96 protein-coding genes, 6 tRNA genes and 4 pseudogenes (1 of these 106 running past the window's edge) are annotated in these 115,343 nt (G+C 65.1%); 67 read left to right on the forward strand and 39 right to left on the reverse strand.

Going from position 1 to position 115,343, the window contains the following annotated elements; all coding sequences use genetic code 11:
* Positions 1-140: 140 nt before the first annotated feature.
* The 15 genes from H3H36_RS11755 (at position 141) to H3H36_RS11825 (ending at position 10,874) form a co-directional block, all read left to right on the forward strand.
* Positions 141-392 carry a glutaredoxin family protein gene (locus H3H36_RS11755; protein ID WP_182217687.1) on the forward strand — a complete coding sequence of 84 codons (252 nt, stop codon included), beginning with the start codon at positions 141-143 and terminating at the stop codon, positions 390-392.
* A 275-nt stretch (positions 393-667) separates the two neighbouring features.
* A complete protein-coding gene (gene lepA / locus H3H36_RS11760; protein ID WP_182217690.1) occupies positions 668-2,461 on the forward strand; it encodes a translation elongation factor 4 in 1,794 nt (597 codons plus the stop codon).
* Positions 2,458-3,375 carry a signal peptidase I gene (lepB, locus tag H3H36_RS11765; protein ID WP_182217692.1) on the forward strand — a complete coding sequence of 306 codons (918 nt, stop codon included), beginning with the start codon at positions 2,458-2,460 and terminating at the stop codon, positions 3,373-3,375. Before lepA ends, lepB begins: the two co-directional genes overlap by 4 nt.
* A gap of 9 nt (positions 3,376-3,384) precedes the next feature.
* Positions 3,385-3,771: a DUF4845 domain-containing protein gene (locus H3H36_RS11770; RefSeq protein WP_182217694.1), complete on the forward strand. Its 387-nt coding sequence runs from the start codon at positions 3,385-3,387 to the stop codon at positions 3,769-3,771.
* A gap of 48 nt (positions 3,772-3,819) precedes the next feature.
* The gene (gene rnc / locus H3H36_RS11775) at positions 3,820-4,614 is read left to right on the forward strand and encodes a ribonuclease III (protein ID WP_229219870.1); all 795 of its coding nucleotides are present in this window, start codon (positions 3,820-3,822) and stop codon (positions 4,612-4,614) included.
* Positions 4,615-4,636: 22 nt separating this feature from the next.
* Complete coding sequence (gene era, locus H3H36_RS11780; protein ID WP_182159137.1) at positions 4,637-5,539, forward strand: GTPase Era; 903 nt, start codon at positions 4,637-4,639, stop codon at positions 5,537-5,539.
* Positions 5,540-5,563: 24 nt separating this feature from the next.
* A complete protein-coding gene (gene recO / locus H3H36_RS11785) occupies positions 5,564-6,436 on the forward strand; it encodes a DNA repair protein RecO (protein WP_182217698.1) in 873 nt (290 codons plus the stop codon).
* Between the two features lie 38 nt (positions 6,437-6,474).
* Complete coding sequence (gene pdxJ / locus H3H36_RS11790; RefSeq protein ID WP_182217700.1) at positions 6,475-7,239, forward strand: pyridoxine 5'-phosphate synthase; 765 nt, start codon at positions 6,475-6,477, stop codon at positions 7,237-7,239.
* Positions 7,236-7,631 carry a holo-ACP synthase gene (gene acpS, locus H3H36_RS11795; RefSeq protein ID WP_182217702.1) on the forward strand — a complete coding sequence of 132 codons (396 nt, stop codon included), beginning with the start codon at positions 7,236-7,238 and terminating at the stop codon, positions 7,629-7,631. The genes pdxJ and acpS overlap by 4 nt, the downstream gene beginning before the upstream one ends.
* Before the next feature lie 14 nt (positions 7,632-7,645).
* On the forward strand, positions 7,646-9,508 hold the full coding sequence (uvrC, locus tag H3H36_RS11800; RefSeq protein WP_182217704.1) for an excinuclease ABC subunit UvrC: 1,863 nt from the start codon (positions 7,646-7,648) through the stop codon (positions 9,506-9,508).
* 152 nt (positions 9,509-9,660) lie between these two features.
* Positions 9,661-10,242 (forward strand): CDP-diacylglycerol--glycerol-3-phosphate 3-phosphatidyltransferase, encoded by a 582-nt coding sequence (pgsA, locus tag H3H36_RS11805; protein WP_182159127.1) that lies wholly within the window; start codon positions 9,661-9,663, stop codon positions 10,240-10,242.
* A 125-nt stretch (positions 10,243-10,367) separates the two neighbouring features.
* Positions 10,368-10,443 (forward strand) — tRNA-Gly (locus H3H36_RS11810).
* A gap of 82 nt (positions 10,444-10,525) precedes the next feature.
* Positions 10,526-10,601 (forward strand) — tRNA-Gly (locus H3H36_RS11815).
* Positions 10,602-10,643: 42 nt separating this feature from the next.
* Positions 10,644-10,719: transfer RNA gene (locus H3H36_RS11820), tRNA-Gly, on the forward strand.
* An 81-nt stretch (positions 10,720-10,800) separates the two neighbouring features.
* Positions 10,801-10,874: transfer RNA gene (locus H3H36_RS11825), tRNA-Cys, on the forward strand.
* Positions 10,875-11,316: 442 nt separating this feature from the next.
* Here the strand turns inward: H3H36_RS11825 and H3H36_RS11830 are convergent.
* Genes H3H36_RS11830 through H3H36_RS11875 form a run of 10 tightly spaced genes read right to left on the reverse strand, consistent with a single transcriptional unit; the run spans position 11,317 to position 20,607 of the window.
* A complete protein-coding gene (locus tag H3H36_RS11830) occupies positions 11,317-11,724 on the reverse strand; it encodes a type 2 periplasmic-binding domain-containing protein (protein WP_182217706.1) in 408 nt (135 codons plus the stop codon).
* A 10-nt stretch (positions 11,725-11,734) separates the two neighbouring features.
* Positions 11,735-12,943: a porin gene (locus tag H3H36_RS11835; protein ID WP_182217708.1), complete on the reverse strand. Its 1,209-nt coding sequence runs from the start codon at positions 12,941-12,943 to the stop codon at positions 11,735-11,737.
* Positions 12,940-13,389, reverse strand: coding sequence for a DoxX family protein (locus H3H36_RS11840; RefSeq protein WP_182217710.1), 450 nt, complete (start codon positions 13,387-13,389; stop codon positions 12,940-12,942). Before H3H36_RS11840 ends, H3H36_RS11835 begins: the two co-directional genes overlap by 4 nt.
* Positions 13,390-13,436: 47 nt before the next feature.
* Positions 13,437-14,516 carry a 4-hydroxy-2-oxovalerate aldolase gene (gene dmpG / locus H3H36_RS11845; RefSeq protein ID WP_229219871.1) on the reverse strand — a complete coding sequence of 360 codons (1,080 nt, stop codon included), beginning with the start codon at positions 14,514-14,516 and terminating at the stop codon, positions 13,437-13,439.
* Entirely contained in the window at positions 14,513-15,469 is a 957-nt protein-coding gene (locus tag H3H36_RS11850; RefSeq protein ID WP_182217712.1) for an acetaldehyde dehydrogenase (acetylating), read from the reverse strand. The genes dmpG (H3H36_RS11845) and H3H36_RS11850 overlap by 4 nt, the downstream gene beginning before the upstream one ends.
* Positions 15,470-15,480: 11 nt before the next feature.
* On the reverse strand, positions 15,481-16,287 hold the full coding sequence (locus tag H3H36_RS11855) for a 2-keto-4-pentenoate hydratase (RefSeq protein WP_182217715.1): 807 nt from the start codon (positions 16,285-16,287) through the stop codon (positions 15,481-15,483).
* Positions 16,268-18,013 (reverse strand): bifunctional 3-(3-hydroxy-phenyl)propionate/3-hydroxycinnamic acid hydroxylase MhpA, encoded by a 1,746-nt coding sequence (mhpA, locus tag H3H36_RS11860; protein ID WP_182217717.1) that lies wholly within the window; start codon positions 18,011-18,013, stop codon positions 16,268-16,270. Before mhpA ends, H3H36_RS11855 begins: the two co-directional genes overlap by 20 nt.
* Complete coding sequence (locus tag H3H36_RS11865; RefSeq protein ID WP_182217719.1) at positions 18,000-18,998, reverse strand: VOC family protein; 999 nt, start codon at positions 18,996-18,998, stop codon at positions 18,000-18,002. Before H3H36_RS11865 ends, mhpA begins: the two co-directional genes overlap by 14 nt.
* Positions 18,995-19,873: an alpha/beta fold hydrolase gene (locus H3H36_RS11870; protein WP_182217721.1), complete on the reverse strand. Its 879-nt coding sequence runs from the start codon at positions 19,871-19,873 to the stop codon at positions 18,995-18,997. Before H3H36_RS11870 ends, H3H36_RS11865 begins: the two co-directional genes overlap by 4 nt.
* 26 nt (positions 19,874-19,899) lie before the next feature.
* Positions 19,900-20,607, reverse strand: coding sequence for an OmpW/AlkL family protein (locus tag H3H36_RS11875; protein ID WP_182217723.1), 708 nt, complete (start codon positions 20,605-20,607; stop codon positions 19,900-19,902).
* A 139-nt stretch (positions 20,608-20,746) separates the two neighbouring features.
* Here H3H36_RS11875 and H3H36_RS11880 point away from each other — a divergent pair, with 139 nt between their 5' ends.
* Entirely contained in the window at positions 20,747-21,373 is a 627-nt protein-coding gene (locus H3H36_RS11880; RefSeq protein WP_182217725.1) for a TetR/AcrR family transcriptional regulator, read from the forward strand.
* A gap of 333 nt (positions 21,374-21,706) precedes the next feature.
* Here H3H36_RS11880 and H3H36_RS11885 read toward each other — a convergent pair whose 3' ends face one another.
* Positions 21,707-22,621, reverse strand: a complete 915-nt coding sequence (locus H3H36_RS11885; RefSeq protein WP_182217728.1) for a LysR family transcriptional regulator — start codon at positions 22,619-22,621, stop codon at positions 21,707-21,709.
* A gap of 120 nt (positions 22,622-22,741) precedes the next feature.
* On the opposite strand from H3H36_RS11885, the gene mdcA reads away from it, so the two are divergent.
* The 9 genes from mdcA (at position 22,742) to mdcH (ending at position 30,167) form a co-directional block, all read left to right on the forward strand.
* Positions 22,742-24,415, forward strand: a complete 1,674-nt coding sequence (gene mdcA / locus H3H36_RS11890; protein ID WP_182217731.1) for a malonate decarboxylase subunit alpha — start codon at positions 22,742-22,744, stop codon at positions 24,413-24,415.
* Complete coding sequence (locus tag H3H36_RS11895) at positions 24,415-25,329, forward strand: triphosphoribosyl-dephospho-CoA synthase (protein ID WP_182217733.1); 915 nt, start codon at positions 24,415-24,417, stop codon at positions 25,327-25,329. Before mdcA ends, H3H36_RS11895 begins: the two co-directional genes overlap by 1 nt.
* Positions 25,310-25,609, forward strand: a complete 300-nt coding sequence (locus H3H36_RS11900; RefSeq protein WP_182217736.1) for a malonate decarboxylase subunit delta — start codon at positions 25,310-25,312, stop codon at positions 25,607-25,609. Before H3H36_RS11895 ends, H3H36_RS11900 begins: the two co-directional genes overlap by 20 nt.
* On the forward strand, positions 25,606-26,457 hold the full coding sequence (locus H3H36_RS11905; protein ID WP_182217738.1) for a biotin-independent malonate decarboxylase subunit beta: 852 nt from the start codon (positions 25,606-25,608) through the stop codon (positions 26,455-26,457). Before H3H36_RS11900 ends, H3H36_RS11905 begins: the two co-directional genes overlap by 4 nt.
* A complete protein-coding gene (mdcE, locus tag H3H36_RS11910; protein WP_229219872.1) occupies positions 26,454-27,329 on the forward strand; it encodes a biotin-independent malonate decarboxylase subunit gamma in 876 nt (291 codons plus the stop codon). Before H3H36_RS11905 ends, mdcE begins: the two co-directional genes overlap by 4 nt.
* A gap of 90 nt (positions 27,330-27,419) precedes the next feature.
* Positions 27,420-27,833, forward strand: a complete 414-nt coding sequence (gene madL, locus H3H36_RS11915; RefSeq protein WP_182217740.1) for a malonate transporter subunit MadL — start codon at positions 27,420-27,422, stop codon at positions 27,831-27,833.
* Positions 27,834-27,843: 10 nt separating this feature from the next.
* Positions 27,844-28,608 (forward strand): malonate transporter subunit MadM, encoded by a 765-nt coding sequence (madM, locus tag H3H36_RS11920; RefSeq protein ID WP_182217742.1) that lies wholly within the window; start codon positions 27,844-27,846, stop codon positions 28,606-28,608.
* 3 nt (positions 28,609-28,611) lie between these two features.
* Positions 28,612-29,244 carry a malonate decarboxylase holo-ACP synthase gene (locus H3H36_RS11925; RefSeq protein ID WP_182217745.1) on the forward strand — a complete coding sequence of 211 codons (633 nt, stop codon included), beginning with the start codon at positions 28,612-28,614 and terminating at the stop codon, positions 29,242-29,244.
* On the forward strand, positions 29,241-30,167 hold the full coding sequence (mdcH, locus tag H3H36_RS11930; RefSeq protein ID WP_182217747.1) for a malonate decarboxylase subunit epsilon: 927 nt from the start codon (positions 29,241-29,243) through the stop codon (positions 30,165-30,167). Before H3H36_RS11925 ends, mdcH begins: the two co-directional genes overlap by 4 nt.
* A 191-nt stretch (positions 30,168-30,358) precedes the next feature.
* Here the strand turns inward: mdcH and H3H36_RS11935 are convergent, their stop codons facing one another.
* The 9 genes from H3H36_RS11935 to H3H36_RS11975 all read right to left on the reverse strand — a co-directional run bounded on the left by H3H36_RS11935 (position 30,359) and on the right by H3H36_RS11975 (position 37,839).
* Entirely contained in the window at positions 30,359-30,865 is a 507-nt protein-coding gene (locus H3H36_RS11935) for a TspO/MBR family protein (RefSeq protein ID WP_182217749.1), read from the reverse strand.
* Entirely contained in the window at positions 30,862-31,317 is a 456-nt protein-coding gene (locus H3H36_RS11940) for a nuclear transport factor 2 family protein (protein ID WP_182217751.1), read from the reverse strand. Before H3H36_RS11940 ends, H3H36_RS11935 begins: the two co-directional genes overlap by 4 nt.
* Positions 31,314-32,093, reverse strand: a complete 780-nt coding sequence (locus H3H36_RS11945; RefSeq protein ID WP_182217753.1) for an SDR family NAD(P)-dependent oxidoreductase — start codon at positions 32,091-32,093, stop codon at positions 31,314-31,316. The genes H3H36_RS11940 and H3H36_RS11945 overlap by 4 nt, the downstream gene beginning before the upstream one ends.
* Positions 32,081-32,632, reverse strand: coding sequence for a DUF3833 domain-containing protein (locus H3H36_RS11950; RefSeq protein WP_182217756.1), 552 nt, complete (start codon positions 32,630-32,632; stop codon positions 32,081-32,083). Before H3H36_RS11950 ends, H3H36_RS11945 begins: the two co-directional genes overlap by 13 nt.
* Positions 32,629-33,945, reverse strand: a complete 1,317-nt coding sequence (locus tag H3H36_RS11955) for an MFS transporter (protein ID WP_182217759.1) — start codon at positions 33,943-33,945, stop codon at positions 32,629-32,631. The genes H3H36_RS11950 and H3H36_RS11955 overlap by 4 nt, the downstream gene beginning before the upstream one ends.
* Positions 33,946-34,036: 91 nt before the next feature.
* Positions 34,037-34,573: a chalcone isomerase family protein gene (locus H3H36_RS11960; RefSeq protein ID WP_229219873.1), complete on the reverse strand. Its 537-nt coding sequence runs from the start codon at positions 34,571-34,573 to the stop codon at positions 34,037-34,039.
* 1 nt (position 34,574) lies between these two features.
* Positions 34,575-35,780, reverse strand: coding sequence for an SAM-dependent methyltransferase (locus H3H36_RS11965; protein ID WP_182217764.1), 1,206 nt, complete (start codon positions 35,778-35,780; stop codon positions 34,575-34,577).
* Positions 35,777-36,562: a DUF1365 domain-containing protein gene (locus H3H36_RS11970; RefSeq protein WP_182217766.1), complete on the reverse strand. Its 786-nt coding sequence runs from the start codon at positions 36,560-36,562 to the stop codon at positions 35,777-35,779. The genes H3H36_RS11965 and H3H36_RS11970 overlap by 4 nt, the downstream gene beginning before the upstream one ends.
* Positions 36,559-37,839, reverse strand: coding sequence for an NAD(P)/FAD-dependent oxidoreductase (locus tag H3H36_RS11975; RefSeq protein WP_182217769.1), 1,281 nt, complete (start codon positions 37,837-37,839; stop codon positions 36,559-36,561). Before H3H36_RS11975 ends, H3H36_RS11970 begins: the two co-directional genes overlap by 4 nt.
* A gap of 97 nt (positions 37,840-37,936) precedes the next feature.
* Here H3H36_RS11975 and H3H36_RS11980 point away from each other — a divergent pair, with 97 nt between their 5' ends.
* A complete protein-coding gene (locus H3H36_RS11980; RefSeq protein WP_182217771.1) occupies positions 37,937-38,542 on the forward strand; it encodes a TetR/AcrR family transcriptional regulator in 606 nt (201 codons plus the stop codon).
* 77 nt (positions 38,543-38,619) lie between these two features.
* Here the strand turns inward: H3H36_RS11980 and H3H36_RS11985 are convergent, their stop codons facing one another.
* The 3 genes from H3H36_RS11985 to H3H36_RS11995 form a co-directional block, all read right to left on the reverse strand.
* Positions 38,620-39,585, reverse strand: coding sequence for a sensor domain-containing diguanylate cyclase (locus H3H36_RS11985; protein WP_182217773.1), 966 nt, complete (start codon positions 39,583-39,585; stop codon positions 38,620-38,622).
* A 227-nt stretch (positions 39,586-39,812) separates the two neighbouring features.
* The gene (locus H3H36_RS11990) at positions 39,813-40,592 is read right to left on the reverse strand and encodes an EAL domain-containing protein (RefSeq protein WP_375539590.1); all 780 of its coding nucleotides are present in this window, start codon (positions 40,590-40,592) and stop codon (positions 39,813-39,815) included.
* Positions 40,589-42,280 (reverse strand): methyl-accepting chemotaxis protein, encoded by a 1,692-nt coding sequence (locus H3H36_RS11995; protein WP_182217776.1) that lies wholly within the window; start codon positions 42,278-42,280, stop codon positions 40,589-40,591. The genes H3H36_RS11990 and H3H36_RS11995 overlap by 4 nt, the downstream gene beginning before the upstream one ends.
* Before the next feature lie 284 nt (positions 42,281-42,564).
* Between H3H36_RS11995 and H3H36_RS12000 the strand changes: the two genes are divergently transcribed.
* Positions 42,565-43,557, forward strand: coding sequence for a MerR family transcriptional regulator (locus tag H3H36_RS12000; RefSeq protein WP_375539591.1), 993 nt, complete (start codon positions 42,565-42,567; stop codon positions 43,555-43,557).
* Between the two features lie 198 nt (positions 43,558-43,755).
* Positions 43,756-44,169 carry a BLUF domain-containing protein gene (locus H3H36_RS12005; protein WP_182217782.1) on the forward strand — a complete coding sequence of 138 codons (414 nt, stop codon included), beginning with the start codon at positions 43,756-43,758 and terminating at the stop codon, positions 44,167-44,169.
* A gap of 34 nt (positions 44,170-44,203) precedes the next feature.
* Here the strand turns inward: H3H36_RS12005 and H3H36_RS12010 are convergent, their stop codons facing one another.
* Entirely contained in the window at positions 44,204-46,567 is a 2,364-nt protein-coding gene (locus H3H36_RS12010) for a heparinase II/III domain-containing protein (protein WP_182217784.1), read from the reverse strand.
* A gap of 458 nt (positions 46,568-47,025) precedes the next feature.
* Here H3H36_RS12010 and H3H36_RS12015 point away from each other — a divergent pair, with 458 nt between their 5' ends.
* From H3H36_RS12015 to H3H36_RS27840, 9 genes and pseudogenes are all read left to right on the forward strand, one after another.
* The gene (locus H3H36_RS12015; protein WP_182217786.1) at positions 47,026-47,556 is read left to right on the forward strand and encodes a DUF4337 domain-containing protein; all 531 of its coding nucleotides are present in this window, start codon (positions 47,026-47,028) and stop codon (positions 47,554-47,556) included.
* Between the two features lie 386 nt (positions 47,557-47,942).
* A complete protein-coding gene (locus H3H36_RS26990; protein ID WP_182217789.1) occupies positions 47,943-48,371 on the forward strand; it encodes a type IV pilin protein in 429 nt (142 codons plus the stop codon).
* Positions 48,372-48,379: 8 nt separating this feature from the next.
* Positions 48,380-48,856 (forward strand): GspH/FimT family pseudopilin, encoded by a 477-nt coding sequence (locus H3H36_RS12025; protein WP_182217791.1) that lies wholly within the window; start codon positions 48,380-48,382, stop codon positions 48,854-48,856.
* Between the two features lie 2 nt (positions 48,857-48,858).
* Positions 48,859-49,443: a type IV pilus modification protein PilV gene (gene pilV, locus H3H36_RS12030; protein WP_229219874.1), complete on the forward strand. Its 585-nt coding sequence runs from the start codon at positions 48,859-48,861 to the stop codon at positions 49,441-49,443.
* 10 nt (positions 49,444-49,453) lie between these two features.
* Positions 49,454-50,518, forward strand: a complete 1,065-nt coding sequence (locus H3H36_RS12035) for a PilW family protein (RefSeq protein ID WP_182217793.1) — start codon at positions 49,454-49,456, stop codon at positions 50,516-50,518.
* Positions 50,515-51,105 (forward strand): pilus assembly PilX family protein, encoded by a 591-nt coding sequence (locus tag H3H36_RS12040; RefSeq protein WP_182217795.1) that lies wholly within the window; start codon positions 50,515-50,517, stop codon positions 51,103-51,105. The genes H3H36_RS12035 and H3H36_RS12040 overlap by 4 nt, the downstream gene beginning before the upstream one ends.
* Positions 51,106-51,131: 26 nt before the next feature.
* Positions 51,132-54,416, forward strand: a complete 3,285-nt coding sequence (locus H3H36_RS12045) for a pilus assembly protein (protein WP_182217797.1) — start codon at positions 51,132-51,134, stop codon at positions 54,414-54,416.
* A gap of 132 nt (positions 54,417-54,548) precedes the next feature.
* The gene (locus tag H3H36_RS27535; RefSeq protein WP_182217799.1) at positions 54,549-56,801 is read left to right on the forward strand and encodes a DUF6600 domain-containing protein; all 2,253 of its coding nucleotides are present in this window, start codon (positions 54,549-54,551) and stop codon (positions 56,799-56,801) included.
* Between the two features lie 161 nt (positions 56,802-56,962).
* Positions 56,963-57,070 (forward strand): annotated as a pseudogene (locus tag H3H36_RS27840) (SDR family NAD(P)-dependent oxidoreductase); the annotation flags it as partial.
* Positions 57,071-57,287: 217 nt separating this feature from the next.
* Here the strand turns inward: H3H36_RS27840 and H3H36_RS27715 are convergent.
* Positions 57,288-57,566, reverse strand: a pseudogene (locus H3H36_RS27715) (GH39 family glycosyl hydrolase); the annotation flags it as partial.
* Between the two features lie 216 nt (positions 57,567-57,782).
* Between H3H36_RS27715 and H3H36_RS12060 the strand changes: the two are divergent.
* Positions 57,783-61,007 (forward strand): EAL domain-containing protein, encoded by a 3,225-nt coding sequence (locus H3H36_RS12060; protein WP_229219875.1) that lies wholly within the window; start codon positions 57,783-57,785, stop codon positions 61,005-61,007.
* A gap of 194 nt (positions 61,008-61,201) precedes the next feature.
* On the opposite strand, the gene H3H36_RS12065 is transcribed toward H3H36_RS12060, so the two are convergent.
* Complete coding sequence (locus tag H3H36_RS12065) at positions 61,202-62,089, reverse strand: LysR family transcriptional regulator (protein WP_182217805.1); 888 nt, start codon at positions 62,087-62,089, stop codon at positions 61,202-61,204.
* Positions 62,090-62,356: 267 nt separating this feature from the next.
* On the opposite strand from H3H36_RS12065, the gene H3H36_RS12070 reads away from it, so the two are divergent.
* From H3H36_RS12070 to H3H36_RS12090, 5 genes are all read left to right on the forward strand, one after another.
* Positions 62,357-64,042: a DUF1302 domain-containing protein gene (locus H3H36_RS12070; RefSeq protein WP_182217808.1), complete on the forward strand. Its 1,686-nt coding sequence runs from the start codon at positions 62,357-62,359 to the stop codon at positions 64,040-64,042.
* A gap of 21 nt (positions 64,043-64,063) precedes the next feature.
* Entirely contained in the window at positions 64,064-65,413 is a 1,350-nt protein-coding gene (locus H3H36_RS12075) for a DUF1329 domain-containing protein (RefSeq protein WP_182217810.1), read from the forward strand.
* 115 nt (positions 65,414-65,528) lie between these two features.
* Positions 65,529-66,659, forward strand: coding sequence for a WD40/YVTN/BNR-like repeat-containing protein (locus H3H36_RS12080; protein ID WP_182217813.1), 1,131 nt, complete (start codon positions 65,529-65,531; stop codon positions 66,657-66,659).
* Positions 66,656-69,094, forward strand: a complete 2,439-nt coding sequence (locus H3H36_RS12085) for an efflux RND transporter permease subunit (RefSeq protein WP_182217816.1) — start codon at positions 66,656-66,658, stop codon at positions 69,092-69,094. The genes H3H36_RS12080 and H3H36_RS12085 overlap by 4 nt, the downstream gene beginning before the upstream one ends.
* Positions 69,095-69,176: 82 nt before the next feature.
* Complete coding sequence (locus H3H36_RS12090; protein ID WP_182217818.1) at positions 69,177-70,844, forward strand: sigma-54-dependent Fis family transcriptional regulator; 1,668 nt, start codon at positions 69,177-69,179, stop codon at positions 70,842-70,844.
* A 48-nt stretch (positions 70,845-70,892) separates the two neighbouring features.
* Here the strand turns inward: H3H36_RS12090 and H3H36_RS12095 are convergent, their stop codons facing one another.
* Together H3H36_RS12095 and H3H36_RS12105 are read right to left on the reverse strand one after the other, a co-directional pair.
* Positions 70,893-71,651, reverse strand: a complete 759-nt coding sequence (locus H3H36_RS12095; RefSeq protein WP_182217820.1) for a hypothetical protein — start codon at positions 71,649-71,651, stop codon at positions 70,893-70,895.
* Positions 71,652-72,555: 904 nt separating this feature from the next.
* Positions 72,556-72,849: pseudogene (locus tag H3H36_RS12105) on the reverse strand (VOC family protein); the annotation flags it as partial.
* Between the two features lie 2 nt (positions 72,850-72,851).
* On the opposite strand from H3H36_RS12105, the pseudogene H3H36_RS12110 reads away from it, so the two are divergent.
* The 3 genes and pseudogenes from H3H36_RS12110 to H3H36_RS27540 all read left to right on the forward strand — a co-directional run.
* Positions 72,852-72,971 (forward strand): annotated as a pseudogene (locus H3H36_RS12110) (acetaldehyde dehydrogenase (acetylating)); the annotation flags it as partial.
* On the forward strand, positions 72,971-74,023 hold the full coding sequence (dmpG, locus tag H3H36_RS12115) for a 4-hydroxy-2-oxovalerate aldolase (protein ID WP_182217825.1): 1,053 nt from the start codon (positions 72,971-72,973) through the stop codon (positions 74,021-74,023). The pseudogene H3H36_RS12110 and the gene dmpG (H3H36_RS12115), both read left to right, overlap by 1 nt.
* Before the next feature lie 94 nt (positions 74,024-74,117).
* The gene (locus H3H36_RS27540; protein ID WP_182217828.1) at positions 74,118-75,818 is read left to right on the forward strand and encodes a methyl-accepting chemotaxis protein; all 1,701 of its coding nucleotides are present in this window, start codon (positions 74,118-74,120) and stop codon (positions 75,816-75,818) included.
* A 280-nt stretch (positions 75,819-76,098) separates the two neighbouring features.
* On the opposite strand, the gene H3H36_RS12125 is transcribed toward H3H36_RS27540, so the two are convergent.
* A complete protein-coding gene (locus H3H36_RS12125; protein ID WP_182217830.1) occupies positions 76,099-77,088 on the reverse strand; it encodes a GlxA family transcriptional regulator in 990 nt (329 codons plus the stop codon).
* Between the two features lie 96 nt (positions 77,089-77,184).
* Here H3H36_RS12125 and H3H36_RS12130 point away from each other — a divergent pair, with 96 nt between their 5' ends.
* Complete coding sequence (locus H3H36_RS12130) at positions 77,185-77,916, forward strand: MBL fold metallo-hydrolase (RefSeq protein ID WP_229219876.1); 732 nt, start codon at positions 77,185-77,187, stop codon at positions 77,914-77,916.
* Between the two features lie 39 nt (positions 77,917-77,955).
* On the opposite strand, the gene H3H36_RS12135 is transcribed toward H3H36_RS12130, so the two are convergent.
* Together H3H36_RS12135 and H3H36_RS12140 are read right to left on the reverse strand one after the other, a co-directional pair.
* Entirely contained in the window at positions 77,956-78,744 is a 789-nt protein-coding gene (locus tag H3H36_RS12135; RefSeq protein ID WP_182217832.1) for a substrate-binding periplasmic protein, read from the reverse strand.
* 74 nt (positions 78,745-78,818) lie between these two features.
* Positions 78,819-80,165 (reverse strand): MFS transporter, encoded by a 1,347-nt coding sequence (locus tag H3H36_RS12140; RefSeq protein ID WP_182217834.1) that lies wholly within the window; start codon positions 80,163-80,165, stop codon positions 78,819-78,821.
* A gap of 162 nt (positions 80,166-80,327) precedes the next feature.
* Here H3H36_RS12140 and ppc point away from each other — a divergent pair, with 162 nt between their 5' ends.
* From ppc to H3H36_RS12195, 11 genes are all read left to right on the forward strand, one after another.
* A complete protein-coding gene (gene ppc, locus H3H36_RS12145; protein ID WP_182217837.1) occupies positions 80,328-83,078 on the forward strand; it encodes a phosphoenolpyruvate carboxylase in 2,751 nt (916 codons plus the stop codon).
* 52 nt (positions 83,079-83,130) lie between these two features.
* Entirely contained in the window at positions 83,131-84,147 is a 1,017-nt protein-coding gene (gene gap, locus H3H36_RS12150; protein WP_182217839.1) for a type I glyceraldehyde-3-phosphate dehydrogenase, read from the forward strand.
* A 90-nt stretch (positions 84,148-84,237) separates the two neighbouring features.
* Positions 84,238-85,635 (forward strand): pyruvate kinase, encoded by a 1,398-nt coding sequence (gene pyk, locus H3H36_RS12155; RefSeq protein WP_229219889.1) that lies wholly within the window; start codon positions 84,238-84,240, stop codon positions 85,633-85,635.
* Between the two features lie 14 nt (positions 85,636-85,649).
* Positions 85,650-86,933 (forward strand): phosphopyruvate hydratase, encoded by a 1,284-nt coding sequence (gene eno / locus H3H36_RS12160; protein WP_182217844.1) that lies wholly within the window; start codon positions 85,650-85,652, stop codon positions 86,931-86,933.
* Between the two features lie 238 nt (positions 86,934-87,171).
* Complete coding sequence (locus tag H3H36_RS12165) at positions 87,172-88,425, forward strand: maltoporin (RefSeq protein ID WP_182217847.1); 1,254 nt, start codon at positions 87,172-87,174, stop codon at positions 88,423-88,425.
* 70 nt (positions 88,426-88,495) lie between these two features.
* A complete protein-coding gene (locus H3H36_RS12170) occupies positions 88,496-89,557 on the forward strand; it encodes an aldose epimerase family protein (RefSeq protein ID WP_182217849.1) in 1,062 nt (353 codons plus the stop codon).
* A 120-nt stretch (positions 89,558-89,677) separates the two neighbouring features.
* Positions 89,678-91,417, forward strand: a complete 1,740-nt coding sequence (locus tag H3H36_RS12175; protein WP_182217851.1) for an IlvD/Edd family dehydratase — start codon at positions 89,678-89,680, stop codon at positions 91,415-91,417.
* 17 nt (positions 91,418-91,434) lie between these two features.
* Positions 91,435-92,427, forward strand: a complete 993-nt coding sequence (gene araD1, locus H3H36_RS12180) for an AraD1 family protein (protein ID WP_182217853.1) — start codon at positions 91,435-91,437, stop codon at positions 92,425-92,427.
* Entirely contained in the window at positions 92,424-93,956 is a 1,533-nt protein-coding gene (locus H3H36_RS12185) for an aldehyde dehydrogenase (NADP(+)) (RefSeq protein ID WP_182217856.1), read from the forward strand. Before araD1 ends, H3H36_RS12185 begins: the two co-directional genes overlap by 4 nt.
* Positions 93,957-93,984: 28 nt before the next feature.
* Positions 93,985-94,761, forward strand: coding sequence for an SDR family NAD(P)-dependent oxidoreductase (locus tag H3H36_RS12190; protein ID WP_182217859.1), 777 nt, complete (start codon positions 93,985-93,987; stop codon positions 94,759-94,761).
* Positions 94,762-94,856: 95 nt separating this feature from the next.
* Complete coding sequence (locus H3H36_RS12195) at positions 94,857-95,795, forward strand: LysR substrate-binding domain-containing protein (protein ID WP_182217861.1); 939 nt, start codon at positions 94,857-94,859, stop codon at positions 95,793-95,795.
* 26 nt (positions 95,796-95,821) lie between these two features.
* Here H3H36_RS12195 and H3H36_RS12200 read toward each other — a convergent pair whose 3' ends face one another.
* Positions 95,822-96,151 (reverse strand): HigA family addiction module antitoxin, encoded by a 330-nt coding sequence (locus tag H3H36_RS12200; RefSeq protein WP_182217864.1) that lies wholly within the window; start codon positions 96,149-96,151, stop codon positions 95,822-95,824.
* Positions 96,152-96,168: 17 nt separating this feature from the next.
* Positions 96,169-96,450: a type II toxin-antitoxin system RelE/ParE family toxin gene (locus tag H3H36_RS12205; protein WP_182217866.1), complete on the reverse strand. Its 282-nt coding sequence runs from the start codon at positions 96,448-96,450 to the stop codon at positions 96,169-96,171.
* Between the two features lie 417 nt (positions 96,451-96,867).
* Here H3H36_RS12205 and H3H36_RS12210 point away from each other — a divergent pair, with 417 nt between their 5' ends.
* Positions 96,868-97,137: a hypothetical protein gene (locus tag H3H36_RS12210; protein ID WP_182217869.1), complete on the forward strand. Its 270-nt coding sequence runs from the start codon at positions 96,868-96,870 to the stop codon at positions 97,135-97,137.
* A gap of 270 nt (positions 97,138-97,407) precedes the next feature.
* On the opposite strand, the gene mmsB is transcribed toward H3H36_RS12210, so the two are convergent.
* The 3 genes from mmsB to chvE all read right to left on the reverse strand — a co-directional run bounded on the left by mmsB (position 97,408) and on the right by chvE (position 101,369).
* Complete coding sequence (mmsB, locus tag H3H36_RS12215; RefSeq protein ID WP_182217871.1) at positions 97,408-98,703, reverse strand: multiple monosaccharide ABC transporter permease; 1,296 nt, start codon at positions 98,701-98,703, stop codon at positions 97,408-97,410.
* Entirely contained in the window at positions 98,696-100,237 is a 1,542-nt protein-coding gene (gene mmsA, locus H3H36_RS12220) for a multiple monosaccharide ABC transporter ATP-binding protein (RefSeq protein WP_182217874.1), read from the reverse strand. Before mmsA ends, mmsB begins: the two co-directional genes overlap by 8 nt.
* A 64-nt stretch (positions 100,238-100,301) precedes the next feature.
* Positions 100,302-101,369 carry a multiple monosaccharide ABC transporter substrate-binding protein gene (gene chvE / locus H3H36_RS12225; protein WP_182217876.1) on the reverse strand — a complete coding sequence of 356 codons (1,068 nt, stop codon included), beginning with the start codon at positions 101,367-101,369 and terminating at the stop codon, positions 100,302-100,304.
* A gap of 340 nt (positions 101,370-101,709) precedes the next feature.
* Here chvE and H3H36_RS12230 point away from each other — a divergent pair, with 340 nt between their 5' ends.
* The 4 genes from H3H36_RS12230 to H3H36_RS12245 are packed head-to-tail and all read left to right on the forward strand — an operon-like array spanning position 101,710 to position 106,066.
* A complete protein-coding gene (locus H3H36_RS12230) occupies positions 101,710-102,729 on the forward strand; it encodes a 2-dehydro-3-deoxygalactonokinase (RefSeq protein WP_182217879.1) in 1,020 nt (339 codons plus the stop codon).
* 36 nt (positions 102,730-102,765) lie between these two features.
* Positions 102,766-104,493 carry an L-arabinonate dehydratase gene (gene araD, locus H3H36_RS12235; RefSeq protein WP_182217881.1) on the forward strand — a complete coding sequence of 576 codons (1,728 nt, stop codon included), beginning with the start codon at positions 102,766-102,768 and terminating at the stop codon, positions 104,491-104,493.
* Complete coding sequence (locus H3H36_RS12240; RefSeq protein ID WP_182217883.1) at positions 104,493-105,383, forward strand: SMP-30/gluconolactonase/LRE family protein; 891 nt, start codon at positions 104,493-104,495, stop codon at positions 105,381-105,383. The genes araD and H3H36_RS12240 overlap by 1 nt, the downstream gene beginning before the upstream one ends.
* Before the next feature lie 23 nt (positions 105,384-105,406).
* Positions 105,407-106,066 carry a bifunctional 2-keto-4-hydroxyglutarate aldolase/2-keto-3-deoxy-6-phosphogluconate aldolase gene (locus H3H36_RS12245; protein WP_182217885.1) on the forward strand — a complete coding sequence of 220 codons (660 nt, stop codon included), beginning with the start codon at positions 105,407-105,409 and terminating at the stop codon, positions 106,064-106,066.
* Between the two features lie 101 nt (positions 106,067-106,167).
* Here the strand turns inward: H3H36_RS12245 and H3H36_RS12250 are convergent, their stop codons facing one another.
* A complete protein-coding gene (locus tag H3H36_RS12250) occupies positions 106,168-110,418 on the reverse strand; it encodes a beta strand repeat-containing protein (protein ID WP_182217887.1) in 4,251 nt (1,416 codons plus the stop codon).
* A gap of 176 nt (positions 110,419-110,594) precedes the next feature.
* On the opposite strand from H3H36_RS12250, the gene H3H36_RS12255 reads away from it, so the two are divergent.
* The gene (locus tag H3H36_RS12255; protein WP_182217890.1) at positions 110,595-110,843 is read left to right on the forward strand and encodes a DUF3297 family protein; all 249 of its coding nucleotides are present in this window, start codon (positions 110,595-110,597) and stop codon (positions 110,841-110,843) included.
* Positions 110,844-110,849: 6 nt separating this feature from the next.
* On the opposite strand, the gene H3H36_RS12260 is transcribed toward H3H36_RS12255, so the two are convergent.
* Positions 110,850-112,241, reverse strand: a complete 1,392-nt coding sequence (locus tag H3H36_RS12260; RefSeq protein ID WP_182217892.1) for an MFS transporter — start codon at positions 112,239-112,241, stop codon at positions 110,850-110,852.
* 116 nt (positions 112,242-112,357) lie between these two features.
* Here H3H36_RS12260 and H3H36_RS12265 point away from each other — a divergent pair, with 116 nt between their 5' ends.
* From H3H36_RS12265 to H3H36_RS12275, 3 genes are all read left to right on the forward strand, one after another.
* Entirely contained in the window at positions 112,358-113,224 is an 867-nt protein-coding gene (locus H3H36_RS12265; RefSeq protein WP_182217894.1) for a LysR family transcriptional regulator, read from the forward strand.
* Positions 113,225-113,314: 90 nt separating this feature from the next.
* Positions 113,315-113,390, forward strand: a tRNA-Gly gene (locus tag H3H36_RS12270).
* A 52-nt stretch (positions 113,391-113,442) separates the two neighbouring features.
* Positions 113,443-113,518: transfer RNA gene (locus H3H36_RS12275), tRNA-Gly, on the forward strand.
* 232 nt (positions 113,519-113,750) lie between these two features.
* Here H3H36_RS12275 and fdhF read toward each other — a convergent pair.
* Positions 113,751-115,343: the 3' portion of a formate dehydrogenase subunit alpha gene (fdhF, locus tag H3H36_RS12280; RefSeq protein WP_182217896.1), read on the reverse strand. The gene runs 1,074 nt beyond the window's last position; only the last 1,593 of its 2,667 coding nucleotides appear in the window; its start codon lies beyond the right edge, outside the window; the stop codon is at positions 113,751-113,753.

The raw sequence follows: 115,343 nt of genomic DNA on the forward strand, positions 1-115,343 counted from the left end.
ACTTCGACCGGTTGGGCGTACCACGCCTGTCTTAACCTCAACTACTCGAACCGCCCGGTGCGGACCCGCATGCCGGGTGGTGTGGCAGGGGACCGGTCAGCTATGCTGGCCGCCCCTATGCCGATTTTAAATCGCCCATCATGCATTTCACATTGTATTCCCGCAGTTATTGCCACCTGTGCCAGGACATGCTGGACGCCCTGAACCTGCTGCAAACGCCGGAGCGCCCCTTCACGGTGGAAGTGATCGACGTGGACGCCGACCCGGCCCTGGTCGAGCGCTTCGACGAACTGGTGCCCGTGCTGTTCGCGGCCCTGGACCAGCCCGAGCTGTGCCACTATTTCCTCGACGCCGAGCGCGTACGCCAGGCCCTGGCCAGCGAAATTGCTTGATTACTCAACTATTTCCCACCTGTACACGTCAATTTGTGCGGCAAAATATTGACGGTTTGATATTTTGATGGCTTTGCCACGTCATAACACGGGCTTTCCACTCTGAAATCCGGTAAAATGGCGGGTTAGTGAAGTTACTGTTTTGCTGCTGTTTTGCGTTTTCGTGGTAGTCATCAAGGCGCTCGCCAGGGCATTACCGCCCCGTACGGAGCGCTTTTTTTGTATGAAGCCCGGCCGTCACCTCGTCGTTTCAATCCGTTTTTGAATATTTGTTAATGAACAACATACGCAATTTCTCCATCATCGCCCACATCGACCACGGCAAATCGACCTTGGCCGACCGCATCATCCAGTTGTGCGGCGGCTTGTCGGACCGCGAGATGGAAGCGCAAGTGCTCGATTCGATGGATCTGGAGCGCGAGCGCGGCATCACCATCAAGGCGCAGACCGCGGCCCTGCAATACAAGGCGCGCGACGGCAAAACCTACAACCTGAACCTGATCGACACCCCCGGCCACGTGGACTTTTCCTACGAGGTCAGCCGCTCGCTGTCGGCCTGCGAAGGCGCGCTGCTGGTGGTGGACGCCTCGCAGGGCGTGGAAGCGCAAACCGTGGCCAACTGCTACACGGCGCTGGACCTGGGCGTGGAAGTGGTGCCCGTGCTAAACAAGATCGACTTGCCCAACGCCGATCCGCCAACCGCCATCGCCGAGATCGAGGACGTGATCGGTATCGAGGCCGGTGACGCCGTCCACTGCTCGGCCAAGACCGGGCTGGGCGTGGAAGACGTGCTCGAATCGATCATCGCCAAGGTGCCGCCACCGAAGGGTGACAAGGATGCACCGCTGCAAGCGCTGATCATCGACTCGTGGTTCGACAACTACGTGGGCGTGGTGATGCTGGTGCGCGTGGTCAACGGCACGCTGAAGCCCAAGGATAAGATCCGCCTGATGGCCACCGACTCGGTGCAGCTGGTGGAAGACATCGGCATCTTCTCGCCCCGTTCCGTGTCGCTGCCTGAACTGTCGGCCGGCCAGGTGGGCTTCGTGATCGCCGGCATCAAGGAATTGAAAGTGGCCAAGGTGGGCGACACCATCACCCTGGCCAGCCGTCCGGCCGAGGCGCCGCTGCCCGGCTTCAAGGAAGTGCAGCCGCAAGTGTTCGCCGGCCTGTTCCCGGTCGAGGCCAACCAGTACGACGCGCTGCGCGACTCGCTGGAAAAGTTGAAGCTGAATGACGCGGCCCTGATGTACGAGCCGGAAGTGTCGCAGGCGCTGGGCTTCGGCTTCCGCTGCGGCTTCCTGGGCTTGCTGCACATGGAGATCGTGCAGGAGCGCCTGGAGCGCGAATTCGACATGGACCTGATCACCACGGCGCCGACCGTGGTGTACGAGGTCGAGATGCGCGATGGCACCGTGCTCAAGGTGGACAATCCTTCGCGCATGCCGGACCCGTCGCGGATCCAGGAAATCCGCGAGCCGATCGTGACGGTGAACCTGTACATGCCGCAGGAATACGTGGGCTCCGTGATCACGCTGTGCATCAGCAAGCGCGGCGTGCAGATGGACATGAGCTATCACGGCCGTCAGGTCAAGCTGGTCTACGAGATCCCGATGGGCGAGATCGTGCTGGACTTCTTCGACAAGCTCAAGTCCACCTCGCGCGGTTACGCGTCGATGGACTACGAGTTCAAGGAATACCGTCCGTCCGACGTGGTCAAGGTCGACATGCTGATCAACGGCGAGAAGGTCGACGCGCTGGCCATCATCGTGCACCGCTCGAACGCCGCCTACCGTGGCCGCCAGGTGGCCGCCAAGATGCGCGAGCTGATTCCGCGCCAGATGTTCGACGTGGCCATCCAGGCCGCCATCGGCGCCAACGTGATCTCGCGCGAGAACGTCAAGGCGCTGCGCAAGAACGTGCTGGCCAAGTGCTACGGCGGCGACGTGAGCCGCAAGAAGAAGCTGCTGGAGAAGCAGAAGGCAGGTAAAAAACGCATGAAGCAAGTGGGCTCGGTCGAGATTCCACAAGAGGCGTTCCTGGCAATCTTACAAGTGGAAGAGAAATGAACCTGCAACTGATTCTGGGGAATTTTGCTTTAATCCTGTTCGTCCTGATGGTGGTCACCGGCGTCATCTGGTTCCTGGACGTGTTCTACCTGGCCAAGCAGCGGCGCCTGGCGGCTGACCGCGCGCTGGCCGAGTTCGATGGCCGCAACGCCAAGCTGACGGCCGACGGCATCAAGGTCGACCGCGCCGCCAACCGCAACGCCATCGAGCACGCGCTGCTGCGCCAGCCGACGTGGATCGAATATTCGGGCAGCTTCTTCCCCGTGATCGCGCTGGTGTTCTTCCTGCGTTCGTTCCTGTATGAGCCGTTCAAGATCCCGTCGTCGTCCATGGTGCCGACGCTGCTGGTGGGCGACCTGATCCTGGTGAACAAGTACACCTACGGCATCCGCCTGCCGGTGCTGAACAAGAAGATCATCGAGATCAACAACCCGCAGCGCGGCGACGTGATGGTGTTCAAGTATCCCAAGGACATGACCCAGGATTACATCAAGCGGGTCATTGGCGTGCCCGGTGATAAAATCACGTATGAAAACAAGCGCTTAACGGTCAACGGCAAAGCCGTCTCGTACGCGCCGATGGACGATTACCTCGATGACGAGCATCTGGTGTACAACAAGCAATACCAGGAGAACCTGACGGGCGTGTCGCACCGCATCCTCAACAACGAGCAGGCGCCGACGCTGAACCTGGCCGACGTCAAGCATTTCCCGCATGACGACGCGTGCACCTACAATTATGATGGCTTCACGTGCGTGGTTCCTGAGGGTAACTACTTCATGATGGGCGATAATCGTGATAACAGCGCCGACAGCCGTTACTGGGGTTTCGTGCCGGACAAGAATATCGTGGGCAAGGCCTTCTTCGTCTGGATGAACCTGAGCAACCTGCGCCGTATCGGCGGCATACACTAAGGAGCGAGCATGGTGGGCATCAAGCATAAGCGGCAGCATGGCATTTCCCTCGTGGGCCTGATCATCACCCTGGCCGTGCTGGGCTTCCTGGGTGTGCTGGCCATGAAGATCGTGCCCACCTACACGGAATACCGGGCGATCCAGAATGCCATCATCAAGGCCAAGAGTGCCGGCTCCACCGTGCGCGAGATCCAGGCGTCGTTTGACGCCAACGCCGACGTGGGTTACATCACCTCGATCAACAGCAAGGACCTGATCATCTCGAAAGAAAACAACGAGATGGAAGTGAGCTTCGCGTACGAGAAGAAAATCCCGCTGTTCGGCCCGGCCAGCCTGCTGCTCGAATACGCCGGCACCACGGCCAAGGGCGGCGTGCCGGCCAAGGCCGATCAATAAAGCTTCAAGCATTACAAACTAATACAACCGACGATGAATCTTCAGCTCTTGCAAACCCGTTTAGGCTATACGTTCCAGGATGCTGGCCTGTTGCAGCAAGCCTTGACGCACCGTAGCCACAGCAGTTTGCATAACGAACGGCTGGAATTCCTGGGCGACTCCGTGCTCAACTGCGTGGTCGCGTCCATTTTGTACGAGCGCTACATCGCAATTGACGAGGGCGACCTGTCGCGCCTGCGCGCCAACCTGGTCAAGCAGCAATCGCTGTACGAAATCGCCCAGAAGCTGGAACTGTCGCAGTTCCTGCGCCTGGGCGAGGGCGAGTTGAAATCGGGCGGCTTCCGCCGGCCATCGATCCTGGCCGACACGCTGGAGGCGCTGCTGGGCGCCATTTTCCTCGATGGCGGTTTCAATCCCGCGCGCGACGTGATCCGCGCGTTCTACATCCCCATCCTGGACTCGGTCGACCCGCAGACGCTGGGCAAGGATGCCAAGACGCTGCTGCAGGAATTCTTGCAAAGTAAGAAGATCTCGCTGCCGCAGTACAATGTGGTGGCCACCCATGGCGCCGCGCACAGCCAGGAATTCGAGATCGAATGCCTGGTGCCCAAGCTGGGCATCCAGGTCTATGGCCGGGGCGGCAGCCGCCGCGCCGGCGAACAGGCCGCCGCCAAGCTGGCGCTGGAAGTGGCCGAGCAGGCGCTGGTGAAAACCCCGGCCGCGGCCCGCAAGGCCAAGCCGCGCGCGGCCCAGCTTAAACTGGCCGGCATCGCCACTATCCAGAGCGACGCCGCTCCGGCCCAGCCGGAGGCCACCGCCTCCGGCAAGCAGGCCAACACGTAACACCTAGACAGAATCGAGCAGCATGACTACCGCACCCACTCCCGCCCCGTTCCGTTGTGGCTACATCGCCATCGTCGGCCGCCCCAACGTGGGCAAATCGACCTTGATGAATACCCTCATCGGCGCCAAGGTCAGCATCACCTCGCGCAAGGCGCAGACCACGCGCCACCGCATCACGGGCATCCAGACGCTGGACGACGCCCAGTTCATCTACGTCGATACGCCTGGCTTCCAGACCCGCCATTCGAACGCGCTGAACAAGACGCTCAACAAGACGGTGACCAACACCCTGATCTCGTCGGACCTGATCCTGTACGTGATCGAGGCGGGCACCTTCGGCCCGGCCGACCAGGAAGTGCTGGACCTGCTGCCCAAGCAAGTGCCGACCGTGCTGGTGATTAACAAGTCGGACCGCGTCAAGGACAAGGCCGTGCTGCTGCCGTTCGCGCAGAAGGTGGCGGCCAAGCACGACTTCGCGGCCATCGTGCCCGTGTCGGCCAAGCTGCGCTTCCAGCTGGACGGCCTGCAGAACGAGATCAAGAAATTCCTGCCCGAGAACGATCCCATCTTCGGCCCGGACGACATCACGGACCGCAGCGAGAAATTCCTCGCCTCGGAGATCGTGCGCGAGAAGCTGTTCCGCTTCGTGGGCGACGAGCTGCCTTACACCAGCACCGTGCTGATCGAGAAATTCGAGCAGGAGGGCGATTTGCGCCGTGTGTTCGCCGCCATCCTGGTTGAGCGCGATACGCACAAGTCCATGATCATCGGTAACAAGGGCGCGCGCCTGAAGGAAGTGTCCACCCAGGCCCGGCTGGACATGGAAAAACTGTTCGGCGGCCCCGTGTACCTGGAAATCTGGGTCAAGGTCAAATCCGGCTGGGCCGACAACGAGGCGGGCCTGCGCGCCTACGGCTACGAGTAAGCGCCAGGGGAGCCCGACACACGCATGTCCACGCTGACAGCAGACCACGATACGGCTGAGCCCGTGTCCACCCAGGCGCCTGGCGCCGGGGCGGACACGGGCTCAGTCGCTTCAACGGCCGTCCCGCCGGCAACGGGCGCCGCCGCGCGCCGCCCGCGCCCGCCGCCCGCGCGCGAGCGCACCGTGGGCACCAAGGTGGCTGGCCAGCCGGCGTTCGTGCTGCACAGCTATCCGTACAAGGAAACCAGCCTGATCGTGGACCTGTTCACGCGCGATTATGGCCGCGTGGCCCTGATCGCCAAGGGCGCCAAGCGGCCCCATTCCCAATTGCGCGGCGTGCTGCAAACCTTCCAGCCGCTGCAGGCCGGCTGGAGCGGAAAATCCGAACTGCGCGTGCTGACCGGCGCCGAGTGGGTGGGCGGCATGCTGCCGCTGGAGAAGACGGCGCTGCTGTGCGGCTTCTACCTGAACGAATTGCTGGTCAAGCTGCTGGCCCGCGACGACGCCCATCCGGCCCTGTTCGACCATTACGTGGCCACGCTCAACCAGCTGGCCCACGACGAACCGGCGCCCATCGTGCTGCGCAAGTTCGAGCTGGCCCTGCTCAAGGAAACGGGCGTGGCGGCCGACCTTACGCGCTGCACGGCCACCCGTGAAGCCATCGTGGCCGACCGTCTGTACGTGGTGGACCCGGAGCGGGGGCCGCGCCCGGAGCGTGCCAGCGACACTTGGCCGCGCGTGGCCGGCAAGACCCTGCTCGACATGGAGCGCGAGGATTACAGCGACCCGGCCACCCAGGCCCAGAGCAAGCAGCTGATGCGCTTCCTGCTGGCGCACCACCTGGGCGGCGCGCCGCTCAACACCCGCCAGATCCTGATCGACCTGATGCAGCTTTGAACAGATAACCCAAATAACCTGATAAACGGTATAAATCAATGAGCTTCCTCCAGCCTGCCGGCCCCGTCATCGACCTGGGCGTCAATATCGACCACGTGGCCACGCTGCGCAACGCGCGCGGCACCAGCTATCCCGATCCCATCCGCGCCGCGCTGCTGGCCGAGCAGGCCGGCGCCGACTGCATCACGCTGCACCTGCGCGAGGACCGCCGCCACATCAAGGATGCCGACGTGATCGCGCTGGCCCCCCAACTGCTCACGCGCATGAACCTGGAGGCGGCCGTGACTCAGGAAATGATTGATTTCGCCTGCCGCATCAAGCCGGCCGACGTGTGCCTGGTGCCGGAAAAGCGCACCGAAGTGACCACCGAAGGGGGCCTCGATGTCGTCACCCATTTCAATGCCGTGCAGGCGGCCGTGCGCCAGTTGCAGGGCGAGGGCATCCGCGTGAGCCTGTTCATCGACGCCGACGAGGCGCAGATCGCCGCCGCCGCCGAGATCGGCGCGCCCGTGATCGAACTGCACACGGGCCGCTATGCGGACACGGAAGGCGCCGGACAGGCGGCGGAACTGGAACGTATCAAGGCTGGCGTGCTGTTCGGCGTGGGGCGCGGGCTGAAGGTCAACGCCGGCCACGGCCTGCATTACACCAACGTGCAAGCCATCGCCGCCATTCCCGCCATCGCTGAACTCAATATCGGCCACGCCATCGTGGCGCACGCCGTGTTCGCGGGCTGGGAGAACGCCGTGCGCGAAATGAAGGCCATCATGGTCTCCACGCGGCTGGGGCAGGGCGCACAATGATCTACGGGATCGGCACCGACATCTGCCGCATCCCGCGTATCGCCGCCGCGCTGGAACGGCACGGCGACCGCTTCGCGCAAAAGATACTTGGACCGCAGGAGATGGAGAAATACCACGCCCGCAAGGCCAAGCATGAGGCGCGCGGCATCCGTTTCGTCGCCACCCGCTTCGCGGCCAAGGAAGCGTTTTCCAAGGCCATCGGCCTCGGCTTGCGCATGCCGATGACGTGGCCGGCGGCCCAGATGCTCAATGACGCCAGCGGCAAGCCCACCATCGTGTGCAGCGGCGTGCTGGCGCAGTTCATGCAGGACAAGGGCTTGACGGCGCAGGTGAGCATCAGCGACGAGGAGGAATACGCCGTCGCTTTCGTCATCGTCGAACAAGCCAGCTGACACAGGTAACAGGAATGGATGAAGTGAACGAGGGCGCGCCCGATCCGCGCGCGCAGGTGCTGGCCACGGTGGCCAAGCTGCCCAACCTGCCGGGCGTGTACCGCTATTTCGACGCGGCCGACAACGTGCTCTACGTGGGCAAGGCGCGCGACCTGAAGAAGCGCGTGTCGAGCTACTTCCTGAAGAACCTGTCCAGCCCCCGCATCGCCATGATGGTGGAGCGCATCGCGCGGCTGGAAACGACGGTCACGCACAGCGAGGCCGAAGCGCTGATCCTGGAAAATAACCTGATCAAGACGCTGCACCCGCGCTTCAACATCCTGTTCCGCGACGATAAGTCCTATCCCTACCTGAAGATCACAGCCGGCGACGCGCCGCGCATGGTCTACTACCGCGGCGCGGTGGACAAGAAGAACCAGTATTTCGGGCCGTTCCCCAGTTCCTGGGCCGTCAAGGAATCGATGCAGATCCTGCAGAAGGTGTTCCGCATCCGCACCTGCGAGGACAGCGTGTACGCCAACCGCACGCGCCCCTGTTTGCTGCACCAGATCGGCCGCTGCAGCGCGCCCTGCGTGGACCTGGTGAGCAAGGAAGACTACCAGGCCGACGTGGCCAACGCGGCCCGGTTCCTGCGCGGGCGCCAGAGCGAAGTGATGGACGAGTTGGAAAAGAAGATGCACGCTTACGCGGCCGACCTGAAATTCGAACAGGCCGCCGTGGTGCGCAACCAGATCTCGTCGCTGTCGCGCGTGCTGCACCAGCAAAGCATGGAGACGACGGGTGACGCCGACGTCGACATCCTGGCCGTGCTGGTGCAGGGCGGGCGCGCCTGCGTCAACCTGGCCATGGTGCGCGGCGGCCGCCACCTGGGCGACCGCGCCTATTTCCCGACCCAGGTGGGGGATGCGGCCGCCATCGCGGAAGAATCGATCGAAGTGGAAGTGCTGAGCGCCTTCCTGGTCCAGCACTACACGGAAAAATTCATCCCCGGCACGCTGATCCTGAACATCGAATTTGACCAGCCAGCGTTGATGCTGGCCTTGCAGGAGCAGTGCGGCCACCGCATCCACCTCGTGTTCCAGCCGCAGGACCAGCGCCGCAAGTGGCTGGAACTGGCGCAGAAGGGCGCCGAGATTTCGCTGGCGCGGCTGCTGTCGGAGCAGGGCTCGCAGCAGTCGCGCACGCGCGCGCTGGTCGATGCGCTGGGACTGGAACCCGAGGATATCGACACGCTGCGGGTGGAGTGCTTCGACATCAGCCACACCCAGGGCGAGGCCACGCAGGCGTCATGCGTGGTGTTCCATCACCACCAGATGCAGAACGGCGAGTACCGTCGCTACAACATCAACGACATCACGCCCGGCGACGATTATGCTGCGATGCGGCAGGTGCTGATGCGCCGCTACGAAAAGGTGGCCAACGGCGACGGCGTGATGCCGGACGTGGTGCTGATCGACGGCGGCAAGGGCCAGATCGAAATGGCACGCCAGGTGTTCGCCGAACTGGGGCTGGACATCAGCCTGATCGTCGGCGTGGCCAAGGGGGAAGGGCGGCGCGTGGGCCTGGAGACGCTGATGTTCGTGGACGGCCGGCCATCACAGGAGTTGGGCAAGGAATCGGCGGCCCTGATGCTGGTGGCGCAGATCCGCGACGAGGCGCACCGCTTCGCCATCACCGGCATGCGCGCCAAGCGCGCCAAGGCGCGCCAGACCTCGCGCCTGGAGGAGATCGAAGGCATCGGCGTCAAGCGGCGCCAGAAGCTGCTGGCCCGCTTCGGCGGCCTGCGCGGCGTGATCGACGCCAGCGTGCAGGATCTGATGCAGGTCGAGGGCATTTCCAGCGCGCTGGCCGAGGAAATCTACCGCCAGCTGCATTGATCGTCCGCGTTGTGTTGCGCCGCAGCGGTCATGCACTGCCGTCCTGGCGTGGCGCGGCTGCCGCCTGGCGCAGCCCGCGCTGGTTTAAAGTGCGCCCGCAAGGTAGACTAGCGGCGATATCAGTTTTTATAGTTGCAACATCACTTGACTCTATGCCTTTCAATATACCGATCCTGCTGACCTGGCTGCGCGTGGCGCTGATCCCGCTGGTCGTTGGCGTGTTCTACCTGCCCACACACTGGCTGCCGCTGGCCGACCGCAACCTGTCGGCCACCCTGGTCTTCATCATCGCCGCCGTCACCGACTGGTTCGACGGCTTCCTGGCGCGGCGCTGGAACCAGACCTCGGCCTTCGGTGCCTTCCTCGATCCGGTGGCCGACAAGCTGATGGTGGCGGGGGCCTTGCTGGTGCTGGTGCAGCTGGATAGGGTCAACGCGGTGCTGGCCTTCATCATCATCGGCCGCGAGATCGCCATTTCCGCGCTGCGCGAATGGATGGCGCAGATCGGGGCTTCGAAATCGGTGGCCGTGAGCTCGCTGGGCAAGATCAAGACGGCGGCCCAGATGACGGCCATTCCCATGCTGCTGTTCCATGACATCCTGCTGGGCGCCGTCGATACCCAGGTGTGGGGCGAGCGCCTGCTGCTGGTGGCCTGCGTGCTGACCGTGTGGTCGATGTTCTACTACCTGCGTCTGGCCTGGCCCATGATCAAGGAGCGTGCCGGTACGATCTGACGGCGGCCTTGGTATAAACAATTTTCACTATTTCCTTGTTGAAAAGGTTTTTACCATTGACAGTCCGGATAGTTCCTCTATAATGCTGGCCTGTTGTTGATGACGACGACGCGCTGAAAAGCACTGCGGGAGTAGCTCAGTTGGTAGAGCGCAACCTTGCCAAGGTTGAGGTCGAGAGTTCGAGACTCTTCTCCCGCTCCAGTTTTTCAGAATTGTATGAAGTCAGCGACAATAAGTTGCACTGGAAATACAAGCAGCAAGCTGCTACAATGTTGGACCAAATGCGGGAGTAGCTCAGTTGGTAGAGCGCAACCTTGCCAAGGTTGAGGTCGAGAGTTCGAGACTCTTCTCCCGCTCCATTCGGTTCAAATGGCAACGGCAGTAACAGTAACAACTCCTACGCGGGAGTAGCTCAGTTGGTAGAGCGCAACCTTGCCAAGGTTGAGGTCGAGAGTTCGAGACTCTTCTCCCGCTCCAGAATTCTCGCAGCAAGCAGCGCGCTTGCTGCGGCAAGAAAGCACCACCGCAGCTGTGCGGTAGTGCCCAGCAAGACCCTCTGGCGAGGTAGCAAAGAGGTTATGCAGCGGCCTGCAAAGCCGTCTAGGTCGGTTCGATTCCGATCCTCGCCTCCAGAACATCAAGGGTTTGCTGCCGTGTGCGGCAAATCGAATCAAGAGAAATCGCCGCTTAGCCGGCGATTTTTCGTTTCTGCATTGATCTTCTTCAGTGGCGGAGCCTCGTTTCGGTGCGTGCTGGTTCATCTTTGACGTTGGTTCGGTTCACGTCAAGGTCAGCCTTAGCGATTGAAACAACGATCCGGCACGTCTGTGCCAGCGATTATCGCAAGCTAGTAGCGCTGTTCAGTATGAAGGCATCCATATCGCGCAAGGCGAACTGATATTGAAGTCTTTGACAGTTGGCGTGCTTCACTAGCGGCTGGCGTCTCAACTGCTCGGCGTGATCATCCTCGCCGTTCGCGAATTGGGCCCTATGGCCGATAGAAGGCATCATTGCATATCATTCTTGAAAGCCCGCGGCCCCGAAACGGGGCGCGGGCACGGGGAACGCCAGCCTTTACGGCAGGGTCAGGATGACCTTGATAGTATCGTCCACTGCCGACTTGTCAATGTAACCGATTGCCTTGGGATCGGCAGCGACGGCTTTCTTGACCTCGGCGTTCGAGGCGCATTCCCTGGGCGGGGTGGCTTTGCCGGTAAACACCAGCTTGGACCAGATGGCCTTGACCTGGGCCGGATCCTTGTCGGCCGCCTTGTGGTAGAAGTCGGCGCGGATGGCCGACCCTTCGGCCTGGTCGATCGGCGTGAACATGGCCGATTTGCCGAGGAAGAACTGGGACGCCTGTTCCGAGAACATACGGGTGGCCGGGTTCTGCTTGTTCACGATGACGACCGTTTCGGCGCCGGCCGACAGGGCGGCGGCGGACAGGGCGCACAGCAGCGAGGCTTGGATCATCAGTTTCATGTCATCTTCCTCAGAATACGAAATCGAGCGAAGCGGCTGCCACGGTGACCGTATCCTTCCGGCCGCCCACTGGCCCATTGATCAGCAGGCCGCCCTTGGCCTTGGGCTTGACGCGGTCGACCTGGATTTTCAAGTCCACGTTCTTGGCGAAGTCCCAGCGCACACCGACCAGGTCGGTGCTCTGCTCGGCAGCCTGCATCAGGCTGTGTACGCCGGCCGACAGCGCGCCAGTCGTGGGGAAGCCGGCCGGCAGCGTGACAGACTGTGCATGCTGAGTGACGGTGGCATGGCTGTAGTACGGCAGCACCTTGCCAACGCGGTAGCCGACCATCGTGTACCAGGTATTGACGTCCGGGATGTAGACCGGGCCCTTGGCGCGGCGCATGCCATATTCGGCCAGGCCCACGATGTTGTTCCAGTCCAGCGTGGCACCCAGTTCCGTGAAGGTCACTTTCTTGGTGGTGTTGACGCCCAGGTCATCGGCTAGCGCAGGGTAGCCGGCCGCGCGCAGCGTCGCTTGCAGGCTGTTGAGCGGGGCCACGTCGTTGCTGTTCAGCTTAGCTTCGAGGTGGGCGATGCGCAGCATGGCGGGGCCGTGTTCCACCGCCAGGCTTAGGCCCACCACGGGCGCGCGGTAGGTCGCCACTGAGGTGCCTTCGTTCAATACCAGCTTGCCGCGGCTGACGCCGGCGATGCCCTGGGCCATGAAGTTGGTGCCGCCGATGGCGTGCTGGTAATTGAAGTCGACGCCATCGGCGTTCTCGATCGGATCCTGGGCGTACATTTCCACCGGCGGGCGCATCATCGTGTTGGCATAGCCTACGTTCTGGTAGTCCGAGATGAGAAAGGTGGGCAGCACGACGCGGCCCACACGCACATTCATTTCATCGTTGATCTTGTACTTCAGGAAGGCCCAGGTCAGGTCGGTGGTGAAGACGGTGCTGGTGTTCTTGCGGGTCAGCACCTGCACCGTGCCCGACAACTCGTCGTTGACCTTGTAGCTGGCCTGCAGACCCAGGTTGGTGTCGAGACCAATCCTGGCCTTGTCCTTGACCCCTTCGGCCTGGTTATAGCGGGTGAACTCCACCTTGTCGGTATCCGTCCTGGCCACGCCCAGGGTGGCGAAGCCGCCGATGGTGAGGTTGTCGTCGTCCAGTGCGCCCGCGTGGGCGCTGCCAAATGCTGCGCAAACTGCACTTGCAAGTATGAGTTTTTTCATAGTCCTCTCTTATTGTCCCTGTTGTTAGGAATATATGTTCCGGTGCGCATCGCCGTTCTTGCGGCACGCTTGCGCGCATCGATACTGATAGCGCCTGCCCCGGCCACGGCCAGGGACAGAAAGCCGCCAGCCATTGCGAGGTTCTTCATGAACATGGCCAGCTGCAGCGCATCCGCAAAATTGTCGTGAAACAGAACCGCGGAGACGACACAGAACATCGCCAGACAGAGCGCGGCCCAGCACGTGGCTGCACCCAGCAGGATGGCCAGTCCGCCGCCCAGTTCCAGGGCGATCACTGCCGGCAGCAGCGACCCGGTCACCCCGGCCGACTGCATCAGGTTGACGGTGGCGGCGTAACGGCCCATCTTGTCGATGCCGGCGCCAATGAAGATCAGCGCCATCAGGATGCGCGACACGAGCAGAATAGTGTTGCGATGCTTTTCCATGGGGTGGGACTCCGTCGTCAGGTGGTGTATTGGTCGGCTGGCCTTATTCATCGGGAGGTCTGCGCCTGCGTGCTGGCGTCGCGCGCCTTGAGGAGATCCAGCGCGACATCGACGATCATGTCTTCCTGCCCGCCGACCATGCGCCGGCGGCCCAGCTCGACCAGGATGTCGACGGCGCGCAAGCCATAGCGGGCGGCCGCCGCCTCGCTGTGGCGCAGGAAGCTGCTGTAGACGCCCGCGTAGCCGAGCGCCAGCGTCTCGCGGTCGACCCGCACCGGGCGGTCCTGCAGGGGGCGCACCAGGTCGTCGGCCGCGTCCATCAGGGCGAACAGGTCGCAGCCATGGTGCCACCCGAGACGGTCGGCCGCCGCGATAAATGCCTCGAGCGGGGCGTTGCCCGCGCCCGCGCCCATGCCGGCCAGACTGGCGTCGACCCGGTCGCCGCCTTCCTCGATGGTGACGATGCTGTTGGCCACCCCCAGGCTCAGGTTGTGGTGGGCGTGGATGCCGATTGCGGTGTCGGCGCGCAGCGCCTGTTTCAGCGCCCGCACCCGGGCGCGCACGTCGCTCATGCCGAGCGCGCCGCCGGAATCGACCACGTAGCAGCAGGTGGCGCCGTAGCGCTCCATCTTCTGCGCCTGCTCGGCCAGCGCCTCGGGTTCGATCATGTGGCTCATCATGAGGAAGCCGACCGCCTCCATCCCCAGTTCACGCGCGTATTCAATATGCTGGCGGGCGATATCGGCCTCGGTGCAATGGGTAGCCACCCGGACGATGCGCGCGCCGGCGTCATAAGCGGCGCGCAGGTCGTGGCTGGTGCCTATGCCCGGCAGCAGCAGGGTGGCAACCCTGGCGCGGCCGACCTGCTCGGCGACGGCGGCTATCCACTCGACGTCGGTGTGTGCCCCGAAGCCGTAATTGAAGCTGCCGCCCTGCAAACCGTCGCCATGGGCCACTTCGATGGAGTCGACTCCGGCAGCGTCGAGCGCGCGCGCGATGGCGCGCACCTGCGCCAGGCTGTACTGGTGGCGCACGGCATGGCTGCCGTCGCGCAGCGTGACGTCGGAGATGTAGATTTTCTTACGGCCCGCTTCCTGGTTCACTTTCTGGTTCATTTGCTGGTTCATACTGTTGGCTTCCGTTCGAGCATGGCGCTGGCCATGGATTCACCCATGCGCATCGCCGCGCTGGTCATGATGTCAAGGTTGCCGGCGTAGGCGGGCAGGTAATGGGCCGCGCCTTCGACCTCGATGAAGACCGAGGTCTTGAGGCCGTCCGCGAAGGTGCCGACGCCGGGGATATGGATAGGATGGTTGGCCGTGACCGGCTCGAACTGCACCCGCTGCTTGAGGCGGTAGCCCGGCACGTAGGCGCGCACCGCCGCCACCATGGCCTCGATGGACGCCTCGACCCGCTGCTGGTCGGCCGCATCGCTCAACACGTAGACAGTGTCGCGCATCATCAGCGGCGGCTCGGCCGGGTTGAGGATGATGATGGCCTTGCCCTTGGCCGCGCCGCCCACCGCTTCGATGGCGCGGCTGGTGGTCTCGGTGAATTCGTCGATGTTGGCGCGCGTGCCCGGGCCGGCACTGCGGCTGGCGATGCTGGCCACGATCTCGGCGTAGCGCACCCGCGCCACCTGGCCCACTGCCGCGACGATGGGAATGGTGGCCTGGCCGCCGCAGGTGACCATGTTGACGTTGTTTTGATCGGCGCAGGCGCCGCCGTTGACGACCGGGATGCAATAGGGACCGATCGCCGCCGGCGTCAGGTCGATATGGCGGATCCCCGGCCTGGCCTTGCGCAGCAGGGCGTCGTTGTCGATGTGGGCGGCGGCGCTGGTGGCGTCGAACACGATGTCGATCTGGTCGAACACCGGCATGCGCATCAGTCCCGCCACGCCCTCGTGGGTGGTGGCCACCCCCAGGCGCGCGGCGCGGGCCAGGCCGTCCGAGCCGGCGTCGATGCCGACCATGGCCGCCACCTCGAGCGCGTCGCCATGGCGCAGCAGCTTGATCATGAGGTCGGTGCCGATGTTGCCGCTGCCGACGATGGCTGCCTTGATTCTTTTCCGTTCCAAGTCCGTTCTCCTTAAGCCGACATGCGGCAGCCGACGCCGCCCAGGGCGCCGATGTGTACTTCGATCTGGTCCCCGGCGCCCACCGGCACCATGGGGCCGAGCGCGCCGGAGAGGATGACTTCGCCGGCCCGCAGGGTGTGCTCGCGGGCCAGCATTTCGCACACCACCCAGTAGGCGGCGCGCAGCGGGTGGTCGAGGCAGGCGGCGCCGCCGCCCACCGAGGCCACGCCGCCGTTGAGGGTGAGCTGCATGCCGAGCGCGCCCAGCGACACGGCGCCGACGGCCACCGGCTGGTCGCCCAGCACATACAGGCCGCAGGAGGCGTTGTCGGCCACCGTGTCGGCCAGTGCGATGTTCCAGTCCGCGATGGCGCTGTCGACGATCTCGATGGCCGGGAGGGCGTAGGCCAGCGCGCCCAGGAATTCGCCCCAGCTCGGCCTGGCCCCCTGCAGGTCGCGGCCCAGCACGAAGGCCACCTCGGCCTCCGCCTTGGGCTGCAGCAGGCGCGCCATCGGCACTTCGCTGCGGTTGAGCAGTTCCATGTCGTCGAACAGGATGCCGAAGTCGGGCTGGTCGACCCCCAGCTGGCGCTGCACGGCGCGCGCCGTCAGGCCCACTTTGCGCCCGATCACGCGCCGCCCCTCGGCCAGCCGCGCGGCGGTGTTGATCCGGGCCACGGCGTACGCCTCGTCCAGCCTTTCGATGCCATGGGTGGCGGAAATGGGCGCGATCGTGCGATGTTGTGCGCGGGCAGCCCTGAGGGCAAGCGCGGCGGCCTCGATGGCCTCGCCGCGCGCGCTACTGGTATGCATAGTCATGTTGCTTTCCTTGTCTGGATGATGGGGGATGGATGGGTGATAGTCCTAATTCGCGCATGATGGCGGCGGTGGCCGCGGGCATCTCGCCGGCCGCCGCCTGGCCGCAGACGAAGCGGTCCGGGCGCACCATGGTCACGCTGCCCTGGCCAAAGCCGGTGGCGCGCAGCCACGCCAGCAGCTGGCCGTCCAGGTCCTCTACCTCCAGCAGGCCGGCCGGTGTCTGGCGCGCCACGCTGCCCTGCGGCTTGGCGCCGAGCGGATAGACGGCCATGAAGCGCGTGTCCAGGCGCTGCCACTGGGCCAGCTGGGCCTCGTCGAGCGACTGGCGCGGATCGACGCCGACGCCGATGAGCGCGAAGCCGGCGCCGAGGAAATCGTCGAGCCGGTGGCGCTTGCCGTCCGGTCCGCGCACGTCCGGCTGCGGCAGCATGCGCCCGGAGCCGCCGCGCCAGCCGCGCGCCAGCCCGAAGTGCTGGCCGGCCACGTAGCGCGCCTGCGGGATGAAGCGCGCCTCGGTGATGTAGTCGCGCAGGCCGGGCGTGGCCATGGCCAGGCGGGTGAGGCCGTTGCGCAGCATGGTGGCCAGCGGATGGACCATCGAGACATAGTCCTTCATGCGCACGCCTTCGCGCGTCATGGCCGCCGCGTGCGGCTGGCGCTCGCGCTGGTAGGTGTCGAGCAGGCTGTCGGCCGCGACGCCCTTGATGACGGCATCGAGCTTCCATCCCAGGTTGAAGGCGTCGCGCACGCCGGCGTTCATGCCTTGGCCGATGAACTGCGGCGTCATGTGGGCGGCGTCGCCGGCCAGCAGCACGCGGCCCGCGCGCCAACGCTCGGCCATCAGCGCATTGAAGGTGTACACCAGCACGCGCAGCACCTCGAACTTGTCGACGTCGATCCAGCGCGACAGGTACTGGCGCACCGTGGCCGGGTCTTCCATGTATTCGCGGCTCTGGCCGGGCATGAGCATGAATTCGAAGCGATGGTGGCCATCCGGCTGCAGACAGCTCACGGTGGGACAGGCCGGGTCGCAAACGAAGCTGAAGTTGGGCAGGTGGCGCAGGCCGTCCGACGGGTCCTTGAGGCGGATGTCCACCACCAGCCACGGGTTGGGGAAGTTCTTGCCCTGCATGCCGATGCCCAGCTGGGTGCGCACCACGCTGCGCCCGCCGTCGCAACCGACCAGGTAGCGCCCGCGCACGCTCACGCCATCGCGCACCGCGTCGGCGGGCGGCGCCGCGTCGACCTTGTTGCGCTGGTAGCCGGTGGCCAGGGACGGCATGTGGCGCACCGTCACGCCGTCGGCGTCCTGCTCGAAATGGCACACCTCGCGCCCGCGCAGCACGCGCACGTTGGGGTAGGCCGCCAGGCCGTCGGCCAGCGCCGTCTCGAGCTTGGGCTGGTAGAAGAAGTTGTGGGTCGGCCAGCCGTAGGGGCGCTTGGCCGTCTTCAGTTGCAGCAGCACGCGGCCGTCCGGCAGCAGCATCTGCACGGCGGCGTCCTGGATCATGTCCTGCGCCAGCCGTTCGGCCATGTCGATGGACTGGAACAGGCGCATGCATTCGCCGTCCGTGTAGACGGCGCGGGCGTTGCCATAGAAGGCGGGCTCGCGTTCCAGCACCAGCACCTGCAGGCCGCGCCGGCCAAGGACGTGGGCCAGGGACAGGCCGGTGGGGCCGAGGCCGCAAATGACGACGTCGACCGGGGTGTCGTTATGGATGTTCATGGATGGCTCTTGTGTTCAGTGTCTGTTCGGTGCGCGTCATCGACAGCAGGGCGCGGCCGACGCGGCGCAGCTTGTTGGCGCGGGTCAGGTTTTCCGGGAAGTGTCCCCAGCGGCTGATGCCCTGGTAGACGGTGGTGGTCCAGGGCTGGTCCTGCGGCACCAGGCATGGCCGCCACCCCAGTTCCATCTCGAAGCCCGATGGCGTGACCACGTAGAACGACAGTTCGCGGTCGTTGGGGTGCTGGCCGATGCTGTTGGCGATCTCGAAGCCCAGCTGGCGGCAACGCAGCAGCGCGTCGGCCACGTCGTCGAATTCGGCCGCCTGCAGGTTGAGGTGGTGGATGCGGGTGCGGATCGGGTCCATGCGCGGCTTGCGGGTGGATGCGATGGCGACCGAGTGGTGGCGCTCGTTCAGGTGCAGGAAGGTGAAATCCATCTGCACGCCATCCAGCTTGTCCTCGATGTAGTCCGAGACGCGGGCGTCGAAGATGTCCTGCCAGAAGGCCAGCGCGGCTTCCGGTTCGCGGGTGGTGATGGCCACGTGGCCCATGCCGCTGGCGCCGGTGACGAAGCCGCCGCCGCGCACGCGCGGCGCCGACGGCGGTGTGCGGGCATGCACGAACAGCTCGATGGGCTGCCCTTTGGGCCCGGTGAAGCGCACGAAGCGCAGCACGCCGCGCAGGATGGCGTCGGCCTCGCTGCCGGTGTGCAGGGCGATGCCGCACAGTGCCAGGCGGCGTTCGATCTCGGCCAGCGCCGCCTCGTCGTCGACTTGCCAGCCCAGCGCCTGCACGTCCTCGGCCGGGCCGCGGGTGACGATCAGGCGCCGCAGGTGGGCATCAATGCGGAAGCCGAGGGCGTGCTCGCCCAGGCGCTCGGCCTGCATGCCCAGGCCCTCCGCGCCGAAGCGTTCCCACTGGTCGAGCTTTTCCGACTCGACCAGCACATAGCCGAGCCGTACCCGGCCAAACAGACTGGTTTTCATGCCGCCACTCCCTGGCAACGGGCATGCCGCAGAAAGAGACTGACCACGGCGTTGAACTCGGCCGCCCGTTCCCATTGCACCCAGTGGCCGGTGCGGCTGAACAGGTATTGGTCGCAATAAGGCATGGCCTGCTGCAGCAGGGCGCCGCCGCTGGCGGGGTTGACCTTGTCCTCCGTGCCCCACAGCACCAGCGTGGGCACCGGGCACTTGGCCAGGCGCGGATCGAGCAGGAAGTCGACCTTGGCGGGGTCCTCGATCGGCCCGATCAGGGGCGGGTTGGCCAGCACGTCGGGGTCGATGCTGGCCTGATAGCGCTGCTCGACCACGGATTCGGGCACGCCGCTGGCGTCGTACACCAGGTCGCCCTGCACGAAGGCGCGCAGCTTGTCCATGGTGGGGCCTTCGCCGGCGTAGTAGCCGAGCAGGCGTTTCAGGCCGGGCGTCGGTTCGGCGCGGCTCATGTTGATGCCGCCAGGGCCCATCAGCACCAGCCGCTCGAGCCGTTGCGGCTGGTCCAGCGCCATGCGCAGGGCGCAGGCGCCGCCCAGCGAGTTGCCGACCACGCTGACGCGCTCGATGTCGAGCGCGTCGAGCAGGCCGAACATGGCCGTGGCCAGGTCGCCGAAAGGATCGCCGCGGTCGAGCCCCTTGGTGGAGGCGCCGTAGCCGGGCATGTCCGGCACGATGACGCGGAAGTGGGCGGCCAGCGCCTGCACGTTGGCGGCGTAGTTGGGCATGCCTGAGGCGCCCGGGCCGCCGCCATGCAGCATCAGGACCACGGGGCCCTGTCCCAGCTCGGTGTAGGCGATCTGGCGATGGCCCACGGTGACGCTGGCGCTATGGGGGGCGTGGTGTTGGGGGGCGAGGTTGTTCATGGTCTCGTTTTCCTATGGGTTGAGTGTTAGAAGCGGCGCGCGATGGCGAGCGCGAACAGGTTCGGATTGATCCTCAAATCCTGGGTGCGCGTGATCGGGCCGAAGCCGGGCGTGTCGGAGGTGAGAGTGGCGCTGGTGCGGATGCCGTAGCGCTGGACGACGACGTCGGCGAACCAGTGCGCGTCGAGCGCGATTTCCGCGCCGATCTTGAAGACCGCGCCCGCTCCGCTGGAGAGCTTGCCCGAGGTGGCACTGGCATGGACGGCGGCGTTGTACGCATCCGAGATGCGGGCGTCGCGGAACCAGGTGTAGTTGACGCCGGCGCCGACGTAGGGGCGGATGGCCGCCTTCGGGCCGGCCAGCGCGTAGGCCAGCACCACGGCCGGGTAGTAGACCCTGGCGCGGCCCACCTCGCCCAGGCCGGCCGCGGCGCCGGCGCCGTAGACCTTGACGGTGGGCGGCAGGCCGGCGGCCAGTTCGAGTGACCAGTCCGGGCTCAGGCGGCGGCCGTAGATCAGGCCCAGCGCCGTGGTCGGGCCGGCGTCGCTCTTGATGCCAGGCGGGGTGGTGCCGGGCGGGCCGTTCAAGTCGCCCGATGCGGTGGCCGGGTGCACGCTGGCCAGGGCCACCTTGGCGTAGTTGTTGAGCGCTTCCTCGTCGGCATGGGCGGGCGCGGCCAGTGCGGCCAACAGCCCGATGGCGAGGGCAAATGATTGTGCGGCGGGGGTGGGCATGGTGTCTCCGTTATGGTTTTTGAATTGATCAATGCAGATCATTTTTGAACATCTGTGTTCAATCGTAGATTTCAAGACTTGCACTGTCAAGCCCTTTTTTGTACACTTGTGTTCAATTTATGATAGATCGGATATGACGATGCGCCCTCCCGCCGAACGGCTGAACCCAGCCCGCCAACGTATTTACGCGGCGGCCTTGCGCCTGTTCGCGGAGAAAGGCGCAACCCAGATCGGGGTGAGCGAGCTGGCCGCGGCGGCCGGTGTGGCGCGCGGCACGATCTACAACAACCTCAACGATGCCGACGTGCTGTTCGAGGAAGTGGCCAGGCAACTGATCGATGAGATGACGGAACGGCTGATGCAATGCTTCGCCGGGATGGAGGACCCGGCCGTCCGGATGGCGATCGGTGTGCGCCACTACGTGCGGCGCACCCATGAGGAGCCGGACTGGGCGCGCTTCATCACCCGTTTCGCGTTCAGCAACCGCGCCATGCAAGGCCTGTGGCTGGCGGGACCGGGCGAAAACCTGGGGCAGGGGTTGGCCGCTGGCCGTTATCGGGTGGCGGAAAGCCAGCTGCGCATCGTGCTGGGCATGGTGACGGGCGGAGTGATTACCGCCATGGCCACCGTGCTCGATGGCGAGGCGGTGTGGCGCAAGGCGGGCAGCGATTGTGCCGAGTTGGTGCTGGTCGCGCTGGGCATCGAGCCGGACGAGGCCCGCCAGCTGGCCAGTATGGAATTGCCGCCGCTGCCTGCGCTAGCGTAAGGGCAGGCGGTGTCGGTGGCCACGGCTTCGGCCGAAGCGCGAACCGCGCTGCCGCTGCGCCCCGCCTTTTATCGCGGCAGAGATTCGTTGGCCCAGCCGAAATCGTGCAAGCGCGCATGGCGGTTTTTTGGCGGGCTAAAAAAGCGCTTTCGGAATGCGATAGGTGCCAGCTTTTGGCTGGAATACCGCATTTCTACCAAATCCTTCATAATGGCCCGGACTCTCGCAGCGTGCTGAAGGAAGTTGGCTTGCCGTTTTATCTTCGTATGAGTGGTCGGGCGAAACTTCGACGAATCGTGGCATCTGATCCTGCGGACTGCGCCCGTGCTTTCTTTACAATCGCCCGCGCTGCCCATACATGCGGCACTCCGCGGCCAGGGCCAGCAGGTTGGGTGCGCGCTCGCGGTTGCGCGGCAGTAGCAAGGTGATGCGCTGGTGCGAAACGTAGCGTGCGTCCAGTGGTATCAGCTGGATGCGGGCGCTGAATTCGGCCACGCGTCCAGGTAACAGGCTGTAGCCGATGCCGCCGCTGACCAGGTTAATCAGCGAGAAGATGTCGCCCACCTGCATGACGGTCTCGGGCACGAAGCCGGCCTGGCGGAAGGCTTGCTGGAAGCTGGCCGAAGTCACGAAACCTTCGCCCAGGGTGATGAATTTTTCGTCGCGCATGGCTTGCAGGTCCACTTGCGTCAGGCCGGCATAGGGCGAGCCTAGCGGCGCCGCCAACTGCACTTCATCGTCGAACAGCGGCACCGACACCAGCTCCTTGTCGTCGATCGGGCCCTGCACCCCAATCACGATGGCGTCGAGCTTGCCGTCGGCCAGTTTGCGCAGCAGTTCCTCGTTCGAGCCCAGCGTCAGGTCCACCTGCAGCTCAGGCTTGCGCAGCTTGAGCGCGACCAGCAGCTGCGGAATGCAACGCAAGGTCAGCGAATACAGCGAACCTATCCGCATGCGGCCGGCGTCGAAGCCGGCCAGTTCGCGCACCTTGCGCACACCGTCCTCGCACTCGCCGACGGCGCGCTGGGCATGCTTGGCGAAGGCATAAGCGCTCGGCAGCGCGATCAGGTTGCGGCCTTCGCGCTTGAACAGCGGGCAGCGCAGGCCATCCTCCAGCGTGTGCAGCGCGCGATGCACGCTGACCGTGCTCTGGCCGAGTTCCTCTGACACGCGCGCCAGGCTGCCCAGTCGCATGAACGCCAGGAATACTTCCAGCTTCTTGAAGGTGATTTCTTCATCGATGGCCATGCTGCGATTGTAGCGGAATGTTTAACCTCAGAGTAAACGTTGAACGGTCATGCTGATTGTTCTGCTTGCTATTTCTCCCTATTCTGGTTTGACCAAACGCACAGTCGGAGGAGATCAGTAATGCAAACCACAACATCAGCCGCGGCCGCGCCAGTACGGCGCTGGGACACGCGGCGCAGCGAAAAGCAGCGCCGCCTGGCCGCCGTGGCGCACCTGTGCGACGGGCCGGTGCTGCGCAGCGACCGCATCGTCGAAGCCCTGGAGCAACTTATTGTCAGCGGCGACCGGATTGTGCTCGAAGGTAACAATCAAAAGCAGGCCGACTTCCTGGCCAAGGCGCTGGTGCGGGTCGATCCGGACCGGGTCAACCATTTGCACGTGGTGATGCCGTGCGTGAGTTTGCCTGAGCACCTGGACCTGTTCGAGCGCGGCATCGCCCGCAAGCTCGATTTCGCTTTCGCCGGCACGCAAAGCCTGCGCATCTCGCAGTTCCTGCAGGATGGCCTGCTGGAGCTGGGCGCCATCCACACCTACGTCGAGCTGTACGGTCGCCTGTTCGTGGACCTGCCGCCCAACGTGGTCATGGTGGCCGGCTACATGGCCGACCGTGCAGGCAACCTGTACACCGGCCCCAGCACGGAGGACACGCCAACCCTGGTCGAGGCGGGCGCCTTCCGCGACGGCATCGTCATCGCCCAGGTGAACAAGATCGTCGACGATCCCGGCGACTTGCCGCGGGTGGACATTCCCGGCTCCTGGATCGATTTTGTGGTGCAGTCGGACCAGCCGTTCTATATCGAGCCGCTGTTCACGCGCGATCCGCGCCTGATCAAGCCCCTGCACATCCTGATGGCGATGATGGCGATCCGCGGCGTGTACGAGCGCCACCAGGTGCAGTCGCTCAATCACGGCATCGGCTTCAACACGGCCGCCATCGAACTGATCCTGCCGACCTATGGCGAGCGGCTTGGCCTGAAGGGCAAGATCTGCCGCAACTGGACGCTGAACCCGCATCCGACGCTGATCCCCGCCATCGAGAGCGGTTGGGTCGAGAGCGTGCATTGCTTCGGCGCGGAGCTGGGCATGGAAGCTTACGCCGCCGCCCGGCCCGACATCTTCTACACGGGCCGCGACGGCTCGATGCGCTCCAACCGCGCGCTGTGCCAGCTGGCCGGCCAGTACGCGGTGGACCTGTTCATCGGCTCCACGCTGCAAATGGATGGCCTGGGCAATTCGTCCACCGTCACGCGCGGCCGGCTGACCGGCTTCGGCGGCGCACCGAACATGGGCCACGACCCGCACGGCCGCCGCCACGCCACGCCTGCATGGCTGGACCTGATCGAAACCGACGATCCGCTGGCGCGCGGCAAGAAGCTGGTGGTGCAGATGGTGGAAACCTTCCAGGATGGCGGCCAGCCGTCCATCGTCGAATCGCTGGACGCGGTGGCGGTGGGCAAGGCATCGGGCATGCCGCTGGCGCCGGTGATGATCTACGGCGACGACGTGAGCCACGTGCTGACGGAAGAAGGCATCGCCTACCTGTACAAGGCGCAGTCGCTGGAGGAGCGCAAGGCGATGCTGGCGGCCGTCTCCGGTGTCACCCCGGTGGGCCTGCGGCACGACCCGAAGGACACGGCGCGCCTGCGCAGCGCAGGGTTGATCGCGCTGCCGGAGGATATCGGCGTACAGCGCGGCGAAGCCACCCGCTCGCTGCTGGCCGCAAAGAGCATCGGCGAGCTGGTCGAGTGGTCGGACGGCTTGTACGATCCACCCGCCAAATTCAGGAGCTGGTAATGGGCACCCAACTGCTGTTCATCCGCGATGACGAATCCGATACCGGTGTCGCGCTGCCGGACTGGCTGGCCGATGCGGCCGTGGCGGCACTGATCGACGAAGCCATGCTCACCCCCAAGCCTGGCTTGGTGGACCTGCGGGGCAATGGCGCCCACGACGACCTGAACTGGTTGCTGATGTGCCATTCCGCCCGCACGCTGCGCCCGGCGTTTCTCGCCATGGCGCAGGCCGGCCAGCACATGCGGGACCACCAGGCGCTGCGGCGGCACATCGGCGCGGCCGGGCGCGACGGCGAACGGCTGATGATGCAGGCCACCGGCGGCGTCAACACCCATCGCGGGGCCATCTGGGCGCTAGGCCTGCTGGTCACGGCGGCCGCCCAGCCGCAGGGCGCCGGCCATGCGCAAGCAGTGGCGCAGCGTGCCGGCGCGCTGGCGCAGCTGCATGACAGCCATGCGCCCGCCGTCACCGGCAACAAGGGCGCGCTGGCCTGTCTGCGCCACGGCGTGGGCGGCGCACGTTCGCAGGCCCAGGCGGGATTCCCGCAAGTGACGCAGGTGGCGTTGCCGATGCTGCGCGCATCGCGCCGGCGCGGCGAAAGCGAAGATGCGGCGCGCCTGAACGCCCTGCTGGCAGTGATGATGCAGCTGGACGACACCTGCCTGCTGGCGCGCGGCGGACGGCCGGCGCTGGAAGCGGCGCAGCAGGGCGCGCGGCGCGTGCTCGATGCGGGCGGCGCCGGCAGCGCGGACGGCCAGGCGGCACTGCGTGCGCTGGACGAGGATTTGCTGGCGCGGCGCGTTTCCCCCGGCGGCGCGGCCGATTTGCTGGCGGCCGCACTGCTGCTGGACCAGATTGAAAACAAGGGCATCAACATGGAAGTGGAGCGCGAAAATGGAACAACTGCAGTTTGAATACGCGGCCGGGCAACCGGCCATGGGGCGCGCGCTGGCCGGCGTGGTCAGCTCGGGCGACCTGGAAGTCCTGCTGGAACCCGGCGTCGCGGGGCGCACCACGGTATTGGTGCAAACCTCGGTGAACGGTTTCGGCGCCACCTGGCAGGCGGTGCTGGACCGGCTGTTCTCGGCCGCGCCGCTGCCTGCGGCGGCCATCGAGATCCACGACAGCGGCGCCACGCCGGGCGTGGTCCGCATGCGCATCGAGCAGGCTTATGAAGAAGCGGGGCGGCCATGAATACCTCGGAACTCCTGGCACGCGACAGCTTCATCGAACGCAACGCCCGCAGCCGCGCCAAGGCGCTGCTGGACGAGGGCAGCATGACCGAGTTGGTCGGCCCCTTCGACCGCATCACCTCGCCCTGGCTGGCCATGCAGCAGTTGGTGGTGCAGGCCGATGACGGCGTGGTGGTGGCCAAGGGCACGCTGGAGGGCTTGCCCACCGTGGTGCTGGCCATCGAAGGCGCTTTCCAGGGCGGCAGCATGGGCGAGGTGGGCGGCGCCAAGATCGCCGGCGCGCTGGAACTGGCCGCCGAAGACAACCGCACCGGCGTGCCGACGCAGGCCGCGATCCTGTTCGAAACGGGCGGCGTGCGCCTGCAGGAAGCCAACCTGGGATTGGCGGCCATTGCCGAAATCCAGGCGGCGATCGTGGATTTGCGCCGCTACCGCCCGGTGATCGGCATCAGCGCCGGCACCGTGGGCTGCTACGGCGGCATGTCCATCGCGGCGGGCCTGTGCTCCTATCTGGTGCTCACCGGCGAGGCGCGCCTGGGCCTGAACGGGCCGCAGGTGATCGAGCAGGAGGCCGGCGTGGCGGAATTCGATTCGCGCAACCGGCCCCTCATCTGGAGCCTGACCGGCGGCGCGCAGCGTCACCAGTCCGGCCTGGCCGACCTGTGCGTCGAGGATGACACGGCCATCATGCGCGCCACCGTGGCGCGGCTGTTCCGGCAGGGCGTGCCGAAGCAGCATCGCAGCGCGCGCTACGCCGATTTCCTGGCCAGCCTGGCGCAGCTGGATGCATCCGTGCCGGCCACGGCGCAGCAGGTGCGCGCCATTTATACGAGGGGAGTACAGTCATGACTATGTATCTGAAACAGCAACTGGAGGATGGCGTAGCGGCTGCCGCGCCCGTGGCCGGCACCGGCTGCCGGGGTGTCCGCTGGCTGGCGGCGCTGACGGGGGACGCCCAGCTGGACGGGAGCTACTGCGCCGCGCTGCACGTGGCCGATGCCACGCTGGCCGGCCAGCCGGCGCGCTATATCGCGGTGGTGCCGGACCCGCATAACCGCTTTGCGCGGGTGCGCAACGGCGAAATCGGCCTGCTGGAAGGCTGGCAGTTGGCGCGCGCCGTGCATGAGGTCATCGAGGCCGATCGCGACGCGGCGGTCAAGCGGCCCATCGTTGCCGTCATCGACGTCGCCAGCCAGGCTTACGGCCGCACGGAGGAAGCCTATGGCATCCACCAGGCCCTGGCCGGCGCCGCCGGCGCCTATGCCGAGGCGCGGCTGGCGGGGCATCCCGTCATCGGACTGATCGTCGGCAGCGCCATGTCGGGCGCATTCCTGGCGCACGGTTACCAGGCCAACCGCCTGATCGCCTTCGACGACCCGAAAGTCATGGTGCATGCGATGGGCAAGGCGTCCGCTGCGCGCATCACGCTGCGCTCGGTGGAAGCACTGGAACAGCTGGCCGCCAGCGTGCCGCCGATGGCTTACGACATCCGCAACTATGCGTCTCTTGGCCTGCTGTGGCGGGTGCTGTCGCCGGCCGATCCGGACGCGCCGGGCGCGGCGGACCTGGCGATGGTGCGCCAGTCCCTGGAAGAGGCGCTGGCCGATATCGTGGCCAGCGGCCGCAGCGACCTGGCGGGGCGCCAGAACGACGGATTGCGGCAGGCGTCGGGCAAGGTGAGGGAACTGCTGCGCCAGCAATGGCAAGGCGCAGCGCGATGAACGTGCATTAACGAACCGCGCCGGCCGGCACAAAAAATATCAGCGGCCGAACGCCAATCTAACCTGGATGAGCTGGAACGAGGAGACATCATGATTATCTACGGAACCGCATTACTGGCTGTTTGCCATTTGCTGGGCATCTTCCTGGGCGACCTGCTGGGCGCCCTGATCGGCGTGAAAACCAACGTGGGCGGGGTCGGCATCGCCATGATCCTGCTGATTTTTGCCCGCCTTTACATGCACAAGCGCGGCCTGATGCCACAGAGCACGGAGCTGGGCGTGACCTTCTGGGGCGCCATGTACATCCCCGTGGTGGTGGCCATGGCGGCGCAGCAGAACGTGGTGGCCGCATTGCGCGGCGGCCCGGTGGCGCTGCTGGCGGCCATGGGGGCGCTGGCGCTGTGCGCCTGCGTGATCGCCCTGATCAACCGCACCGAAACGCCCGTCGCCGCCGCTGAAGAAGATGGCGCGCTCGATCCGAAGTCTGCCGCCCAAACGGCTTAAGGAGAACATCATGCTGGAAATGCTCGAAAAAACCGTGCTGCATAACGGACTGGTGACCGCGTTCGCCGTAGTTGGCCTGATCATGTACGTGTCGATGCTGGTGTCGCGCCACCTTACCTTTGGTCGCGTACATGGCTCGGCCATCGCCATCCTGATCGGCCTGGGGCTGGCTTACTGGGGCGGCCTCCACTCCGGTGGCCAGAAAGGGCTGGCCGACCTGTCCCTGTTCAGCGGCATCGGCCTGATGGGCGGCGCCATGCTGCGTGATTTCGCCATCGTCGCCACGGCATTCGAAGTGCAGGCCAGCGAGGCGCGCAAGGCGGGCCTGATCGGCGCCATCGCCCTGGTGCTGGGCACCGTACTACCGTTCATCGTCGGCGCCAGCGTGGCCTACGCGTTCGGCTACACGGATGCCGTCAGCATGACCACCATCGGCGCCGGCGCCGTCACGTACATCGTCGGCCCGGTCACTGGCGCGGCCATCGGCGCCAGCTCCGAGCTTGTGGCGCTCAGTATCGCCACCGGCCTGCTGAAAGCCATCATGGTGATGGTGGGTACGCCGGTCGCCGCCAGGTTCCTCGGCCTGAGAACACCGCGCTCGGCGATGGTCTTCGGCGGCCTGGCCGGCACGGTCAGCGGCGTGTCGGCCGGCCTGGCGGCGACCGACCGCAAGCTGGTGCCCTACGGGACGCTGGTGGCGACCTTCCACACGGGCCTCGGCTGCCTGCTTGGACCGTCGCTGCTGTACTTCGCCGTCAAGTCGCTGGTGGGCTGAACGATGCAAGCCGCCCCATACCGGCCGCATGACCTGCTTTGGGCGCCAGCGGCCAGCGTGCGGCTGGCCGGCGCGCGGCCGGAATGGGCTGATGCCGAATGGCTGAGTAGTGCGCCGCTCGTGGTGCGACGCGAGAGCACTGCCGCCGGCCTGGTGCCGGTGGGACTGCGCGGCAGGGCGCGCAGCCAGCGTTGCACGGCGTATGTGCCGCACGTAGCGGTGCGGCGCTGCGTAACGCCGGAGATGCTGGCGGCCACGCTGCCCACCGGCTGCGCGCAAGCCGGCGCCTTTGCAGTGCTGTCGGCGCTGCGGGAGGTCGCGCCGGCGCTCGATGCCACCGGCCTTGCGTGGGGACCGACCGGCGGCACAGGCTTTTTCCTGGCCACCGGATTGCCGGTGCTGCGCCCGGAGAGCGACCTTGACCTGGTGGTGCGCGCGCCGCAGCCGCTTGGCAGCGCGCAAGCGATGGCGCTCGTTGAAGTGCAGCGCCAATGCGCGTGCCGCATCGATATCCAGATCGACACAGGTCACGGCGCCTTCGCGCTGGCCGAATGGACCAGGGCCGGTGGCCGCGTCATGCTGAAGACGAACGATGGACCGCTGCTGTGCGCCAATCCGTGGGAACCGGAGCCATGAGCATACTCTTTAGCTTTCCCGGCCAGGGAGCGCAGAAACCAGGCATGCTGCACGCGTTGCCCGATCATCCGGAGACGGCGCGCACGCTCGCCGAGACGGCGGCGGTGCTGGAAGGCGATCCGCTGGCGCTGGACAGTGCCGACGCGCTGCAGTCGACGGTTGCCACGCAACTTAGCCTGCTGGTGGCGGGCGTGGCGATGGCGCGTGTCCTTGCTGCGCATGGCGCGGTGCCGGACATGGTGGCGGGCCTGTCGATCGGCGCCTATCCGGCCGCCGTTACGGCTGGCGTGATTGGCTACGCGGACGCGGTGCGGCTGGTGGAGCGGCGCGCACAGTTGATGGAGCAGGGCTACCCGCATGGCTACGGCATGTGGGCCATCAGCGGCCTCGATCAGGGGCAGCTGGAAGGCGTGATCGCCCGCATCCATGGCGCCGCCACACCCGTGTACCTGGCCAACCTGAACGCGCCGCGCCAGCAGGTGATCGCCGGCGCTGATGCCGCCTTGCAGCAGGCTGGCGCGCTGGCCCTGGAGGCCGGCGCCACCAGGGCCGAACGGTTGGCGGTTGGCGTGCCGTCGCACTGCGCATTGCTTGACCGGCAGGCGGCGGCGATGCAGGCGGCATTCGAGGGCGTGACGTTGTCCCGACCCAGGGCCGTTTATCTTAGCGGCAGCCGTGCACGGGCGCTGTTTGACCCGTTGGCAATAAGAGACGACCTGGCCTTGAATATGGCGCGCCAGGTCTACTGGTCCGATACCGCCCGCCATGCATGGGAAAGGGGGGCCAGGCTGGCGCTGGAAATGCCAAGCGGCGCAGTGTTGACTGGTTTGACTGCACCGGTTTTTGAAGACGGCCTCACACTGAGCTGCGAGGGCAATCGTATCGATACGGTACTTGCGCTGCTGACGCGGGAACATCAGTAATAGGTCCGACAATCGTCAGATTGCACGATTATGTTCCTTCAATCTACAAGCAGCCTTAAACGGTTGTGAATTTGTTGAAGGCATTTTGAACGGCTCGCGGGTGTCCAGCAGACTCGTGGCGATTCAGGGAGAGCAGCGGGATGTCGTTCTTCATGGCGGCTCCTTGTTTGGTACCGGCTAGTCGTCTGGACTTAGCCTAGCAGCGCTGGATTGCGCTGCCAGACGCTGAAGCACAGTACGCCGGCGAAGCTGACCCAGGCCAAGTATGGCAACATCAGCGCGGCCGCCAGTCGCTGGCAGCGGCCAAACAGCGCGATGGTGGCGGCGATCATCAGCCACAGCACGACGATGCAGGCCATCGCCAGCGCGCCGCGGTGCCAGGCGAAGAACAGCCAGGTCCACAGCGCGTTCAGGGCCAACTGGCACAGATACAGCGCCAGCGCCGGCCGCCGGCGCGGCGTGGCGCTGCCGCTCACGCGCCAGGCGGCGATGGCCATCAGCAGATACAGCACGCTCCACACCGGACCGAACAGCCAGGCGGGGGGCGCCCATGCGGCGCGCTCCAGTTGGCTGTAAAACGTGGCGGCGCTGGCCGATGCGATGGCGCCGGCTGCGGCAAAGGCAAAGGTCAGCAGCAGCCAGCCGAGCAGCGCCGGCCAGGTGGCGCGCACGGTCTTCAACGGTGCGGGTGGGTTCATGAGCGGGTCTCGCTGGCTGGATGGATGGCCGCCGGCAGCGGCACGCGGAAGCGCGCGCGTAGCCAGCGGATCGGCGCGCCGACCAGCGGCAGCTTTTGCAGCAGCTCCTCGGCCGCGTCCCAGTAGTCGCGGTGCATCACCACCAGCCCTTGCTGGTTGAAGCGCAGGTGGCTGCCGCCGACAATCTCGTACGGCCGTCCGCGCAGGCCGAATTCAAAGCGCCAGGTGACGAAGGCCTGGCCGTCCTGCTGCATGCGCTCGCCGATGATGAAGCGCGGGTTGTCGGTGTGAACGAACATGTGGCGGAAGATCGCTTCGATCGCGGCGATGCCGTGCACGTCGTTGAAGGGATCGCGGAAGTGGGCGTCGGCCGCGTAAAACCGGCCGGCTTGCGCAACGGTGTCGGGTGTCAGCGTGGCGTACCATGTCATCAGGGAATCGAGATTGGTCATTGTGGTATCAGGTAGTGGCCGATCAGGGCGAAGCGCAGCCGGTACGGCAGCCATTGCAATAGCTTGAGCAGCATGGTGAAGCGCTTCGGGAAATGGATTTCGAAGTCGCCGGCCGCGAAGCCGCGCCGGATCGAGCGCGCCGCCGCCTGCGGCGTTTGCAGCGCCGGCATCGTGAACTGGTTCTTGTCGGTGAGCGGGGTCTGCACGAAGCCTGGGTTGATCAGGTAGACATTCAGGCCGCGTGGATGCAGATCGGCATACAGCAGCTCGGCCAGGTTGATCAGCGCGGCCTTGCTGGGGCCATAGACGCTGGCATTCGGCAGGCCGACGTAGCCGGCCACGCTGGCGACGATGGCGATGCCGCCGCTGCCGCGCGCGAGCATGTCGGGCAGTACGGTTGCCAGGCCGGCGTAGACGCTGCCCAGGTTGACCCCGAGCGTGTAGGCCGCGCCGCCGGGACTGACTTCCCAGCTGCGCTCCGGGCGGTAGTCCGCGGCGCAGAATACGATCAGGTCGATGCCACCGAGCCTGGCGCGGATTTCGTGATAGCGCGCGCACCAGGCTTGCTGGTCGAGAATGTCGAATGGTGCTACCAGCGCTTGCGGATGGCCGGCCGCAACCTGCGCCAGCAGTTCGGCACGGCGCGCAGACAACGCCACGCGCGCGCCGGCCTGCAGCAGGTCGGCAGCCAGCGCGGCGCCGATGCCGGTGGAGGCACCGACCAGCCAGATGCGCTGCCCGGCCCAGGCCTCGATCGGCCGGTTCAGGGGGCGCATGCGCGCCTCCGGAACGTCAGCGTGACCTGGCCCAGTTCGACGCCCAGCTTGGTCATGCTGGCGCGGTTGATCATGGTGCAGTCGTCGATCAGGAACATCCAGTCGTCGAAGCGCATCTGGTAGGTGCTGCCGTCGACTGGCAGTAGCAGCGTGTATTGCCAGCGCAGCGCGTTGCCGGCCAGTTCGCCGATGGCTTCGCCCTTGACGTCGTCGGCGCGGCCGCGCCACAGGCCGTCGGCGCCGCGCACCAGGCGCCAGACGCGCTGCTGGCTGGTGCCGTCGCTGTAGCGGAACTGTTCGTCCAGCGTCAGCGTGCCGTCCTTGCTGGTGCCGGTGATGGTGACGTGGAAGCGCTTGACGACGTCGCCGCCGCGGCGCTGGAACATGCCCCAGGCGTCGGTGGTGCCGGTGAAGTAGGCGGCCAGGTCGAGTGCGGGTTGCTGCGCGCGGTATTGCTGCACGTCGGGACCGGCGCATCCGCCCAGGAGGGCCAGCACGGCCAACGCGGACAGTTTCAGGCGAGGCATCAGGGTTCTCATGGCGTGCTCCGGTAGTGTGGGGTGGGCGTGGTCTGCCTCAGCTGCCTGGGCACGCACCGAAGCGCCGCCACGGCCAGTAGTTTGAGCATGCAAGGCAGGCCTGCATAGACCAGTGCCATCGGGGCGCCGCCCGGCGTGCCGGGCTGGTAGCCAAGCGTGGACAGCAGTGGCAGCGCGAGTCCGGATAGCGCCATTGCCAGCTTGCCGAGCAGGGTTAAGACGCCGTAGTAGGCGCCGGGGGCATCGCCGGCGTCGAGCGTTTCGGCCAGCAGGACGGGTGGCAGCGCGAGGTCGGCGCCCAGCGCGGCCCCGGCGGCGATGCAAACTGCGAAGTAGGGCAGGACGTCGCCGGCGCCCAGCAGTCCGGCACCGGCAAAGCTGGCGATGGACAGTGCCATGCCGAGGCGCCAGCAGGGCAGCACGCCGAGGCGGCGCGCGGCGGCGCTCCACAGTGGCAGGCCGCAGGCGGCGGCGATGAAGTAGCAGCCGAGGAAGGCGCCCGCCAGCGACGCCGCGCCAATTTGGTCGCGAATGAAGAACAAAGCCAGCGTGGCCGGTAGCGCCACCGAGCAGGCGTTCAGGAAGTAGGGCAGCAGCAGTTGGCGGAAGCGGCGGTTGGCGGCCATGCGGCATAGTGCAGCACGCCAGTGCGCGTGCGGGCGCGGCGCCGCGGGCCATGCCGGTGCCAGTGTCAGGAGCGCTAGCAAGGCGACCAGCAGGATCAGGGCGAATGCCAGGCTGTAGACGGCCATACGATCGCTCATGCGGGCCAGATCGCCGCCGATAATGGTGGCCGGGACCACGCTGGCGAGCACCATGCCAGCCAGTCCCGCACCCTCGCGCCAGGCCGCCGCCGGCAGCAGCGCAGCGCTGTTGCGCGGGCCGCCGCCGCCCAGGTTCGCACCCCACGCCAGATAAGCGATATTCAGCATGCTGTGCGCGCTGTAGGCCAGCACCAGCATGGCGCCCAGCCACAGGGTGGCGGCAATGCGGTCTGCCGGTGGCAGCCACAGGCCGGTGAACGCGAGCGCCAGCACAATGGCGCCCAGCGTCAGCCAGCGCGCGATGGCGCCGCGACGGCGGTCGACCAGGTGGCCGAGCAGCGGGTCCTGCAGCATGTCGCACAGGCGCGCCGCGAACAGCACCCAGCCCAGCTCCGCAAGGCCGACTCCGCGCAGCGCGCTGTAGTAGGGGGCCACCTGCACGTAGACCGGTAGCGCGGCCATCGCCAGCGGCAAGCCGAGCAGGCCGTAAGCCGGCAGCTGCCACCAGCGCGTGACTTCGGGCGCGCCCGCTGCTGTCGCCGCCGTCATCGCAGACCTCCAGGCCGACGGCGGCCGTGCGCCCGCTGCGCGCCGCCAGCGGTGCGCGCCGCCGCTACGGACCGGGTTGCCGGTGCGGGCGTCATGGCGCGGTTCCCAACAGCTTGCTGCGCAGCCCCTGGTCGCGCGTGCTTTCGTCGAGCCAGATGCCAAAGAAGGCGCGCGCCAGCGGCACGTCGTCGATGTCGGCCAGCAGGCCCTGGCGGTTGTACATGCGCATGCCGTGGGCGGGGGCGTACACGCCGATCAATTCATCGTCTGGCGCGACATCGGTGAAGGCGCGGGTCAGTTTGCTCTCCCATTGGGTCAGCGTGGCGGCATCGACGTTGGCGCGGCCCAGTCGGCGCATTTCATCGAGGCTGGCCTGCACCAGTCGCTCGCGGCTGATGTTGCGGTAGTAGCGCAGCTGCAGCGCGAACGGGCGCTCCGGCTGGAACGGCCGCTGCCCCGCCCACAGCGTGGCGTGGTAGATGCGGAAGCCCAGCCAGCGCAGATCACCGCTCCCGAGCGCCACAGCCTGCGGCAACTCGTCGCGCCAGCCGACCGCGTGGCACGGCGCGCCGACCAGCAGCCCGGCCAGCAATCCAGCCAGCATCGCCAGCCGCAGGACGCGCGCCATCTCAGGCCTTCTGGAGCAGGAACTGGACCACATCGGTTCTGCCCTCGTCAAAGGCGGCTTCGCTGTAGGCAAGATACATCGACCAGATGCGCATGAAGTGCTGGTCAAAGCCCTGGCTGGCGATTTGCGGTTGATGGACGCGGCACTGCGCGTCCCAGCGCCGCAGGGTTTCCGCATAATCGGGCCCGAAGGCGTGGTGCGCGAGCGGCTGCAGGCCGGCGCGTTCGGCGTGGCGCTTGAATCGCTCCACGCTCGGCAGCATGCCGCCCGGGAAGATGTACTGCTGGATGAAGTCGGTGCTGCTGCGATAGCGCTCGAAATGCCGCTCGTCGATCGTGATCGACTGCACCAGCGCCTGCGCGCCCGGCTTGAGCCGTGCCGCCACAGTGCGGAAGTAATCGGGCCAGAACCGCTCGCCGACCGCTTCGAACATCTCGATCGACACCACAGCGTCATACTGCCCATTCAGGTCGCGGTAATCGCGCAGTTCCAGCCACACGCGATCCTGCAACTGGTGCTGCTGCACGCGGCGTTGCGCGATCTCCAGCTGCGACGGCGAGATGGTCACGCCATGCACCGCGATGCCCCGCAGCGCCGCGTACTCGGCGAAACCGCCCCATCCGCAGCCGATTTCCAGTACCCGCTGGCCGGACGTCAGCCGCAGCGTGTCGATGATGCGCTGGTACTTGCGTTGCTGTGCGGTTTGCAGCGGCAGGCTGAAGTCACCGTCGAACAGTGCGCTCGAATAGGTCCAGCTGGGGTCCAGCCACAGTTGATAGAACGCGTTGCCAATGTCGTAGTGCGCATGGATGTTGCGGCGGCTGCCTTGGCGCGTGTTGGGCCGCAGCCAGTGGCGCAGCCGGTACCAGCAGCGCGCCAGCGCGCCGCCAAACACCAGCGGCTCCAGCGCCGCCTCGTTGCGCAGCGCCAGCCGCAGCAGCGCCGTCAGGTCTGGGGTGTCGATGCGGCCGTCGGCATAGGCCTCGGCAAAGCCGATGTCGCCGGCGCGCAGGATAAGCTGGCAGGCGCTCCAGTCGTGCAGCGTCAGGCTGGCCGCGATCGGCGAGTGGGCATCGCCAAAGATCATCCGTGTGTTGCAGGGCGTGATCAGCTCGAGGTGGCCGGTGCGGATGCGGTTCAGCGCCGCCAGGAACAGGCGGGCGCCGGCCGGTGCATCATGTGGGTGGGTCGTCATGCTGCGGTTCATCGGGCAGTCTCCTGGTGCACGGTGGTGTGAAGGGCGGGGGCGGGCGGCTTGCTGAAGAACGGGACGCGTTTCAGCCACAGCCGCAATGCCTGCCAGTGGATACGCGCCACCACGCCGAGCCCCAGCAGGGGATAGCGCAGCAGCGCGGCGCGCAAGGCGCGGTCGGTCATCGGCATGGGCCGTCCGCTCAGGGCGGTACGAATCAGCAGGCCGTCATTGTCGTGGTAATCGAGAGTGGTGCAGTGGCTGGCGCCGCCCAGCCGGAAGCGGAAGCGATAATGGCCTTGTACCTGGCAGAACGGCGACACGTGCAGCTGCTTGACCGCGCGTGCGCTGCAGCTGGCTGGCGTGCCCGGTACGTGCGCAGCGACATGCAACAGGTAGCGGTGGTGCTCGCCGAAAGTGTTGTTGACCTCGGCCAGCACCGCGCACAGTCGACCGGTTACGTCGTGACAGTGCCAGAAGCTGACCGGGTTGAAGGCGTAGCCTAACACGCGCGGAAAGGTTTGCAGCCAGATCGCACCATCGGCCGCGATGCCGTGCTCGCGCAACAGCGCGCGCATCCACAATTCCAGGCTGGAACCGTCACGCGGGCCGTAGTCGCGGCGGCGCAGCGACAGTGGCCGCCAACGGTCCACACCGAACCAACGCGAATTGCACATGTCCAGCTGGGCGAGATCGAGGCGCACATAGAACAGCGGATAGGTGAAGCGGTGCGGCACCGGGCGCAGGCGCGCGTGCATCACCTGGCCATGCACCAACTGGGCGGGAGAAGGGTTCATGGCAGCGTCGCCCAGGTTGGCGCCACCCCGAAGGCGGTGGCGATGCGCAGCGCCGATTTCAGTCCATCCTCGTGGAAGCCGTAGCCGGTCCAGGCGCCCGCATACCAAATGCCGTCGACGCCCTGGATGCGCGGCAGCAGCTGCTGCGCGCGGATGGTGGGCTGGTCCATGATCGGGTGCGCGTAGTCGAAGCGCGCCAGCACGTGCTCGGCCGCCGGCGCGGCGGGCGGGTTCAGCGTCACCATCAGTGGCGTCTCGAACGGCAAGCCTTGCAACTGGTTGAGCCAGTAGCTGACGCAGACCGGGCTTTGGCCATCGGCCTGCGCGCCGGACAGGTAGTTCCACGCTGACCACACCTTGCGCCGGCGCGGCATCAGGCTGGTGTCGGTGTGCAGGTAGGCGGTGTTGGGCTGGTAGCGCACGCTGCCCAGGATGGCGCGCTCGGTGTCGCTGGGGTCCTGCAGCAGCGCCACGGTGGTGGGCGCGTGGGTGGCGAACACCACGGCGTCATAGTTTTCGCTGGCGCAGGCGCTATTGACGACCACTTCGCCGTGCGCGCGGTGCACGGCGCGCACCGGCGTATTCAGCCGGCAATCGGGTAGCGTGGCGGCGATGCGCGCGACATACTGGCGCGCGCCGCCGGCCACGGTGCGCCATTGCGGCCGGTTGCTGATCTGCAGCAGCGCGTGGTTGATGCAAAAGCGCAGGAAGGTCGCGGCCGGGAATTGCAGGATGTCGCCGGGCGAGCTGGACCAGATGGCGGCGGCCATCGGCAGCAGATAGGCATCGCGGAAGCTGGCGCCGTAGCGCTGCTGCTGCAGTAGCTGGCCCAGCGTCAGGCCCGACAGGCTGACTTGCCGCAGGAAGCGCTGCGCGTTCAGGTTGAAATGCAGGATGTCGCGCAACATACCGAGGAAAGCAGGCGAAGCGAGGTTGGCACGCTGCGCGAACACGGTGTCGAGGCTGCTGCCGGCCCATTCCAGCGCGCCGTCGCCGGCCGACACGCCAAACGACATGTCGCTGGCAATGCTGGCCACGTCCAGTTCCTTGAACAGGGCCACCAGGTTGGGGTAGGTCAGTTCGTTGTAGACCAGGAAGCCGGTATCGACACCATGGGTGCGCCCCTCCAGCGTCACGTCAACCGTGTTGGTATGGCCGCCCAGGTAGCTGCCGGCCTCATACAGCACCACATCGTGCTGGCGGTTGAGGAAGTAGGCGCTGGCCAGTCCGGAAATGCCGGAACCGATCACGGCGATGCGTTTGCGGGATGCTTTCATGGGCCTCGGGTGGTGAATTTGCGCCGTTAGCCTACCGGCGTGCTAATATTACTACCATCAAAGAATAAATGCTACTGATTAGTAGCGGAATTTACCAATGAGTATCATCCCGAAATTAAGCTTTAAAAATCAGGCATTTAAGCTGCGCGAGCACGCGATCCTCGATGCCGCGACGGCGGTGCTGAGCAGCAAAGGCTACGATCTGATGACCATGGATGATGTGGCCGGCGCGGTCGGCATCTCCAAGCCCAGCCTGTACAAGCACTTCAAGTCGAAGGAAGAGCTGGTCGGCGAGGCGCTGATCCGTCTGCTGGACGGGGCGCTCGAGTACGTCGCGGCGCTGGACCCGGGACTGGGGCCGGTGGACAAACTGTCGGCGCTGCTGGAATGGGCGCTGCGGGTGCGGCTGGACGGCGGGCTGCCATTCCTGCCGTCGACCAGCCCCCACGTGCGCGAGATGTTGATTCGCAACGTCAAGTACATGCTGCGGGTGGTCAAGTTAAATCGCCAGTTGGAAGGGATGGTCAAGCAGGCGCAGCAGCAGGGATTGCTGGACCGCGAATTACCCACCGACGTCATCCTGTTCAGCTACTACGCGCGCACTTGCGATCCGGCGGTCGAATATTTACAGAAGTACAGCAAGATGGCCGACGAGGACATTGTGCGGCACATGCTGAAGGTTGCGTTCGACGGCTTCCGCTGAAGCGGGCGTGAGACTAAGGCACTGCGCTGGCCGCTTGCAACGGAAGTGTCCACTATTGACAGCACACCGCACGGGCTTCACTGACCGGGTGAGACTAGCGCTGTCTGGGACGAGCGGCGTTTGTGACGGTACATGTTCTGGTCCGCCACCACCCACGCTTGCGCCAAGCCATGTGATTGAGTACGCATCGCCATCCCTAAGGAAGCCCGTACGTTGTGCTCAGCAAGGCTGGTCAGCAAACGCTGTCGCAGCAATAGGGCGCCAGCCTGATCGCATTCGACGGCGACGATGCCGAATTCATCTCCGCCCAGGCGCGCGACCATATCGATCTCGCGCGTTGCCGAACGCAGTGCTTGCGCTGCCGCCTGCAGCAGGCTGTCGCCAGCAGCGTGTCCTTCGGCATCATTGATCCGTTTCAGATCGTCGAGGTCGATGGAAAGTATTGCCGCTGGATGGCCGTAGCGCCGACAGCGTTCCTCTTCGCTGGACAGGAATTCACCCCATGCCCGGCGGTTTGCCAGTCCGGTCAGCGCATCGGTGTGGGCCTCCAGCCTCAAGCGCTCGCTCAGGCGCCGCTGCTCCGTCAATTTGAGCTCGTTGCTAAGCAACGTACTGAGAAAGGCCGCCACCAGTTCGATCAGAGCCGTCTCGTCAGCGATCTCGCTCGGCTGGGGCCGCGGATCGACTGCGCACAGCGTGCCGAACATGCTGCCATCGGCAAGCATGAGCGGCACGCCGATGTACGCCTGAATCGGCACTTGGCGCGTAATCGGCCGGTTCCGGTAAGCCGCCACTTCGGAGATGTCGGGCGCGATACGGGGTCCGTTGTTCTTGACCATTTCACAACACAACGAATCGCGCCAGCGCAGCACCGCCCCCGGACTGACCCCGGTACCATCGGTTTGCAAGATGATCCAGTCGTCGCCTTCGGCCCGGGTAATCATCCAGAGACCAAAACCCAGACGCTGCTTGAGAAACTGCAAGGCATAGTCGCCGGCGCTCTGGAAATCCGAAAAGAACTTCGGCGCATCAAGCACGCTCATGGTTTTCCCTTGGCCTGGGCCTGCCCGGGCAGCGCTAACGTACAAGCTAGGTTGATCATCAATGTGGCCTTTCTTGGATAATGTCTATCAATCATGCCGCCCGTTCAGGGATGCGCAGGTCCCGGGGCTGAGAATGTCAGCTAACCCATCGTCGCGATCCCATTGCGTCCAACTTTTCCAGCATTAACCAGCCTGCGCTGCGCAAGACTGATGGCCAGGCTGCAAGCTCAGTCCCAGGCCGACGGATCAATGACACCAATCGCCCGAAATGCCGGCTTGCAGAATAAATACCCCTGCATCAGCGCGATGCCGGCATCACGCAGGAAATCGCGCTCTGCCTTGGTTTCAATGCCTTCGGCCAGCACGCGCACATCGAGCGCACGGCAGATCGCCACGATGCCATGGACGATCGCCTGTTTTGGCTTGCTGGTATCGATGTCGCGTACCAGTTCCATGTCGATCTTGATGATGTCCGGTTGATACTCAGCCAACAGGTTCAAGCCCGCATAGCCGGCGCCGAAATCATCGATCGCGGTACGAAAGCCAAAGCGGCTGTACTCGCGGAATATATTGACCAGGTGCGGCCGGTCTTGCACTCGCTCGCCTTCCGTCACCTCGAAAATGATGCGCTCGATCGGAAACTGGTAGCGGCGCGCAGCCTCGAACGTGCTGCGGATGCACGCTGCCGGCTGATAGACTGCGTTCGGCAGAAAATTAATCGACAACAACTCCTTCAACCCCAGTTCCGCCGCCCCCCGGATGGCTTCGACCCGGCAAGCCTGATCGAACAGATACCGATTGGCGTCCGTCACCTGTGACAGCACCGAGAAGGCCGATTCGCCATTCGGTCCGCGTACCAGCGCCTCGTGCGCATAGATCGCACGCGTATGCATATCGACGATAGGCTGATAGGCGAACGCAATATCAAAGCCGAGTTGCTGGCCATCTTTGCATTTCTGGCAGCCGGCCGGCATGATGTTGTGCTGGACAGGGTAAGTCGAATTCATGCGTAACCTATCTTTCCTGCAGAATGGGCCGCAAGGCTATCCATGCTGTCTGCGACTTGCGGGCGCTGCTGCTTGCCGCGCACATCGAGGGCGATAACACGTGCCTGGCGGCGCGCCAACGGCTTGGCCGGCCCCGTCGCTTGCGCATGCCCGATCTTGAACACGCTGACCACTTGCGCCAGACTACCGGCTTGATCCTCCAGCGATACGGCCGCAGCGGCAGCCTCTTCCACGAGCGTCGCATTTTGTTGGGTCACGCCGTCCATCTCCGCGATGGCCAGGTTGATCTGTTCGATGCCGGCACTTTGCTCTTCGCTTGCCACCGTGATGGCAGCCATAATGTCCGTGACGCTACGAATACTGCTGACGACGGTCTGCATGGTCGCCCCGGCTTGCTCAACCAGTTTGGCGCCCAGATCGACTTTGTCGACCGAATCACCAATCAGCGTCTTGACCTCCCGGGCAGCGGCAGCGCTGCGCTGCGCCAGATTGCGCACCTCCGAGGCGACCACGGCAAAGCCGCGCCCCTGCTCGCCGGCGCGGGCCGCTTCCACTGCCGCATTCAAGGCCAGGATATTGGTCTGGAATGCGATGCCGTCAATCACGCCTATGATGTCGACGATCTTTCTGGACGAGGCATCGATCATGCTCATGGTGTCCACCACTTGCAACACGGCGGCACCACCCTGGGTCGCCGCATCGGAGGCGGAAATCGCCAGCTGGTTGGCACGCCGGGCGTGGTCGGCGTTCAATTTCACGGTATTGGTCAATTGCGCCATCGACGATGCCGTTTCCGCCAGCGAACTGGCCTGTTGCTCGGTGCGGGAAGATAACTCCAGATTGCCGCTGGAAATCTGCGTTGATGCGGTCACGATGGTATCGGTGCCGATGCGCACCTCGCCAACGATGTTCGCCAGACTGTCATTCATGACCTTCAGTGCCTGCATCAGTTGCCCCGTCTCATCGTCTGACTGGGGCTCAATCCGGCTGGACAGATCGCCGGCAGCGACCATTTGTGCAATCTTCACCGCTTCATTCAGCGGCCGCATGATCGAGCTGGTACTGAACCATGCAATGGCGCCGCCGGCCAGAACGGCAAGCGCGGTCAGCACCAGCATCAAGTCCTGCGCCGACTGGCGACTTGCCGCCGCCAACGCTTCGTCTTGCCGACTCTTCGTTTTTTGCAGCGCGACGAATTCCTGCAGCGAATTCTGCCAGGCATCGGATGTCGGTATGGACTCCGTCATGAGCACCCTGACGGCCTCCTCCAGGTTGCTCTTCGACAGCGCCATAAATTTGTCATTCGCGGCGCTGGCCAGGCTGGCCTGTTCCGCTATCCTGGCAACCAGGGCCTGGTCAGCATCATCCAGCGGCATTTTCTGCAAGGCGGCGTAAGCGGCATTGTATTTTTCACGGGCGCCGTCGATTTTCCTGCCCTGAACTTTGGCCTCAGCCTCGTCATGCAGCAGCGCGATGGTACGCACCACACGCGACACGATGTGTATCGACTGCGACATGTCTTCCAACAAGCCCATTTTTACAATGTTGTCGTCGACAATATGATGCATGGCGTCGTTGGAACGGTTCAAACCGTTGATGCCCAACATCGCCACGCCAGCCAGCAGCAACAGCACGGCGCCAAATCCCAGCTTGAGCCTGGTGCCAATTTTTACATTTGTGATATTCATCTTTTCTTTCGGTGACGGATAGTGCGTCACGACGGTTAAGCCTGCTCATTTATGGAAATGCAAAATTCTTTCGATCTGCCCATGTGACAGGTCATACGCATCTCGCTCCGGCCGCCATCGGCACTGGCGTTCCGCCAGCCGGCCTGCCCCAGGATGGATATCCGTTGGGCGAGGGCACACGTGTCGACTTGCACCTTCCTGGGCCCACATCGGCAAATCATTGCAACTTAGGCGCCAATGTATCATAATTTGTCTTAGACATTTCAATTAAAAGTAAGGACATTGTGTCGATATATTGCACGATTGCAACAATGGCGCTGGAAACCGGCCTTTCCAAGGAAGTGTTGCGCAAGTGGGAAGAGCGCTACGGCTTTCCCGTCCCGGAAAGAGACGCCAGCGGACACCGGGTCTATGCGGAGCAGCAGATGATCCGGCTCAAACTGATCAAGCGGTTGATCGATGCCGGCCTGCGTCCCGCGCAGGTGGTGCCACTCGATGAGGCGCAATTGCAGTCGTTGCTGCCGGCGCCGGGCAACTGGGCGCCGGCGGCGCATGTCAATACGCAAGTCGTTGCGGACTTGATGCGCCTGCTTTACGCGCGCCATCGCCTCTCGCTGGCCATGAGGTTGAGGCAGGAAATCACGCAACTTGGGCTGGAGAAATTTGTACTGGAAGTCATGTCCGAGTTGAACGACCAGGTTGGCGCCGCCTGGGAACGAGGCGAGATCGGCATACGCGACGAGCACATGTATTCGGAAGTGATCCAGGGGGTGATGCGGGAACACATCTCGCCTGTCGCCAGGCCGGATGGCCAGCCTTGCATACTCGTTACCACGCCGGACGGCGAATTGCATACCTTGGGCATCCTGATGGTGGACGCCCTGGTATCACTCTACGGAGCAAGCTGTATATCGCTCGGCGCCCAGACCCCGTTGGAGGAAATCCCCCATGCGATCAGCGATTATCACGCCGATATAGTCTGCCTGTCCTTTAGCGCCGCGTTTCCCAAGCGGCGCATCTTGCCACTGCTGAAAGTGCTGCGGAATATTGTTCCGAAATCGGTGGAAATATGGATAGGTGGAGCGGGGGCAATCGGACTGGACCGGTCGCCCAGGGGCATTAACGTACTGTTGACGCTGCCGGAGTTGATTGATGCGCTGCATAAGTACAGAAGGAGATCTGTTGCGGGATCGCGCGCGAATGCCATCGTGGCAGGCGAGGCTGTGTCTGGGATTGCGCGCGCATTGCCTGGCAACGTGAATATAACGGCGCAGTAAGCCGCAATTTACAGTCGGAAAAGTAGTAAAAAATGGAATGATATTTCCTCAGGCTCCCTGTTAACAAAGGAAAATATTATATTAATTGACGCCGGGGAGGACATTTCGGATATCTTTTCGATGCCAAATTCAATAATTTTAATTCGATGCGCAGTTTTGGATAATTTTGGTGATGTGTATGACACAAGGAGAATGTAAATGTCGATCAATCAGCTGGTTTATGTTAGTCAAGCGACGCGAAAAATGTCTCAAGAAGATTTAAATGAAATCCAGAGAATTGCCAAAAACAATAATCAGCTGATCGATGTTACGGGAAGCTTGTTCTATAATGGCGGCTGGTTTCTGCAAGTCCTGGAAGGGCCGCTGGAAACCCTGAACGCGCTGTACAAGAAAATTGAAAAAGATCCACGCCATAGGAATTCCCGGATTCTTTACAATGAGCCGGCAAAATTCCGTACTTTTACGCGGTGGAGCATGAACATGACTAATCTGGATGATCGGCAAGCTGATAAATATGATCAATTGGTTGAGGTCATAGATGCGGCGAAAACAGACCGAAAAATAGGCGCGGCGTCGCCAGCCGTGACTTTGCTTAGAATTTTTAAAGAGTAAGCCGGGCCTGCCCCGGACGGGGCAGGCGGCAGGGTTAGTTACCGATCAGGATGTCGCGCGACAGCACGGCGCCCGTCGGGCTGGTCGACACCAGCGTCACGGTGCGGCCGGAACTGGTGGTGCTGATGGTGGCGCTGGTGTTGCGGCAACCGACGGAGGCGACCACGATGAATTCACCGGCCGTGGCGGGGGCGAGCTTGGTGTAGGCCATGTGGTTTTCCGTGATGCCGGTCTTGGACGGGGCGCCCGTGCGCGGTTGCAGCGCCACGTCGGTCGACAGCGAATTGAGGCACAGGGTGCGGCCCTCATTGTTGATCCTGACCTTGAGTCCGGAGGTGGTAAACGAGCTGGTGCCGGCCGTGGCCGATGCCGTGCTGTACATGCTGTGCAGGTTCCACTCATAGGTGTGCGGCAGCGGCGCGTTGAGCTTGTCGACCACCAGCACCACGTCCTGGTCGCGCAGGTACCAGACTTTGCGCACGGCTTGCGACAGCACGGGACTGGTCGCCAGCGTGTCGTTGTAGGCGGCCGTCGCGTCACCCTCGACGTAGTCGAGCGTGGACGAGGTGCTGAAAGCCGTGATCTTGCCGTTGTTGAGCAGATTGCGCCAGCCATCCGAATTGGCCACCTGGCCCACGCCACCGTCGAAGGTGATGGCGTTCTTCGCCTTGGTGGTGCGGAACCAGCTGACCGCCAGCGGCGAGTAATAGTAGTCGGAATAGCCCGCTTCCGTCAGCAGCCGCTTGCCGCCCGAATCGATCACCAGGCTGTTCTGGTCCAGGTGGCTGTGGTTGTAGGAACCGTAGGGGCTGGACTTGAAGTAGACGGCCGTGCGGTTGGTGTTGTTGATGTCGCTGAGCATGGCGGCCCAGCCAATGCTGGGGTACAGCGCGCCATTGGGCGGCGCCGCCATACTGGTCGCCTTGGTCACCGGCAGTGGATACTCGGCCTCCAGCAAGGTCACCGCGTTCTCGGTGCTGCCGCTCAGGCGGCTCACATACCATGCCGCGTACGGGGTGCTGAAGCGCGACGCGAACGCCTTCATCAGTGTCGGCTGGGTCAGCACGTCGTGCTCGTCGCCGAACACATGGCCAGGCGCACCGGGCGGCTGGAAGTGCATGAAGAACTTCGACAGGCCCAGCGACCACGGTTTGCTGAACAGGTCGATGCCGGTGGCCTGCTTCAACGGTTGCCACAGTTGCAGCGAATAATCGAGCGAGTACTGGCCATAGGCGGTGCCGTCGGCGAAGCCGCCCTCGGGGCCGGCCCAGATCGACACCCAGTTGACATAGGCGCGGAACGAGCCGGTAAACCAGGTCATCGCGTTGGGCATGTTCGGTTCGCCCAGCGCCAGCGTCGAGATCGCGGCCGCATAGCCGAGCAGGGTCGAGCCGTGCGAGTCATAGGGGGCCTGGTCGAGACGGAAACTGTTGCGCGCCAGGTCGCCATAAATGTCGACCATGCGGGCATTGACGGCGTTCATCCAGTTGAGCTTGCGCTGCAGGGTCGGGGTCGCCGCGTCGGCCGCCTCGATCTCGGGCTTGAGGAAATCGTAAGCCTTCAGCAGCGCCAGCGTGATTTGTCGCGTGGCTTGATCCTGGTTGGTGTAGCTGGTGGGGCCCAACGGACTCAGTTTGGTCAGTTCATCGCCGCGCCGGAATGCTTCGTTCAGGTAGGTGGTGTTGCCGGTCAGCCGGTACAGCAGGGCCGACGCTTCCAGCTGGCGGCTCGCCAGGCCGATCTGGGTGCGCACGTCGTTCTGCTGGGCCACCATGGCCGACGTCAGCGGCGACGAGATCACCAGCGGCCACAGCGAATCGGACAGCGTTGCCAAACTGGTGATGCGCCCCGTCACCTCGGTTTGCAGGCTGGACAGGGCCGCGTCGCGATCCGTGTGCATGCCCGTACTCCAGCCTGACACGGGCGTGAAATTGCTGGGCAACTGGCGTGGGCGCGCGCGCGCCTGGATGGTGCCCGCCAGGCTGGCGTCACTCGGCACGATGAACATGGTCGCGGTGGCGTCGACGGTGAAGGTGCGCGGGTCGGACCAGGCCGTCGGCGCCGGCGCGCCCGTGCTCAAGGTGCCGGCCGGCGTCACTTGCCAGGTGTAAGTGCCGGTCGGCAACGGGGCCTCGGGCAGATAGAAGCTGCGCGACACCGTGTAGGTGCCCACCACGGTCGTGCCGGACATGATCTTGACGACGTACAGCGACGGATCATAGGGATATTTCGACCACGTGAAGGCGGGCGGATTTTGCGCCTGGACCTGGCCGCTGGCGGGACGCGGCGGGGTGTAATTGGGGTAAATCGACTGTGCCCAGTCCGCATACGAGGGTGCGGAGACGGCAGCCAGCATCAGCGCGAACGCGCCGAGAAATTGGGATTTGATCGGTTTCATACCACCTCCGGGCGGGGTGTACGCAGGGGAACGCGACAGTCATTCAGGAGCGTACGGTTTTTACAAGCACGCCGATTTGGGTCAGTGGCGCCCCGGTGTTCGAGCGTCGTGAAAATAGCGATAGCGTAGCGTCTGTTCACTATGACACATTTGTTGTCCGGCGCATAGATTCGGCTCGTCAATTAACTGCTCACGGCAAACTTTATGGCTGCGCTCCCCTATCGGACCGGTCGCTGTGCGGCCGCCGCGGCGTTGCCGACCCGCCACAGTCGCGGACTGCAAGCCGGACACGCTGACGGCGTGGGGCATCACCGCGGAATCGAGGTTTTGCCGCCGGGTTGGGCAAATCGTATCCAGAAGAATCGCCGCTCAGCCGGCGATTTCTTACTTCCACGTCGGTATTTTTCAGTGGGGGCCCCGTTGCTACAATGCTGCCTTTTTGCAAGTCGAGGTGAACAATGGCCGAAGAGGTAAAGGAACCCTGGTTGAATCGGATGGCGCTTGCCACCGTCGTGCTGGCCGTGTGCGCCACCTTGTCTACCTTCAAAGGGGGCGGCTATTCCACGCAGAGTGTGATCAACCAGGCATTGGCATCGGACCAGTGGGCGTTTTATCAGGCCAAGAGCACCAAGCAGCACTTATATGAGCTGCAAGCGGAGCAATTGAAATTGCAGGCGCTGGCACTGCCGGCGGCCAACCCCGCGACCGCCGCTTACGCCGCGAAAGAGGCGGAGTACCGTGTGGCCATCGGGCGCTACACGGCTGAAAAGCAGGCCATCCAGGCCAAGGCGCTCGCGCTGGAACAGCAGCGCGATGTCGCCAAGCAGCGTGGCAAGCCATTTGGCATCGCGGTGATTTTCCTGCAGGTGGCCATCCTCCTGAACTCCATCGCGGGGTTGATGAAGGCCCGGCGTATCTGGTGGGCCTCCATTCCTGTCGGGCTGTCCGGCCTGGCGTGCTTCATCGATGGTTTGCTGATGCTGGTTTGAGGCGCACGCGCGCTCGGTGCGCAATTGGCAGCGCGGCAGTGCTCCCCATCGCTTTGCCTGCCAGCATGTCCACTGTTGCCGGCGCAACACATTACCAAGCTGTAATGGCCCGAACGGCACTGGCCTGCCACGGCGGCCCTACAATCGAAGCGAGGCTGCTGTTGCCATTTGGAACCGGGCTGCATGGTTCGGCGCGCCGCCTGGCCGCTGCCGGATTCGGTTGAATGTTCACCAACAATAAAGTACGTTGTTTGAGAAGAAGTCTCATTGTCAGGAATTTGTCAGTAATTCTTCAGAGTAACGTCAGACTGTTGAGCTAGCATATTGCTTGTGAGTGTGACTATTGCTGCGGCCGCCAAAGTGCGGAGGCGGCGGGGAGCGGACAGATGCATGAGCTGAATGTGAACGGGGACGGCGGCGCCTGGCGGCGCGCTGCGCAAGGGGGATTCACGCTGATCGAATTGCTGGTGGCCATGGTTATCATCGGTATCCTGGCCGCGGTCGCCTATCCCGCCTATACCAGCCAGGTCGTCAAGTCGAACCGGGCGGCGGCGCAAGCTTACCTGCTGGACCTGGCCCAGCGCGAGACGCAATACCTGGCCGACTCCCGCAGCTATGCCGGCACCGTCGCCCAGCTCAATTTGCCCACCCCGGACGCCGTCGCGGCCAAGTACTCGATCGCGATCGCCACCCAGGATGGGCCGCCGCCCACGTTCACCATCACCGCCATGCCCCTCGCTGGTACCAACCAGCAGGCCGATGGGCCGCTGACAATCGACAACACGGGGCTCAAGACGCCCGCCGGAAAGTGGTGACGGCCGTGATGTCCGCGCGTTTCCGGCACCCCGTCGCCGATGGTGGCTTCACGCTGCCGGAGGCCCTGGTCGCGCTGGCCATCATCGCCATCCTGGCCGGCCTCGCCGCACCCTCGTTCAATCGCATCATCGCCACCCAGCGCGCCAAGAGTATCGCGGCCGACCTGATCACGGTGCTCACGCGTACCCGCAGCGAAGCGATCAAGCGCAATACGGATGTGGCGCTGATGCCAGTCAACGGCGGCCAATGGCAACAGGGGTGGGCCGTGCTCAATCCGGGCGCGGCGGGCGGCAACCTGGAGCAGCATGGCGCCATCGTCAATGCCACTGTGACCGGACCCGACAGTGTCGTGTTCCATGCCAATGGCAGGTTGCGCGGCAACACCACGCCCAGTTTCGACATCAGCGCCACCGGCAGCGCCGAGCACCGTTGCGTGATGGTGGACCTGAGCGGCCGGCCGTACGTGAAAACGGGAGGATGCTGACCATGCGCCGCCATCGCCACGCCGCGCCGGGCCGCATGGGCGGCACCACCATGATCGAGGTGCTGGTCACCCTGGTCATTCTCGCGTTCGGCTTGCTGGGCGTGGCCGCCCTGCAGGGCAAGATGCAGATGGGGACGATCGAATCCTATCAGCGCGCGCAAGCGGTGGTGCTGCTGGAGGACATGAGCGCCCGCATCCAGGCCAACGGCGCCAACGCCGCCAGCTACGCGCAGAGCACCCCGGCCGGCACCGGCGACGGCCAGCCCGACGATTGCAGCACGCTGGCGGCCGGCGCAGCGCGCGACGTGTGCGAATGGAGCAATGCCCTGAAGGGGGCGGCCGAACTGAAGGCGGGCGCCAAGGTGGGCGCGATGGTGGGCGCGCGCGGCTGCGTGCACCAGATCCAGGCGCCTGACCCCACCAAGGGCGTGTGCCGGCCCGGCATCTATCAGGTGACGGTGACCTGGCAGGGCGTACATAAGACCGTGGCGCCCGCGCTCACTTGCGCCACCGGCCTGTATGGCGACGATGGCTACCGCCGTGCCATCGCCGTGCACGTCACCATCGGCCTGCCGTCGTGCTCGTAGGAGAGACGTGATGTTCCGACCTTTGCATCAACAGCGCGGCTTCACCCTGGTCGAGATCATGGTGGCCGCCGTGATCGGCCTGATGGTGCTGGCCGCCATGACCACCATGTTCGTCAGCAATAGCCAGAGCCAGGCCGAGGTGGAGAAGTCGAACCGCCAGATCGAGAATGGCCGCTACGCGGTCCAGTTGCTCAGCGACGAGCTGCGCAACGCCGGCTACTACGGCGAGTTCGATCCCACCGTGCTGGCCAAGCCGGCCGCGCTGCCCGACCCGTGCTCGGTGGTGGTGGCCGACCTGCAGGCCGCCTTGCCACTGTATGTGCAAGGTTATGACAACGTGGCCGCCGGCCAGCTCAACTGCGTGCCCGATGTGCGGCAGGGCACGGACATGATCGTGGTCCGGCACGCCAGCTCCTGCCTGACGAGCGACCCTGACTGCGAGGTCAACAGCGCCGGCGCGCCCTGGTTCCAGGCTTCGCTGTGCGGCAACCTGAGCGAACTGGGCTCGGGCAGCAGCGCCGACTTCTATGCGCTGGGCGCCACCGCCGCCGACATGACGCGCCACCAGCGCGACTGCACGGCCACGGCCGGCAGCGGCACGGCGGCCGTGGTGCGCTACCTGGAAATCCACGTCTACTTCATCGCCAACAGTGATAACGCCGGCGACGGCATCCCCACCCTCAAGCGGGCCGAGATCGTCAACAATGGCGGCGTGCTGTCCGTGGCCATCGTGCCGCTGGCCGAAGGCATCGAGAATGTGCAGCTTGAGTACGGGCTCGACACCAATAGCGATGGCGCCACCGACGCCTACACGCCCGATCCGGCCAGCTATGGCGGTTGCGCCACCGCCGCCTGCGCCATCAACAACTGGACCAACGTGGTGTCGGCCAAGGTGCACGTGCTGGCGCGCAATATCGAGCCGAGCGGTGGTTATACGGACAGCAAATCCTATGTGCTGGGCCGGAACGCCGACGGCACGCCCAACGTGGTGGCGGCCAGCAACGACCATTACAAGCGCCATGCGTTCGACGCGACCGTGGTGTTGACCAATCCAGCCGGAAGGAAAGCGCCATGATCGCCCGTCGCCGCCCATGCCGGCCCGCGCGCGCCCGCCAGCGCGGCTTCACCCTGATCGTGGCGCTGGTGATGTTGTTGCTGATCACCATGCTGGCCATGACCAGCTTCAACCTGGGCAAAAGCAACCTGCAAGTGGTGGCCAATATGCAGCACCGCAATGAGGCGATCGCGGCAGCCGACCAGACGCTGGAAGAGGTCATCAGCAGCACCCAGTTCTTCACTACCCCCACCGATGCCGTGCCGTCACCGTGCAATGGCACGCCCAACACGCGCTGCGTCGACAGCAATGGCGATGGCAAGCCCGATGTCACCGTCGCCATCACGCCGGCGCCCAAATGCGTCAAGGCCCAGGCCATCAAGAACGCGGCGCTGGACTTGAGCAAGTCCGAGGACGTGGGCTGCGCGCTGGGCGCCAGCCAGAGTTTCGGCGTGGCCGGCAGCGTCACCGGCGATTCGCTGTGCGAGGACAGCGTGTGGGAAGTGCATGCGGTGGCCACCGACACGGTGACGGAGGCGGCGGTCGAAGTCACCCACGGCGTCGCCGTGCGGGTCGCGAAAGATGATGTGGCAACCAGCTGTCCGTGACAGCCGTTCCTGACATGAGGTGCAAGATGAAGCCGTTCACCGTTCCCCCCCTGCGCAGGCTGTGCCTGTGGCTGGCCCTGGCCGCGCTGCCGTCCTGCGCGCTGGCCGAGGATATCGATATCTTCACGGGCGCCTCGGCCGGCAGCGCCATCAATCCGCGCATCCTGATCGTGCTCGACAATACGGCCAACTGGTCGCGCCAGAGCCAGCAGTGGCCCGGTGGCGTCCAGCAGGGCCAGTCGGAGGCCAACGCCATCAAGACCGTGGTCTCGACATTGAACAGCACGGTCAACCTGGGCTTGATGGAATTCGTCACCGGCGGCACGGCCAACCAGAACGGCGGCTATATCCGCTTCGCCGTCAAGCCGATGACGGCCGCCAACCAGACCGCCTTCAGCAGCGCCCTGACCACCATCTACAACAACATCACCACGCCCAACGAAAAGCGCAACGCCAACACGCCGTACGGCAACCTGATGTATGACGCCTACAATTATTTCGCCGGCGCCAATGACTATTCGCCCACAGCCATCGTCACCAGCCTGGCCGACGCCGCTGGCTATGCCGTGCCCTACACCCGGTTCGCCGCGCCCCTGACGGCGGATGACACGTGCGGACGCAGTTTCATCATCTTCATCGGCAATCCGGACGCGCGCGGCCCGACGGCCGACGATGCGGCCAACACGGCGGCCCTGACGGCGCTGGGCGGCGTCAGCAAGCAGCTGGGCTTGCCCAATTTCACCACCAGCTCCACCAGCCAGTCCGCCAATCTGGGCAATACCCTGCAGTGCTACAGCAGCGCCAACGCGGCCCAGGCCGGCCTGGCCGACTATGCGACCCAGTGCGCCAGCTACACCCAGGGGTGCAGCATCGGCGCCGCCACCAGCGGCACCCCGGCGTGTTCGCGCAACACCAGCCTGTACAGCGTGATCGGCACCAACACCACCATCACCAACACGCCCACCGGCACCAGCACGCTCGACAACAACCCGTTCAACGCCGACGAGTGGGCCCGCTTCATGCATGACAAGGGCGTGCCCGTGGCCGGCACCACCATCCGGCCCTATGTCACCACCTACACCATCGACGTCTACAACCAGCAGCCCAACGCGACCCATACCTCTTTGCTGATGAGCATGGCCAAGGCGGGCGGCGGCAAGTATTTCAACGCCACCAACGAGCAAGCCATCGTGGCGGCGCTCAAGCAGATCCTGGTCGAGATCCAGGCCGTCAACTCCACGTTCGCCTCCACCAGCCTGCCCGTGAACGCGACCAACCGTTCGCAGAACGAGAACCAGGTCTTCATCGGCATGTTCCGGCCCGACGCGGACGCCAAGCCGCGCTGGTTCGGCAACCTCAAGCGTTACCAGCTGGTGGCCAATGGCGCCGGCATCGACCTCGGTGACGCCACCGGCACGCTGGCCGTCAATCCGCTCACCGGCTTCATCACGCCGTGCGCGGCCAGCTACTGGACCAGCGACAGCGGCAGCTATTGGAGCGGCCTGGGCCTGAACCCCGATCCGGCCAGCGGTTGCAGCACCAGCGCGCAGGATCCGTATTCGGACTTGCCCGATGGTCCCCAGGTGGAAAAGGGCGCCGTGGCGGAAGTGCTGCGCAAGGGCAACCAGCCGCCCGGCACCAACACCACGCCAACCTGGGCCGTCAACCGCAATATGTACACGGCCTCCGGCACCAGCCTGACCAGTTTCAGCACGGCCAGTTCCGGCCTGTCCGACCAGCTGGTGCGCTTCATCCGCGGCGAGGACGTCAACAACGAGAAGGGGACGGGCGCCACCAGCACCACGCGGCCCTCCATCCACGGCGACGTGATCCATTCGCGGCCCTTGCCCGTCAACTATGGCGGCAGCGGGGTGACCGTCTTCTATGGCGCCAACGACGGCACCTTCCGCGCCGTGGACGCGGGCACGGGCGCCGAGCGCTGGTCGTTCGTGGCGCCGGAATTTTTCTCCCGGCTCGGCCGGCTGATGAGCAACAGCCCGCTGGTGGCCTATCCCAACCTGGCCGCCGGCATCGTGCCCACGCCCCAGAAGAAGGATTATTTCTTCGACGGTTCTACCGGCGTGTACCAGAACCAGGACAGTTCCAGGGTGTGGGTGCTGCCTACCATGCGCCGCGGCGGACGCATGATCTACGCGCTCGACGTGAGCAACCCGGCCACGCCGGTGCTCAAGTGGAAGGCCGGTTGCCCTGACCTGGCCGATGACAACAACTGCACCAACGGCATGAGCCAGATCGGCCAGACCTGGTCGACCCCGTCCGTGGCCTTCATCCGCGGCTATTCCACCACCCAGCCGGTGGTGGTGGTGGGCGGCGGCTACGACGGCTGCGAGGACGCCGACACCACCACGCCCGCCTGTGGTTCCACCAAGGGCGGCATGGTCTATATCCTTGACGGCAACACGGGCGCGGTGATTGCCTCGTTCGCCACCACCCGCGCCGTCGCCTCCGACATCGCCATGGTCGACATCGACAATGACGGCATGCCCGATTACGCCTACGCGGCCGACACGGGGGGCAATATCTACCGCATCGATTTCGTCGCCAATCCGGCTTCGGTGGCGCCGCTCAAGAGCGGCAACTGGAGTTTGCACCGGGTGGCCTACACCAATGGCGCCGGCCGCAAATTCCTGTTCGCGCCGGCCCTGCTGGCCGTGTCCGGCAAGGTCTACGTGGCCATCGGCAGCGGCGACCGCGAGCATCCGCTGCAGTCGCAATATCCCTACAGCTCCGTGACCAACCGCTTCTATGTCTACAAGGATGACTTGAGCAGCAACGCCAGCACCCCGGCCAGGAATCTCGATACCGACCTGATCGACTACACCACCAACACCACCTGCGACACCACGTCCGTGCTGCCCAATTCCAACCTCAATGGCTGGTACATGAACCTGAATCAGTTCGGCCAGGGCGAGCAGGTGGTCACCTCGGCCCTGATCGCCAGCGGCATGGTCACGTTCAGCACCAACCGCCCCGTGCCGGCCGTTGCGGGCACCTGCGCCACCCCGCTGGGCAAGGCGGAGGGGTATTGGGTCAACCTGTTCAACGGCTCGGGCGGGATCGACACGGCCGGCACCTGCAACGGTGCGCGCGCCAGCGAGTTCGTGGGCGGCGGCCTGCCGCCATCGCCGGTCATGGCGACCGGGGTACCCGTCAACGGGCGCCCGGTGTCGGTCGTCATCGGTGCCGTGCAGCGCGATGGCAGCACCAGCGCCGCCATCAGCCCGCAGAAGGTACGCCCGGCCATCGCCTCCAAGCGCAGGCGGGTCTATTCCACCGTGTCGGGCCAGTGAGGGCGGGGGCGTCCAGAGCTGGAATATCGGTCGGACAGGTCGCCAGTTGATGGTTTGTTAGGCCGCGTACAGAAGTTTTCCATCGCATGCCTTATGTTGATAGATCATACATGAGGCAGATGGGAAACCACCATGAAAACGCGCAGAGAGCATTGCCGCCTGTCCCTGGTTGCCGTAGCCATCGCACTGACATTTTCCGTTGGCACGGCGCTGGCGGATCCGCCCCGGCGTGTGGCGCGGCTGGCCTACGTGGACGGACCGGTCAGCCTGGCGGTGGCCGGCAGCAAGGACTGGGTGCAGGCTGGCATCAACCGCCCCCTGATGCCGGGCGATCGCTTGTGGGTCGCTGCCGGCGCCCGCGATGAGGTGCAGATAGGCGGTGCCGCATTGCGCATGGACGCCAGCACGCTGGTGTCCGTCCTGAACCTCGATGACCGCACCGCGCAGTTCCAGCTGACGCAGGGTCGGGCCTATCTGCGCGTGCGCCGGCTCGGCCCGGGCGAGGTGCTGGAAGTGGATACGCCCAACCTGGCGCTGACGATACGCCGGCCAGGCGTGTACCAGCTGGAAGTTGATCCGAACGGCGCTTCCACGGTGGTGGCGGTGCGCGGCGGCCAGGCCGAGGCTTATGGCGAGGGTAACGCCTACCTGATCGATCCGGGCCAGTCCTACCGCTTTGGCGGCACCAACCTGCAGGACTACCAGTATGCGTCAGCGCCGCCCGATGATGATTTTGAACGCTGGGCCGCGCAGCGTGACCAGCGCCACGACAGGGCGGTGACGCGCCGGTATGTGTCGCCCGAGCTGATTGGCTATGAGGATCTGGACGATCAGGGCAGCTGGCACACGGTGCCGGAGTACGGCAGTGTGTGGACGCCGGCGCACGTGGCGCCGGACTGGGCACCGTATCGCGATGGGCATTGGAGCTGGATCGCCCCCTGGGGATGGACCTGGGTCGACGATGCGCCCTGGGGCTTCACGGTATCGCACTACGGCCGCTGGACTCACCTCGACGCGGGCTGGAGTTGGGTGCCCGGACCGGCGCTGGAACAGCCGGTGTACGCACCGGCACTGGTGGCGTTCGTCGCTGGCGCGGCATTGGCGCTGGCGGCCGACCGCGGCCCCGGTGTGGCCTGGTTCCCGCTCGGTCCGCGGGAGGTGTACCGGCCGGCATACCAGGCCAGTCCTGCCTATATCACCAAGGTCAATGTCAGTAACACGGTAATTAACCGGAGTGAGATCAATCAAGTGGTCAACGTGACCAACGTGACCAACGTCAACTATGCCAACCAGCAGGTGCCGGGCGCGATAACGGCCGTGCCGGCGCAAGCCTTCGTGCGCGCGCAGCCGGTGCGCCAGGCCGCGCTGCCGGTACGCTGGCAAGCGTTGGCGGCGGCGCCAGTGACAAATAAGGTGGCGTTGGCGCCGCAGGCGCTGAGCCGGGTGATGAACCGCCCGGCGCGCAGCACGCCGTCACCGGCGGTCATGGCGCGCCAGGTGATCGCGCACACGCCGCCTGTGGTGCCGCCCATGCGCGACGTAGCACCGCCACACCCCGCAGCGCGCCCAGCGACGGTGGCGCTGGCCGCAACCGCGCCGCGGGTGAAGCTGCTGCCGCCCTTCAAGCCGGGACGGCCACTGGCGCCGCTACCACCCCCGACCAAACCGGCGGTGGCGACCACGCCGGGGGCCGCGCAGCGTGCGGCCGGCGCGCTGCCGCAAGCGGCGCCGCCGCCGGTCGTGGCAGGACATGCGCAAGTGGCGCGCCCGCCGGAGGCTGCCCATTCCGCACAGGCCGCGCATCCGCCACAGGGTGGGCAGCTGCCCGCCGTCGCCGCGCAACCGCCACGTTCGATCCCGCCACAACATGCCGAACCACGGCCGCAGGCGCCGCCGTCGCAAGGTCAGGCGCAAAATCTGGCGCAAGGTCCGGCGCAAAGCCCGCCAGCGCGGCAGGCGCGCGTGGAGGCGCCGCATCCTCCTGAACCGGCGCGACCTGCGGCGCAGCCGCCGCGCGAGCTGCCGCACCAGCTGGCACAAGCCAGACCTGTGGCGCCGCCGCACCCGCAATCGCCGGCACATCCCGCGCCGTCACATGCCGTACCGCCGCGCGAGGTGCAGCACCAGCCGCCCCAGGCCCGGGCCGCCGAGCCGCCCCATCCTCCGCCAGTGCATGCTGAGCCGCCTCATGCCGTGCCGCCGCGCGAGGTGCAGTACCAACCGCCCCAGGCCCGGCGGGCGGAGCCGCCGCACGCGCCGCCAGAGGGGCACCGGCCGCCGCCGCCGCCGCCACCTGGCGCGCAGCAGCAGCACCCGGCGTCCGTCAAGGCAGCTGATCATCACCCGCCATCGGAAAAGGCCAGGCGCAAGGACGAGCAGCAGTGAGCGTCCCGCATATTGAAGTGCAGTCTTGCGCATGGGTACGCGGCGCCGTGACGGTGCCGGACGCGATATCCTGGGTGGGGAAGCTGAGGAAGTGCCGCCGGTGCGGTGAGATGCGCCGGCGTCGCTTGCGCGATGTTCGGTTGCGCAGGGAGAAACCAACCATGCGCCAGGAAATCGTGGTGATCACCGGGGCCTCGGCCGGCATGGGCCGGGCGACGGCGATCGAATTTGCCAGGCACGGTTGGCCCGTGGCCCTGCTGGCGCGCGACGCGGGCGTCGTCGTCCAGGTCGGTTCCGCGCTCGCTTAGCGTCCCCGCTTGCGGGGGTAATGCCAGTTCCAGCGCGAGGCCGCCGTCGCCGTGCGTCCACGGCAGCGGTGCCGGCTGCAACTCGGCCGCGTCGATCCCGAGCAGGAAGTCGAACACCTGGTCGAGGTTGAAGAACGAGTACAGCATTTTCCGGGTGGCAGATCAGCGTGCCCATGTCGTCCGACAGCAGGCCGTGAAAGCGTACCTGGCGCACGCCCAGCTCGGCGTGCGCGCGGCGCAACCGGGCCTGCCAGTCGGCGCGCAAGGCCAGCGGCGCATGGCCGCTGCCCACGCATTCTTCCCACACATGGTGCAGCGGCGTTGCCGCCGCCGATACCTCGCATTCGAACGTCACCGTCATGCCGGCTCCGCCGTGGCCCGGTGCTGGCGCCGGGTTGCGACGATTATCCATCGACGCGCGAAAGCGGCGCGCACGTGACGGCGCCGGGAGTGGCATGGGCGGCCGCGCCACGACGGCCACGCTTGCAGGCCCGGCCAGACCGGCACCACGTTTGCGGGCGTTCTGCTATGATCGATTACATCACGCTTTCCTCGGAATGCGGTGCGCCATCGCGTCACTTTCGGGGCTGTGGCCAATGTTCTGGACAGATCGCCGATGGATCAGCGTAAGCAACGAGGCAGGCCGGGTCGCAGACCCTACACGGTTGGAAAATTGGTCCGGCGCCCGGCGCCGTCCCCTACTGAAACCCCGGGGTTCGACCAGCTCTTTGCGCACAGTCCCTACCTGGCATTCCTGCTCAACGTCGATGGCCGGCTGCTGGCCATCAATCCTTATGGCCGCGGGCTGCTTGGTCCGGCGGCGGTGGTGGGCGCCTGTGCGAGCGGCCTGTACGCGCCGTGGGCGGCCACCGTCGTCCTGGACGACGCGCTGGCTTTGTCCAGGATAAACGGCTTCTGGCGCGGCGAGCTGGACATGCTGGACGGGCAGGGCGGCGTGCTGGCCATGTCGCAGCTGATCGAATGGCGCGCCGGCGCCGACGGCGCCGGCCAGTTCCTCTGCCTGTCGTTCGACCTGGCCGACTATGACGTGTTCGAATCGCAGCTGCGCTTCAAGCGCCTGTTCGACCAGCACCCGCATCCCATGTGGGTGTATGAGCTGGCCAGCCTGCGCTTCCTGGTGGTCAACCAGGCCGCGATCCGGCAATACGGCTATTCGGAGGCGGAATTCCTGGCCATGACCATCGAGGACATCCGCCCGCCGGAGGAGTTGCCGCGCCTGCAGGACAACCTGGCCGGCGCACCGCGCCGCGGCGCCGAGCGGGCCGGTTGCTGGACCCACCGCCGCAAGGATGGCAGCCTGCTCCAGGTCGAGGTGTCGTCGCATTCGGTCACCATCGCCGGCAAGGCCGCGCGTTTCGTGCTGTGCCATGACGTGACGGCGCAGTTGCGCACGGAGGCGGCGCTGTACGCATCGCGCGAACTGAAGCAGCTGATCATCAACCAGATGCCGCACCAGATCTTCTGGAAGGACCTGGCGGCGCGCTACCAGGGCTGCAACAGCGTGTTCGCGCGCGCCGCCGGGCTGGCCCGCAACGAGGACGTGGTGGGCAAGACCGATGACGATTTCCCGTGGTCGCACAACGCCCCCCGCATCCGCGCCGACGACAGCGCCATCGTCAGCACCGGCCAGCCCTTGCTCAACCGCGAGGAATACATGGACCAGCCCGATGGCCGCCACTGGTACCTGATCAACAAGGCGCCGCTGCACGACCGCGCCGGCGCCATCATCGGCGTGCTGGGCACCATCGAGGACATCAGCGAGCGCAAGCGGGCGGAACTGGTCATGCAATTGCAGGCGCGGGCGCTGGACGCCAGCGTCAACGCCATCGCCATCGTGGCCAGCACGCCCGAGGGGGACCAGATCGAGTACGTCAATCCGGCCTTCGTCCAGCTGACCGGCTATGGCGAGCAGGAAGTGCGGCGCCGCAGCCTGCTGCTGCTCGACGGCGATGGCGACCCGGCCCAGCACGCGGCGCTGCGGGCGGCGCTCGATTCGCCGCACGAAGCGACCATCCTGCAGCGCTACCGCGACAAGCACGGCCAGCTGTTCTGGGCCAAGCTGCACGTGGCGCCCGTGCACGCCTACGACGAGCACGTGAGCCACCACGTGTGCGTGCTGACCGACATGACCGATACCATGCGCTACCAGCAGCAGCTCGAGCACCAGGCCAGCCATGACGCCCTCACCGATCTGCCCAACCGCAACCTGCTGGCCGACCGGCTGGAGCAGGCCATCGGCTATGCGCAGCGCTACCAGCACGCCGTGTGGATCGCCTTCATCGACCTGGACAACTTCAAGCTGGTCAACGACAGCCTGGGGCACCAGCAAGGCGACGTGCTGCTGCGCACCGTGGCCGCGCGGCTGCGCGCGTGCGTGCGCGACAGCGACACGGTGGCGCGCCTGGGCGGCGACGAGTTCACGCTGCTGTTGATGGAAACGCCCGAAACGCCGGCTGCCGCCAGCCTGCTGCGGCGGGTGCTGGAGGCGGTGACGGCGCCCGTCACGCTGGATGGCCGCCAGCACACCATCACCTGCAGCATCGGCGTCAGCGTCTGCCCGCAGGACGGGGTCGACGCGCAACAGCTGCTGCGCCAGGCCGACCTGGCCATGTACCGCGCCAAGGAGGCGGGCCGCAACCAGATCCAGTTCTATGAGGCGGCCATGCACGCCCGCGTCCACGAGCGCACCCTGATCGAGGCCGAGCTGCGCCACGCGCTGGAACGGGGCGAACTGAGTCTGCACTACCAGCCCAAGCTCAGCCTGCGCTCGGGCGAGATGCTGGGCCTGGAGGCGCTGCTGCGCTGGCAGCATCCGACGCTGGGCATGGTGGCGCCGGCCCGCTTCATCAGCGTGGCCGAGGAGACGGGCCTGATCGTGCCGATCGGGCGCTGGGTGGTGCGTGCGGCCTGCCAGCAAAACCAGGCCTGGCAGCGGGCCGGGCTGGCGCCGCAGCGCATCGCCGTCAACCTGTCGATGCGCCAGTTCAGCGATCCGGGCCTGGTCGACGGCATCATCGCGGCGCTGGCCGACAGTGGCCTCAAGCCGCACTTGCTGGAATTGGAGCTGACCGAAAGCCTGATGATGCACAACGTGGACGCGGCCGTGGAAGTGCTGGCGCGGCTGAAGAAGCTGGGGGTAGCGCTGTCGATCGACGACTTTGGCACCGGCTATTCCAGCCTGGCCTACCTGCGCCTGTTCCCGGTCGATTACCTGAAGATCGACCAGAGCTTCGTGCGCGACATGCTGGGCGACCCCAACGTGGCGGCCATCGTGCGCTCCATCATCGCGCTGGCGCACAGTCTCGATTTCAAGGTGGTGGCCGAGGGTGTCGAGACGGAGGCGCAACTGGCCTACCTGCGCCGCTACCAGTGCGACGAAATGCAAGGCTATCTGTTCAGCCGCCCCTTGTCGGCCGACGGCATTGCCGGGCTGCTGCGGCAGGAGGCCGGCCTGCCGGCCGCCGTCCAGGGCGGGGAAGGGGAGCGCACGCTGCTGCTGCTCGATGACGAGCCCAACGTGCTATCCGCGCTGACCCGCTTGCTGCGGCGCGACGGCTACACCATCCTGCGCGCCACCACGGCCGACCAGGCGTTCGAACTGCTGGCCATCCACGAGGTGCAGGTGGTGGTCAGCGACCAGCGTATGCCGGGCATGCACGGCACCGAGTTCCTCAGCCGCGTCAAGCAAGTGTATCCGGGCACGGTGCGCATCATCCTGTCGGGCTACACGGAACTGGAATCGGTGCTCAACGCCATCAACTGCGGCGAGATTTACCGCTTCTACACCAAGCCCTGGGACGACATGGAGATGCGCGACAACATCCGCGAAGCGTTCCAGTACCACCAGCTGATCCACGGCCAGCTCAGCACCGATTGAGCCCAATTCGGTGTCCAATTCGGTGTCAGGTCTGTCATTCGGACACGAAGACCGCACCTTTGCGTTCGATCAAGCGGCGTCGATATCACTTCTGATAGAAACCGCTCACTGAATCCACCTCGATAATCGCAATGCGCGCTACCAGAAAAATCAAAGATATGCACCGGCTGTCCGAATGACAGACCTGACACCGGTTATACGCCGCCATCCGCCCGGACGATCTCCAGGAACGCGGCCAATATCGGCGACACATCGTCCTCCCGGTAGATGCAGCTCAGGTCCACCACCGCATGCGGCGCGTTCTTCAACGGCCGGTAGACCACGCCCGGCAGACGCAAACTCGTGGCTGATTCCGGCACCAATGCCAGTCCGAAGCCACTGGCCACCAGCGCCACGCCCGTCACCGCATCACCCGCTTCCTGCGACACGTTGGGCACATAGCCTTCCTGCCGGCACAGGTCCATCACCCGGTCGATGAAATTGGGTTTGACGCCGGTGGGGAACATCACCATCGGGTGGTTCTTCAGCGCCGCCAATGGTATCGACTCCTCGGCCACCAGCGGATGCCCTTCCGGCAGCGCCACCAGCAGCGGTTCGGTCTTGACCAGCTCGATGCGAATGCCCGGGATACTCTCCAGCATGCGGTTGAAGCCAATCGTGATGCGGCGCTGGCGCAGCGCTTCGATCTGCTCGGTCTTGTTCATCGTGTGCAGCACGATGTTCACGTCCGGGTAGGCCGTGCGGAAGCTCAGCAGCAGCTTGGGAATCATGGACAGCACGCCGGAGCCGAAAATGCCCACGTCGATCCGTCCCAGCTTGCCCTGCGCGGCGCGCTGGGTGCGCTCGACCGCCTGTTCCACCAGCGACTGGATGTTCAGCGATTCCTGCAGCAGCAGTTCGCCGGCCTGTGTCAGCGTCACCCCTTTGGCCGTGCGCTCGAACAGGGGCGCGCCGATTTCCTCTTCCAGTTGCTGGATCTGGCGCGTCAACGGCGGTTGCGAAATGTTCAATGCGAGCGCGGCGCGGCCGAAATTGAGCTCCTGCGCGACGGCGACGAAGTATTTGATCTGTCGAAAATTCATGCTGGCCTTTGGGTGAGGGCGATCCGGTGCCGCGTGGCGGCGCCGCGACGCATGCCGATGGCGTCGCGTCTGGCGGCCAGCCATTTTACGCGCGATTTAGAGAGGAAACGTGCGAGTCATACCTTTTTCGTATCAAGTAGGCGTTCAGAAGGCATTGGACGCTCATTTTTTCGCAACATACCATGCAAAAAGTCCTGAAGTTTCGGGCCCGTCCGCGGCCTGCAAGCGTAGTTGGGAACCAAAAAAAGAGATTTCAACGGAGGAGACATGAGTAACAAGAATGCAGTTTCTGCAGGCGGCTTTGCGCTCGCGGCCGGCGTGGCCGCCATCCTGCAGATGGCGCAAGCCCAGGCAGGAACCATCGAAACGGGCCAGCCTGACCTGAAGGTGCGCTGGGATAACACCTTCAAGTATTCCGCCGCCTTGCGCGTGAAAGACGCCAGCCAGAACGTGGCGGCGTCGTACGCCAATCCCAACGTGGACGCCGGCGACCTGGCCCTGGACAAGGGCTTGATCAACAACCGCGTGGACTGGCTGACGGAACTCGACGTGGCCTACCAGGGCATGGGCGCGCGCGTGTCCGCCGCCGCCTGGTACGACACGGTCTACAACAAGAGCAGCAACGATTTCCCTGTCTCGATTCCCTTCCCGAACACGGCCAGTGCCCTGGCCGGTGGCCCCAACAACGTGTTCACGCCCGCAGCCAAGAAGCTGATGGGCCGCAAGGCTGAACTGGCCGACGCCTTCATCTACGGCAGCACCGACATCGGCGATGGCATGGGCCTGAGCGGCCGCATCGGCCGCCATACGCAGCTGTACGGCGAAACGCTGTTCCTGGGCGCGAACGGCATCGCCTACGCCCAAGGCCCGGTGGACCTGATCAAGCTGTTCTCGCTGCCTGGCGTGCAGTTCAAGGAAATCGCGCTGCCGGTGGGGCAGGTGTCGGGCAATCTGCAGATCAATTCTGATTTGTCCGTTGGCGCGTACTACCAATACCAATGGCGTCCATTGCGCCTGCCGGCGGCGGGCAGCTACTTCAGCCCCGCCGATTTCGTGGGCGATGGCGCCGATCTGCTGCTCACGCCCGTGGGCGGTGCGGCCAGCCGCACGCATGACCTGGAAGGCCGCGATTCGGGCCAGTTCGGTGCGCGCGTCAAGTTCAAGGTGCCGGGCAGCGATGTGGAATATGGCCTGTACGCGGCCAAGTACGACGACAAGTCGCCCATTCCCGTGCTGACCGTGACCGAACCGGGCGCCTACAACGGCGGCACCTATCGCCTGATGTACGCGCAGGACGTGAAAGTCTACGGCGCCAGCTTCTCGACCCTGATCGGCGAAACCAACGTGGGCGGCGAAATGTCCACCCGCCGCGACACGCCGCTGGCGCCGCTGGGCGACCTGGTGATCAACTTCGATCCCACGGCCGACAACCGCAAGAACTCGCCGTACGCGATCGGTAACAGCTTCCACGCCAACCTGTCCGCCATCACCGTGCTGGCCGCTAATCCGCTGTGGGACGCGGGCAGCTTCGTGGGCGAACTGGCGTTCAACCGCCTGCTGAGCGTGACGCGCAACCCCAGCAATCCCCTGTTCGCCAACGGTGTGCTGAACACCACCCACACCCGCGATGCCTGGGCCATGCGCATGGTGTTCCAGCCTGAGTACTTCCAGGTGATGTCCGGCCTTGATCTGCAAGTGCCGATTGGCCTCGGCTACGGCATTTCGGGCCGTTCGGCGGTGTTCCAGGTGGCGCCTGAACATGGCGGCGACCTCAGTATCGGCGCCAACTTCGATTACAAGAAGACCTGGCGCGCGGGCGTGCAGTTCACGCACTACATCGGCGCCGCCGGCGCGGCTCCGTCCCTGAACGCCGCCACCAACACCCAGGCCAGCTATCAGCAGTACTACAAGGACCGGGATTTCGTGACCTTCTCGGTCCAGCGCACCTTCTAATTACACAGCCGGAGACACACCATGCATACCCAACCCAAGCTGCTCGCCCTGGTCGCCTTGCTCGCCGCAGGCAAGCTGGCCATGGCCGCCGTACCCGCCGATGAAGCGGCCAAACTGAATGCCGTCCTCACGCCGCTGGGGGCCGAGAAGGCCGCCAACAAGGAAGGCACCATTCCGGCCTGGACCGGCGGCCTGACCAAGATGCCAGCCGGCGCCGTGCACGGCGACATCCCGGTTGACCTGTTCCCCGGCGAGAAGCCGTCGGTGCAGATCACGGCGAAAAACGCCGCCCAGTACGCGGCCAAGCTGAGTGACGGCACGCGCGCGTTGATGGCCAAGTATCCGGACAGCTTCCGCCTGGACGTCTATCCCACCCACCGCACGGCCGCCGCGCCGCAAATCGTGTATGAGCGCACGCTCAAGAACGCCACCAACTGCAAGCTGGTGGAAGGCGGCGCATCGGTGGAAGGCTGCTTCGGCGGCATCCCGTTCCCGATCCCCAAGAGCGGCGCGGAAGTGATCTGGAACTACCTGCTGCGCGTGGAACCCGAATCGGTGGCCTACGCCTTCCGCAACGTGGTCGGTTCGGCCGATGGTTCCGTCACGCTGGCTACCCGCAACGACATCTGGTTCCAGTATCCGTACTATCAAAAGGACGGCAGCGCGGAGAAATGGTCGGGCGAATACTTCCTGCAGCGCTTCATCACCACTGCGCCACCGTTCAAGGCCGGCGAATCGCTGGTGCTGCGCGACGGTATCAACGCCAAGGAGCCGCGCCAGGCGTGGCAGTACCTGGTGGGCCAGCGCCGCGTGCGCCGCGCGCCCACAGTCGGCTACGACACGCCAGACTTCGTCGCCTCCGGCGCCAACTACTTCGATGAAGTGCAGGGCTTCTTCGGTCCGCCGGACCGCTTCCAGTGGAAGCTGGTCGGCAAGCAGGAGATGTACATCCCCTACAACAATAACAACCTGATCAGCGCCAAGCTGGACGACGCGCTGGGTAAGCACCACTACAACCCGGACAAGATGCGCTGGGAACTGCACCGCGTATGGGTGGTGGAAGCGACCGTCGCACCGGGCAAACGCCATGCGGTGCCCAAGCGCCGCTACTACTTTGACGAGGACAGCTGGCTGCTGGCCATGGTCGATGGCTACGACACGGAAGGCAAACTGTGGCGCACCTCGCAGATGACGCCATTCGCCGCGCCATCCGTGCCGGCCAACCTGGTCAAGCCGGTGCTGGTGTTCAACCTGCAGGCGGGCACCATGAGCGGCGTGCAGCTGCTGAACGATGAGACCTTCCGCATCGTACCGCGCAAGCCGGAGAAGTTCTTCACGGGCGACGCCGTGGCGGCGGAAGCGGCGCGCTAAGCGCTGGCCTTGTTGCAGCGGGGCCGCCGACGCGGCTCCGCGCTGTTCCCGGTAATAGGTTTTTGCCGCAGGCGCGGGCCACCCCCGTTGCCGGCGGTCTTTTGGATTGCGTACCATGTTTACTTCATTAAGTCGAAATCGCCGCGCCGCCGCTGTCAGCCTGGCCTATGGCCTGGTCTGCGGCCTCGCGTCCACCGTCACTGACGCTATTGCCGCCAATGCGCCGGCCGAGAACGGCGTTGACCTGCTGGCCCGCCCAGCCGTCATCCGCCAGCATGCCGACACCTCCGTCATGCTGGCCGTCGCCAGCGCGGGCGCGCGGCTGGTTGCCGTGGGCGAGCGCGGCATCATCCTGCTGTCCGACGACCAGGGCAAGACCTGGCGCCAGACGCCGGCCCCCGTCAGCGTGGCGCTGACTGCCGTGCATTTTCCCGACGCGCAGCACGGCTGGGCCGTCGGCCATGGCGGCGCAGTGCTGGCCACCACTGACGGCGGCGCGACCTGGCACAAGCAGCTGGATGGCTTGCTGGCCGCCCAGATCGAACTGGCCAGCGCGCGCGAGCACGCGCCGCAGGACGGTGAGGCCGGCGTTTCACGCCTGCGCGACGCTGAACGCATGCTGACGGAAGGCGCCGACAAGCCCTGGCTGGACGTGCGCTTCAGCGACGCCCGGCATGGCCTGGTGGTCGGCGCTTACGGCATGGCCCTGGCCACCGTCGACGGCGGCGCCACCTGGACCACGCTGCGCGGCCAGATCGACAACCCGCGCGGCCACCACTTGTACCGGATCTACACCGGGGGCGGCCATACCTGGCTGGCCGGCGAGCAGGGCGCGCTGTACCGCGCCGCCGATGGCACGGCCATTTTCCAGGAAATCAAGACGCCTTACGCGGGCAGCTACTTCGGCATGGTGACCGGCCGCCACAGCGAGTTGCTGCTGTTCGGCCTGCGCGGCAACGCCTTCCGCTCCACCGACGGCGGCGCCAACTGGAGCAAGGTCGACACCGGCCTGCCGATCACGCTCACGGCCGGCCAACGGCTGGCGTCCGGCGACATCGTGCTGGCCGACGAGACGGGCCGCGTATTGAAAAGCCGGGACGATGGCGCGAGTTTCGCGCCCGTGCCGCTGTCGCAGCGCGCCTCCTTTACGGGCGTGGCGCAATCGGCCGACGGCAGCCTGGTGTTGTCCGGCACGCGCGGCATGGTGCGCATCGCCGCTGAAACTGTTTTAGGAGTCAAGAAATGAGCCACGGCCAACTGTCCAATGACGAACCAGTAATCCGCGACCTGCGCGACTTCGACGCGCGCTCCGGCACCCTGGTCGAACGCCTGCTGTTCAACAACCGGCTGGCGATCGCCGTGCTGTGCCTGATCGTGACGGTGCTGCTGGGCTACCAGGCGCTGGGCCTCAAGCTCAACGCCGCGTTCGAGAAGATGATCCCCACGCGCCATCCCTACATCGTCAACTACCTGGCCAACAAGGCCCAGATCGCGGGCCTGGGCAATGCGCTGCGCATCGCCGTGGAAGTGGAGCAGGGCACCATCTTCGACGCCCAGTACCTGGACACGGTGCGCAAGATCACGGACGAAGTGTTCCTCTATCCGGGCGTGGACCGCCCCTACATGAAATCGCTGTGGACCCCGTCCGTGCGCTGGACCGGCGTGACCGAGGACGGCCTCGATGGCGGCCCCGTGATCCCCGATACCTACGACGGCTCGCCGGGCAGCCTCGATCAGGTGCGCGTGAACGTCGAGCGCTCCGGTGAAATCGGCCTGCTGGTGGCGGCCAACTACCGCTCCAGCATCATCCTGCTGCCGCTGCAGGAAAAGGTGGCGGAAACGGGGCAGCCGATCGACTACCACGCGCTGTCCGGCCGCCTGGAACAACTGCGCGCCAAGTACGAGACGCGCAACATCCATATCCACATCACCGGCTTTGCCAAGGTGGTGGGCGACCTGCTCGACGGCCTGCGCGAAGTGCTGGTGTTCTTCGGCCTCGCCATCGCCATCTGCGCCGGCGTGCTGTACTGGCACACGCGCTGCGCCCGCAGCACGGCGCTGGTGGTGCTGTGCTCCCTCGTGGCCGTGATCTGGCTGCTTGGCCTGCTGCCCACGCTGGGGCTGGGCCTCGATCCGTATTCCGTGCTGGTGCCGTTCCTCGTGTTCGCCATCGGCATGAGCCACGGCGCGCAGAAGATGAACGGGATCATGCAGGACATCGGCCGCGGCACCCACAAGCTGATCGCCGCGCGCTACACTTTCCGCCGCCTGTTCCTGGCCGGGATGACGGCGCTGCTGGCCGACGCCGTGGGCTTTGCCGTGCTGCTGGTGATCGACATCCAGGTGATCCGCGAGCTGGCGCTGGCCGCCAGCCTGGGCGTGGCCGTGCTGATCTTCACCAACCTCGTGCTGCTGCCCATCCTGCTGTCGTTCACCGGCGTGAGCGCCGTGGCCGCGCAGCGCAGCCTGGCCGCCGAGCAGAGCGACGAAGCGGACAAGCATCCGTTCTGGGTCTTCCTCGACCTGTTCACCCGGCGCAAATGGGCCGCCGTGGCCATCGCCGCCAGCGTGGTGCTGGGCGCGGCCGGCTTCCTGGCCAGCATGCAGCTCAAGATCGGCGACACCGACCCCGGCGCACCGGAGCTGCGTCCCGAATCGCGCTACAACCGCGACAACGCCTTCATGGTGGCCAACTACGCGGCCAGCAGCGACACCTACGTGGTGATGGTGAAGACGCCGCAATTCTTCTGCGCCCACTACGACACGCTGCAACTGGTGGACGACCTCGAATCGCGCCTGCAGCAAATCCCCGGCGTGGAAGCGACCAACTCGCTGGCCGCGCTGGCCAAGCAGGCGGCGGCCGGCATGAACGAAGGCAGTCTGAAATGGTACGAGATACCGCGCTCGCAGAATATGCTGAACTCCATCATCACGCGCGCTCCGCGTGAGCTGTTCAACCAGAACTGCGACCTGCTCACCGTCTATGTCTACCTGAAGGATCACAAGGCCGACACCCTGACCCGCGTGGTGGACGCCGTGGACGCCTTCGCCCAGGCGCACGACAACGCCCAGATCCGCTTCCTGTCCGCCGCCGGCAATGCCGGGATCGAGGCGGCCACCAACATCGTCGTCAAGCGCGCCAACCTGCACATCCTGCTGCTGGTGTATGCGGCCGTGATCGTGCTGTCGTTCATCACGTTCCGCTCGTGGCGCGCCGTGATCTGCGCCGTGCTGCCGCTGATGCTCACCTCCGTGCTGTGCGAAGCGCTGATGGTGGGGCTGCACATCGGCGTGAAAGTGGCGACCCTGCCCGTGATCGCGCTGGGCGTGGGCATCGGCGTGGACTACGCACTGTACGTGATGACGGTCACGCTGGGCCAGCTGCGTATGGGCATGAGCCTGTCGCAAGCCTACTACCGCGCACTGCTGTTCACGGGCAAGGTGGTGGTGCTGACCGGCGTCACGCTGGGCATCGCGGTGGCCACCTGGGCGTTTTCCCCCATCAAGTTCCAGGCTGACATGGGCATCTTGCTCGCCTTCATGTTTGTCTGGAACATGCTCGGCACGCTGATCCTGCTGCCGGCGCTGGCGCATTTCCTGCTGCGTCCCACGGCGCGGCAGGGGCAGGTGGAGGCCGAGGCGGTGGCCGAAGCCGGGCACAAGGCGCCCGCTGTGGCGTGAGTGACGCGTCCGGGGCAGCCCGGCATGGCTCCGGGCGGCTTTCTGCGTTAAAGTAGGGAAACGGATAATTCAGATGCGAGACATGGCAAAAGATAAGGCGCTCAGCGAAGTCTTCAACTTGCGCGCGCGCCTGCGTTTCGACACGGCACACGGCAACATCTGGCTCGACGAGAGCCGCATGATGCTGTTGCATACGCGCGCCTTCGGCGCCTTGCGCAAGGAATTATTCGACTCCCTGGGCGTGGAACGGGCGCGCGGCCTGCTGGTGCGGATGGGCTTCGTGGCCGGCCAGCAGGACGGCGAACTGGCCAAGAAACTGGCTGGCGACCGTCCGCTGGGCGAAATCTTCCTGCTCGGCCCTGAAATCCACGGGCTGGAAGGCATCGTCAAGACCCGGACCATCCAGTGCGATCTCGATTTCGAAAATGGCAACTTCTACGGCGAATTCACACTGGAGAACTCCTGGGAAGCGGAATCGCATCTGCAAATATTCGGCACCGGCGAGGACCACGCTTGCTGGAGCGTGATCGGCTACGCCTCCGGCTATGTGACGGCGTTCATGAACCGGCTGATCGTGTTCCGCGAAACGGCCTGCCACGCTGCCGGCGCCACGCTGTGCTCCATGATCGGCAAGAACGCCGAGGAATGGGACGAGGACTACCTGCGCTATTTCCATCCCGAGAACATCGCCGAACAGATGATCGAGTTGCAGCAGCAAGTGACGCAGCTGCGCGAGACGCTGGGCACGGCGCGCGGCGCCGACAACCTGGTGGGCGATTCGCCCGCGTTCAAGTCCGCATTCTCGCTGCTGCAACGAGCGGCCCTGAGTCCCATCAACGTGCTGCTGCTGGGCGAGACGGGCGTGGGCAAGGAACGCTTCGCCCGCTGGCTGCACGACAACGGGCCACGCGCCGACAAACCTTTCATCGCCGTCAACTGTGCCGCCATTCCGCACGATCTGATCGAATCGGAGCTGTTCGGCGTAACCAAGGGCGCGTACACGGGGGCCGAACAGTCGCGTCCCGGCCGATTTGAGCGGGCGCATGGCGGCACCCTGTTCCTGGACGAAGTGGGCGACCTGGCGCCAGCCGCGCAAGTCAAGCTGCTGCGGGTGCTGCAGACGGGCGAGGTGGAGCGCTTGGGCGACGACCACGCACGCAAGGTCGACGTGCGGCTGGTGTCGGCCACCAATGTCAATTTGCAGCAAGCCATCGGCACGGGCAAGTTCCGGGCGGACTTGTACTACCGGCTGGCGACCTATCCGGTCACGATTCCGCCGCTGCGCGAACGGCCCACCGACTTGCCGTTGCTGGTGGCCTCGTTCATCGAGAAGTTCAGCGCGCTCTATCCCAAGAAGGTGCTGGGCGTGACGGAGCGGGCCATGCAGATGCTGAGCCAGTACGCATGGCCGGGCAATATCCGCGAGCTGGAAAATGTGATCGAGCGCGGCGTGCTGCTGGTGCCGCCCGGCGGACGCATCGAGGCCAGCCATTTATTCGCGGAGCAGCAACAGTTCGAGCAGGAAGGCGAGGGTATCGATCAGGCGGGTAATCTGCCGGAACGCAGCGCTGCCAGGGAGCAGGTGTTGTGCGAGGAATTGCTGGGGCCGGAATTCAATCTCATCGCGCATGAGAATGCGCTGGTGGATCTGGCGGTCAAGAAGGCCAATGGGAACTTGAGCCAGGCGGCGCGGCTGCTGGGGATTACGCGGCGGCAGTTGGCGTATAAGTTCAACCGAAGCGGCGACTAGGGCGGATCTCTGGTCATCCGCCGCTCGCGTGAAGTCGGTGCATCGGGCTCACTCGTTTGTCGAATTTTTTATGTGTATCACTGCTGGCGGAGCTGAAAGTACAGGCTTGCCGTCGGGACCCAACATGGGCGGACTGGACTCGGGCTCGTGCGCGTTTGCCGGAATGGATTTTGGCAATGAGGCAGCCAGGGCGAAGAACTGTGCGCGTTTGTTTTCAAGTACAACGTTCGCATTGATCCACAATTCAAGGCCACGCCGGCCCTCTGTCCAGCTGAGGACGGAAACCGCTTTGCCGGACGTGGCTTGAAGCACCATCAGGCGCGCGGGTAGGCCGTTAATGCGCTCAGGCTCATCCTCCGGGCGACGATAACTGTGCGTCCCATCGGCAGACATATCGTGCTCAAACAACGTCAGTAAGTGCCCGTCGGGCTGTCGAAAACTTCTGTAGAGCCGCGAATTCACATTTGAGACGGCTTCTGCCAGGCCGCCGATATTCGTGAAGGAGCTGAATGGTGTGCCGGCCAAATCCAAGGGGCGAAATTGGAGCGCGGTGGTCATTGCCTTCAATGGCTGTAGCTGCGAAGTGACGTCATATCGCGCCAAGATGTCTTCGCAGGCCATCAAGTAACCCGTGCGCTTAATCTCTGCGGCTCGCTGTTCCTCGAACTTGGCGAAATTTGGGGAGCCTGGCGGCGGCCCGAATCCCGTGCACGCGGCGTTCTTGCCCGACTGGGCGGTGGAGAGCAGGGCATACCCGCACGCCGCTGCTGCGATGGCACCGGTAAGCACCCATCGTTTAAGTCGCAAAGGAATTCCTTGAGTTAGTGGTGGGTGTTAATTATTGCATAAAATCTAATATTTCTGAAGCGCCCAGGCTTCCCTTGACGCGAGGCGCGGCTGGCATTGACGGAACTCGCCGCAAAGGGGGGGCGATGCCGATTTCATCAAACAAACGCTGCAATTCGCCTAGCAACAATGGAGAGCTTCTGGGGCAGCTTGAAGAACGAACTGATGCATCACCAGCGCTATGCCACGAGGGCTGATGCGCAGGTCGCAATCCAGGACAGGACACATCAGTTGTACAGCAAGAGGCAAATGTGTTCAATTTTTTGCGGGGTAATAATGCCTTATAGGCAATAGAATTGATAGCCTATCTATTATTTCTTTTGCTCGTTCGAAGCCCATTTGTCTTGCAATGCCCACGGTGGCTGCCTTGATGCTGATGTGGCGCGAGGTTCCGGTCAAATCTCCATCGCGGCAAATGGAGAGCATACATATCCACTGCGGATTGTCCGAACGTCCAGAAGCCCGCTTTGGCTGGCAAAAGATTTCATGTCCCTTGTAATGCTTGGACTTAGACATTTGAGGTAACCCTGCGAACAACACAATCGATACATGGCTTTGGTGCGACCATGGATGCGATCAGATCACCCCGTGATTTCCGAAGTCATGAAACTTGTATAGCTCATTCAATATAGCATTGATGGTGACACGAGATGATTGCATATTACTATTGTCGGCAAGATGTAATCTTGCCCACCCGTATAATCGGACATAGCCTATCGCCTAGTTAACGCCGCTTTCCTGAGCCCGGCATGCCAGCTCAGCGCCTTGCGAAAGAGAGTCATGTTTGGTCTGGCTACGTCCGCAGCCGCAAGCAGTCGCAAGTGTAGGGCACCTCACGCTGAGGCTGATTGACAGCGTTTTGGCCTTACCGGGCTGCACCGCGCACGGCCGCTTCGATGCCGGCGATGTCGATCTTCTGCATCTTCATCATGGCGTCGAACGCGCGCTTCGCCACATCACCGCCCTGGACCATGGCGTTGGTGAGGACGCGCGGCGTGATTTGCCACGACAAGCCCCATTTATCCTTGCACCAGCCGCATGCGCTGGCCGCGCCGCCGTTGTCGATAATCGCGTTCCAGTAACGGTCGGTTTCAGCCTGGTCGTCCGTGGCGATCTGGAATGAGAACGCTTCGCTGTGCTTGAAGATATTCCCGCCGTTGCCTGCCGCGCTACGCAGGCAACCTGGACATCATGACGGCCGCCGCCACGCGCACGGCCGAAATGTTCGCCGAGGAGATCATCGCCGGCACCATCCAACTCTCTCCCTTGGAGATCGCATAATGAACGAGAACAGTCTGAAAGGCCGCAGGGTCGTCATCCATGACATGTGCCTGCGCGACGGCATGCACGCCAAGCGCGAGCAGATGACCATTGCCGACATGGTGGCCGTGGCCACGGCGCTGGACGATGCGGGCGTGCCGCTGATCCAGGTCACGCACGGCGGCGGCCTCGGTGGCAACTCGCTGCAGCATGGCTTCGCGCTGCACAGCAACGAGGAATACCTGAACGCCGTGGTGCCGAAGATGAAGCAGGCCAAGGTGTCGGTGCTGCTGATCCCCGGCCTGGGTACCATGCGCGAGCTGCAATCGGCCTATGACTGCGGCGCCCGCAGCGTGCACGTGGCCACCCACTGTACCGAGGCCGATACCTCGCCGCAGCACATCGCCTTCGCCCGCAAGCTGGGCATGGATACCTCCGGCTTCCTGATGATGGCGCACCTGAGCGATCCGGACGCGCTGGCCAAGCAGGCCCAGTTGATGGAGTCGTATGGCGCGCAGACCGTCTACATCACCGATTCGGCCGGCTACATGCTGCCGGAAGACGTCAAGGCCCGCGTCGGCGCGCTGCGCGCAGTACTCAAGCCGGAGACGGAAATCGGCTTCCACGGTCACCACAACCTGGGCATGGGCATCGCCAACTCCATCGCGGCCATCGAGGCTGGCGCCAGCCGCATCGACGGTTCCGTGGCTGGCCTGGGCGCCGGCGCCGGCAACACGCCGCTGGAAGTGTTCGTGGCCGTGTGCGAGCGCATGGGCATCGAGACGGGCTGCGACCTGTTCAAGCTGATGGACGTGGCCGAGGACATCGTGCTGCCGCTGATGGAGCATATCGTGCGGGTGGACCGCGCCTCGCTCACGCTGGGCTATGCGGGCGTGTATTCCACCTTCCTGCTGCATGCCAAGCGGGCCGCCGAGCGCTTTGGCGTGCCGGCACGCGACATCCTGATCGAGCTGGGTCGCAAGAAGATGATCGGCGGCCAGGAAGACATGATCATCGATACCGCGATGACCATGGCGCGCGAACGCGGCCTGCTATTGGGCGAAGCGGCTTGATGGCCTGACGGCGGGCCGGACGGGAGTGCGCGGCGGCTGCCACGGGGCGACTGTCCGTTCCGCCCGGCCTGCCATTTTCATCACTGGAACCACCATGAGCTATCCCATCTCCAAAACGACCATCGCAAGAAGACCTGTCCCCAACGGCGGCGAGTATGTGCTCGGCGAGTCGGACCTGATCATTTCGAAGACGGACCTCAAGGGCCACTTCACCTATGTCAATCCAGACTGTGAGCGCATCAGCGGCTATTCGGCCAATGAATTGATTGGCGCCCACCAGAGCATCATGCGCCATCCGGACATGCCCAAGGCGCTGGCAGAGGACTTCTGGCGCACGCTCAGCGCCGGCAAGACGTGGGTTGGCATGATGAAGAACCAGACCAAGGGCGGCGGCTATTACTGGGTCGAGACGAATGCCGCGCCGATGCTGGAGGACGGCAAGCCGGTTGGCTATGTGTCGATCCGCATCAAGCCGACGGCGCAGCAGATCAAGGCCGCAGAAGTGGCCTACCGGGCGCTGAACGGTGGCAGCAGGCACATGGAGATCAGGGGCGGCAAGGCGACGGTGCGCACCTTGTCGGCGCGGCTCAATCCATTCCGCAAGATGACCATCAAGGCCAGGCTGAGCGCAGCCGGCGGTGGGCTGGCGGTGCTGTCGCTGGTGACGGCGGCATGTGCATGGCCGGGCGCGAACGTGGGGGGATATTGGGCCAGTATTACGGCGACGGTGTGCGCGCTGACGGCGCTGGCGCTGATTCCGCTGCTGTACCAGGGCATCCTGCTGCCGCTGCAGCAGGCCAAGGCGGCCATTGAGTGCATGAGCGCTGGCGATTTGTCCGGCAAGATCGAGGCGGACGGCTACGATGAGCTGGCCGCCGTCATGCAGGCGCTGCGCATTTTGCAGACCAATATCAAGCTGCTGGTCGGGCAGATTCAGGAGGCGACGGTGCAGGTCAACCAGGGCGCCAGCGAGATCGCGGCCGGCAATGCCGATCTGGCCGGGCGCACGGAAGCGCAGGCCAGCGCGCTGGAGGAAACGGCCTCCGTCATGGAACAACTCACGCAAACCGTGCGCCAGAACGCCGACCACGCGCGCGACGCCAACAAGCTGGTGGTGACTGCCTGCGACAGCGCGTCGCAAGGCAAGGCCACCGTGGGCGAGGTGGTGGGGATGATGGGGCAGATCCAATCAAGCGCGCATCAGATCACGGACATCATCGGCGTCATCGACGGCATCGCGTTCCAGACCAATATCCTGGCCCTGAACGCGGCCGTGGAAGCGGCGCGCGCGGGCGAGCAGGGGCGTGGTTTCGCCGTCGTGGCGGTGGAGGTGCGCACGCTGGCGCAGCGCTCGGCCGCAGCGGCGCAGCAGATCAAGGGCTTGATCGAGGGCGCGGTGGCGCAGGTGGGGCAGGGCGGTCAACTGGCCGACGCGGCGGGCGACGCCATGAGCGGCATCGCGCAATCGATCGACAGGTCGGCGTGCATCATGGGCGAGATCAGCGACGCCAGTGTCGAGCAAAGCCAGGGCATCGCGCAGGTGAACCAGGCCGTGGCGCAGCTCGACGCGATGACGCAGCAGAACTCCGCGCTGGTCGAGCAGGCGGCCGCCGGGGCTGAGAACATGCGCCAGCAGGCCGTCCGGCTGGGCAACCTGGTGAACGTATTCCGGTTGGTGGCGCGTGACAATGTTTCGCTGATGGTGGAGCGACAGGCACGCAAAAGACACAGTGATGGGGGTCTTGACAGGCCGGCGCAGGTGTTGGTCAAGGCTGGCGCAGCAGGGCGGGGGTAAAACTCGAATATCGAAGGAGCCGTCTTGAGAAAACGCAAAGTCGTGTGACGGATGTCCGAATGACAGACCTGACACCGGTTTTGCAAATTCGGCAAATTCGGTGTCAGGTCTGTCATTTGGACTCATGGACAGTACCATTGAGCTTAATCAAACGATATGGACTTCGGAAGTGGTAAGCGGCTTCTCAAATTGGCTACTTAGCAAATCCAAGGGGCCGCCTTGAGAAAACTCAAAAGTGCGTGAGCACTGTCCGAATGACAGACCTGACACCGATTTTCTTTCAGCGAGCGTGCGGTATTTGCATGGTGCGGAACTGTCGGCGAAATGCGGTCGGTGTGTTGCCGATTGCCTGGGCGAATAGTCTGCCGAAGCTGACCTGATCCTGGTAGCCGACGGCTGCTGTGATGCGGCCGACGCTCAAGTTCGTCTTCAATAGAAGTTGCTTCGCTTTCTCTACCCGCGCTCGCTGCAGCAGGCCAAGCGGGGTTTCGGCCGTTTCCTGCTTGACCCGCCTCAGCATCGTGCGGGGGCTGACGTGAAACGCTTGCGCCAGCCGCGCCAGATCGTAGGGCTCCGCGATGCGTTTTTCGAGCCATCGCGAAACCGAGAGGGAAAACGAGGGCTCGGCTGGCGCATACATCGACACGTCAATAAACGGCGCCTGGCTGGCGCGCTGGTGCTGGAGCAGGGCCGCGCGGGCGGTGGTCGCTGCCACTGCGGCGCCATAGTAGCGCTGCGCCAGATGCAACGCGAGGTCGAAGGTGGAACTGACGGCGCCAGTGGTGATCACGCCGCTGTCTTCGACTAGCATGGCGTCGGCATTGATCCGGCTGTGCGGATAGCGCTCGGCCAGATTGCGTGCGAACAGCCATGCCGTGGTGGCCGTCCGGCCGTCCAGCAAGCCCGCCTCGCCAAGCAGGAAGGCGCCCACGCAAATGGATGCGAGCTGCGTGCCGCGTGAGAACGCTTGCTGGATGTAGTTGATCTCAGGCGTGAGCCGTGCCAGACGGGCCGGCCATCGCACCGCGCGGGACGTTTCCATGCCGGGTATGACCAGCACATCGAATTGTCCGCGCGGCCGCTTGAGTTTGATCCCGATGCCGCCCGCCAGATTGACCTCGCCATCACCCAGCGCCACGGTGTGAACCTGCACCTGAATATCGGGCGTTTGCGCAATGTCGGCCGCGATCCTGAGGACGTCGGCGATGCCAAACAATTGCGTCGGCATGCAGCCATGGTAACCAAGCACCGCGATGCGAATTTTCTTCATTGGCGGGAATCACCTGAATTTAGTCGATATGGGCAAGGCAATTTTGCGTCTGGCACGGCAAGATCGCATCTTATCACTATGTTTTGGAGGCCCAAGTTGAAGACGAAAATTGTTCGCGTCCCCATTCTGCCGTTCGGCATGGTCAACTGCCACCTGCTCGTTGGCGAGCACGGTTGTGTGCTGGTCGATGCGGGCTTGCCCGGTTCGGCCGGGAAAATCGGTTCGGCATTGCGCCAATGCGGCCGTAACTGGGAAGACCTGAAGCTGATCGTGATCACCCATGCGCACGTTGATCATGCCGGCAGCGCCGCTGAAATCCGCTCCCTGAGCGGTGCGCCCATCCTGGCTAGCGATGGCGACCTGGATTATTACGCCAGGCGTCGCCCAATGACGTTTTGCGATACGGGTTGGTTCGGCAAACTGTTTCTCAAGACTGGTCTGATTCTTCAGCCCTATGAGGGCTTCACGCCCGGCATTCTGTTGCGGCAGGGGGAGTCGGTCGATCTGCAAGCGTATGGCGTGGCCGGCAAGGCCGTGCATACGCCAGGCCACACGGCAGGTTCGGTCTCGGTGCTGCTGGACGATGGCAATGCCCTGGTTGGCGACTTGCTGGCATCGGGCATGCTGTTGGGCGGGCTGATACGCACCGGCCGCGCCATCCGTCCGCCATTCGAGGACGATCCCGCGCAAGTGGCGCGGCAGTTGGGGCATTTGCTGGCAGCAGGCTGCAATTGCTTCTACATGGGGCATGGCGGGCCGTTACCGGCCGATGAGACGCGGCGGCACGCGGAGCGGCTCGCCACGCTGGCGCGGGGTGATGCGCAGTGAGCGTGCATTGTGCACGATGACGCAGCGGATGCGCCATCCTCAATTATGGTCGAGGAATTGCGCCATTTCCGGGGTGATCGCGATCCGGTATTGTTCCAGCAGGTGGCGGTAGGCGCCGCTGGCCACGTAGGCTTTCAGCTCCTTGTCGAACTGGTCGCGCAGCGCCGTCAGCTGGCGGCTCTTGGCAAAGGCGATGTGGCTGGCGACGTTGTCGAGCGGGACGGGCAATTGCACCACTTCCGCATCGACAGCCGCGTCGTGCATTTTGGCCAGCGTGTAGCTGGCCGTGTAGACGTTGCTGGGCACGAGGTCGATGCGGCCCAGTAGCAGCTTGCGGAAGTTCTGCTCCAGGGTTGCCACTTCCTGGACCGTGAAGTGCGCGCGGGCCGCGTCGAATTTCTCGCCGTAGTTGACCTTCATGACAGTGCCGACCCGCCGTCCTGCGAGCGCGTCCAGGTCGCCGTTGAAGACCACGCCGGCATCCTTTTTCGCATAAAAATAAATCAGCTGGGGGATGATGGACTCCCTGCTGAAGTCCAGGTATTGCTCGCGTTCGGGCGTTTGAAAGATCGTGAACACGCAGTCGCGCTGGCCCAGCCTGACCAGCGTGAGCGAACGGGCCCACGGCATCACTTCCACCGTCATATCGTGACCCAGCCGCGCGAACACGGCGCGCACCACATCCACCGCCAAGCCATGCGCTGGGCCGCCGGCATCCTGCCGGATCAGCGGCGGATAGGCGAGCGACACGCAGTGGTAACTGTCGGCCACGGCGGGCGCGCTTGCCGTGGCCAGCGTCAACAGCGCCGGAAATAGGATACGATGCATGCCCGCCTCCTGGATTGCCTGTCGGGTTCTCGCCCGGATAGTCAATATAGCATCGTTCGCCCGCCACGCCGCATTTAATCGAGTTCCGTTACCACCAGCGACAAGCCGGCCGCGATCAGCATCGAGATGCCGCCCAGGACCAGCATCATCACCGCTTCGCCGTGGAAGTAATGGGCGAGGAAATAGCCCAGCGTCAGGCCGGAGACCACCTGCGGGATCACGATGGACATGTTGAACATCCCCATGAACATGCCCATTTTGTTGGGCGGGACGGCGCACGCGAGGATGGCGTAGGGCATGGACAGCGTGCTGGCCCAGGCCAGGCCGATGCCGATGAACGGCAGCAGCAGCACCGCGGGCGAGCTGACGAAGTAGATCGAGATGAAGCTCAGTCCACCCACGGTCAGCGCGATCGCGTGGGCCGCCTTGCGGCTGGTGCGGCGCGCGATCACGGGTAGCAGGAAGGCAAAGCCGATCGACGCCGCGTTGTAGACCGAGTTGCAAACGCCCCACCAGCTGGCGCCTTCGTTGAACATGGCCGATGTGGTGTCGGCAGTGTGGTAGACGTGCTGGGTGATGGCCGCTGTGGCGTAGGTCCACATGGAGAACCAGGTGAACCAGGTGAAGAACTGCACCAGCGACAGCTGCTTCATGATCTTCGGCATATGCACGTAGTCGCTGATGAAGCCGGCGATGCCGCGCCCGTCGGCCGTCGCCGCCTCCGGTTCCGGGTTGTACTGCCGCATTTGCTCGGGCGAGTATTCCTTGGTGCGGATCACGGTCCACATGACGGCGCCGAAATACACGGCCGCACCCAGGTAGAACGCCCATGTCACGGAGGCTGGCGCCTGTCCCGCCGGCGCCGTGTTGGCCACGTTGAACCAATGCGTCAGCATGTAGGGCAGGACGGAGGCGACCACCGCGCCCACGCCGATGAAGAAGGTCTGGAACGCATAACCCTTGGTGACCTGTTCCTTGGGCAGCAGGTCGCCGACGAAGGCCCGGAACGGCTCCATCGATATATTGATCGCCATGTCCAGCACCAGCAGTACGCCGGCCGCCATCCAAAGTGTACTGGCGTTGGCCATGCCGCACAGGGCCAGCGTCGCGGCCGTGGCGCCGAGCAGGAAGTAGGGACGGCGGCGTCCCCAGCGGCCCCACGTGCGGTCGCTCAGGTAGCCGACGATGGGCTGCACCAGCAGGCCAGCCAGTGGCGCGGCGATCATCAGGAAGCCGATGTCTTCCAGCCTGGCGCCCATGGTCTGGAAGATGCGCGGCACGTTGGCCTGCTGTAGTGCGAAGCCAAACTGTATGCCGAGGAAGCCGAAACTCATGTTCCACAGGTTCCAGAACGACAGGGTGGGTTTTTTCGGGGATGGACTGGCACCTTTGGCGTCCACTGTTTTCAACTGAGTGTGCATGTCTCGCTCCAGGGATTGCGTCATAGAGTGTAGTAAAATTTCATTTTGTTGTGCGGTGCATTGTAATTTATCACTTTCATCAGTAGAATATTCTGAAATTCGAGGGTATTTATGCTTATCCATGAATGCTCGACGTAAATTCACTACAATTTGGCGGGGCACATGGACGGTTCGAACGCACTGTATGACAAAGATGAATTGCTGGGCCGGGATATCCGCCAGCTGGGGCGCTTACTGGGCGATGCGATCCGCTCGCTGCATGGCGAGGACGTGTTCAAGTCCATCGAGGCGGTACGCCAGACCTCGATCGGCCTGCGCCAGCGTCCTTCGCAAGAGGGCCGCGACGCGCTGCAGGCGCAGTTGCACGCACTGAGCCCGGTCGATACCAAGCAGCTGATCCGCGCCTTCAGCTATTTCTCGCTGCTGGCCAATATCGCGGAAGACCAGCATCACACCCGCCGCAGCCGCGCCCACCTGATCGCCGGCACCGCGCCGCGCAACGGCAGCCTGGCGCAGGCGCTCAAGAACATCGTCGATGACGGCCACTCGGACCAGTTGCAGCACGTGCTGGCCGAAGCGTGCATCAATCCCGTCTTCACGGCCCACCCCACGGAAGTGCAGCGCAAGAGCATCCTGAACTGCCAGATGGCTATCGCCCGCCTGCTCGACGAGCGTGACCGCATCCAGATGACGCCGGAGGAGGAAGAGGCGAACGAGGAAGCGCTGGCGCGCGGTATCGTCACGCTGTGGCAGACCCGCTTGCTGCGCACCACCAAGCTGTCCGTGCTGGACGAGGTGGAAAATGGCCTGTCCTTCTTCGATCGCACTATCCTCAGCACCTTGCCGCAGCTGTACGGCAGCATGCACGACACGCTGGCCAAGCTGGACCCGGCCTGGCAAGGCCGCGAACTGCCCACCTTCATGCGCATTGGCAGCTGGATCGGTGGCGATCGCGATGGCAATCCCTTCGTCACGGCCGACGTTCTGCGCGCCACCTTGCAGCGCCAGGCCAATGTCGCGTTGTCGCACTACCTGACGGAGCTGCACAAGCTGGCCTCGCAGCTGTCGCTGGCCCAAGCGCTGAGCGGCAGCTCCGAAGCGCTGCGCCGCCTGGCCGACGAGGCGACGGACGGCTCGCCGCACCAGGTGGACGAGCCATATCGCCGCGCCCTGCACGGCATGCACGCCAAGCTGTCAGCCACCCGCGCGCTGCTGACCGGCGCCGCCGACGACGCGGACGCGCACTCGCATTACACCAGCGCGCAAGCCCTGCGCGACGATCTCGACATCCTGCACCACTCGCTGCTGGCCCATGGCGCCGGCGCATTGGCCAAGGGCCGTTTGCGCCATTTGCGCCGCGCCGTGCAGGTGTTCGGCTTCAGCCTGGCGCCGATCGATCTGCGCCAGAATTCGGACGTGCACGAGCGCGTGGTGGCCGAACTGCTGGCCCACGCCCGTCCCGGCTGCGACTACCTGGCCATGGACGAAGCCCAGCGCTGCGCGCTGCTGCGCGAGGAAATCGCCTCGCCACGGCTGCTGGTCAGCCCTTACCAGACCTATTCGGAAGCGACGGCCGGCGAACTGGCCATCTTCGCCCAGCTGAAACAGGCGCATGACACCTACGGCCAGGATGCGATCTGCAACTACATCATCTCCAAGGCCGCCAGCCTGTCGGACCTGCTGGAAGTGGCCGTGCTGTTCAAGGAATTCGGCCTGCTACGCCGCGAGACCGGTACGCTGGCCGTCAACATCATTCCGCTGTTCGAGACCATCGAGGACTTGCGCGCCGGTCCCGCCATCATGGAACAGGCGTTCAAGGTCCCCGAATATATGCGCCTGCTGCAGTCGCGCGGCATGCGCCAGGAAGTGATGCTCGGTTACTCGGACAGTAACAAGGATGGCGGCTACCTGACCTCCGGCTGGGAACTGTACAAGGCCGAGATCGAACTGGTGAAGGTCTTTGCGCACTACGGCGTCAAGCTGCAATTGTTCCATGGCCGCGGCGGTTCCGTCGGCCGTGGCGGCGGCCCAAGCTATGAGGCCATCATGGCCCAGCCTGCGGGCACGGTGCAGGGCCGCATCCGCGTCACGGAGCAGGGCGAGGTGATCACGGCCAAATACGCCAACGCTGAAGTGGGGCGCCGCAACCTGGAAGTGATGGTCGCGGCCACGCTCAAGGCCACCTTGTTGGGCGAGCGCCAGTTCCAGCCGGAGGCGGCGCAACTGGCGGCCATGGAAGCGCTGTCGGCATCGGCCATGCAGGCTTACCGATCGCTGGTGTACGAGACGGAAGGTTTCGACACCTATTTCTGGCAGTCGACCGTCATTTCGGAAATCGCCGCGCTCAATATCGGCAGCCGTCCCACCTCGCGCAAGGCGGCCGGCAAGATCGAGGATCTGCGCGCCATTCCGTGGGTGCTGAGCTGGTCGCAGTGCCGCCTGATGCTGCCGGGCTGGTATGGCTTCGGCTCCGCTGTCGCAGCCTTCCTGGCCAAGGACCGCGAACCGCGCCTGGCCATGCTGCGCCAGATGTACCAGGACTGGCCGTTCTTCCACTCGCTGCTGTCGAACATGGACATGGTGCTGGCCAAGAGCGATATCGCCATCGCCAGCGGCTACGCTAGCCTGGTGACGGATGTGGCGCTGCGCGAATCCATCTTCGGCCGCATCCAGGCCGAGCATGCGCGCACGGTGGACGCGGTCAAGCAGATCACCGGCCAGCGCGAGCTGCAGGACCACAACCCGCTGCTGCAGCGCTCGATCCGCAACCGCTTCCCGTATGTGGACTTGCTCAATCACGTGCAGGTCGAACTGCTGCGCCGCTATCGCGACAACAACGCGGATGCCGATACCCGTGTTGGCCTGCACCTGTCGATCAACGGCATCGCGGCCGGTTTGCGCAACAGCGGCTAAGCCTCCGCAAAAAAATGATGTGTCCTTCCAACCCAACCCCGAGGAACTGAGCATGACGATCAAAGTAGCAATCAACGGTTATGGCCGCATCGGCCGCAATGTGCTGCGCGCTTTCTACGAAGGCGGCAAGAAGCAGGATATCCAGATCGTGGCCATCAACGACCTGGGCGACGCCAAGTCCAATGCCCACCTGACCCGCTACGATACGGTTCATGGCAAGTTCCCCGGCACGGTCGAAGTGGACGGCGACAACATGATCGTGAACGGCGACGTGATCCGCGTGTTCGCGCAGCGTAATCCGGCCGAAATCCCATGGGGCTCGCTGGGCGTGGACGTGGTGCTCGAGTGCACCGGCTTCTTCACCACCAAGGAAAAAGCCTCGGCCCACTTGAAAGGCGGCGCCAAGAAGGTGATCATCTCGGCGCCAGGCGGCAAGGATGTGGATGCGACCATCGTCTATGGCGTGAACCAGCACGTGCTGAAAGCCACCGACACGGTGATCTCGAATGCATCCTGCACCACCAACTGCCTGGCCCCGCTGGTCAAGCCCCTGAACGACGCGATCGGCGTGGAGACGGGCCTGATGACCACCGTCCATTCCTACACCAACGACCAGGTGCTGTCCGACGTGATGCACGAAGACCTGCGCCGCGCCCGTTCGGCCACCATGAGCATGATCCCCACCAAGACCGGCGCCGCCGCTGCCGTGGGCCTGGTGCTGCCTGAGCTGAACGGCAAGCTCGATGGTTTCGCCATCCGTGTACCGACCATCAACGTGTCGCTGGTCGACCTGTCGTTCATCGCCAAGCGCGACACCACCGTGGATGAAGTGAACGCGCTGATGAAGGCCGCCGCCGAAGGCCCGCTGCAAGGCGTGCTGACCTATCAGACCGAACCGCTGGTGTCGGTGGACTTCAACCACAACCCGGCCTCGTCCAACTTCGATTCGACCCTGACAAAGGTGTCGGGCCGCCTGGTCAAGGTATCGTCGTGGTACGACAACGAGTGGGGCTTCTCGAACCGCATGCTGGACACCACCGTGGCCCTGATGGCCGCGTCCCAACAATAATTCCGTCCTCACCAGGAGACAAACGTGCCCAATACCGTTACCCATCGCGCGACCAAGATCGTTTCCACCATCGGCCCGGCCTCGAACGACATGGCCACGCTGGTCAAGATGTTCAAGGCCGGCGTTGACGTCGTGCGCCTCAACTTCTCGCACGGCCGCGCGCAGGACCACGTGGACCGCGCGCGCATGGTGCGCGAGGCCGCGCGCGAATGTGGCCGCGAAGTGGCCATCATGGCCGACCTGCAAGGCCCGAAAATCCGCGTCGGCAAATTCGAGAATGGCAAGACGGAGCTGGTGGCCGGCGCCAAGTTCATCCTGGACGCGGCCTGCGAACTGGGTAACGACGAGCGCGTTGGTCTCGATTACAAAGATCTGCCGCGCGACCTGAAGCCGGACGACGTGCTGCTGCTGAACGACGGCCTGATCGTGCTGGTGGTCGACAGCGTGGTGGGCAGCGCCATTCACACCACCGTGCGCATCGGTGGCGAGCTGTCCAACAACAAGGGCATCAATCGCCAGGGCGGCGGCCTGTCCGCGCCGGCGCTGACGGCCAAGGACATGGAAGACATCAAGACGGCCATGAGCTTCCAGGCCGACTATCTGGCCGTGTCCTTCCCCAAGAACGCGACCGACATGGAAATGGCGCGCCAGCTGGCCAACATCGCCGGCGAACCGTATGACCACAAGCCGTTCATGATCGCCAAGATCGAGCGGGCCGAAGCCATTCCGGCGCTGCAGGAAATCCTGGATGCGTCGGACGGCATCATGGTGGCGCGCGGCGACCTGGCCGTGGAAGTGGGCAACGCCGCCGTGCCGGCGCTGCAAAAGCGCATGATCAAGATGGCGCGCGCGTCCAACAAGCTGGCCATCACCGCTACCCAGATGATGGAATCGATGATCGTCAATGCCGTGCCGACCCGCGCCGAAGTATCGGACGTGGCCAACGCGGTGCTCGATGGGACGGACGCGGTGATGACGTCGGCCGAAACGGCGTCCGGCCGCTATCCGGTGGAGACGGTGGAGCACATGGCCGCCATCTGCCTGGATGCGGAAAAGTGGGATACCTGCCAGCTGGACGTGGATCTGTCCAATGCCTCGTTCAGCCGCATCGACCAGTCCATCGCCTACGGCGCGCTGTTCACGGCGCACCACCTGCGCGTGAAGGCCATCGCTGCGCTGACGGAATCGGGTTCCACGGCCTTGTGGATGAGCCGTAACAACATCGACATTCCGATCCTGGCCCTGACCCCGAGCCTGGCCACGCAACGCAAGCTGGCCCTGTACCGCAACGTGACGGCGCTGGAACTGAAGGTGGACGGCGGCAAGGAGCAGGCGTTCCGCGCGGTCGAGAAGCTGCTGGTCAAGCGCGGCGCCGTGAAGGCGGGCGACAACGTGGTGCTCACGTGGGGTGAGCCCATGGGTGTGGTGGGCGGCACCAACGCCCTGAAGATCCTGAAAATCGGCGCAGCCGCGCTGAACGACAACTGACTGGAGCTGTAGTTATGAGTGCAATCATCAATGTGACCGGCCGCGAAATCATCGACTCGCGCGGCAATCCGACCGTGGAATGCGAAGTGCTGCTGGAATCGGGCGCCAAGGGCCGCGCCGCCGTACCGTCGGGCGCCTCCACCGGCTCGCGCGAAGCGATCGAACTGCGCGATGGCGATCCCAAGCGCTATTTCGGCAAGGGCGTGCTGCAAGCGTGCGAGAACATCAACACGGAGATTTCGGAAGCCATCATGGGCCTGGACGCCAATGAGCAAGCCTTCCTGGACCGTATCCTGATCGACCTCGATGGTACGGAGAACAAGGGCCGCCTGGGCGCCAACGCCATGCTGGCCGTGTCGATGGCCGTGGCGCGCGCGGCGGCCGAGGAAGCGGGCCTGCCGCTGTATCGCTACTTCGGCGGTTCGGGCGCCATGCAGCTGCCGGTGCCGATGATGAACGTGATCAACGGCGGCGCGCACGCCGACAACAACCTGGATATCCAGGAATTCATGATTATTCCCGTGGGCGCGCCATCGTTCCGCGAGGCGATCCGCTACGGCGCCGAAGTGTTCCACACGCTGAAGAAAATCCTGCACAAGAAGGGTTTGACCACAGCCGTGGGCGACGAGGGCGGCTTCGCGCCTTCCGTGGCCAGCCATGAAGACGCGATCAAGCTGATCATCCAGGCCATCGAGGAAGCCGGCTACGAGCCAGGCACCCAGATCGCACTGGGCCTGGATTGCGCCGCCTCCGAGTTCTACAAGGATGGCAAGTACCAGCTGGAAGGCGAAGGCCTGAGCCTGACGGCCACCGAATTCACCAACCTGCTGGCCACCTGGTGCGACAAGTACCCGATCATCTCGATCGAAGACGCGATGGCTGAAGGCGACTGGGACGGCTGGGCGATCCTGACCAGGGAACTGGGCAAGAAGGTGCAGCTGGTGGGCGACGACCTGTACGTCACCAACACCAAGATCCTGAAGGAAGGCATCCAGAAGGGCATCGCCAACTCGATCCTGATCAAGATCAACCAGATCGGCACCCTGACCGAGACTTTCGCCGCCATCGAAATGGCCAAGCGCGCCGGTTATACGGCCGTGATCTCGCACCGCTCGGGCGAGACGGAAGACGCGACCATCGCCGACATCGCCGTGGGCTTGAACGCGCTGCAGATCAAGACCGGCTCCATGTCCCGTTCGGACCGCATGGCCAAGTACAACCAGTTGCTGCGCATCGAGGAAGACCTGGGCGATGTGGCCTCCTACCCAGGACGCGAGGCGTTCTACAACCTGAAGTAAGCGTGCAACAGTAACAGCACAAAACGGCCGGAGCGATCCGGCCGTTTTGCTTTGTGGATGGGTAAATGGGGTACGTCCCTGATTTTTCTCGATATCAATTTTGGTATCGAAATTGAAAAATAAGTAATTGGAAAGGAATCGTTGCAGCCACTAGTATCAAGCTCGGCATCTGAACCGCATGCGGTGATACCAGTCCAGTGCGACAACCGACCATTTCAAAAACAAAGAGGAGACAACCATGAAGCAACGCATCCTGACCATGCTGCCGCTGGCGCTAGCCATGACGCTGGCCGGCAACGCCGCCCGCGCCGACGCCGGCCACGACGAGGAAGGCTTCCACGGCTACCTGCGCGCCGGCGTGGGCAGCAGCCACGGCCCGCAGAACTGCTACAGCCTGGGTGGCAACACGATGAAATACCGCCTCGGCAACGAATGCGACGCCTACTTCGAAGGCGGCTACACCAAGGAATTCGCCAAGACGCCCGATGGCGTGAGCTTTGTCGGCACGCTGTGGGCCAACGAGTGGAACTCGGGCTCCGAGTTCGGCGACGCCAAGCTGGGCCTGGCCAAGGCCTACGTGGAAGCGAAGGGCATCGATGTGCTCAACGGCGGCGTGGCCTGGATCGGCAAGCGCTATTACTACCGTCCGGACATCCACATGCTGGACCTGCAGTTCATTAACCTGAACGGCACCGGCGGCGGTATCGACGGCGTCAAGGCCGGTCCCGGCAAATTCAGCTACGCCGTCTTCAAGGACAACGACAGCATCACCACCAACCCCACCACGGGCCTGGTGACGGACAATAAATCGGCGCTGCGCCAGAACCTGATCTACGAAGGCTTGCCCGTCAACCCGGGCGGCACCATCGACATCGCCACCTCCATCATCACGGCGCAGGGCAAGGACAAGCACAATGGCTGGCAACTGACCGTGCTGCACAAGCAGGACAAGGTACTGGGCGGCGGCAACACTTTCGGCATCCAGTACGGCGTGGGCCCCGGCACGGGCATCGGTGTGGGCAATGACCGCATCGGCGCCTCCGGCAGCACCACGCTGGGCAGCGACGTGAAGCGCACCCGCATTTTCAACGACCTGGTGATGCAGCCGACCCCGGAATTCAGCATGGAGTTCGTGGTGCTGGGCCAGCGCGACAAGTCCGACGCCGGCGGCTCCAGCACCTGGACCACGCTGGGCGCGCGCCCCGTCTACGCGCTGAGCGAGCATTTCAAGCTGCAGGCGGAACTGGGCACCCATCGCGTCACCCAGCCGAACGGCGGCGAGACGCTGCGCCTGAACACGATCACCATCGCGCCGACCATCACGGCCGGCAAGGGCTACTGGTCGCGTCCTGAACTGCGCGCCTTCGTCACCTACGGCAAGTGGAACGACCCCGCCACCGCCGCGCTCAACGCCAGCAACAACGCCGGCCCGGCCTTCGGTTCGGCCACCAACGGCACCTCGGTCGGCCTGCAGGTCGAAGCCTGGTTCTAAGACAGGGCAGGGCGCCGCTTCGCTCTGGCGTGGAGATGTCCAGAGCGGGGCGGCGCCTGGCACCATTCCCATGTTCGCCTCACCACTCCCCAGCATCACCCGCGCGCCGTTCGGCCAGTTGCCGGACGGGCGCGCGGCCAGCCTGTACACGCTCGATAACGGTTGCGGCCTGACGGTGTGCATCAGCGATTTCGGCGGCATCATCACGGCCATTCATGCGCCGGACCGGCATGGCGTGCGCGCCAACGTCACGCTCGGGCACGCGACGCTCGCCCCATATCTGGACGACCGCGGCTACCTTGGCGCCCTGATCGGCCGCCACGCCAACCGCATCGCCCACGGCCGCTACGAGTACGACGGCCAGCAGGTGCAGCTCGACGTCAACGATGGCAAGAACCACCTCCATGGCGGGCGCCATGGTCTGCACACGGCCTTGTGGCAAGGTGCGCCCAGCGCCAAGGCCAGCGCGGCACGGCTGTCGCTCACGCACGTGAGCCCGGACGGCGACCAGGGCTACCCCGGCGCCCTGGCGCTGACCGTGCTCTACGAACTCAATCGCGCCAATGAATTGTTGATCCATTTTCGCGCCGAGTGCGACCGGGCCACGCCCGTCAGCCTGACCAGCCACGCTTATTTCAACCTGGCGGGGCAGGGTGATATTCTCGATCAGCGGCTGATGATCGCCGCCGATCATTACACCCCGGTGGACGCGGCCTTGATACCCACCGGCGCCATCGTCCCGGTCCAAGGCACGCCGTTCGATTTCCGCACGCCGCACGCGGTCGGTCAGCGCATCGCTGCGGACCATCCGCAACTGGCGCTGGGCGGCGGCTACGACCACAACTTCGCGCTGCGTCCGCGCGCGTATGCCCACCCCACGCTGGCGGCGCGGCTGCATGATCCCGGCTCGGGCCGGGCGCTCGACGTGTCATGCACGGCGCCGGGCTTGCAGTTCTACAGCGGGAATTTCCTCACAGGCGGCGCGGGCCAACACGGCTACCGCGCTGGCTTGTGCCTGGAACCGCAGCAGTTCCCCGACAACCCCAACCAGCCAGCCTTCCCCAGCGCCATGCTGCGGCCTGGCCAGGTCCATCGCAGCAGCATCACCTACCGATTCCACCTTGTTGATTGATATCCATTTCGATATCGAATACGAGGAATAAGTGATTGGATTGTTATGGATGGCCGCACTACCATCACTCATCGCTGCGCGGACGGTCACGCATGCCGCGCGCTCAACCAGGAGGAATGCATGTCCGCGACAAAGAAAACCAAGCTGCGCTCGGCCGAGTGGTTCGGCACCCAGGATAAGAATGGCTTCATGTACCGCAGCTGGATGAAAAACCAGGGTATCCCCGATCACGAATTCCAGGGCAAGCCCATTATCGGCATCTGCAATACCTGGTCCGAACTCACGCCGTGCAACGCCCACTTCCGCCAACTGGCCGATTACGTCAAGCGCGGTATCCTCGAAGCGGGCGGCTTCCCGGTCGAATTCCCCGTGTTCTCGAACGGCGAATCGAATTTGCGCCCGACCGCCATGCTGACCCGTAACCTGGCCAGCATGGACGTCGAGGAATCGATTCGCGGCAATCCGATGGACGCCGTGGTGCTGCTGGTTGGCTGCGACAAGACCACGCCGGCGCTGCTGATGGGCGCGGCCAGCGTGGACCTGCCCACCATCGTCGTCAGCGGCGGCCCGATGTTGAACGGTAAGCTCAATGGCAAGGACATCGGCTCCGGTACGGCCGTGTGGCAGTTGCACGAGCAGGTCAAGGCCGGCACCATCACCATGCATGAATTCATGCACGCCGAATCGGGCCATTCACGCTCGGCCGGTACCTGCAACACCATGGGCACCGCGTCCACCATGGCCTGCATGGCCGAGGCGCTGGGCACCAGTCTGCCGCACAATGCCGCCATTCCGGCCGTCGATTCGCGCCGTTACGTGCTGGCCCACATGAGCGGCATCCGCATCGTCGAGATGGTGCACGAGGACCTGCGCCTGTCGAAGGTGCTCAAGCGCGAGAATTTTGAAAACGCGATCCGCGTCAACGCCGCCATCGGCGGTTCCACCAACGCAGTGATCCACCTGAAGGCGATCGCTGGCCGCATCGGCGTCGACCTGGCGCTGGAGGACTGGACCCGCGTCGGCCGTGGCATGCCCACCATCGTGGACCTGATGCCGTCGGGTCGCTTCCTGATGGAGGAGTTCTACTACGCCGGCGGCCTGCCAGGCGCCATCCGCCGCATGGGCGATGGCAAGCTGCTGCCCCATCCCGATGCGCTCACCGTGAACGGCAAGACGCTGTGGCAAAACTGCCAGGATGCGCCCGTGTATGACGACGAGGTGATCCGCCCGCTGGACAAGCCGCTGCTGGACGATGGCGGCATTTGCATCCTGCGCGGCAACCTGGCCCCGCGCGGCGCCGTGCTCAAGCCGTCCGCGGCCACGCCGGCGCTGATGCAGCACCGTGGCCGCGCCGTCGTGTTCGAGGACTTCGACCACTACAAGGCCCGCATCATCGACCCCGAACTGGAGGTGGACGCCAACTCCGTGCTGGTGATGAAGAACTGCGGCCCCAAAGGCTATCCCGGCATGGCGGAAGTAGGGAATATGGGCCTGCCGCCCAAGTTGCTGGCGCAAGGCGTGACGGACATGGTGCGCATCTCGGACGCGCGCATGAGTGGCACGGCCTACGGCACGGTGGTGCTGCACGTGGCGCCCGAAGCCATGGCCGGCGGCCCGCTCGGTGTGGTGCGCGACGGCGACTGGATCACGCTCGATTGCGCCGGCGGCGTCCTGAACCTGGAGATCAGCGATGCGGCGCTGGCCGAGCGCCTGGCCGAACGGGCCGCGCGCCAGCCGGCGACGGCCAGGAGCGGCTACCAGCAACTCTATATCGACCATGTGTTGCAGGCCGACGAAGGATGCGACTTCGATTTCCTCGTCGGGAACCGTGGTTCGGAAGTACCCAAGCATTCACACTAAAACAAGCGGGAGACACCATGTTACTGGTTCAATTCAAGACTGAAGACGGGACGCGCCGTGTGGGCGTGCTCGAACAAGACACCATTCGCGTGATCGACGGCTACGACAGCACGTATGCGCTGGCCCAGGCCGCGATCCGCGCCAAGCGCAGCCTGGCCGCACTGGCTGCCGAAGCGGCGGGCACGATGGCCCAGGACTACGCCACTGTGGCGAACGCTGGCCGCCTGCTGGCGCCGATCGACCATGCCGACCCGGCGCATTGCTACGTGACCGGCACCGGCCTGACCCACCTGGGCAGTGCCGACACGCGCGACGCCATGCACAAGAAAATCGGCGGCGCCGTCGAAAACCTGAGCGACAGCATGAAGATGTTCCGCATGGGCGTGGAAGGCGGCAAGCCGCCGGCCGGCACGGCCGGCGTGCAACCGGAGTGGTTCTACAAGGGCGACGGTTCCATCGTGGCCGCCAGCGGCCAGCCCTTGCGCATGCCCGAATTCGCGCTCGACGGCGGCGAGGAACCGGAAATCGCCGGCCTGTACGTGATCGGCGACGATGGCCAGCCTTACCGCGTCGGCTACGCGATCGGCAACGAATTCTCCGACCACGTGACGGAGCGGCAGAACTACCTGTACCTGGCCCATTCCAAGCTGCGCGCCTGCGGCCTGGGCCCGGCGCTGCTGGTGGGCGAATTGCCGCCGCATGTGGAAGGCACCTCGCGCATACTGGACGGGCAAGGGCAGGTGCGCTGGCAGAAGGCGTTCGTGAGCGGTGAACAGAACATGTCGCACACCATCGCCAACCTGGAACACCATCACTTCAAGTATCCGCTGTTCCGCCGCGCCGGTGACGTGCATATCCACTTCTTCGGCACCGCGACACTGAGTGTGGCCGACAACATCGCTGTCCAGCCCGGTGAAACGTTTGAGATCGAAGCGCCGGCGTTCGGGCCAGCGCTGCGCAACACGCTAGCCACGTACCCGGCCGGTATCGCCAAGGTGACGCCATTATGACAATCAGCGGCGAAGCATTCATCGGCGGCATGCCGGTGCGCGGCAAGGGCCAGCCATTCACGGCCTGGAATCCCACGGAGGGGCAGAGCATGGAACCGGCCTTCCATGCGGTGGACGCAGCCCAGATCGACCTGGCCTGCCGGCTGGCCGAGGCAGCGTTCGACGGTTTCCGCGCCAGCAGCGACGAGCAGCGCGCCACGCTGCTGGAAACCATCGGCCACCAGATCGAGGAACTGGGCGATGAACTGATAGCACGCGCCTGCGCGGAAAGCGGCCTGCCGCGCGCCCGCATCGAAGGAGAGCGCACGCGCACCGTCAACCAGCTCAAGCTGTTCGCCAACCTGCTGCGCCAGGGCGAATGGAACGAGGTGGTGATCGACCGCGCGCTGCCCGATCGCACGCCGCCGCGTCCGGACCTGCGGCGCCGCATGATCGGTCTGGGGCCGGTCGCCGTGTTCGGCGCCAGTAACTTCCCGCTGGCGTTCTCGGTGGCCGGCGGCGACACGGCGTCGGCGCTAGCCGCTGGCTGCCCGGTGCTGGTGAAAGCCCATCCGGCCCATCCCGGCACCTCCGAACTGGTGGCGCACGCCGTGGCCAGGGCGTTGGCGCAGTGCCACATGCCGGCCGGCGCGTTCGCGCTGCTGACGGGCGCCGGCAACGAGGTGGGACAGGAACTGGTGCGCCATCCGGCTGTGAAAGCGGTGGGATTCACCGGCTCGCGCGCGGGCGGCCTGGCGCTGATGGCGCTGGCGGCCGCGCGGCCGCAGCCGATTCCCGTGTATGCGGAAATGAGCAGCATCAACCCCGTGTTCCTGCTGCCGGCCGCGCTGGCGGCCCGTTGCGGTCAGATCGCCACCGACTTCGCGGCCTCGCTGGCGCTGGGCGTGGGCCAGTTCTGCACCAATCCCGGCCTGCTGCTGGCGCTGGATGGCCCGGACGTGGAACGCTTCGAACTGGCGGCGGCGCTGGCCGTGGCCGAGGGGCGGGCCGCGCCCATGCTCACCCCCGGCATCGCCCAGGCCTACCAGCGCGGCATGCGCCAGTTGGCCGAGCATCCGCAAGTGGCCACGTTGGCCATGGCCGGCCAGCACGACGGCAAGGGCGCGCCGGCCCTGTTCCGCACCAGTGCCGACGCCTTCCTGGCGCAGCACGCACTGGCCGATGAAGTGTTCGGCCCGGCCGCGCTGCTGGTCGTTTGCCGCGACATGGCGCAGATGCGCCAGGTGGCCGAAAGCCTGGAAGGGCAGTTGACGGCGACCTTGCAGATGGAAGCGGACGACCTCGATGCGGCCAAGGCTCTGCTGCCAGTGCTGGAGCGCAAGGCCGGCCGCATCCTGGCCAACGGCTTCCCCACCGGGGTGGACGTGGCGGCCGCGATGGTGCATGGCGGGCCGTTCCCGGCCACGTCGGACGGGCGCAGCACATCGGTGGGCACGGCGGCGATCCAGCGTTTCCTGCGGCCCGTGGCCTACCAGAACCTGCCGCACGCGTTGCTGCCTTCCGTGCTGCGGGATGATAATGACGCATAAAAGTAACCAGCAAACCTTGGAGACAGACATGAGACAATTGGCCACCTACGGCAGCCTGCGCGGCAAGCGGGTATTCATCACCGGCGGCGGCAGCGGTATCGGCGAATCGCTGGTCGCTGCGTTCGCGGGGCAGGGGGCGCTGGTGGCCTTCGTCGATATCGCGCGCGAGGCAAGCGAAGCGTTGTGCCAGCGCGTGACGCAGGCGGGCCACCCGGCGCCGCAATTCCGTTACTGTGACATCGCCGATATCGCCGCACTGCGCCAGGCCATGGCCGAACTGGCCGGGCCGGACGGCGTCGATGGCGATTTCGATATCCTCGTCAACAACGCCGCCAACGACCAGCGGCACCAGACTGCTGAAGTCACGCCCGAATACTGGGACCAGCGCATCGCCATCAACCAGCGCCCCATGTTCTTCACCTGCCAGGCCGTATTCGAGGGCATGAAGCGCAAGGGCGGCGGTTCCATCATCAACATCAGTTCCATTTCGTGGCACATCAAGGGCGCCGGCTATCCGGTCTACACGACGGCCAAGGCGGCCGTGGTCGGGCTCACGCGCGGGCTGGCGCGCGAGTACGGCGCGCACGGCATCCGCGTGAACACGGTCACGCCGGGCTGGGTGATGACGGAGCGCCAGCTGGCGCTGTGGGTGGACGCGGCGGCCGAGGAGGAAATCAGCAAGAGCCAGTGCCTGCCCGGCAAGCTGCTGCCCGAACACATCGCCTCCATGACGCTGTTCCTGGCCGCCGATGATGGCGCCATGTGCACGTCGCAGGAATTCATCGTCGACGCCGGCTGGGTCTGAACCCCGCCGCGCCATCGTTCACCCCTTGCCAGCCGGCTGCGCGACCCGCAGCCGGCTTTTTCGCATTCCAGACCAGAGACTGATAATATTTGCCTATGGACATCAACCCCAACTGGTTTCTGCAAGCCCGCCTGAAGACCCGGCAACTGCTGCTGCTGATCGCGCTCGACGAGCAGCGCAACATCCACCGCGCCTCGGAAGAGCTGCACATGACCCAGCCGGCCGCCTCCAAGCAGCTCAAGGAGCTGGAGGACATGCTGGGTGTGCAGTTGTTCGAGCGCCTGCCGCGCGGCATGGAGCCGACCCTCTACGGCGAGACCATGATCCGCCACGCGCGCATGGCCTTGAACAGCCTGTCGCTGGCGCATGACGACATCGTCGCCGTCAAGTCCGGCCTGCAGGGCCAGGTCGAAATCGGCACCATCATGACGCCCGGCCTGGTGCTGCTGCCGCGCGTGCTGACCATGGTGAAGGAACAGGCGCCCCGGCTGCGCATCGGCGTGCAGATGGAGCAGAGCAATGTGCTGCTGGACCAGCTGGAGCGGGGCCGGCTCGATTTCATGATCGGCCGGATACCGGAGCGCGTCAGCGCGGCCGGCCTGCGGTACGAGGAGTTGACGGACGAACCGGCCTGCGTGGTGGTGCGGGTGGGCCATCCGCTGCTGGCCGTCGATGGCCTGCAATTGAGTGACATCGCGGACCGGCCGTGGATACTGCCGCCCCAGGGCAGCATCCTGCGTTCGCGCTGCGACCTGATGTTCCGCCGCGCCGGCCTCACGCCGCCATTGAACGTGATCGACACCACGGCGCTGCTGCTGGTCACGGCCCTGCTGCAGCAGACCGATTCGCTGCACGTGATGCCGATCGCCGTGGCCCGGTACTACGAATCGCAGAACGTGCTGAGCGTACTGCCTATCGACCTGCCATGTCGGATGGATGCCTACGGGATTGTATCGCTGGATGGTCATCTGCCATCGCCCGGTGCGGAGCTGCTGCTGCGTGCCGTGCGTTCAGTGGCCAGGGAGATATTCTGAAGGGCGTTAACAAAGCCGGCTAGTGTTCATGCTGCCAATTCCTGGCTGTTGTCGCTGCCGGGGTTACGCGGCTCGATCTCATCTATTATTTTTTGCATGGACAGTCCGGCGGCCATTCTCAAATCGTATGCTTGTTGCAGGTTGAGCCACGACTGCGGATCGCCGCCGAAATAGCGCGCGAGCCGCAGCGCGGTATCTACCGTTATCCCACGCTTTTCGTTGATGATGTCGTTGATACGGGACGGCGTCACATGAAGCGCCTTCGACAGCGCATGTGCCGTCATCCCTAATGGGGCAAGAAACTCCTCCCGCAAGATTTCGCCGGGATGGATGGGGCGCATTGCATTCTTCAGCATCTCACAGCCTTCATCAGTTAGTGATAATCAACGATTTCCACGTCTTTCGGCCCGTTTTCTGTCCAGGTGAAGCAAATTCTGAACTGCGCATTCACCCGAATGCTGTACTCGCCTTGGCGCTCGCCGCTCAGTGCCTCCAGATGATTTCCCGGCGGAGAGCGCAAGAAGTCCAGGGTGGCCGCGCTGTCCAGTAGTTGGAGTTTCCGTTGCGCGCTGGATCGGAAGTTCGCAAACCGGGGCACGGCCTTTCCTTCGAACAGTTGTTTGGTCTGTTTGGATTTGAAGGAGAGTATGGCCATATTGTAGCCGTTTATCGGAATGCGGTAAGCAAGCGTAACGCTTCTTCAGTACGGTCCAGATGCGCCAGGTCAGTGCTGCTGACCGCTGTGGCTGCTGGCCGCCGTGACGTGCTCTAGCGGCTGGATATTGGCGCGCGTTGGACCGCGGATCGCCCGGCCGTTCGCGTTCGACGCCCCCATGATTGTCGCGCGCTAGCAGGCGTGCTTGGCCCCGATGCTGTGATGCATGACACGGATGTGCCAGCGCGCCTGGTCGAACAACTTTGGTTAACTTAGCGACATGACGGTTTTTCGCGGCTGTTAGGCCGTTTTATGCTCACGGTATTCTGCATGCCGCTTGCTCAAACCGGCATTATCTGGCAAGGTTGATGTTTTTAAAACGTCAAAATGACGTCCACTTTACGTTAGGCTATCCGAATGGATGCACAAGACCTTTGGATCAGTTTGAGGAATGAACAGCCTGAGCGTGTATCGAGGGTTGCAGAAAAGTTCGAACCTATTGAAGGTACAGCTTTGCATTTGGTAGAAAAGCTTATGGACCTCCGTTCTCTTGTATCAATAGCCAACGACAAATGCGGGACTATCGGCAATCCTTACGAACAACCGACTGAAGATCTCGAGGTTCTGCTTTCTATCGCGCGCCGTTTGTCGGGTATCCGCGGCAGGAACAAATGGGAGCGAGGATGACGGTGCCGCTGAACATTCACGTTGTACGTCTAACCAATGGTCCCCATCGGTCAGTGAAGCGGAGAGCTTTTCCAAATTTATCGTTGATAGTGCTGCGTACCGTGCCGTCCACGCAAACAAGCCAAGTAAGGTCACCGCTAGCTGGGCCATGGCTGCCAGTGAAAAGCAGGTCTCCATTCTCCGATGTGCTGCAGGAATCGGGCGCAATGGGATGAAAAAAACCCGGCAAGCGGGCGCTTGCCGGGCCAAGAGGGGAGAAATGTTCGTTGCTTATTTGTTCTTGTGGTAGACGTCCACGAACACGGCCGCCAGCAGCACCAGCCCCTTGATCACCTGCTGGTAATCGATGCCGATGCCCATGATGGACATACCGTTGTTCATCACGCCCATGACGAAGGCGCCGATCACCGCGCCCATCACCTTGCCTACGCCGCCCGAGGCCGAGGCGCCGCCGATGAAGCAGGCCGCGATCACGTCCAGTTCGAAACCGGTGCCTGCCTTCGGCGTGGCCGTGTTCAGGCGGGCCGCGAAGATCAGGCCGGCCAGCGCGGCCAGCACGCCCATGTTGACGAAGGTGGCGAAGCTCACGCGCTCCGTCTTGATGCCCGACAGCCGGCTGGCCTTCTCGTTGCCGCCCACGGCGTACACGCGGCGCCCGATCACGGTGCGGTTGGCGATGAAGGTGTAGGCCATGATCAGCAGCGCCATCACGATCAGCACATTGGGCATGCCCTTGTACGACGCCAGCAGGTAGCTGAAGTAGACGATGGCAGCGGCCAGCAGCACGTTGCGCACCAGGAAGAAGGCCAGCGGTTCATCGGACATGCCGCTGCCCACCAGCCGCGCGCGGGCGCGCAGCTTCACATAAGCCAGCGCCACGGCAGCCACCACGCCCAGCAGCAAGGAAGTAAGGCGCAAATCGCCGCCACTGAACAGCTCCGGGATGAAACCGGAGCTCAGGTGCTGGAAGCCATCCGGGAACGGGCCGACGGACTGGCCCTGCAGCAGCGCCAGCGTCAGGCCCTTGAACACCAGCATGCCGGCCAGGGTGACGATGAACGACGGGATCTTGGCGTAGGCGACGAAATAGCCTTGTGCCGCGCCGATCAGGCCACCCACGGCCAGGCATAGGACCCCGGCGGCGATGTAGTTCAGGTTGTAGTTCACGATCAGCACGGCGGCCAGGGCGCCGACGAAACCGACCACGGAGCCCACCGACAGGTCGATGTGGCCAGCCACGATCACCATCAGCATGCCGAGCGCCATGATGACCACGTAGCTGTTCTGCAGCAGCAGGTTGGTGATGTTGAGCGGCTCCATCAGCGTGCCGTCGGTCATGAGCTGGAAGAAGCCCATGATGAGCACCAGCGAGAACAGCATGCCGTATTCGCGCAGGTTGTTCTTGATGAAGCCCAGCGCCGAGGCGCCCGTGGGCGGCGCATGCTGCTGCGCGGCTGAAGTGGCCGATGTTGGCGGCGTCGCCGAGGCGGCCGCGGTGGCAGCGGTGGCCGGCTTGGCCAGGTTGGCCAGTTCGCCGGCCACGCCGGCTTCGATGTGATTACCCATGTTGCTTGTCTCCGTTTAATACAATCGCGCGCATGATCTTTTCCTGCGTCGCTTCGGCCGCGCTGAATTCGCCCACGCAGCTGCCTTCATTGATGACCATGATGCGGTCGCACATGCCCAGCAGTTCCGGCATTTCCGACGAAATCATGATGATGCTTTTGCCCTCCGCCACCAGCTGGTTGATGATGGTGTAGATCTCGAACTTGGCGCCCACGTCGATGCCGCGGCTCGGTTCATCGAGGATCAGCACGTCCGGTCTGGAGAACAGCCACTTGGCCAATACCACCTTCTGCTGGTTGCCGCCCGAGAGGTTGAGCGTTTGCTGGAACACGTCGGCGCAGCGGATGCGCAGCTTGGCGCGGAAATCGTCGGCCACCTGGAATTCGCGGCCCTCGTCGATCACCAGGTGGCGCGCCACGCCATTCAAATTGGCCAGGCTGGTGTTGCGCTTGATATCGTCCTGCAGCACCAGTCCCAGTGCCTTGCGGTCCTCGGTCACGTAGGCGATGCCGTGGCCGATGGCCTTTTGCACCGTGCTCACGTCGATCGCCTTGCCATCCTTGAACGCCTGGCCGCTGATCTTCTGGCCGTAGGAGCGGCCGAAGATGCTCATGGCCAGCTCCGTGCGGCCCGCGCCCATCAGGCCGGCGATGCCCAGCACCTCGCCCTTGCGCACTTTCAGGTCGATGCCCTTGATGACCTGCCGTTCCGCGTTTTCCGGATGGTGCACGCGCCAGTCGCGCACTTCGAAGCAGGTGTCGCCGATGTTGGGCGTGCGGCGCGGATAGCGTTCGGCCATGTCGCGGCCCACCATGTGGCGGATGATGCGGTCTTCGCTGATCTTCTCGGTGCGGCAGTCGAAGCTGTCGACCGTGTTGCCGTCCCTGAGCACCGTGATGGCGTCGGCCACCTTGGCAATCTCATTGAGCTTGTGCGAAATGAGGATGGAGGAGATGCCTTGCGCCTTCAGTTCCAGCAGCAGCGAGAGCAGGGCGTCGCTGTCGCTTTCGTTCAGGCTGGCCGTCGGCTCGTCCAGAATGAGCAGCTTGACCTGCTTGGACAGCGCCTTGGCGATTTCGATCAGCTGCTGCTTGCCCACGCCGAGCCGGTTGACGGGGGTGTCGGGCGCTTCGTTCAAGCCCACCTTGCGCAGCAGTTCGCGGGTCTTCGCGTGGGCCGCATGCCAGTCGATGATGCCGTGGCGGCCAGGTTCGTTGCCGAGGAAGATGTTCTCGGTGATCGACAGCAGCGGCACCAGCGCCAGTTCCTGGTGGATGATGATGATGCCCGCGTGTTCGCTGTCGGCGATGCCGCGAAAGGCGCGCACCTGGCCTTGGTAGTGGATGTCGCCGCTGTAGCTGCCGTGCGGGTAGACCCCGCTCAGCACCTTCATCAGCGTGGATTTGCCGGCGCCGTTCTCGCCGACGATGGCGTGGATCTCGCCGTCGCGCACCTTCAGGTTCACATGGTCGAGCGCGACTACGCCCGGAAAAGTCTTCCTTATCCCGCGCATTTCCAGGATGGTATTGGTCATATGGTTTCTCGGACTGTCTTGCATGAATGCCCCGGCGGCGCTGCACACCGCCGGGGCGCGCCGCTTATTTGAACTGCGACTCGCTGTAGTAGCCGCTGCCGCTCACCAGCACCTGTTTCCAGTTGTTGATGTCCACGCTGACAGGCTTGAGCAGGTAGGCCGGCACCACCTTGACGCCGTTGTTATAGGTCTTGGTATCGTTGATCGGCGGGGTCTTGCCGTTCAGGACCGCGTCCACCATGTTGGCCGTGACCTTGGCCAGCTCGCGCGTGTCCTTGAAGATGGTGGAGCGCTGCTCGCCGCGCAGGATGGACTTGACCGAGGCCACTTCCGCGTCCTGGCCCGTCACCACCGGGAACGGCTGCTTGGGTGTGCCATAGCCCACGCCCTTGAGCGAGGACAGGATGCCGATGCTCAGACCATCATACGGCGACAGCACGGCGTCCACGCGGGCCTTGCCGTAGTTGGCGCTCAGCAGGTTGTCCATGCGGGCCTGGGCCACGGCGCCGTCCCAGCGCAGGGTGGCTACCTTGTCCATGCCGATCTGCTTGCTGCGCACCACCAGCTTGCCCTGGTCCATGTAGGGCTTGAGCACGGACATGGCGCCGTTGTAGAAGAAGAAGGCGTTGTTGTCGTCGGCCGAACCGCCGAACAGTTCGATGTTGAACGGGCCCTTGGCGTGTTGCAGGTCCAGCGCCTTTTCGATGTACTGGGCCTGCAGCACGCCGACCTGGAAGTTATCGAAGGTGGCGTAGTAGTCCACGTTCCTGGAATTGCGGATCAAACGGTCGTAGGCGATGACCTTGACGCCCTTGTCGGCCGCCTTTTGCAGCGCGCCGGCCAGGGTGGTGCCGTCGATGGCGGCAATCACCAGCACCTTGGCGCCCTTGGTGATCATGTTTTCGATCTGGGCCAGCTGGTTGGGAATGTCGTCCTCGGCGTATTGCAGGTCGGGCTTGTAGCCTTTTTCCTTGAATACCTTGACCATATTGTCGCCGTCGGCGATCCACCGGGCCGACGACTTGGTCGGCATCGAGATCCCGATCAGTCCTTTATCTTGCGCGCTGGCGTTGGAGACGGCGCCCAGGGCGCCCACCATCATCAGGGCGGCAAGCAGTGTCTTCATCTTCATTCGTAGTCTCCAGAATCTTATTGGTTTGGTCATGTGGGCCAGGCGGGATAGCCGGCTTACGGTGATCGCGCTTGCGGCGGTATGACACAGGCTGCGATGTGTGGATCATAAATATTTCACAGCGCATTACTAATGACTTTTTCCGCGAAAGCGATATCGAAATGGATATACATGCACGCGGCAGCCCTGTCCCCCGGGGCAAACACGGGGCCGCAGCCTGGGCGGGAAATGGTAGCAGATATCGAAAACGATATCGGAAGTCGAAAATTTCTCATTAGTCAGCCATGAGCGCCGGTCCTAAGATGTGGCTTCTTCCAGCATAGATAACCAAGCGCGCGCCATGAACATTATCACCATCGATTCCGGAACCACCAACAGCCGCTGCTATTTGTGGCGTGACGGGACCCTGCTGGCGCAGGCCGCGGCGGAGGTGGGCGTGCGCGACAGCGCCATCAGCGGCAGCAAGGACGCCCTCAAGCACGCCGTGCGCGACATCATCAAGCTGACGCTGGCCCAGGCCGGGCTGGAAGCGCACGACGTGGGCCTGGTGCTGGCCAGCGGCATGATCACGTCCAGCCTGGGGCTGGTGGAAGTGCCGCACCTGACGGCGCCCGTCGGACTGGCCGAACTGGCGCGCGGCATGGTGCGCATGGAGATGCCGGAAGTATGCGCCCAGCCGATCTGGTTCATTCCCGGCGTGCGCAATCAGGGCCACAAGGTCAGCCTGCTCAATCACGAGGCGATGGACATGATGCGCGGCGAGGAGACGGAAACCATGGGCCTGCTGCGCCGCCTGGACCTGAGCGGCCACGCCTTGCTGGTGCTGCCCGGTTCGCACACGAAGCTGGTCAGCATCGACCAGGCGCAGCGCATCACCGGCTGCGCCACCACGCTGTCGGGCGAGCTGCTGCAAGCGATCACCCAGCACACGCTGATCAGCCAGTCGCTGGGTGCCCAGTTCGGGCGCGAGCTGCGGCCCGAGATGCTGCTGGCCGGCGCCTCCACGGCCCAGCGCACGGGCCTCGCGCGAGCCTGCTTCAGCGTGCGCACGCTGGCCCAGTTCACCGACCTGCAGCACGACGAGCGCGCCAGCTTCCTGCTCGGCGCCGTGCTGTCGGACGACGTGCTGGCCCTGAAAAACAGCAGCGCCATCCAGATGCGGCCCGACACCACCATCGTCATCTGCGGCAAACCCATGCTGCGCGACGCGCTGGCCCTGCTGATCGAAGATAACGGATTCTTTTACGGCCGGCGCATCGTGGCCACCGACGCGCAGCAGGCCGGCTTGTCCGGGGCCGGCGCGATGGCGGTGGCGGCGGCGCGCGGGCTGGTGCCGGCTGCCGCGGAACTGGCGCTGTGACCGGCACCTTCATTCACCTCACCACCCAGACATAACATGACCGAGACGAAAAAACGCACGTTGCGCTCCCAGCACTGGTTCGGCGGCAACGACAAGGATGCCTTCATTCACCGCAGCTGGATGAAGAACCAGGGCATACCGGACGACGCCTTCGACGGCCGGCCCGTGATCGGCATCTGCAACACCTGGTCCGAGCTCACGCCCTGCAACGCCCACTTCCGCGACCTGGCCGAAGCCGTCAAGCGCGGCGTGCTGGAAGCGGGCGGGCTGCCGGTCGAATTCCCCGTCATGTCGCTGGGCGAATCGAACCTGCGGCCCACGGCCATGTTGTTCCGTAACCTGGCCAGCATGGACGTGGAAGAATCGATCCGCGCCAACCCGCTCGACGGCGTGGTGCTGTTGACGGGCTGCGACAAGACCACTCCGGCGCTCCTGATGGGCGCGGCCAGCGTGGACTTGCCCACCATCGTGCTGTCGGGCGGTCCCATGTTGAACGGGAACTATCGGGGCAAGCCAATTGGCTCGGGCACCGACGTGTGGAAGTTTTCCGAGGAAGTGCGCGGCGGCCGCATGACGCAGACCCAGTTCAAGGAAGCCGAATCGTGCATGTCGCGCTCGGCCGGCCACTGCATGACGATGGGCACGGCATCGACCATGGCCGCCATGGTCGAAGCGCTGGGTGTGGCGCTGCCGGGCAACGCCGCCATTCCCGCAGTGGACGCGCGCCGCAAGCTGCAGGCCCAGATGACGGGGCGGCGCATCGTCGGCATGGTGCACGAGGATGTGCGCCTGTCGCACGTTCTGACGCGCGCCGCGTTCGAGAACGCCATCATGGTCAACGGCGCCATCGGCGGTTCCACCAACGCCGTGGTACACCTGCTGGCCATCGCCGGTCGCATCGGCGTGGAACTGACACTGGCCGACTGGGACCGGCTGGGGCGCGACATGCCCTGTTTGCTGAACCTGATGCCGTCCGGGCAGTACCTGATGGAGGACTTCTACTACGCCGGTGGCCTGCCCGTGGTGATGCGCGAAATGCTGGGCAAGCTGCACGGCGCGGCCTTCACCGTCACCGGCGCCAGCGTGGCCGAGAACGTGGCGGACGCGGAAAACTTCAATCCGGAAGTGATCCACCCGCTGGCCGCGCCGTTCAAGGACGATGGCGGCATCGCCGTTTTGAAGGGCAACCTGGCCCCGCGCGGCGCCATCATCAAGCCGTCGGCTGCCTCGCCCGCGCTGATGCGGCACCGGGGCAGGGCGGTGGTGTTCGACAGCATCGAGCACTACAAGCGCCGCATCGACGATCCGGAACTCGACATCGACGCCAACAGCGTGATGGTGCTGCAGAACTGCGGTCCCAAAGGTTATCCCGGCATGGCCGAAGTGGGCAACATGGGCTTGCCGAAAAAGCTGCTGACGCAGGGCGTGACGGACATGGTGCGCATCTCGGACGCGCGCATGAGCGGCACGGCGTTCGGCACCGTGGTCCTGCACGTGGCGCCGGAAGCGGCCATGGGCGGCCCGCTGGCGCTGGTGCGCGACGGCGACATGATCGAGCTGGACGTGCCCAACCGCCGCCTGCACCTGGACGTGGATGACGCCGAGCTGGCGCGCCGCAAGGAAGCCTGGCGCGCGCCGGAACCGGCCATGCGCGGCGGCTACCAGTCCATGTACACCGAGCACGTGCTGCAGGCCGACCAGGGCGTGGACCTGGACTTCCTGGTCGGCTGCCGCGGTTCGGCCGTGCCGCGCGAGTCGCACTGATGGTCGCGCCATTGACCTTGCTGGTCGATGCCGGCGACGAGCTCGGTGAGGGCGTGCTGTGGTGCGACCGCAGCGCCCGCGTCTACTGGACCGACATCCAGGGTGCGCGCCTGCACGGTTACAGCTTGGCCACGGGCGAGCACCGGCTGTGGCACTTGCCTGAGCGCCTGTGCAGCTTCGCGCTGACGGATGATCCCGACCTGCTGCTTGCCGGTCTGGCCTCGCGCCTGGCGTGGCTGGACCTGCGCGACGGCACGGTGAGCACCATCGTAGCGGTGGAACCCGAGCTGGCGCACACCCGCGTCAACGACGCACGTTGCGACCGGCAGGGGCGCTTCGTCTTCGGTACGCTCGACGAGCGCGCCGACAAGGAGGCCATCGGCGGCTACTACCGTCTCAATACCGATCTGACGCTGGAGCGGCTGCCGCTACCCGGCTGCGCCATCGCCAACAGCATCTGCTTTGGCCTCGATGGCGACACCATGTATTACAGCGACACGCAGCGCCAGACCATAGTACGGTGGGACGGTTATGGCAGCGGCGGGCCGGCCCGCACCACCATGTTCGCCGACTTGCGCGGCAGCGATGCCTGGCCCGATGGTTCCGTCATCGACGAACAAGGTTATCTGTGGAACGCCCAGTGGGGCGCCTCGCGCGTGGCGCGCTACGCGCCCGACGGCACGCTGATGGCGACCTGGCCGCTTCCTGTCACGCAGCCCAGTTGCCTGTGCCTGGGCGGCGCCGGATTCAATCAACTGTTCGTCACAACGGCATGGGAAGGCCTTGGCGCGCAAGCGCGGGCCGCGCAACCGATGGCCGGTGGCCTGTTTGGCGCCGAAGTGGCCGGCGTGCGCGGCCTGCCGGAATCGCGCTTTGGCGCCTTGCCTTGAACTGCAACGAAGGGATACCCGATATGCACAAACACGAATTGATGCAAACCCTGCTGCGCCGCCCGATGGTGGCGATCGTGCGCGCCGCTTCGGCCAACGAAGCGCTGGCACTGGCAGAAGCCTGCATCGCCGGCGGCATGACGGCGCTGGAAGTGGCGTTCACCACGCCGGACACGCTGGACGTGCTGCGCACGCTGCGCCAGCGCCATGGCGACAGTCTGCTGCTGGGCGCCGGCACGGTGCTGGACCCGGAGACGGCGCGGCTGGCCATCCTGGCCGGTGCGCGCATGATCATCTCGCCGGCCGTCAACCTGGACACGATACGCCTGTGCCAGCGCTACCAGGTGCTGTCCATGCCCGGCGCCGTGACGCCGACGGAGATTGTGGCGGCGATGGAGGCGGGCGCGGACCTGGTCAAGATCTTCCCGGCCGAAACCTTGGGCCCCGCGTACCTGAAGGCATTGCGTGCGCCGCTGCCGCAGGCGCCGTTGATGCCCACCGGCGGCGTCACGGTGGAGAACCTGCCCGAATGGTTCGCCCATGGCGCGCTGGCCGTCGGCATCGGCGGCAGCCTGACGGCGCCGGCGGCGCAAGGGGACTACCGCGCAGTGACCGAGCGGGCGGCCCGCTTTGTCGAACGATGGGGGCACTGCGCCGGTCCGGCCGCGAGAGACGGCGCCTAGGATACTGAGGCCCCGCGCCAAAGAAGAATGCCGTTCAGCGTGAGCTGAACGGCATTTGCGCTTGTGGCGCTCGGTAACCGGCGCCGCCGGCTACCTTGGCCTTATTTGCTGCTGATCGCCAGCAAGCCTTGGCCGCCGGACGACTGCAGTGCTTTCAGGCGCAGCGTGTCGTCGCTGGCTGCCAGTCCATCGCTGGCGCCCAACGGCTGGCCGTGCGCATCGAACTGCTTGAGCGCGTCGGCCATGCGGGCCGCGCCGCTGGCGAGGGCGACGGCCGGCTGCTGGTCCACGGCCAGGCTGGCCGCCGCCACGCCAGGTGCGCTGGCCGGGGCGTTGAACGCGGCCATGGCCTGCACCAACTCCGTGACCTGGCCGCGCAGGTCGGCCGGCGCCGCCGCCAGCGACTGCGCGAGCGCATGTGGCGCCAGCGGCGCGGGCGCACCGACCGGCAGCACCGCCAGTTGCGCGGCCGACAGCGCGTGCACCTGGTCGGCCGTCATGGCATGCGCTTGCGCGTGGCTGATGCCCTTGAGCTGGGACGTGGTCAGCGCCGCCACCTGGCTGGTGCTCAGGCTGGCGAACTGGCTGGTCGACAGGGCGGCCAGCTGGCTGCTGCGCAGGCCGGGGATGTCGCGCGTTTCGATCGCCGTCAGCTCGTTCGTGCTCAGGGCCGCCACCACGGCCGTGCCCAGCGCGCCGACCTGGGCCGACGACAGTGCCGCGATCTGATCCGTCGTCAGGTGATCGCTGGCGATCTGGGACGGCGCCAGCGCCGCGATCTGGCGCGTGGCCAGGGCGGCGATCTGGCCGGTGCCCAGGGCCGCCACCTGGTCGGACGTCAGGCTGTGGATGACGGCCGTAGTCAGCGCGGCCAGCGCCGCGCTGTTCAGGGCGGTCAGCGCGGCCGGTCGCAACTGGGCCACATTCTGGGTTTCCAGTGCCGCCGCCTGGGCCGTGCCCAGTGCGGCCAACTGCGCGGTGGTCACGCCAGACCAGAAGGTGGTCGTACGGGCGAAGCCGGTGAAGGCCGCCTGGTTGAGGGCCGCCATGTCGGCCGGATCCAGCGTGCCGAACGCTTGCGTGGACAGGGCGCTCAGCTGGGCGCTGGTCAGCGCCGATGCCTGGCGCGTGGTCAGCGCGGCCAGTTGGCCCGTGCTCAGTGCAGCCACCTGGCGCGTACTCAGGCCGGCGATCACGGCTGCGTTCAGCGCGGCGAAGTCGTTCGTCTCCAGCGCCGCCAGCGCGGCCGTGGACAGTGCGCCGACCTGCGCGGCCGTCAGGATGGCGGCCTGTTTGGTCGTCAGGGCGACGGCCTGGGCGGTGGTCAGGCCGGCCAGCGCGTTGGTGCGCAAGGCCGCGATCTGGGCCGTACCCAGCGTGCCGAACTGGCTGTTGCCGCCATCGTCATTGCCCAGCGCAGCCAGTTGGGCCGAGCTCAGGCCGGCCAGCGCGGCCACGCTCAGGCCTGGCAATTGGGTCGCATCGAAGGCCGCCACGCCGGTCGTGCCGAGCGCGCTGACCTGGGATGAGCCCAGCGCGCCGAGCTGGCTCGAACTCAGCACGTGGACTTGGCCGGTGCCCAGCGCGTGCATGGTGGCCGTGCCCAGCGCGTGGATCTGGCGCGTGGCCAGGCTGGCCACTTGTTCCGTGCTGAGCGCCGTCACCAGTGACGCCGGCAGGCTGGCGATGGCGTTGGTGCTCAGCGCGGCCAGGTCGGCCGTCGTGAAGCCGGCGATCACGGCGGTGGGCAGCGCGGCCAGCTGGGCGCTCGACAGGATGCCGGTCTGGCTGGTGCTCAGCGCGCCGATCTGGGCGCTGCTCAGGGCCGCCATCTGGTTGCCGGTCAGGCCCTGGATGGCGTTCAGGCGCAGGGCCGCCACGTCGGCCTCGTCGAGCGCGTGGATGGCCGCCGTCGACAGCGCCGCGACCTGGGCACTGCCCAGGCCGGCGGCCTGGGTCGTACTGAGGCCGGCCGCCTGGGCCGTGCTCATGCCGGCGATCACGCCGGCGCGCAGGCTGGAGAACTGGGCGCTGGTGAGCGCGTTGAGCTGGCTCGTGCCCAGCGATGCGAACTGGGCCGAGTTAAGGCCGGCGATGGCCGCCGTGCTCAAGCCGGCCAGGTTGGCCGCGTCGATGGCGGCCAGGCTGGCCGTGGCCAGCGCGCCCAGTTGTTGCGAGTTCAGCGCGCGCAACTGGACGGAAACGAGCGCGGCCAACTGGTCGCTGCTCAGGCGGTTCAGGCTGGCCGTGCCCAGCGCGGCGATCTGGCGCGTGGCCAGGCTTTGCACCTGGCTGGTGGTCATGGCCGCCAGCAGGGCGGGGTCGAGGGCACGGATGGCGGCGCTGCCCAGCGCCGCCAGGTCCGCCGTTTCCATGGCCGCGAATGCGGCCGAGGACAGGGCGTTGACCTGGCGGCTGTTCAACATGGCCGCCTGGCCTGTGCTCAGCGCGGCCACTTGCTGCGATGCCAGCGCGTGCAGCTGGTCAGTGCGCAAGCCCGTCACGGCCGCCAGCTTGAGGGCGGCGACATCGGCGTCATCGAGCGCGGCGATGGCGGCCGTGGACAGGGCCGCCAGTTGCGGCGCCGTCAGCGTGGCCGCCTGCGTCGTGCCCAGCACGGCCGCTTGCGCGCTGGTCAGGCCGGCCAGCGCGCTGGTGCGCAGGGCGGCCAGCTGCGCCGTCGAGAGCAAGTTGAACTGGTTGTCGCCACCGTCGTTACGGCCCAGCGCCGCCAACTGGCTGGAACTGAGCGCGGCGATGGCGCCCGTGCGCAGGGCGGCCAGCTTGGCGCCGTCGATCAGGGCCAGGTCGGCCGTCGACAGGGCGCCCAGTTGCTGCGAGCCGAGCGCGCCCAACTGGGCCGAGGTCAGGGCCTGGAACTGGGCGCTGCTGAGCGCGTTCAGGCTGGCGCTGCCCAGGGCGGCGATCTGGCGCGTGCTCAGCTGGGCGATCTGCTCCGTGCTGAGGCCGGCCAGCGTGGCGCTCGACAGGCTGGCGAAGGTGGCCGTGTTGAACGCGGCCAGGTCGGCCGTGTTCAGGGCGGCGAAGGCGGCGCTGCTGAGTGCGCGCAACTGGCTGCTGCTCAGCGCGGCCGCCTGGGCCGTTTGCATGGCGGCCGCCTGGGCCGTGTTCAGGGCGGCCACTTGCTGGGTCTTCAGGCCGGTGATGGCGGCGCTTTTGAGGGCGGCGAAATCATCGGCCGACAGGGCGGCGATGGCGGCCGTGGACAGCGCCGCCAGTTGGGTGCTGGTCAGCGACGCGGCCTGGGCCGTCGTCAGCGCGGCCGCTTGCTGCGTGCCCAGCGTGGCCAGAGAGGCCGAGCGCAGCGCAGCGATCTGGGCCGTGCTCAGGCCGGCCACGACTTCGGTGCTGAGGGCGGCGACCTGGCGGGTGGCCAGCGCGCCGATGACCGCGCTCGACAGGCCGGCGATGGCCGCTGCATCAAGGGCGGCGATCGCTTGCGTCGACAAGGCGCCGAACTGCGGCACCGACAATGCGCCCAGCTGGCCGCTGCCCAGGCTGGCCGCCTGCTGGGGGCCGAGCGTGGCCACCTGGGTGGTGCTCAGCCCGGCCAGCGCGGGCGTGGCCAGCGCGCGCAAGCCTTCAGTGCCCAGCGCCGCCAGGTTGCTGGTGGACAGGGCGCCAACCTGGCGCGAATTCAGTGCGTGCAGCTGGGCCGAGTCCAATGCCTGCACCTGGGTGCTCGACAGGGCGGCCAGCTGGTTGCCCGTGAGGCCGCCGATGTCACGCGTTTCGATGGCGGCCAGCGCGTCCGTGCCCAGCGCGGCGATGGCGGCGCTGTTGAGTGCACCCACCTGGGCCGAGGACAGGGCCGCGATCTGCTCCGTCGTCAACAGGTCGCCACCGGTCAGCGCGGCGATCTGGCGCGAGGCCAGCGCGGCCACCTGGCTGGTGCTGAGCGCGTGCAACTGGTCCGTGCTCAGGTTGGCCACGGCCGCCGTGCCCAGGGCGTTCAGGCTGGCCGTGCCCAGGCTGGGCAGGGCGGCCGTGGACAGTTGCTTGATGGCGCGGGGGTTCAGGTTGGCCGCCTGCACCGTGGTCAGGCCGGCCACTTGCGTGCTGGTCAGGGCGGACATGAAGTGGGTCGATTGCGAGGCGCCGGCGATGGCAGGGGCCTTCATGGCGGCGATGTCTTCGCGTGCCAGGGCCGCGATGGCGGCCGTGGACAACGCTTGCAGCTGGGTGCTGCTCAAGGCGGCCGCCTGGGCGGTGGTGAGGGCGGCCGCGTGGCTGGCCGGCAGTTCGGCCAGGTCGCTGGTGGTGAGGGCGGCGATGCTCTGGGTTGGCAAACCGGCAAACTGCGCGGTCGTCATATTGCTGATAAAGCCCATGGGTAGACTCCTTTGTCAATGTTGCTAAAAACTATAACATAGAAAAGAAGAAATTTCCCATAGGCAATTAGCTATTTTAGTAAGATTATTCTGATTTTAACTTTCCCGGCGGCCCGCGCGGGGCGGGGTGGGGCTGGCGTTGTCTCGCCGCCCGATCTCGTGGATAATTGCGGCCTATGAACGATACCTCCACTCTCCCCCCATTACCCGACCGCCTGTCGGTCGATCCGCGCAGCCCCTTCCACAACGTGGACGTGCTGCAGAACGATATCGGCATCAAGATCAACGACAAGGAACGTCGCGACGTCGAGGAATACTGCATCAGCGAAGGCTGGATCAAGGTCGCCGCCGGCAAGACGCTGGACCGCAAAGGCCGCCCCATGCTGATCAAGCTGACGGGCCGTATCGAAGTCTTCTACAAGTAATCCTGCCTATCCGGCGACGGCCGGAAGGACCTGGCCCGGCCGGGTCCAGCCCGCCGTCGCGGCCGCCGCCATCAGCAAGATGGCACAAATGGCCATCACGATGCGCACGCCGGCCGTCATGGCCGCCGCGTCGCCATGGGCCACGATGGCGCCAAACATGGCCACCCCGGCCGCGCCACCCACCTGGCGCGCCGTGTTCAGGATGGCCGACGCCGTACCCGCCTGTTCCTTTTCCACACTCGACAAGATCGCCGTCGTCATCGGCGGTACGGCCAGCCCCATGCCAGCCGGAATCAGCACCAGCCCTGGCAACATGGCCAGGAAGCTGGCCGCTGGTCCCATGCCGCATGCACCCAGCAGCGCGTAGCCGGCCCCGCAGATCAAGCCGCCGGCCACCATGGGTGGTCGCAATCCCGACCGTGCCACCAGCCGCCCGCTGGCGATGTTGGAAAAAATGAAGGTGCCCGTGAGGGGCAGGAAGGCGAGGCCGGCCTGCATCACCGTGTAGCCGCGCACCCGTTGCAGGTAGAAGCTGAGCACGAAGATCATGCCGTAATAGGTGAAGTTGACCAGCACCCCGAACAGCACGGCGCCCGAGAACGGCCGGCTGGCGAACAGGCGCAAGGGCAGCATGGGCGCGGCCGCGCGGCGCTCGACGGCGATGAAGGCCGCGCCGGCGATCAAGGCCAACAGCAAGCCGCCCGCCACCACGGGGTGGGTCCAGCCCAGCGCAGGCGTCTCGATCATGGCGGCGATCAGGCCGGCCAGCGCCACGATGACCAGCAACTGCCCGGCCACGTCCAGGTGGCGTGCTGGTGCCCTGGCGGTCGCGCGCGGCACCACCGTCCATGCCAGCGCGCAACCGGCCAGGCAGATCGGCACGTTGACCCAGAAGATGCCGCGCCAGCCGCCCATGGTCAGCAGCAGGGCGCCCAGCACGGGGCCGGCCGCGATGGATACGCCGCCGGCGGCCGTCCACCAGCCGATGGCCTTGGCCAGCCGCGTCGGATCATGCCGGTAGGCCGCGTTGAGGATGGCCAGTGAGCTGGGCACCAGCAGCGCCGCGCCCACGCCCTGCAGGGCGCGCGCGACGTTCAGCAGCAGGGCCGTGGGCGCCAGCGCGCAAGCGGCCGAGGCCAGCAGGAACAGGATGAAGCCGGCCAGGAACACCCGGCGCGCACCGAATTTGTCCCCCATCACGCCGGCCGACAGCAGGAATACGGCAAAGCCCAGGGTGTAGGCATCCACCACCCATTGCAGGGCGCCCACGCTGGCGTGCAGGTCGGCCCCCATCCGGGGCAGGGCCACGTTGACGATGGTGACGTCCAGTTGGACGATGATGAAGGCGAAGCTGCAGGCCAGCAGCAGGGCCGGTGTGGCGGGGCGGTCGGTGGACAAGACGGTTCCTCGATAGTGGCGGCGCGGTTGTTGATCCCACTATACGGTGGTTTGACTATTTAAAAAAATGAATAATAATGATTAGACCTATCGTTTTTTGAGAATTCAGGAGTGACATGGAGTTGTCCGCCTTGCGCATCTTTAAAGCCGTGGCCGAGGAAGGCAGCGTGACGCTGGCGGCCGCGCGCCTGAACCGGGTGCAGTCGAACGTGTCGGCCCGGCTCACGCAACTGGAGGAATCGCTGGGCGTGACCCTGTTCCACCGCGCCGGCCGTGGCTTGCGCATCACGGCCGAAGGCGACCGTTTGCTGGCCTACGCCGACCGCTTGCTGCAACTGGCGGACGAGGCGCAGGCGGCCATGCGCCTGGACCAGCAGCCAGCGGGCCAGTTGCGCATCGGCGCCATGGAAACGACGGCGGCGGCCCGCTTGCCCAAGGTGCTGGCGGCATTCAACCGCGCGTATCCGCAAGTGGACCTGGTGCTGGAGACGGGGCCGACCGACCACCTGCTCGACGGCGTGCTGCGGCACCGGCTCGACGTGGCGCTGGTGGCCGCGCCCGTGCCCCATGGGGAGCTGGAACAACAGCCCGTGTTCGCGGAAGAACTGGTGCTGATCACCGGCCCCGCGCATCCGGCCGTGCATGGGCCGCGCGACGTGGCGCGCCGCAACCTGCTGGTGTTCCGCTCCGGCTGCACCTACCGCCGCCGGCTGGAAGCGTGGTTCGCCGAGGCGGACGTGGCGCCCGGCCGTATTTCCGAATTCGGCACCTTCGAGGCCATCATCGGCTGCGTGGCGGCCGGCATGGGCGTGGCGCTGATGCCGATGGAGATCATCAGCCAGCGCAAGCTGGGCCGCACGATCAGGGTGCATACGCTGCCGCCCGCCGTCGCCCACGTCGAGACCATGCTGGTGTGGCGCAAGGACGTGCTGCACCATCCGGCGCGGGCGGCGTTCGCGGCGTCGCTGGCGCCCGCGAACTGACCGCGCATCGGCCTTTTCAGGAAATTTTGTCGAAAGCGCTATCGGGCACTTGAAAAAACGTGCGGCCCTCTGCTATAGTTCTGCCTCCACGCGGGAGTAGCTCAGTTGGTAGAGCGCAACCTTGCCAAGGTTGAGGTCGAGAGTTCGAGACTCTTCTCCCGCTCCAAACGCTACACGGCGGATGGCAGCGCGCGGTGGACGCAGTAATCAACTCCTATGCGGGAGTAGCTCAGTTGGTAGAGCGCAACCTTGCCAAGGTTGAGGTCGAGAGTTCGAGACTCTTCTCCCGCTCCAGAATTCTGCACAGGGAAGCCGTTCGGCTTCCCTTTTTGCTTTTCCAGCCAGCAATCTTGTTGCGCTGCCTACAAAGCGGGCAGTTTATATTTTCCCCTTAAGAATCAATCGCTTGATACGGGCTGGATGGGCTTGTTAACAAGCTTATCCACAGAAGCTGTTAACAAGCCCGAGCGAAGCCGCAGGCGAAAACCAGCCGGCCGGGCCGGACCAGGTCCGCCACGCCGGCCGTTCATGCCGGCGTAATGCGGACCGCCGTCACCTTGTACTCGGGCGTGTGCACCAGCCGGTCGCGGTGCGGCGACGTGAGCTGGTTCACGTGCAGGTCGGGCCGGTGGAAAGTGGTGAACAGTTCGCCCGGTTTGACGCGGGGGCTGATCCGCAGCGGCAGTTCCACTTCGCCGTAGCGGCTGCGCACCCGCACGCGCATGCCGTCGGCCAGGCCCAGGCGGGTGGCGTCGGCGGCCGCCATGTCGAGCACGTCGCTGGCCTGCAACTGCGCGTTGGCGCCGCGGTAGGTCATGGTGCCGGCGTTGAAGTGGTACAGGCCGCGCCCCGTCACCAGCGCGAACGGGTAGTCAGGATCGCACTGTTCGGGCGTGGCCACGAACGGGATCTGCGCCAGCCGCGCGCGCGTGGCGCCGGCGAAGCTGGCGCCATGCAGGACGGGTGTGCCGGGATGGGCGTTGTCATCGCGCTGGGGGCAGGGCCAGTGCAGGCTTTCCGCTTCCAGCCGGCGGTAGCTCAGGCCGGAGCCGGCCGGCCACACGGCCCGCACTTCGTCCCAGATCGCTTGCGGCCCGTCGAAGCTGAAGCCTTGGGCGTGGCCCATGCGCCGCGCCAGTTGCTGGATGATCCACCAGTCCGGGCGCGCGTCGCCGGGCGGCGGGACGGCTGCGCGCACGCGCTGCACGCGGCGGTCCGAATTCATGAAGGTGCCGTCGCGCTCGAACACGCTGGCGGCGGGGAAGAATACGGTGCCGAACGCGCGCGCCGTCTCGTTGAGGAATAGGTCCTGCACGATCACGCAGTCGAGCTGGCCCAAGGCCTGCGCGCTGGCGTGCTGGTTGGCCATCGACATGTAGATGTCGTAGCCGAAGGCCCACAGCGCTTTTACCTGGCCGGCCGCCGCGCCATCGAGCATCTGCATCAGGTCCAGGCCTTGCGTGGTGGGCAGGGCGCCGCCCCAGGTGGATTCGAACACGGCGCGGGCCTGCGCGATCGGCTGCGATCCTGTCAGCGTGGCCGGCTCGCAGCCCATCTGCGCCGAGCCTTGCACGTTGTTCTGGCCGCGCAGCGGGTTGATGCCGCTGCCGGCGCGTCCCAGGTTGCCCGTCAACAGCGCCAGGTTAATCAGCGTCATCACGCCTTCCGTGCCCTGCGTGTGTTCCGTCATGCCCAGGCCGTGGAAGCACATGGCCGGCGCGCTGCCGGCATATAGTCGTGCGGCGGCGCGGATGTCGGCCGCGTCCACGCCGCACTGTGCGCTGACCGCTTCCGGCGCGTACGCGCGCGCGAAGGCGGCGAATTCGTCCAGGCCATCCACGCGTTGCGCCACGAAGTCCGCATCCACCAGGCCTTCTTCGATGATGGTGGCGGCCATGGCGTTGAACAGCAGGACGTTGGCGCCGGGCCGCACGGCCAGGTGGAGCTGCGCGTATTCGGCCAGTTCCGTGCGGCGCGGGTCGACCACGATCAGCGCCGCGCCCTTCAACACGGCCTGCTTGATGCGGGCGCCGACGATGGGATGGTTCTCGGTGGGATTGCAGCCGCACAGCAGGAAGCAGCGGGTCTGTTCGATATCGTTGAAGGCGTTGGTGGCCGC

Origin of the sequence: Rugamonas fusca (assembly GCF_014042365.1) — a bacterium.
Classification (GTDB): Bacteria; Pseudomonadota; Gammaproteobacteria; order Burkholderiales; family Burkholderiaceae_D; genus Rugamonas; species Rugamonas fusca.

Coding starts and splice junctions, on each gene's coding strand:
- H3H36_RS11755 (WP_182217687.1), top strand. CDS start 141: ATGCATTTCACATTGTATTCCCGCAGTTATTGCCACCTGTGCCAGGAC.
- lepA (WP_182217690.1), top strand. CDS start 668: ATGAACAACATACGCAATTTCTCCATCATCGCCCACATCGACCACGGC.
- lepB (WP_182217692.1), top strand. CDS start 2,458: ATGAACCTGCAACTGATTCTGGGGAATTTTGCTTTAATCCTGTTCGTC.
- H3H36_RS11770 (WP_182217694.1), top strand. CDS start 3,385: ATGGTGGGCATCAAGCATAAGCGGCAGCATGGCATTTCCCTCGTGGGC.
- era (WP_182159137.1), top strand. CDS start 4,637: ATGACTACCGCACCCACTCCCGCCCCGTTCCGTTGTGGCTACATCGCC.
- recO (WP_182217698.1), top strand. CDS start 5,564: ATGTCCACGCTGACAGCAGACCACGATACGGCTGAGCCCGTGTCCACC.
- pdxJ (WP_182217700.1), top strand. CDS start 6,475: ATGAGCTTCCTCCAGCCTGCCGGCCCCGTCATCGACCTGGGCGTCAAT.
- acpS (WP_182217702.1), top strand. CDS start 7,236: ATGATCTACGGGATCGGCACCGACATCTGCCGCATCCCGCGTATCGCC.
- uvrC (WP_182217704.1), top strand. CDS start 7,646: ATGGATGAAGTGAACGAGGGCGCGCCCGATCCGCGCGCGCAGGTGCTG.
- pgsA (WP_182159127.1), top strand. CDS start 9,661: ATGCCTTTCAATATACCGATCCTGCTGACCTGGCTGCGCGTGGCGCTG.
- H3H36_RS11830 (WP_182217706.1), bottom strand. CDS start 11,724: ATGAAACTGATGATCCAAGCCTCGCTGCTGTGCGCCCTGTCCGCCGCC.
- H3H36_RS11835 (WP_182217708.1), bottom strand. CDS start 12,943: ATGAAAAAACTCATACTTGCAAGTGCAGTTTGCGCAGCATTTGGCAGC.
- H3H36_RS11840 (WP_182217710.1), bottom strand. CDS start 13,389: ATGGAAAAGCATCGCAACACTATTCTGCTCGTGTCGCGCATCCTGATG.
- dmpG (WP_229219871.1), bottom strand. CDS start 14,516: ATGAACCAGCAAATGAACCAGAAAGTGAACCAGGAAGCGGGCCGTAAG.
- H3H36_RS11855 (WP_182217715.1), bottom strand. CDS start 16,287: ATGACTATGCATACCAGTAGCGCGCGCGGCGAGGCCATCGAGGCCGCC.
- mhpA (WP_182217717.1), bottom strand. CDS start 18,013: ATGAACATCCATAACGACACCCCGGTCGACGTCGTCATTTGCGGCCTC.
- H3H36_RS11865 (WP_182217719.1), bottom strand. CDS start 18,998: ATGAAAACCAGTCTGTTTGGCCGGGTACGGCTCGGCTATGTGCTGGTC.
- H3H36_RS11870 (WP_182217721.1), bottom strand. CDS start 19,873: ATGAACAACCTCGCCCCCCAACACCACGCCCCCCATAGCGCCAGCGTC.
- H3H36_RS11875 (WP_182217723.1), bottom strand. CDS start 20,607: ATGCCCACCCCCGCCGCACAATCATTTGCCCTCGCCATCGGGCTGTTG.
- H3H36_RS11880 (WP_182217725.1), top strand. CDS start 20,747: ATGCGCCCTCCCGCCGAACGGCTGAACCCAGCCCGCCAACGTATTTAC.
- H3H36_RS11885 (WP_182217728.1), bottom strand. CDS start 22,621: ATGGCCATCGATGAAGAAATCACCTTCAAGAAGCTGGAAGTATTCCTG.
- mdcA (WP_182217731.1), top strand. CDS start 22,742: ATGCAAACCACAACATCAGCCGCGGCCGCGCCAGTACGGCGCTGGGAC.
- H3H36_RS11895 (WP_182217733.1), top strand. CDS start 24,415: ATGGGCACCCAACTGCTGTTCATCCGCGATGACGAATCCGATACCGGT.
- H3H36_RS11900 (WP_182217736.1), top strand. CDS start 25,310: ATGGAACAACTGCAGTTTGAATACGCGGCCGGGCAACCGGCCATGGGG.
- H3H36_RS11905 (WP_182217738.1), top strand. CDS start 25,606: ATGAATACCTCGGAACTCCTGGCACGCGACAGCTTCATCGAACGCAAC.
- mdcE (WP_229219872.1), top strand. CDS start 26,454: ATGACTATGTATCTGAAACAGCAACTGGAGGATGGCGTAGCGGCTGCC.
- madL (WP_182217740.1), top strand. CDS start 27,420: ATGATTATCTACGGAACCGCATTACTGGCTGTTTGCCATTTGCTGGGC.
- madM (WP_182217742.1), top strand. CDS start 27,844: ATGCTGGAAATGCTCGAAAAAACCGTGCTGCATAACGGACTGGTGACC.
- H3H36_RS11925 (WP_182217745.1), top strand. CDS start 28,612: ATGCAAGCCGCCCCATACCGGCCGCATGACCTGCTTTGGGCGCCAGCG.
- mdcH (WP_182217747.1), top strand. CDS start 29,241: ATGAGCATACTCTTTAGCTTTCCCGGCCAGGGAGCGCAGAAACCAGGC.
- H3H36_RS11935 (WP_182217749.1), bottom strand. CDS start 30,865: ATGAACCCACCCGCACCGTTGAAGACCGTGCGCGCCACCTGGCCGGCG.
- H3H36_RS11940 (WP_182217751.1), bottom strand. CDS start 31,317: ATGACCAATCTCGATTCCCTGATGACATGGTACGCCACGCTGACACCC.
- H3H36_RS11945 (WP_182217753.1), bottom strand. CDS start 32,093: ATGCGCCCCCTGAACCGGCCGATCGAGGCCTGGGCCGGGCAGCGCATC.
- H3H36_RS11950 (WP_182217756.1), bottom strand. CDS start 32,632: ATGAGAACCCTGATGCCTCGCCTGAAACTGTCCGCGTTGGCCGTGCTG.
- H3H36_RS11955 (WP_182217759.1), bottom strand. CDS start 33,945: ATGACGGCGGCGACAGCAGCGGGCGCGCCCGAAGTCACGCGCTGGTGG.
- H3H36_RS11960 (WP_229219873.1), bottom strand. CDS start 34,573: ATGGCGCGCGTCCTGCGGCTGGCGATGCTGGCTGGATTGCTGGCCGGG.
- H3H36_RS11965 (WP_182217764.1), bottom strand. CDS start 35,780: ATGAACCGCAGCATGACGACCCACCCACATGATGCACCGGCCGGCGCC.
- H3H36_RS11970 (WP_182217766.1), bottom strand. CDS start 36,562: ATGAACCCTTCTCCCGCCCAGTTGGTGCATGGCCAGGTGATGCACGCG.
- H3H36_RS11975 (WP_182217769.1), bottom strand. CDS start 37,839: ATGAAAGCATCCCGCAAACGCATCGCCGTGATCGGTTCCGGCATTTCC.
- H3H36_RS11980 (WP_182217771.1), top strand. CDS start 37,937: ATGAGTATCATCCCGAAATTAAGCTTTAAAAATCAGGCATTTAAGCTG.
- H3H36_RS11985 (WP_182217773.1), bottom strand. CDS start 39,585: ATGAGCGTGCTTGATGCGCCGAAGTTCTTTTCGGATTTCCAGAGCGCC.
- H3H36_RS11990 (WP_375539590.1), bottom strand. CDS start 40,592: ATGAATTCGACTTACCCTGTCCAGCACAACATCATGCCGGCCGGCTGC.
- H3H36_RS11995 (WP_182217776.1), bottom strand. CDS start 42,280: ATGAATATCACAAATGTAAAAATTGGCACCAGGCTCAAGCTGGGATTT.
- H3H36_RS12005 (WP_182217782.1), top strand. CDS start 43,756: ATGTCGATCAATCAGCTGGTTTATGTTAGTCAAGCGACGCGAAAAATG.
- H3H36_RS12010 (WP_182217784.1), bottom strand. CDS start 46,567: ATGAAACCGATCAAATCCCAATTTCTCGGCGCGTTCGCGCTGATGCTG.
- H3H36_RS12015 (WP_182217786.1), top strand. CDS start 47,026: ATGGCCGAAGAGGTAAAGGAACCCTGGTTGAATCGGATGGCGCTTGCC.
- H3H36_RS26990 (WP_182217789.1), top strand. CDS start 47,943: ATGCATGAGCTGAATGTGAACGGGGACGGCGGCGCCTGGCGGCGCGCT.
- H3H36_RS12025 (WP_182217791.1), top strand. CDS start 48,380: ATGTCCGCGCGTTTCCGGCACCCCGTCGCCGATGGTGGCTTCACGCTG.
- pilV (WP_229219874.1), top strand. CDS start 48,859: ATGCGCCGCCATCGCCACGCCGCGCCGGGCCGCATGGGCGGCACCACC.
- H3H36_RS12035 (WP_182217793.1), top strand. CDS start 49,454: ATGTTCCGACCTTTGCATCAACAGCGCGGCTTCACCCTGGTCGAGATC.
- H3H36_RS12040 (WP_182217795.1), top strand. CDS start 50,515: ATGATCGCCCGTCGCCGCCCATGCCGGCCCGCGCGCGCCCGCCAGCGC.
- H3H36_RS12045 (WP_182217797.1), top strand. CDS start 51,132: ATGAAGCCGTTCACCGTTCCCCCCCTGCGCAGGCTGTGCCTGTGGCTG.
- H3H36_RS27535 (WP_182217799.1), top strand. CDS start 54,549: ATGAAAACGCGCAGAGAGCATTGCCGCCTGTCCCTGGTTGCCGTAGCC.
- H3H36_RS12065 (WP_182217805.1), bottom strand. CDS start 62,089: ATGAATTTTCGACAGATCAAATACTTCGTCGCCGTCGCGCAGGAGCTC.
- H3H36_RS12070 (WP_182217808.1), top strand. CDS start 62,357: ATGAGTAACAAGAATGCAGTTTCTGCAGGCGGCTTTGCGCTCGCGGCC.
- H3H36_RS12075 (WP_182217810.1), top strand. CDS start 64,064: ATGCATACCCAACCCAAGCTGCTCGCCCTGGTCGCCTTGCTCGCCGCA.
- H3H36_RS12080 (WP_182217813.1), top strand. CDS start 65,529: ATGTTTACTTCATTAAGTCGAAATCGCCGCGCCGCCGCTGTCAGCCTG.
- H3H36_RS12085 (WP_182217816.1), top strand. CDS start 66,656: ATGAGCCACGGCCAACTGTCCAATGACGAACCAGTAATCCGCGACCTG.
- H3H36_RS12090 (WP_182217818.1), top strand. CDS start 69,177: ATGGCAAAAGATAAGGCGCTCAGCGAAGTCTTCAACTTGCGCGCGCGC.
- dmpG (WP_182217825.1), top strand. CDS start 72,971: ATGAACGAGAACAGTCTGAAAGGCCGCAGGGTCGTCATCCATGACATG.
- H3H36_RS27540 (WP_182217828.1), top strand. CDS start 74,118: ATGAGCTATCCCATCTCCAAAACGACCATCGCAAGAAGACCTGTCCCC.
- H3H36_RS12125 (WP_182217830.1), bottom strand. CDS start 77,088: ATGAAGAAAATTCGCATCGCGGTGCTTGGTTACCATGGCTGCATGCCG.
- H3H36_RS12135 (WP_182217832.1), bottom strand. CDS start 78,744: ATGCATCGTATCCTATTTCCGGCGCTGTTGACGCTGGCCACGGCAAGC.
- H3H36_RS12140 (WP_182217834.1), bottom strand. CDS start 80,165: ATGCACACTCAGTTGAAAACAGTGGACGCCAAAGGTGCCAGTCCATCC.
- ppc (WP_182217837.1), top strand. CDS start 80,328: ATGGACGGTTCGAACGCACTGTATGACAAAGATGAATTGCTGGGCCGG.
- gap (WP_182217839.1), top strand. CDS start 83,131: ATGACGATCAAAGTAGCAATCAACGGTTATGGCCGCATCGGCCGCAAT.
- pyk (WP_229219889.1), top strand. CDS start 84,238: ATGGCCACGCTGGTCAAGATGTTCAAGGCCGGCGTTGACGTCGTGCGC.
- eno (WP_182217844.1), top strand. CDS start 85,650: ATGAGTGCAATCATCAATGTGACCGGCCGCGAAATCATCGACTCGCGC.
- H3H36_RS12165 (WP_182217847.1), top strand. CDS start 87,172: ATGAAGCAACGCATCCTGACCATGCTGCCGCTGGCGCTAGCCATGACG.
- H3H36_RS12170 (WP_182217849.1), top strand. CDS start 88,496: ATGTTCGCCTCACCACTCCCCAGCATCACCCGCGCGCCGTTCGGCCAG.
- H3H36_RS12175 (WP_182217851.1), top strand. CDS start 89,678: ATGTCCGCGACAAAGAAAACCAAGCTGCGCTCGGCCGAGTGGTTCGGC.
- araD1 (WP_182217853.1), top strand. CDS start 91,435: ATGTTACTGGTTCAATTCAAGACTGAAGACGGGACGCGCCGTGTGGGC.
- H3H36_RS12185 (WP_182217856.1), top strand. CDS start 92,424: ATGACAATCAGCGGCGAAGCATTCATCGGCGGCATGCCGGTGCGCGGC.
- H3H36_RS12190 (WP_182217859.1), top strand. CDS start 93,985: ATGAGACAATTGGCCACCTACGGCAGCCTGCGCGGCAAGCGGGTATTC.
- H3H36_RS12195 (WP_182217861.1), top strand. CDS start 94,857: ATGGACATCAACCCCAACTGGTTTCTGCAAGCCCGCCTGAAGACCCGG.
- H3H36_RS12200 (WP_182217864.1), bottom strand. CDS start 96,151: ATGCTGAAGAATGCAATGCGCCCCATCCATCCCGGCGAAATCTTGCGG.
- H3H36_RS12205 (WP_182217866.1), bottom strand. CDS start 96,450: ATGGCCATACTCTCCTTCAAATCCAAACAGACCAAACAACTGTTCGAA.
- H3H36_RS12210 (WP_182217869.1), top strand. CDS start 96,868: ATGGATGCACAAGACCTTTGGATCAGTTTGAGGAATGAACAGCCTGAG.
- mmsB (WP_182217871.1), bottom strand. CDS start 98,703: ATGGGTAATCACATCGAAGCCGGCGTGGCCGGCGAACTGGCCAACCTG.
- mmsA (WP_182217874.1), bottom strand. CDS start 100,237: ATGACCAATACCATCCTGGAAATGCGCGGGATAAGGAAGACTTTTCCG.
- chvE (WP_182217876.1), bottom strand. CDS start 101,369: ATGAAGATGAAGACACTGCTTGCCGCCCTGATGATGGTGGGCGCCCTG.
- H3H36_RS12230 (WP_182217879.1), top strand. CDS start 101,710: ATGAACATTATCACCATCGATTCCGGAACCACCAACAGCCGCTGCTAT.
- araD (WP_182217881.1), top strand. CDS start 102,766: ATGACCGAGACGAAAAAACGCACGTTGCGCTCCCAGCACTGGTTCGGC.
- H3H36_RS12240 (WP_182217883.1), top strand. CDS start 104,493: ATGGTCGCGCCATTGACCTTGCTGGTCGATGCCGGCGACGAGCTCGGT.
- H3H36_RS12245 (WP_182217885.1), top strand. CDS start 105,407: ATGCACAAACACGAATTGATGCAAACCCTGCTGCGCCGCCCGATGGTG.
- H3H36_RS12250 (WP_182217887.1), bottom strand. CDS start 110,418: ATGGGCTTTATCAGCAATATGACGACCGCGCAGTTTGCCGGTTTGCCA.
- H3H36_RS12255 (WP_182217890.1), top strand. CDS start 110,595: ATGAACGATACCTCCACTCTCCCCCCATTACCCGACCGCCTGTCGGTC.
- H3H36_RS12265 (WP_182217894.1), top strand. CDS start 112,358: ATGGAGTTGTCCGCCTTGCGCATCTTTAAAGCCGTGGCCGAGGAAGGC.